General features: G+C 61.8%; 104 protein-coding genes and 1 pseudogene (1 of these 105 running past the window's edge). 55 read left to right on the top strand and 50 right to left on the bottom strand.

Annotation, left to right across the window (positions count from 1 at the left end; translation table 11 throughout):
• The 3 genes from AC1RKI_RS07815 to AC1RKI_RS07805 all read left to right on the top strand — a co-directional run.
• On the top strand, positions 1–341 hold the 3' end of the coding sequence (locus AC1RKI_RS07815) for an ABC transporter substrate-binding protein (protein ID WP_244787981.1). It extends 841 nt beyond the left edge of the window; the window shows 341 of its 1,182 coding nt (coding positions 842–1,182); its start codon lies off the left edge, out of view; its stop codon occupies positions 339–341.
• Positions 342–540: 199 nt separating this feature from the next.
• Positions 541–1,800 (top strand): PQQ-dependent sugar dehydrogenase, encoded by a 1,260-nt coding sequence (locus tag AC1RKI_RS07810; RefSeq protein ID WP_061956625.1) that lies wholly within the window; start codon positions 541–543, stop codon positions 1,798–1,800.
• A 5-nt stretch (positions 1,801–1,805) separates the two neighbouring features.
• Positions 1,806–2,105 carry a c-type cytochrome gene (locus tag AC1RKI_RS07805; protein WP_061956623.1) on the top strand — a complete coding sequence of 100 codons (300 nt, stop codon included), beginning with the start codon at positions 1,806–1,808 and terminating at the stop codon, positions 2,103–2,105.
• 216 nt (positions 2,106–2,321) lie between these two features.
• On the opposite strand, the gene AC1RKI_RS07800 is transcribed toward AC1RKI_RS07805, so the two are convergent.
• The 6 genes from AC1RKI_RS07800 to AC1RKI_RS07775 form a co-directional block, all read right to left on the bottom strand.
• Entirely contained in the window at positions 2,322–2,798 is a 477-nt protein-coding gene (locus tag AC1RKI_RS07800) for a GNAT family N-acetyltransferase (protein ID WP_492796146.1), read from the bottom strand.
• A 113-nt stretch (positions 2,799–2,911) separates the two neighbouring features.
• Positions 2,912–3,220 (bottom strand): hypothetical protein, encoded by a 309-nt coding sequence (locus AC1RKI_RS07795; protein WP_492796148.1) that lies wholly within the window; start codon positions 3,218–3,220, stop codon positions 2,912–2,914.
• Positions 3,221–3,446: 226 nt separating this feature from the next.
• Complete coding sequence (locus AC1RKI_RS07790) at positions 3,447–4,154, bottom strand: ABC transporter ATP-binding protein (RefSeq protein ID WP_061956617.1); 708 nt, start codon at positions 4,152–4,154, stop codon at positions 3,447–3,449.
• The gene (locus AC1RKI_RS07785; RefSeq protein ID WP_227460945.1) at positions 4,147–4,899 is read right to left on the bottom strand and encodes an ABC transporter ATP-binding protein; all 753 of its coding nucleotides are present in this window, start codon (positions 4,897–4,899) and stop codon (positions 4,147–4,149) included. The genes AC1RKI_RS07790 and AC1RKI_RS07785 overlap by 8 nt, the downstream gene beginning before the upstream one ends.
• Complete coding sequence (locus tag AC1RKI_RS07780; protein ID WP_492796150.1) at positions 4,896–5,894, bottom strand: branched-chain amino acid ABC transporter permease; 999 nt, start codon at positions 5,892–5,894, stop codon at positions 4,896–4,898. The genes AC1RKI_RS07785 and AC1RKI_RS07780 overlap by 4 nt, the downstream gene beginning before the upstream one ends.
• Positions 5,891–6,757 (bottom strand): branched-chain amino acid ABC transporter permease, encoded by an 867-nt coding sequence (locus tag AC1RKI_RS07775; protein ID WP_492796207.1) that lies wholly within the window; start codon positions 6,755–6,757, stop codon positions 5,891–5,893. Before AC1RKI_RS07775 ends, AC1RKI_RS07780 begins: the two co-directional genes overlap by 4 nt.
• 187 nt (positions 6,758–6,944) lie before the next feature.
• Between AC1RKI_RS07775 and AC1RKI_RS07770 the strand changes: the two genes are divergently transcribed.
• From AC1RKI_RS07770 to AC1RKI_RS07750, 5 genes are all read left to right on the top strand, one after another.
• Positions 6,945–7,865, top strand: a complete 921-nt coding sequence (locus AC1RKI_RS07770) for an aldo/keto reductase (protein WP_150980524.1) — start codon at positions 6,945–6,947, stop codon at positions 7,863–7,865.
• 33 nt (positions 7,866–7,898) lie between these two features.
• The gene (locus tag AC1RKI_RS07765; RefSeq protein ID WP_492796152.1) at positions 7,899–9,287 is read left to right on the top strand and encodes an NTP/NDP exchange transporter; all 1,389 of its coding nucleotides are present in this window, start codon (positions 7,899–7,901) and stop codon (positions 9,285–9,287) included.
• Between the two features lie 102 nt (positions 9,288–9,389).
• Positions 9,390–10,496 carry an S-(hydroxymethyl)glutathione dehydrogenase/class III alcohol dehydrogenase gene (locus tag AC1RKI_RS07760; protein ID WP_061959915.1) on the top strand — a complete coding sequence of 369 codons (1,107 nt, stop codon included), beginning with the start codon at positions 9,390–9,392 and terminating at the stop codon, positions 10,494–10,496.
• A gap of 11 nt (positions 10,497–10,507) precedes the next feature.
• Positions 10,508–11,356, top strand: coding sequence for an S-formylglutathione hydrolase (gene fghA, locus AC1RKI_RS07755; RefSeq protein ID WP_150980519.1), 849 nt, complete (start codon positions 10,508–10,510; stop codon positions 11,354–11,356).
• 81 nt (positions 11,357–11,437) lie between these two features.
• Entirely contained in the window at positions 11,438–12,913 is a 1,476-nt protein-coding gene (locus tag AC1RKI_RS07750) for an amidase (protein ID WP_492796155.1), read from the top strand.
• Positions 12,914–12,948: 35 nt separating this feature from the next.
• On the opposite strand, the gene msuE is transcribed toward AC1RKI_RS07750, so the two are convergent.
• The 9 genes from msuE to AC1RKI_RS07705 form a co-directional block, all read right to left on the bottom strand.
• The gene (gene msuE / locus AC1RKI_RS07745; protein ID WP_061959912.1) at positions 12,949–13,512 is read right to left on the bottom strand and encodes an FMN reductase; all 564 of its coding nucleotides are present in this window, start codon (positions 13,510–13,512) and stop codon (positions 12,949–12,951) included.
• Between the two features lie 142 nt (positions 13,513–13,654).
• A complete protein-coding gene (locus AC1RKI_RS07740) occupies positions 13,655–14,467 on the bottom strand; it encodes a MetQ/NlpA family ABC transporter substrate-binding protein (protein ID WP_061959911.1) in 813 nt (270 codons plus the stop codon).
• Positions 14,468–14,807: 340 nt separating this feature from the next.
• Positions 14,808–17,246 (bottom strand): TnsB C-terminal domain-containing protein, encoded by a 2,439-nt coding sequence (locus AC1RKI_RS07735; RefSeq protein WP_144198220.1) that lies wholly within the window; start codon positions 17,244–17,246, stop codon positions 14,808–14,810.
• Entirely contained in the window at positions 17,236–17,973 is a 738-nt protein-coding gene (locus AC1RKI_RS07730) for a hypothetical protein (RefSeq protein ID WP_144198219.1), read from the bottom strand. The genes AC1RKI_RS07735 and AC1RKI_RS07730 overlap by 11 nt, the downstream gene beginning before the upstream one ends.
• Before the next feature lie 67 nt (positions 17,974–18,040).
• The gene (locus AC1RKI_RS07725) at positions 18,041–19,552 is read right to left on the bottom strand and encodes a TnsD family Tn7-like transposition protein (RefSeq protein WP_144198218.1); all 1,512 of its coding nucleotides are present in this window, start codon (positions 19,550–19,552) and stop codon (positions 18,041–18,043) included.
• 39 nt (positions 19,553–19,591) lie between these two features.
• Positions 19,592–21,094, bottom strand: coding sequence for a TnsD family Tn7-like transposition protein (locus AC1RKI_RS07720; RefSeq protein WP_144198217.1), 1,503 nt, complete (start codon positions 21,092–21,094; stop codon positions 19,592–19,594).
• A gap of 130 nt (positions 21,095–21,224) precedes the next feature.
• Complete coding sequence (locus tag AC1RKI_RS07715; RefSeq protein ID WP_144198216.1) at positions 21,225–22,505, bottom strand: hypothetical protein; 1,281 nt, start codon at positions 22,503–22,505, stop codon at positions 21,225–21,227.
• 112 nt (positions 22,506–22,617) lie between these two features.
• Complete coding sequence (locus AC1RKI_RS07710; RefSeq protein ID WP_144198215.1) at positions 22,618–23,901, bottom strand: hypothetical protein; 1,284 nt, start codon at positions 23,899–23,901, stop codon at positions 22,618–22,620.
• A 668-nt stretch (positions 23,902–24,569) separates the two neighbouring features.
• A complete protein-coding gene (locus tag AC1RKI_RS07705; protein WP_160473960.1) occupies positions 24,570–26,693 on the bottom strand; it encodes a phage integrase family protein in 2,124 nt (707 codons plus the stop codon).
• A gap of 564 nt (positions 26,694–27,257) precedes the next feature.
• On the opposite strand from AC1RKI_RS07705, the gene AC1RKI_RS07700 reads away from it, so the two are divergent.
• The 4 genes from AC1RKI_RS07700 to AC1RKI_RS07685 are packed head-to-tail and all read left to right on the top strand — an operon-like array spanning position 27,258 to position 31,837.
• Complete coding sequence (locus AC1RKI_RS07700) at positions 27,258–28,433, top strand: DNA adenine methylase (RefSeq protein WP_160473961.1); 1,176 nt, start codon at positions 27,258–27,260, stop codon at positions 28,431–28,433.
• Complete coding sequence (locus AC1RKI_RS07695; protein ID WP_160473962.1) at positions 28,430–29,191, top strand: phospholipase D-like domain-containing protein; 762 nt, start codon at positions 28,430–28,432, stop codon at positions 29,189–29,191. The genes AC1RKI_RS07700 and AC1RKI_RS07695 overlap by 4 nt, the downstream gene beginning before the upstream one ends.
• Complete coding sequence (locus AC1RKI_RS07690; protein WP_186296845.1) at positions 29,188–30,165, top strand: beta-ribofuranosylaminobenzene 5'-phosphate synthase family protein; 978 nt, start codon at positions 29,188–29,190, stop codon at positions 30,163–30,165. The genes AC1RKI_RS07695 and AC1RKI_RS07690 overlap by 4 nt, the downstream gene beginning before the upstream one ends.
• A complete protein-coding gene (locus AC1RKI_RS07685) occupies positions 30,158–31,837 on the top strand; it encodes a non-canonical purine NTP pyrophosphatase (RefSeq protein WP_160473964.1) in 1,680 nt (559 codons plus the stop codon). The genes AC1RKI_RS07690 and AC1RKI_RS07685 overlap by 8 nt, the downstream gene beginning before the upstream one ends.
• A 60-nt stretch (positions 31,838–31,897) precedes the next feature.
• Here AC1RKI_RS07685 and AC1RKI_RS07680 read toward each other — a convergent pair whose 3' ends face one another.
• The 3 genes from AC1RKI_RS07680 to AC1RKI_RS07670 form a co-directional block, all read right to left on the bottom strand.
• Positions 31,898–33,319 carry a hypothetical protein gene (locus tag AC1RKI_RS07680; protein ID WP_144198210.1) on the bottom strand — a complete coding sequence of 474 codons (1,422 nt, stop codon included), beginning with the start codon at positions 33,317–33,319 and terminating at the stop codon, positions 31,898–31,900.
• A complete protein-coding gene (locus tag AC1RKI_RS07675) occupies positions 33,316–34,023 on the bottom strand; it encodes a hypothetical protein (protein WP_144198209.1) in 708 nt (235 codons plus the stop codon). The genes AC1RKI_RS07680 and AC1RKI_RS07675 overlap by 4 nt, the downstream gene beginning before the upstream one ends.
• 182 nt (positions 34,024–34,205) lie before the next feature.
• Positions 34,206–34,499, bottom strand: a complete 294-nt coding sequence (locus AC1RKI_RS07670; RefSeq protein WP_144198208.1) for a helix-turn-helix domain-containing protein — start codon at positions 34,497–34,499, stop codon at positions 34,206–34,208.
• A 207-nt stretch (positions 34,500–34,706) separates the two neighbouring features.
• On the opposite strand from AC1RKI_RS07670, the gene AC1RKI_RS07665 reads away from it, so the two are divergent.
• From AC1RKI_RS07665 to AC1RKI_RS07635, 7 genes are all read left to right on the top strand, one after another.
• Positions 34,707–35,201: a hypothetical protein gene (locus tag AC1RKI_RS07665; protein ID WP_144198207.1), complete on the top strand. Its 495-nt coding sequence runs from the start codon at positions 34,707–34,709 to the stop codon at positions 35,199–35,201.
• A gap of 36 nt (positions 35,202–35,237) precedes the next feature.
• Positions 35,238–36,182 carry a nucleotidyltransferase family protein gene (locus AC1RKI_RS07660; protein WP_144198206.1) on the top strand — a complete coding sequence of 315 codons (945 nt, stop codon included), beginning with the start codon at positions 35,238–35,240 and terminating at the stop codon, positions 36,180–36,182.
• Positions 36,175–36,513 carry a hypothetical protein gene (locus tag AC1RKI_RS07655; RefSeq protein ID WP_144198205.1) on the top strand — a complete coding sequence of 113 codons (339 nt, stop codon included), beginning with the start codon at positions 36,175–36,177 and terminating at the stop codon, positions 36,511–36,513. Before AC1RKI_RS07660 ends, AC1RKI_RS07655 begins: the two co-directional genes overlap by 8 nt.
• Positions 36,497–36,733, top strand: coding sequence for a type II toxin -antitoxin system TacA 1-like antitoxin (locus AC1RKI_RS07650; protein WP_144198204.1), 237 nt, complete (start codon positions 36,497–36,499; stop codon positions 36,731–36,733). Before AC1RKI_RS07655 ends, AC1RKI_RS07650 begins: the two co-directional genes overlap by 17 nt.
• A gap of 222 nt (positions 36,734–36,955) precedes the next feature.
• Entirely contained in the window at positions 36,956–37,309 is a 354-nt protein-coding gene (locus AC1RKI_RS07645; protein WP_160473965.1) for a putative phosphothreonine lyase domain-containing protein, read from the top strand.
• A gap of 77 nt (positions 37,310–37,386) precedes the next feature.
• The gene (locus AC1RKI_RS07640) at positions 37,387–38,070 is read left to right on the top strand and encodes a DUF433 domain-containing protein (RefSeq protein ID WP_144198202.1); all 684 of its coding nucleotides are present in this window, start codon (positions 37,387–37,389) and stop codon (positions 38,068–38,070) included.
• Positions 38,071–38,615: 545 nt separating this feature from the next.
• Positions 38,616–38,897 carry an H-NS family nucleoid-associated regulatory protein gene (locus AC1RKI_RS07635; protein WP_144198201.1) on the top strand — a complete coding sequence of 94 codons (282 nt, stop codon included), beginning with the start codon at positions 38,616–38,618 and terminating at the stop codon, positions 38,895–38,897.
• 49 nt (positions 38,898–38,946) lie between these two features.
• Here AC1RKI_RS07635 and AC1RKI_RS07630 read toward each other — a convergent pair whose 3' ends face one another.
• Positions 38,947–40,194 (bottom strand): MFS transporter, encoded by a 1,248-nt coding sequence (locus AC1RKI_RS07630; RefSeq protein ID WP_144198200.1) that lies wholly within the window; start codon positions 40,192–40,194, stop codon positions 38,947–38,949.
• A 314-nt stretch (positions 40,195–40,508) separates the two neighbouring features.
• Between AC1RKI_RS07630 and AC1RKI_RS07625 the strand changes: the two genes are divergently transcribed.
• Positions 40,509–41,696: a M20 aminoacylase family protein gene (locus AC1RKI_RS07625; RefSeq protein WP_144198199.1), complete on the top strand. Its 1,188-nt coding sequence runs from the start codon at positions 40,509–40,511 to the stop codon at positions 41,694–41,696.
• A gap of 103 nt (positions 41,697–41,799) precedes the next feature.
• Positions 41,800–42,108, top strand: a complete 309-nt coding sequence (locus AC1RKI_RS07620) for an EthD family reductase (protein WP_144198198.1) — start codon at positions 41,800–41,802, stop codon at positions 42,106–42,108.
• 69 nt (positions 42,109–42,177) lie between these two features.
• Here the strand turns inward: AC1RKI_RS07620 and AC1RKI_RS07615 are convergent, their stop codons facing one another.
• The 5 genes from AC1RKI_RS07615 to AC1RKI_RS07595 form a co-directional block, all read right to left on the bottom strand.
• A complete protein-coding gene (locus AC1RKI_RS07615) occupies positions 42,178–42,540 on the bottom strand; it encodes a DUF779 domain-containing protein (RefSeq protein WP_144198197.1) in 363 nt (120 codons plus the stop codon).
• 96 nt (positions 42,541–42,636) lie between these two features.
• The gene (locus AC1RKI_RS07610; RefSeq protein WP_144198196.1) at positions 42,637–43,236 is read right to left on the bottom strand and encodes a thiamine pyrophosphate-dependent enzyme; all 600 of its coding nucleotides are present in this window, start codon (positions 43,234–43,236) and stop codon (positions 42,637–42,639) included.
• 18 nt (positions 43,237–43,254) lie between these two features.
• Entirely contained in the window at positions 43,255–43,815 is a 561-nt protein-coding gene (locus tag AC1RKI_RS07605; RefSeq protein ID WP_144198195.1) for a thiamine pyrophosphate-binding protein, read from the bottom strand.
• Positions 43,816–43,832: 17 nt separating this feature from the next.
• Positions 43,833–45,182 carry an MFS transporter gene (locus tag AC1RKI_RS07600; RefSeq protein WP_144198194.1) on the bottom strand — a complete coding sequence of 450 codons (1,350 nt, stop codon included), beginning with the start codon at positions 45,180–45,182 and terminating at the stop codon, positions 43,833–43,835.
• 80 nt (positions 45,183–45,262) lie between these two features.
• Entirely contained in the window at positions 45,263–46,960 is a 1,698-nt protein-coding gene (locus AC1RKI_RS07595) for a GMC family oxidoreductase (RefSeq protein ID WP_144198193.1), read from the bottom strand.
• Between the two features lie 180 nt (positions 46,961–47,140).
• Here AC1RKI_RS07595 and AC1RKI_RS07590 point away from each other — a divergent pair, with 180 nt between their 5' ends.
• Positions 47,141–47,929, top strand: coding sequence for an IclR family transcriptional regulator (locus tag AC1RKI_RS07590; protein ID WP_144198192.1), 789 nt, complete (start codon positions 47,141–47,143; stop codon positions 47,927–47,929).
• Here AC1RKI_RS07590 and AC1RKI_RS07585 read toward each other — a convergent pair.
• Positions 47,902–49,725 (bottom strand): SulP family inorganic anion transporter, encoded by a 1,824-nt coding sequence (locus AC1RKI_RS07585; protein ID WP_186296860.1) that lies wholly within the window; start codon positions 49,723–49,725, stop codon positions 47,902–47,904. The genes AC1RKI_RS07590 and AC1RKI_RS07585 overlap by 28 nt on opposite strands.
• Positions 49,726–49,995: 270 nt before the next feature.
• On the opposite strand from AC1RKI_RS07585, the gene AC1RKI_RS07580 reads away from it, so the two are divergent.
• From AC1RKI_RS07580 to AC1RKI_RS07515, 14 genes are all read left to right on the top strand, one after another.
• Positions 49,996–50,781, top strand: a complete 786-nt coding sequence (locus AC1RKI_RS07580) for a GntR family transcriptional regulator (RefSeq protein ID WP_144198191.1) — start codon at positions 49,996–49,998, stop codon at positions 50,779–50,781.
• A 66-nt stretch (positions 50,782–50,847) separates the two neighbouring features.
• Positions 50,848–51,831 (top strand): Bug family tripartite tricarboxylate transporter substrate binding protein, encoded by a 984-nt coding sequence (locus tag AC1RKI_RS07575; RefSeq protein ID WP_144198190.1) that lies wholly within the window; start codon positions 50,848–50,850, stop codon positions 51,829–51,831.
• 4 nt (positions 51,832–51,835) lie between these two features.
• Entirely contained in the window at positions 51,836–53,065 is a 1,230-nt protein-coding gene (locus AC1RKI_RS07570; RefSeq protein WP_144198189.1) for an aconitase X, read from the top strand.
• Complete coding sequence (locus AC1RKI_RS07565; RefSeq protein WP_227460936.1) at positions 53,062–53,535, top strand: aconitase X swivel domain-containing protein; 474 nt, start codon at positions 53,062–53,064, stop codon at positions 53,533–53,535. The genes AC1RKI_RS07570 and AC1RKI_RS07565 overlap by 4 nt, the downstream gene beginning before the upstream one ends.
• Before the next feature lie 184 nt (positions 53,536–53,719).
• Entirely contained in the window at positions 53,720–55,189 is a 1,470-nt protein-coding gene (locus AC1RKI_RS07560; RefSeq protein ID WP_144198187.1) for an NAD-dependent succinate-semialdehyde dehydrogenase, read from the top strand.
• 333 nt (positions 55,190–55,522) lie between these two features.
• Positions 55,523–56,731, top strand: a complete 1,209-nt coding sequence (locus tag AC1RKI_RS07555; protein WP_144198186.1) for a MalY/PatB family protein — start codon at positions 55,523–55,525, stop codon at positions 56,729–56,731.
• 2 nt (positions 56,732–56,733) lie between these two features.
• Complete coding sequence (locus AC1RKI_RS07550; protein ID WP_144198185.1) at positions 56,734–57,921, top strand: MFS transporter; 1,188 nt, start codon at positions 56,734–56,736, stop codon at positions 57,919–57,921.
• Positions 57,922–58,179: 258 nt separating this feature from the next.
• Complete coding sequence (locus tag AC1RKI_RS07545; protein WP_144198184.1) at positions 58,180–58,524, top strand: carboxymuconolactone decarboxylase family protein; 345 nt, start codon at positions 58,180–58,182, stop codon at positions 58,522–58,524.
• Positions 58,525–59,121: 597 nt separating this feature from the next.
• Complete coding sequence (locus tag AC1RKI_RS07540) at positions 59,122–60,105, top strand: LysR family transcriptional regulator (protein ID WP_144198183.1); 984 nt, start codon at positions 59,122–59,124, stop codon at positions 60,103–60,105.
• 222 nt (positions 60,106–60,327) lie between these two features.
• Complete coding sequence (locus tag AC1RKI_RS07535; protein ID WP_144198182.1) at positions 60,328–61,215, top strand: amino acid ABC transporter substrate-binding protein; 888 nt, start codon at positions 60,328–60,330, stop codon at positions 61,213–61,215.
• Positions 61,216–61,341: 126 nt separating this feature from the next.
• The gene (locus AC1RKI_RS07530; RefSeq protein ID WP_144198181.1) at positions 61,342–62,085 is read left to right on the top strand and encodes an amino acid ABC transporter permease; all 744 of its coding nucleotides are present in this window, start codon (positions 61,342–61,344) and stop codon (positions 62,083–62,085) included.
• Positions 62,082–62,750 carry an amino acid ABC transporter permease gene (locus AC1RKI_RS07525; RefSeq protein ID WP_144198180.1) on the top strand — a complete coding sequence of 223 codons (669 nt, stop codon included), beginning with the start codon at positions 62,082–62,084 and terminating at the stop codon, positions 62,748–62,750. The genes AC1RKI_RS07530 and AC1RKI_RS07525 overlap by 4 nt, the downstream gene beginning before the upstream one ends.
• Positions 62,751–62,762: 12 nt before the next feature.
• Complete coding sequence (locus tag AC1RKI_RS07520; RefSeq protein WP_144198179.1) at positions 62,763–63,497, top strand: amino acid ABC transporter ATP-binding protein; 735 nt, start codon at positions 62,763–62,765, stop codon at positions 63,495–63,497.
• Positions 63,498–63,513: 16 nt separating this feature from the next.
• Complete coding sequence (locus AC1RKI_RS07515) at positions 63,514–64,527, top strand: D-cysteine desulfhydrase family protein (RefSeq protein WP_144198178.1); 1,014 nt, start codon at positions 63,514–63,516, stop codon at positions 64,525–64,527.
• Between the two features lie 174 nt (positions 64,528–64,701).
• Here the strand turns inward: AC1RKI_RS07515 and dsbG (AC1RKI_RS07510) are convergent, their stop codons facing one another.
• Positions 64,702–65,490 carry a thiol:disulfide interchange protein DsbG gene (gene dsbG / locus AC1RKI_RS07510; RefSeq protein ID WP_144198177.1) on the bottom strand — a complete coding sequence of 263 codons (789 nt, stop codon included), beginning with the start codon at positions 65,488–65,490 and terminating at the stop codon, positions 64,702–64,704.
• 170 nt (positions 65,491–65,660) lie between these two features.
• Here dsbG (AC1RKI_RS07510) and AC1RKI_RS07505 point away from each other — a divergent pair, with 170 nt between their 5' ends.
• The 4 genes from AC1RKI_RS07505 to dsbD all read left to right on the top strand — a co-directional run bounded on the left by AC1RKI_RS07505 (position 65,661) and on the right by dsbD (position 70,712).
• Positions 65,661–66,332 carry a response regulator transcription factor gene (locus AC1RKI_RS07505; protein WP_144198176.1) on the top strand — a complete coding sequence of 224 codons (672 nt, stop codon included), beginning with the start codon at positions 65,661–65,663 and terminating at the stop codon, positions 66,330–66,332.
• Positions 66,333–66,346: 14 nt separating this feature from the next.
• Positions 66,347–67,687: an ATP-binding protein gene (locus AC1RKI_RS07500; RefSeq protein ID WP_160473967.1), complete on the top strand. Its 1,341-nt coding sequence runs from the start codon at positions 66,347–66,349 to the stop codon at positions 67,685–67,687.
• A 227-nt stretch (positions 67,688–67,914) separates the two neighbouring features.
• Positions 67,915–68,769 (top strand): thiol:disulfide interchange protein DsbG, encoded by an 855-nt coding sequence (gene dsbG, locus AC1RKI_RS07495; RefSeq protein ID WP_251164626.1) that lies wholly within the window; start codon positions 67,915–67,917, stop codon positions 68,767–68,769.
• Positions 68,769–70,712: a protein-disulfide reductase DsbD gene (gene dsbD / locus AC1RKI_RS07490; protein WP_144198173.1), complete on the top strand. Its 1,944-nt coding sequence runs from the start codon at positions 68,769–68,771 to the stop codon at positions 70,710–70,712. The genes dsbG (AC1RKI_RS07495) and dsbD overlap by 1 nt, the downstream gene beginning before the upstream one ends.
• Before the next feature lie 86 nt (positions 70,713–70,798).
• On the opposite strand, the gene AC1RKI_RS07485 is transcribed toward dsbD, so the two are convergent.
• Complete coding sequence (locus AC1RKI_RS07485) at positions 70,799–71,770, bottom strand: tripartite tricarboxylate transporter substrate binding protein (RefSeq protein WP_144198172.1); 972 nt, start codon at positions 71,768–71,770, stop codon at positions 70,799–70,801.
• A 400-nt stretch (positions 71,771–72,170) separates the two neighbouring features.
• Here AC1RKI_RS07485 and xsc point away from each other — a divergent pair, with 400 nt between their 5' ends.
• The 5 genes from xsc (at position 72,171) to AC1RKI_RS07460 (ending at position 77,814) form a co-directional block, all read left to right on the top strand.
• Positions 72,171–74,015, top strand: a complete 1,845-nt coding sequence (xsc, locus tag AC1RKI_RS07480; protein ID WP_186296843.1) for a sulfoacetaldehyde acetyltransferase — start codon at positions 72,171–72,173, stop codon at positions 74,013–74,015.
• 21 nt (positions 74,016–74,036) lie between these two features.
• Positions 74,037–75,065, top strand: a complete 1,029-nt coding sequence (gene pta / locus AC1RKI_RS07475) for a phosphate acetyltransferase (protein WP_144198171.1) — start codon at positions 74,037–74,039, stop codon at positions 75,063–75,065.
• A gap of 67 nt (positions 75,066–75,132) precedes the next feature.
• A complete protein-coding gene (locus AC1RKI_RS07470; RefSeq protein ID WP_144198170.1) occupies positions 75,133–76,200 on the top strand; it encodes a 2-aminoethylphosphonate aminotransferase in 1,068 nt (355 codons plus the stop codon).
• 14 nt (positions 76,201–76,214) lie between these two features.
• Complete coding sequence (locus tag AC1RKI_RS07465) at positions 76,215–77,048, top strand: IclR family transcriptional regulator (protein ID WP_144198169.1); 834 nt, start codon at positions 76,215–76,217, stop codon at positions 77,046–77,048.
• A gap of 4 nt (positions 77,049–77,052) precedes the next feature.
• The gene (locus AC1RKI_RS07460; protein ID WP_144198168.1) at positions 77,053–77,814 is read left to right on the top strand and encodes a sulfite exporter TauE/SafE family protein; all 762 of its coding nucleotides are present in this window, start codon (positions 77,053–77,055) and stop codon (positions 77,812–77,814) included.
• A 108-nt stretch (positions 77,815–77,922) separates the two neighbouring features.
• On the opposite strand, the gene AC1RKI_RS07455 is transcribed toward AC1RKI_RS07460, so the two are convergent.
• From AC1RKI_RS07455 to AC1RKI_RS07415, 9 genes are all read right to left on the bottom strand, one after another.
• Positions 77,923–79,647, bottom strand: coding sequence for a cobaltochelatase CobT-related protein (locus tag AC1RKI_RS07455; RefSeq protein WP_144198167.1), 1,725 nt, complete (start codon positions 79,645–79,647; stop codon positions 77,923–77,925).
• Between the two features lie 14 nt (positions 79,648–79,661).
• Positions 79,662–80,615 (bottom strand): AAA family ATPase, encoded by a 954-nt coding sequence (locus AC1RKI_RS07450; protein ID WP_144198166.1) that lies wholly within the window; start codon positions 80,613–80,615, stop codon positions 79,662–79,664.
• Between the two features lie 33 nt (positions 80,616–80,648).
• Positions 80,649–80,966 carry a DUF202 domain-containing protein gene (locus tag AC1RKI_RS07445; RefSeq protein ID WP_144198165.1) on the bottom strand — a complete coding sequence of 106 codons (318 nt, stop codon included), beginning with the start codon at positions 80,964–80,966 and terminating at the stop codon, positions 80,649–80,651.
• Positions 80,963–81,325 carry a YidH family protein gene (locus AC1RKI_RS07440; protein ID WP_144198164.1) on the bottom strand — a complete coding sequence of 121 codons (363 nt, stop codon included), beginning with the start codon at positions 81,323–81,325 and terminating at the stop codon, positions 80,963–80,965. The genes AC1RKI_RS07445 and AC1RKI_RS07440 overlap by 4 nt, the downstream gene beginning before the upstream one ends.
• 126 nt (positions 81,326–81,451) lie before the next feature.
• Positions 81,452–81,796, bottom strand: coding sequence for a carboxymuconolactone decarboxylase family protein (locus AC1RKI_RS07435; RefSeq protein ID WP_144198163.1), 345 nt, complete (start codon positions 81,794–81,796; stop codon positions 81,452–81,454).
• 85 nt (positions 81,797–81,881) lie between these two features.
• A complete protein-coding gene (locus AC1RKI_RS07430) occupies positions 81,882–82,850 on the bottom strand; it encodes a Bug family tripartite tricarboxylate transporter substrate binding protein (RefSeq protein ID WP_144198162.1) in 969 nt (322 codons plus the stop codon).
• 216 nt (positions 82,851–83,066) lie between these two features.
• Positions 83,067–84,353, bottom strand: coding sequence for a tetratricopeptide repeat protein (locus AC1RKI_RS07425; protein WP_144198161.1), 1,287 nt, complete (start codon positions 84,351–84,353; stop codon positions 83,067–83,069).
• Between the two features lie 72 nt (positions 84,354–84,425).
• A complete protein-coding gene (gene betC, locus AC1RKI_RS07420; RefSeq protein ID WP_160473968.1) occupies positions 84,426–86,024 on the bottom strand; it encodes a choline-sulfatase in 1,599 nt (532 codons plus the stop codon).
• Positions 86,025–86,105: 81 nt separating this feature from the next.
• A complete protein-coding gene (locus tag AC1RKI_RS07415) occupies positions 86,106–87,782 on the bottom strand; it encodes a GMC family oxidoreductase (protein ID WP_144198159.1) in 1,677 nt (558 codons plus the stop codon).
• Between the two features lie 485 nt (positions 87,783–88,267).
• Here AC1RKI_RS07415 and AC1RKI_RS07410 point away from each other — a divergent pair, with 485 nt between their 5' ends.
• A complete protein-coding gene (locus tag AC1RKI_RS07410; protein ID WP_144198158.1) occupies positions 88,268–88,696 on the top strand; it encodes a nuclear transport factor 2 family protein in 429 nt (142 codons plus the stop codon).
• Between the two features lie 237 nt (positions 88,697–88,933).
• Here the strand turns inward: AC1RKI_RS07410 and AC1RKI_RS07405 are convergent, their stop codons facing one another.
• The gene (locus tag AC1RKI_RS07405; RefSeq protein ID WP_144198157.1) at positions 88,934–90,025 is read right to left on the bottom strand and encodes a YeiH family protein; all 1,092 of its coding nucleotides are present in this window, start codon (positions 90,023–90,025) and stop codon (positions 88,934–88,936) included.
• A gap of 263 nt (positions 90,026–90,288) precedes the next feature.
• Between AC1RKI_RS07405 and AC1RKI_RS07400 the strand changes: the two genes are divergently transcribed.
• Positions 90,289–91,263, top strand: a complete 975-nt coding sequence (locus tag AC1RKI_RS07400) for a Bug family tripartite tricarboxylate transporter substrate binding protein (protein ID WP_160473969.1) — start codon at positions 90,289–90,291, stop codon at positions 91,261–91,263.
• 57 nt (positions 91,264–91,320) lie between these two features.
• On the opposite strand, the gene AC1RKI_RS07395 is transcribed toward AC1RKI_RS07400, so the two are convergent.
• Both AC1RKI_RS07395 and AC1RKI_RS07390 read right to left on the bottom strand, forming a co-directional pair.
• Complete coding sequence (locus AC1RKI_RS07395; protein WP_144198155.1) at positions 91,321–92,178, bottom strand: IclR family transcriptional regulator; 858 nt, start codon at positions 92,176–92,178, stop codon at positions 91,321–91,323.
• Between the two features lie 160 nt (positions 92,179–92,338).
• Positions 92,339–93,139: an IclR family transcriptional regulator gene (locus AC1RKI_RS07390; RefSeq protein ID WP_144198154.1), complete on the bottom strand. Its 801-nt coding sequence runs from the start codon at positions 93,137–93,139 to the stop codon at positions 92,339–92,341.
• Positions 93,140–93,639: 500 nt separating this feature from the next.
• Between AC1RKI_RS07390 and AC1RKI_RS07385 the strand changes: the two genes are divergently transcribed.
• From AC1RKI_RS07385 to lpdA, 3 genes are all read left to right on the top strand, one after another.
• Entirely contained in the window at positions 93,640–94,983 is a 1,344-nt protein-coding gene (locus tag AC1RKI_RS07385) for an MFS transporter (protein WP_227460934.1), read from the top strand.
• 94 nt (positions 94,984–95,077) lie between these two features.
• On the top strand, positions 95,078–96,610 hold the full coding sequence (gene mmsA / locus AC1RKI_RS07380) for a CoA-acylating methylmalonate-semialdehyde dehydrogenase (RefSeq protein WP_222104623.1): 1,533 nt from the start codon (positions 95,078–95,080) through the stop codon (positions 96,608–96,610).
• 180 nt (positions 96,611–96,790) lie between these two features.
• Complete coding sequence (gene lpdA / locus AC1RKI_RS07375) at positions 96,791–98,584, top strand: dihydrolipoyl dehydrogenase (protein ID WP_144198152.1); 1,794 nt, start codon at positions 96,791–96,793, stop codon at positions 98,582–98,584.
• A 314-nt stretch (positions 98,585–98,898) separates the two neighbouring features.
• Here the strand turns inward: lpdA and AC1RKI_RS07370 are convergent, their stop codons facing one another.
• Positions 98,899–99,246, bottom strand: a complete 348-nt coding sequence (locus AC1RKI_RS07370; protein ID WP_144198151.1) for a hypothetical protein — start codon at positions 99,244–99,246, stop codon at positions 98,899–98,901.
• Positions 99,247–99,805: 559 nt separating this feature from the next.
• Between AC1RKI_RS07370 and AC1RKI_RS07365 the strand changes: the two genes are divergently transcribed.
• Positions 99,806–101,584 carry an AAA family ATPase gene (locus AC1RKI_RS07365; protein ID WP_144198150.1) on the top strand — a complete coding sequence of 593 codons (1,779 nt, stop codon included), beginning with the start codon at positions 99,806–99,808 and terminating at the stop codon, positions 101,582–101,584.
• Positions 101,585–101,720: 136 nt separating this feature from the next.
• Here AC1RKI_RS07365 and AC1RKI_RS07360 read toward each other — a convergent pair whose 3' ends face one another.
• The 9 genes from AC1RKI_RS07360 to kbl form a co-directional block, all read right to left on the bottom strand.
• Positions 101,721–102,413, bottom strand: a complete 693-nt coding sequence (locus AC1RKI_RS07360; protein ID WP_144198149.1) for a helix-turn-helix transcriptional regulator — start codon at positions 102,411–102,413, stop codon at positions 101,721–101,723.
• Positions 102,414–102,633: 220 nt separating this feature from the next.
• Positions 102,634–102,840, bottom strand: a complete 207-nt coding sequence (locus AC1RKI_RS07355; protein ID WP_144198148.1) for a type II toxin-antitoxin system Phd/YefM family antitoxin — start codon at positions 102,838–102,840, stop codon at positions 102,634–102,636.
• A gap of 357 nt (positions 102,841–103,197) precedes the next feature.
• Positions 103,198–104,646 (bottom strand): efflux transporter outer membrane subunit, encoded by a 1,449-nt coding sequence (locus AC1RKI_RS07350; protein WP_227460933.1) that lies wholly within the window; start codon positions 104,644–104,646, stop codon positions 103,198–103,200.
• Positions 104,643–105,620, bottom strand: coding sequence for an efflux RND transporter periplasmic adaptor subunit (locus AC1RKI_RS07345; RefSeq protein ID WP_170292588.1), 978 nt, complete (start codon positions 105,618–105,620; stop codon positions 104,643–104,645). The genes AC1RKI_RS07350 and AC1RKI_RS07345 overlap by 4 nt, the downstream gene beginning before the upstream one ends.
• Entirely contained in the window at positions 105,617–105,826 is a 210-nt protein-coding gene (locus AC1RKI_RS07340; RefSeq protein WP_061959916.1) for a DUF1656 domain-containing protein, read from the bottom strand. Before AC1RKI_RS07340 ends, AC1RKI_RS07345 begins: the two co-directional genes overlap by 4 nt.
• Positions 105,826–107,802: an FUSC family protein gene (locus AC1RKI_RS07335; RefSeq protein WP_492796183.1), complete on the bottom strand. Its 1,977-nt coding sequence runs from the start codon at positions 107,800–107,802 to the stop codon at positions 105,826–105,828. The genes AC1RKI_RS07340 and AC1RKI_RS07335 overlap by 1 nt, the downstream gene beginning before the upstream one ends.
• Positions 107,803–107,807: 5 nt before the next feature.
• A complete protein-coding gene (locus tag AC1RKI_RS07330) occupies positions 107,808–108,272 on the bottom strand; it encodes a MarR family winged helix-turn-helix transcriptional regulator (protein WP_061959908.1) in 465 nt (154 codons plus the stop codon).
• A gap of 96 nt (positions 108,273–108,368) precedes the next feature.
• Positions 108,369–109,361 carry an NAD-dependent epimerase/dehydratase family protein gene (locus AC1RKI_RS07325; RefSeq protein WP_492796186.1) on the bottom strand — a complete coding sequence of 331 codons (993 nt, stop codon included), beginning with the start codon at positions 109,359–109,361 and terminating at the stop codon, positions 108,369–108,371.
• The gene (gene kbl, locus AC1RKI_RS07320) at positions 109,358–110,560 is read right to left on the bottom strand and encodes a glycine C-acetyltransferase (RefSeq protein WP_492796188.1); all 1,203 of its coding nucleotides are present in this window, start codon (positions 110,558–110,560) and stop codon (positions 109,358–109,360) included. Before kbl ends, AC1RKI_RS07325 begins: the two co-directional genes overlap by 4 nt.
• 98 nt (positions 110,561–110,658) lie before the next feature.
• Here kbl and AC1RKI_RS07315 point away from each other — a divergent pair, with 98 nt between their 5' ends.
• A complete protein-coding gene (locus AC1RKI_RS07315) occupies positions 110,659–111,261 on the top strand; it encodes a helix-turn-helix domain-containing protein (protein WP_061959905.1) in 603 nt (200 codons plus the stop codon).
• A 117-nt stretch (positions 111,262–111,378) separates the two neighbouring features.
• On the opposite strand, the gene AC1RKI_RS07310 is transcribed toward AC1RKI_RS07315, so the two are convergent.
• Positions 111,379–112,050 (bottom strand): GntR family transcriptional regulator, encoded by a 672-nt coding sequence (locus tag AC1RKI_RS07310; protein ID WP_061959904.1) that lies wholly within the window; start codon positions 112,048–112,050, stop codon positions 111,379–111,381.
• Between the two features lie 116 nt (positions 112,051–112,166).
• Here AC1RKI_RS07310 and pruA point away from each other — a divergent pair, with 116 nt between their 5' ends.
• From pruA to AC1RKI_RS07295, 3 genes and pseudogenes are all read left to right on the top strand, one after another.
• The gene (pruA, locus tag AC1RKI_RS07305; RefSeq protein WP_492796191.1) at positions 112,167–113,792 is read left to right on the top strand and encodes an L-glutamate gamma-semialdehyde dehydrogenase; all 1,626 of its coding nucleotides are present in this window, start codon (positions 112,167–112,169) and stop codon (positions 113,790–113,792) included.
• 122 nt (positions 113,793–113,914) lie between these two features.
• Entirely contained in the window at positions 113,915–115,126 is a 1,212-nt protein-coding gene (locus tag AC1RKI_RS07300) for an ABC transporter substrate-binding protein (RefSeq protein WP_061959902.1), read from the top strand.
• 98 nt (positions 115,127–115,224) lie between these two features.
• Positions 115,225–115,343: pseudogene (locus AC1RKI_RS07295) on the top strand (ABC transporter ATP-binding protein); the annotation flags it as partial.

Raw genomic sequence — 115,343 nt, 5'->3', positions numbered from 1 at the left:
CGGCCGCGCACGATTCGAAGGAAAACAAGGCCTTCCTGAAGGCGTTTGCCGCTGCCAACCCCGGCGCCGGCCGCCCCAACTTCATGGCGGTGGCGGCCTATGACGGCATGGCCGCCATCTACGAGGCGCTGAAGAGAACCAATGGCGCGCCCGACGGCGACAAGTTTCTCGCCGCGCTCAAGGGCATGACGCTGCAAAGTCCGCGCGGCCCCATCACGATCGACCCGGCCACGCGCGATGTGATCCAGACCGTGTATATCCGCAAGGTGGAAAAGGTCAACGGCGAACTCTACAACGTCGAATTCGACAAGTTCGACGGCGTCAAGGATTCGGGCAAATAAGCGCGTGCCGCACGCCCCGGCCCGCGCTCCTGTGGGCCGGGACGTGCGGTCGGCCGCCATCGTGCGCGTATTCGAAATCTTTCAGCGTGAAATCTGAGATCTGCATTTCCCTTGCGGGGAAAGCTGACCTAACCTTGTCTGGCGGTGCTGCGCTCGCCGCGCAACGACTAAAAGACAAGAAGTTTTCGGAGACATCACGATGAAGAGCTCAGCCATTGCCATGGCCGCGGCGTTGCTCGTGGGTGCCGTGCCGGCCCTTGCAGCGCCCACCGACAACCTGCAGAAGCTGCAGAGTTTCAAGCAGACCGGCGCGCCGCCGGCGGAAACCGTCCAGCAAACGGGCCAGAAGGCCGACGCGCTGCGCGAAAACCTGAAAGCCATCAAGCTGCCGCAAGGCTTCAAGATCGACCTCTATGCCGTGGTGCCGGAAGCGCGGCACATGGCCATCGAGCCTTCAACCGGCGTAGTCTTCGTCGGCACACGCAAGAACCGCGTGTGGCAGGTTACCGATCGCACCAAACGCCGCGTGGCCGACGATGTCGTGCAGTTTGCCAGCGCCGTCACTTTCAAGGTGCCCAATGGCGTATGTTTCTCGCCCGACGGCATTCTCTATGTGGTGGAGCAGAACCGCGTGCTGGCCTTCCCCGCCGCGCAGTTCTTTGGCGAAGGCGGGCCCGATGTTGCCGCTGGCGTGGTGGTGCCGCAAGGCAAGCTGGTGCCGGTCGAGTTCGAGAGCTTCAATCACGGCGCCCGCACCTGCCGCGTCGGGCCGGACAAGAAGCTCTACATCACGCTGGGCCAGCCTTGGAACGTGCCGCCCAAGGACAAGCTGGCCGCGCTGGACAAGGCCGGTCTCGCCGGCATCATCCGCATCGACCAGGACGGCAAGAACCGCGAGGTGTATGCGCATGGCGTGCGCAACTCCGTCGGGCTCGATTTCAATCCCGCCGACAAGTCGCTGTGGTTCACCGACAACCAGGTGGACGGCATGGGCGACGACCAGCCGCCCGGAGAACTGAACCACGCGACCAAGGCCGGCCAGAACTTCGGCTTCCCCTGGTACGGCGGTGGCAAGGTCCGCACCGTCGAGTACAAGGACGCACAGCCACCCAAGGACGTGGTGTTCCCGGTGGTGGAATACGCAGCCCACGCGGCCGATCTCGGCATGTCGTTCTACACCGGCAAGATGTTCCCGGCCAAATACCAGGGCGGCGTCTTTGCGGCCGAGCACGGATCTTGGAATCGCACCAAGCCGATCGGCGCGCGCATCGTCTACACCCCTGTCAAGTCCGACGGATCGGTCGGCGAGACCGAAGTGTTTGCCGAAGGCTGGCTTACGCCCAATGGCGAATACATGGGACGTCCCGTCGATGTACAGCAATTGCAGGACGGCTCGCTGCTGGTCTCGGACGACTTCGCCGGCGCGATTTATCGTATCTCGTATTCGGGTGCGAAATGATCGGCATGCGGATCGCCGTCATCGCATGGCTTTGCCTCTGCGCCAGTGCACCCGCACTGGCCGCCGACGCACAGGCGGGCCGAGCCAAGGCGACGCAGTGCCAGGCTTGCCACGGGCTGGACGGCAAGTCGAAACTGCCTGAGGCGCCGCATCTTGCCGGTCAGGTGGAGCAGTACCTGGCCAAGGCGCTCAAGGACTACAAGAGCGGCGCACGCAAGGACGAGATGATGAACATGATGGCCAAGCCATTGAGCGACGCCGACATCGCCAATCTCGCCGCGTTCTACAGCAGTCTCAAGCCTTAGGTCCTTGCCTGAGTGGTCCGTGCTGCGTAGCCGTTGCGGCATGGACTGCGACGTGAACGTTGGTCGTCGCCGCGTGGTCATCGCCGCGTGGTCACTGCTTCATGGTCATTGCCTCCGGGCACGTTGCCTCGCGTGCCAGGCGGGATCGATGCGCGAGCCTGCCCTGCATAAGACGCGGGACGCTGCCAGCGGCTTGCCTTATATCGTCATGCATCGTCATGCACCGGGCGGCGAAAGCGTCTTCGACATCTCCGAGGTCTGGCGCCAGCCGTCGCGTTCGTAGATGGGCCGCCCGGCCTGCGTGGCGTGAAGGATGGCAAAGTCCACGCCGCGGCGCGCGAATTCCGCCTCGGCCAGTGCCATCAGCCGACGCGCCGCACCGCGGCCTCGAGACTCGGGCTCGACATACAGGTTCAGCACGTAGCCGCGCGACGCTTGTGCGGGATGCGCGGGATGCGGCGGCCAGTCGATCACCATCAGCCCCACACCGGCCACGGCGCGCGGCCCATTCATGAGCAGAAATCCGCAATAGCTGCCGTCGATAAGCCGCGGTTGTAGCCATTCGCGGAAATGCACGCTCATCGTGCGCAGCGTGTCGGCCGCGAAACCGGCCTCCTGGAACATCGCCTCGCGATGTCTGCAGATCAGTTCCAGATCATCCGGGCCTACTGCCCGCGTATGCAGTTCGTCCATGTGTCGAAGAAGAAATGAAGAATCACACAGCGACACCGGCACAGTGGCCAATGCCATGTCTGCAGGGCGGCCGGGACAGTGACGCCATGACTCGCCGCCGTCCCGGCGACAGGTCATTGCGCAGTTGCCCCTGCGTCGCGCGGACCGGAGCCGGACACCAGCGCCGTGAGCGCGGCGGCGGATTCCTGCCTCAGCATGCGCAGGATCAGCGCAGCGCCCTCGTTCGAGAATTCGGGTGACGCTGCGTGCTCGAGCGCCACCGTCATCACGCCCATCGCGCCGTGAACCCGCTCCAGCTTGCGCAACGCCAGCACGCAGACGGACGAGAGCCCGGCCAACGGCGGCAACCCGGCATGACGATGGACGACCGGCCTTGCACTGTCCGACTTGCGCGGCGCGGACCCCGATGCCGGTTTAGCCATGGCCCGGCCTCCCCACGGCGAGAGGGACCGGACAGATGGGTAAGATGCGTACCTCGATGCAATGCATGGCTGACTCCTTCGGATCTTGATGGAAAGCGGGCTGGCCGCCCGCTGCGCCGCACAACGCGACGACAGGTGCATTGTGGAATCCGCGCGCCCCCGGCACCATGAGAGGAATCTGAAAGGTCGGAAGCGTCCGATCGCGACGCCGCCCGGACACGACACCTCACGCATGACCGACGCTCACCAGCCGATCGAGTAGCGCCTGGTCCGCCAGCAGGTCGGCGCTGCGGCAGCGCTGCACCACGCGGCCCCGATCCAGTACCACCGCGTGTTGCGTCATGCCCAGCGCAAGGCGCGCATGCTGCTCCACAACGATCACCGCCATACCGCTTTCGGCGATCAGGCCCGCAATCACACGCTGCAATTCCTGCACGATGATGGGCGCAAGGCCTTCCATCGGTTCGTCGAGCAGCAGCAACGCGGGATTGACCATCAGCGCCCGCGCGATCGCCAGCATCTGTTGCTCGCCGCCCGACAACTGGTTGCCCAGATGCCGCCGCCGTTCGGCCAGCCTCGGAAAGGTCCGATAGATACCAGCGATGTCCCAGGGCCCCGGACGCGCCACCGCGCTCAGGTGTTCTTCCACGCTCAGCGACGGGAACATCCAGCGTTCCTGCGGCACCCAGCCGATGCCGGCCTGCGCGCGCCGATGAGGCGGCATCCGCAGCAGGTCGCGCCCGCGCCAGTGCAGTGTGCCGGCGCGCATGCGCGTGAAGCCCATCAGCGTGGCCAGCAGCGTGGTCTTGCCGACGCCATTGCGCCCCAGCAGCGCCAGGCTTTCGCCCTCGCCCAGTGCCAGGTCGATGCGGTCCAGCACCACGGCATCGCCGTAGCCCGCGCTCACGCCGGCCATCGTCAGCAACTCACCCATGCGCGCTTTCCCCCAGATAGACCTCTTTGACGCGCCGGTCCGCGGCAATTTCGGCCGGCGTGCCTTCGGTCAGTACGGCGCCCGCCACCAGCACCGTGATGCGCTCGGCAAAGCGGAACACGAGATCCATGTCGTGTTCGATGAACAGCACCGTGATATCGCGCGGCAGCGCGGCGATGACCGCGAACAGTTCCGCACTCTCGCCAGCCGGTATGCCCGCGGCCGGTTCGTCAAGCAGCAGGATCGACGGACGCGTGGCCAGCGCCAACGCCATTTCCAGCAGGCGTTGCTTGCCGTAGGGCAGGTGCCGAGTCTCGCTATCGGCATCGCGGTCCAGCCGCAGTAACGCCAGCACGGCCATCGCCTCGTCGCGCAGCGCGGTGTGCGATGCAACCGTGCGCGTCCAGACGCGCGCCGCGCCGGTGCGCTCGGCCACCGCCAGCGCCACCGATTCGAGCACCGTCAGCCCGGGAAACAGCGTGTTGATCTGGAACGTGCGCGTCATGCCAAGCCGGACGCGCGCGTGCTGAGGCAAGGCGGTGATGTCACGATCGCCCAGCCAGATGCGGCCCGTCGATGGCGCCAGCGCGCCGGTCAGCAGATTGATGAACGTGGTTTTGCCCGCACCGTTGGGGCCAATCAGCGCGTGCCGCGCCCCAGGTGCAAAGGTCAGCGAGATATCGCTGTTGGCGGCAAACGCGCCCCACGATTTGCCCAGGCCTTCGGTGCGCAGCGTCGCCGTCATGCGTCGGCTCCGTCATGCGCCATGGCGGCCGCCCGCCGGCGCGCTGCCAGCGCGGAGACGGCGCCCATCACGCCGCCCCTGGCCGTCAACACCATCACCACCAGCAACAGCCCGATCCAGAACTGCCAGTAAACCGGATCGATCCCCGCGAGCACGTCCTGCGCGACCATGAACAGCGCCGCGCCAACCAGCGCGCCGTACAGCCTGCCCGTGCCGCCCAGCACCAGCATCACCAGCAATTCGGCCGAACGCGGGAAGCCCAGCACATCCATGCCGACGAATTGGGTGGTCTGCGCCAGCAATGCACCGGCCACGCCCGCCATGGCCGCCGACATCGTGAACACCGTACGCAAGCGCCTTGGCACATCGGCACCCAGCGCGGGCATGCGTCGCGCGCCTTCGCGTACCCCGCGCAGCGACAAGCCGAACGGCGATGCAACGATACGGCGCATCAGCACGAACATCGCGAACAGCACCGTCAGGCTGTACACGTAGGCGGTTTTGCCGGACAGATCGAATTCGAAGCGCCCCAGCAGCGGCCACATCGCCACGCCGGAAAGCCCGTCGACGCCGCCCGTCAGGAATGCCGCCTTGTTGGCCGCCTCGAACAGCATCAGGCCGATGCCGAGCGTCACCATCAGGCGCGTCAGGTCGCCGCCGCGCACCACCAGGAAACTGCACAGCCAGCCCGCCACGGCCGCCACGCCGGCTGCGGCGCACAGGCCGGAAACCGGTTCGCCCCAGCCATGCGCACCCAGCAAGCCAGCCGTGTACGCGCCCAGGCCAAAGAACGCCGCGTGCCCCAGCGAGACAATGCCCGCATAGCCGAGGATCAGATCGAGCGACAGTGCAAACAAGCCGGCGATGAGGATCTGGCTGCCGAGAATCAGGTAATCGGGCAGCAGGAAAAACACGGCGACCGGCGCCAGCCAGAAAACGATTTCCGCGGCATGCCAGCGACCGTCCGGCAGCACGCCTCGCGCAAGCGGTTTCATGCGGCGCGCCTCCCGTAGAGCCCGGCGGGAAACGCCACCAGCAACAGCACCATCATCGCGTAGATCACGAACGCGCCCACCTCGGGCACATAGTATTTGCCGGCCACATCCGCCACGCCGAGCACGATTGCCGCCACCAGCGATCCGCGGATGCTGCCCGCGCCGCCCACCGCGACCACCAGCAGGAAGTAGACCATGTACTTGAGGGGGAACGTCGGGTCCAGCCCCAACACATCTATGCCAAGCGCGCCACCCAGCCCGGCAAGCCCCGACCCGAGCGCGAATGTCAGGCTAAAGACACGCCCGACGTCGATGCCGAGCCCGCTGGCGGCCTGTTGGTTGTCCACGGCCGCGCGCACTTGTGCGCCAAATCGGGTGCGCGCCACCAGCCAGCCCAGCGACAGCGTGATGACGACGACGACGGCCAGCAGGAACAGCCGATACGCGCCCAGTTCGAGGCCGCCCACCCTGATCTGCCCCAGCAGGAACGCAGGCAGCGTCACCGGCTGCTGCCCGGGCCCGAACAACCAAGTGGCGCCGGCCATGGCCATGAAGGTCAGGCCGATCGAGAACAGCACCTGATCGAGATGGCTGGCGCGATACAGGCGCCGGTAAAGCGTGCGCTCGAACAGGCCGCCGGCCAGCGCGGCGGCGGCGAATGCCAGCGGCAGCGCGGCCAGGAACGGCACGCCGAACCGGTTCATCGCCACCACCGCCACATAGCCGCCCAGCATCGCAAACCCGCCGTGCGCCAGGTTGATGAAATTCATCAGCCCCATCGTCACCGACAGGCCCATGCCGATCAGGAACAGCAGGCTGCCGTATGTCACACCATCGAACAGCACGCCGAGCAGGCTCGCTATCACGTTCCGGTCCTTTCAGGTCGATCACTGCGGTGGAAACGGGGTTTTGCATGAAACCAAGGCGCAGATTGTTCAGTGCACGCCGCATATTTGCAATCGGGCGTGACCCGGCCCGCATGCGGGCACGGCTTTACATCGCCCGGTGGGCGCGCTAAGGTCTCTGGCACCTGACTGCCGGGACGTTGCCATGCCGATCGACCGCCGCACTTTTCTGGGTATTTCCACCGCGCTTGCCACACTGCGCGCCGCGCCCGCGCTGGCCGCCGCGCAGGCCGCCACGGTCGAAGCCCCGATGCGCCGCAAGATTCCCGGCACCAACGAGCAGTTGCCCGTGATCGGCATGGGTACCGCCGACACTTTCAACGTGGGCAGGACGTCCGAGGAGCGCGCGCCGCTCGGCGAGGTTCTGGCGATGCTGCTGCAGCGCATTCCGCATGCCGTAGTCGATACCGCGCCCAGCTATGGCAGTGCCGAAGTGGTGACCGGCGACCTGCTGCAGGCCGCCAACGCGCGGCGCAACGTCTTCGTCGCGACCAAGATTTCCTCCGGTGCGCCCAATGCGATCGAGCAGTTCACCCAGTCGCGCGCCGACCTGCGCAGCGATGTGGTCGATCTGCTGCAGGTGCACAACCTGATCGACTGGCAGAACAACCTGAAGCTGCTGCGCCAGCTGAAGGCGCAGGGCAAGACGCGCTATATCGGCATCACCCATTACCGCGAGGACGCGCACGACACGCTGGCGCAGATACTGCGGACCGAAAAAGTCGACTTCCTGCAGGTGAACTATTCGCTGGCCGAGCGCAATGCCGAAAAGACCCTGCTGCCGCTGTGTGAAGAGCGCGGTGTCGCGGTACTGATCAATCGTCCGTTCCAGGATGGTCGCCTGTTTGCCGCGGTCAGGGGCAAGCCGTTGCCGGATTGGGCGGGCGAGATCGATTGCACGTCGTGGGGCCAGCTGTTCCTGAAATTCATCGTCAGCCATCCGGCCGTGACGGCGGCCATTCCCGCCACCTCGAAGCCGAAGAACATGGCCGACAATCTCGGCGCCGCGTTCGGCCGCATGCCGGACACGCGCGAACGCGCGCGCATTGCCGCGGCACTCGCGTAACGCCGCCGTCTCCGCCCACATCGGCCACCGCTCATGAACCCGCACGACGACTCGCGTACCGGCAGACTGCTGGGCGTGCGTGATGGCGAAAAGGCAGCCGTGGTAGCGGCCTTCCTGTTCTTCTTCTGCCTGTTCGCCAGCTATTTCATGCTGCGGCCCGTGCGCGAAACAATGGGCATCGCCGGCGGCGTGAAGAATCTGCAATGGCTGTTCACCGCCACCTTCGTGGTGATGCTGGCGGCCATCCCGCTATACGGCGCGTGCTGCAAATGGCTGCCGCGCCGCCGCTTCGTGCCGTGGGTGTATGCGTTTTTCATCGTCAATCTGCTGGGCTTTGCGGGGGCCACGCGCGCGATGCCGGATAACGTTTGGCTGGCGCGCACCTTCTATGTCTGGCTGTCGGTGTTCAATCTGTTCGTGGTGTCGGTGGCATGGAGCCTGATGGCCGATGTCTTCCGCCCCGAACAAGCGCGCCGGCTGTTTGCGCTGATCGCGGCGGGCGCCAGCGCCGGCGGGCTGGCGGGACCGGTGCTGGGCGGCTGGCTGGTTGAACCGATCGGGCTGACCGGATTGATGCTGCTGTCCGCCGCATTGCTTGCCGCCACATTGCCGATCGTGGGCTTTCTGTTCGGATGGCGGCAGCGGCTTGGCGCGGGCGCGGCCGATGACGCAACCGGCAGCGCGGCGCCGGCGCCCGCAGGTCCGCCCCCGCCCGGCGCCGATGCGGTTGGGCACGATCCCGCGCTGCCCGTGGGCGGCGGCCTGTGGGCCGGCCTCGCGCTGATCGTGCGCTCGCGCTACCTGCTCGGCATCAGCCTGTTTGTGATCCTGCTGGCCACGTCGAGCACGTTCCTGTATTTCGAGCAGGCGCGGCTGGTGTCGGCCGCGTTTCCCTCGCGCGCGCAGCAGACGCAGGTCTTCAGCGCGCTGGACGCCAGCGTGCAGGCGCTGACGATCCTCGTGCAGATCTTTTTCTCCGGGCGCGTGGCGCGGCGCTATGGCGTCACCGCGCTGCTCACCGCCGTGCCGCTGGCCGTGATGTGCGGGTTCCTGCTGTTGTCGATGTGGCCGGTGTTTGGCGTGCTGGCTGCCGCGATGATCGTGCGGCGTGTGGGCGAATACGCGATGCTGCGTCCGGGGCGCGAAATGCTGTTCACCGCGGTCGATCCGCAAACCAAGTACAAGGCCAAGAACGTCATCGACACGGCGATCTATCGCGCCGGCGATGCGGTAAGCGCGTGGGTCAAGACCGCCATCGACGCGCTGTCCGGCCATCCCGCAACCGTGGCGCTGGCCGGCGCTGCGCTGGCCGTTGCATGGGCCTGGCTGGGATGGTGGCTCGGGCGGCGCCACGACGGCGAACTGCAGCAAAGCACGCCATTGCCCGCCGCGCTCGCGCGCGACCCGACAGGCAGCCGATAATCGCGCAGCCTGCTGGCCGCGCCGCGTCGATGCCCGTATAGTCATGGCCTTTCGGTGGCGCACGCGCGTGTCGCCCCACTCTCATACGTAAGGAGCTGCCTCATGAAAACCAAAGCCGCCATCGCCTGGAAAGCCGGCGCCCCGCTCACCGTGGAAGAGGTGGACCTCGATGGCCCGCGCGCCGGTGAAGTGCTTGTCGAGATCAAGGCGACTGGCATCTGCCATACCGACTACTACACGCTGTCCGGCGCCGATCCAGAGGGCATCTTCCCGGCGATCCTGGGCCACGAGGGCGCGGGCATTGTCACCGACGTCGGCCCCGGCGTGACGTCGTTGAAGCCGGGCGATCATGTGATTCCGCTCTACACGCCGGAATGCCGCCAGTGCAAGTTTTGCCTGTCGCGCAAGACCAACCTGTGCCAGGCCATCCGCGCCACGCAAGGCAAGGGATTGATGCCCGATGGCACGTCGCGCTTTTCGATCGATGGCAAACCGATTTTCCACTACATGGGCACGTCGACCTTCGCCAACCACATCGTGGTGCCGGAGATCGCGTTGGCCAAGATCCGTCCCGATGCACCGTTCGACAAGGTCTGCTACATCGGCTGCGGCGTCACCACGGGCGTGGGCGCGGTGCTGTTCACGGCCAAGGTGGAAGCCGGGGCCAACGTGGTGGTGTTCGGCCTGGGCGGCATCGGCCTGAACGTGATCCAGGCCGCGAAGATGGTGGGCGCCGACAAGATCATCGGCGTCGACCTCAACCCGGGCCGCGAGGCAATGGCGCGCAAGTTCGGCATGACGCATTTCGTCAATCCGAAGCAGGTGGACAACGTGGTGGACCACATCGTGCAGCTGACCGATGGCGGCGCCGACTATTCGTTCGAATGCATCGGCAATACCCAGGTCATGCGCCAGGCGCTGGAATGCTGCCACAAGGGCTGGGGCAAATCGATCATCATCGGCGTGGCCGAGGCTGGCGCAGAAATCTCCACGCGTCCGTTCCAGCTCGTCACGGGCCGCGAATGGAAGGGCTCGGCGTTTGGTGGCGCGCGTGGCCGTACCGATGTGCCGAAGATCGTCGACTGGTACATGGAAGGCAAGCTCAACATCGACGACCTGATCACACATACGCTGCCGCTCGATCGCATCAACGAAGGCTTTGACCTGATGAAGCGCGGCGAGTCGATCCGCTCGGTCGTGCTGTACTGAGAACGCGCGCCATGGAACTGCTCTCCGAACACGGCTGTCACGGCGGCGTGCAGCGCTTCTACCAGCACCAGTCGTCCGCCATCGGGCTGCCGATGCGGTTCTCGGTCTTCCTGCCGCCGCAGGCGCTGGGTGCCAACGCCGCGCGCGTGCCGGCGCTGTTCTACCTCGCGGGCCTGACCTGCACCGAGGAAACCTTCGCGATCAAGGCTGGCGCGCAGCAGCACGCCGCGCGCCTCGGGCTGATCCTGGTGGCGCCCGACACCAGCCCGCGCGGTGCGCATGTGCCGGGCGAGGCCGATGCATGGGATTTCGGCGTGGGCGCGGGGTTTTACGTCGACGCGATCGAAGCGCCCTGGCGCATGCACTGGCGTATGGAAAGCTACGTGGCCGACGAACTGTTTCACCTTGTCGCGCGTGAACTGCCGGTTGATGCGGGCCGCGTCGGCATCTTCGGCCATTCGATGGGCGGCCACGGCGCACTGGTGCTGGCGCAACGTTACCCGCAGCGCTTCCGCTCGGTCTCGGCCTTCGCGCCAATTGCCGCGCCATCGCAATGCCCGTGGGGCGTAAAGGCGTTCACCGGCTATCTCGGCGAGGACCGCAGCCGCTGGGCGCAACACGATGCCAGCGCCTTGATGGCGGCGCAGGCGTCGGCGCCATTTCCGTCCGGGATCCTCGTCGATCAGGGGCTGTCGGACAAATTCCTGGCCGAGCAACTGCACCCGGAGGCCTTCGAGACGGCCTGTGCCAGCGTGGGCCAGCCGCTTACGCTGCGCCGGCACGACGGCTACGACCATGGCTACTACTTCATCACGACGTTTATCGCCGATCATCTGCGGCACCACGCCGAACGACTCTGATCGACGCCGAGGGCTGGCAACCGCTGCCACCGATTGCCAGCGCCCCGCTATTGCCCCAATGACTGCAAAACGTGCCCTGCCATGAGCACCTATCGACCCGACCCGATCGTGATGCTGCCCGCGCGGCAGCTATCGCACGCCATCCATGCCAGGGAGGTCTCGTGCCGCGAGGTCATGGCGGCCTATCTCGCGCATATCGACACGCTCAATCCCGGCGTCAACGCCATCGTTGCGCGACAGGATGCCGCGCTGTTGATGCGCGAAGCCGACGCGGCCGATCAGTCGCTGGCGGCCGGCAAATCGGCCGGCTGGATGCATGGCATGCCGCAAGCGCCGAAGGATCTGGCCATGACGCGCGGCATTCGCACCACCTACGGGTCGCCGATCTTCAAGGACAACGTACCGGCCAGCGATTCGGTCATTGTCGAACGCATGCGCAATGCCGGCGCAATCCTTATCGGCAAGACCAACACGCCTGAATTTGGCCTGGGATCGCACACGTTCAATCCCGTGTACGGTGCAACGCGCAATCCTTACGATCGCACGCGTTCGGCCGGCGGCAGCAGTGGCGGCGCGGCAGCCGCGCTGGCGCTGCGCATGCTGCCGGTGGCCGATGGCAGCGACTTTGGCGGATCGCTGCGTAATCCGGCCGCGTTCTGCAATGTTTATGGATTCCGCCCATCGGCAGGCCGCGTGCCGTATGGCCCCGCGCCGGAACTGTTCCTGCCGCAGCTCGGCTGCGAGGGGCCGATGGCGCGCAACGTTGCGGACCTGGCGCTGCTGCTGGCAACGCAAGCCGGTCCCGATGCGCGCACGCCGCAGGCACTGCCGCACGATCCCGTACTGGCCTCGCTGACGCCCCGCAACGTGCGCGACGTGCTGGACGCCGATCTGTCGGGTAAGCGCGTAGCGTGGCTGGGTAACTGGGGCGGCGATTTGCCGATGGAAGACGGCATCCTCGCGCTGTGCGAACAGGCGCTGCGTTTCTTCCCGGATTTCGGCGTCAGCGTCGATGCCATCGCACCGCCCTATCCTGCCGAGAAGATCTGGCAGATGTGGCTGGTGCACCGGCACTTCCTGACGGGCAATGCGCGCCTGGCGCTGTACACCAACCCGGCCACGCGCGCGCAGCTCAAGCCCGAGGCGATCTGGGAAATCGAAGGCTCGCTCGATCTCAAGGCCAGCGACCTGTATGCGGCCAGCGTCCAGCGCAGCGCGTGGCATCAGGCGCTGCAGCGCATCTTTGCCGACTTCGACTACATCGCGGTGCCCACTGCGCAGGTGTTCCCATTCGATGTGGACCAGCACTGGCCCACATCGATTGCCGGCCGCGACATGGACACCTATCACCGCTGGATGGAGGTGGTGGTGGCGTGGACGCTGTCGGGTTGCCCGGTGATCAGCGTCCCGGTGGGATTCAATGCGGAAGGCTTGCCGATGGGCATGCAACTGATCGGCCGGCCGCGCGACGACCTGAGCGTGCTGCAACTGGCCGCCGCGTATGAAGCGGTGCGCGACTGGGTCAATGACCGACTGCCTCCGGCGCTGGAAAGCTGAGGGCGCGCGGCTGCTCGCCCGTCAAATCACTCGCTTCAGGCCACTCGCCGCAGCTGGCGCGCCGAGGCCGCAAACAACGGCGTGGCGCGCTCGGCGGCCAGCGCGATGCGCGTGGCCAGCGCCTGGCTGCCGACCTGATAGCCATCGAAATCCGCCGTGCTCGCGTACACGCCAACCGGCAGCGTCAGTGCCTGCAGGAAGCTGAACAGCGGGCGAAGCTGATGCTCGAGCACCAGCGCGTGCCGGTCGCTGCCGCCGGTGGCGGCCAGCAGCACGGGCTTGTCGATCAACGCATCCATGCCCACCAGATCGAACAGATGCTTGAAGTGTCCCGGGAACGATCCGCGGTACACGGGCGCGGCGGCAATCAGCAGATCGGCCGATTCAATCGCGGCAACCTGTGCCTCGATATCGGCAGGCAGTTCCTGGCGTGTCAGCGCCGCGCCGAGCGGACGTGCAATCTCGCTCAGGTCGACAATCTGCGTATCGAGCACGAGCCGCTGGTCCAGTTCTGCCAGCAGCGCCTGGATCAGCACCAGCGTGCGCGACGGTTGATGAGCGCTGCCATTCACGGCGACGACTTTCAGCGGTGTGGACACAATGTAACTCCGGGGCGGGATTCGATTCCGTACCTTAGCGCTGCGCTCGCAGCATGCGAACGAAGCATTTCGACTATGGATAGATGCAAAAACGGCGACCCGTGGCCGCCGTTCCGCTGTGCACAACGATGCGCGTTCCGGATCAGAACGACGGCACCATCGCGCCCTTGAACTGCGCCTTCATGAACTGGCGCACCTCTTCCGACTGGTAAGCGGCCACGAGCTTCTTCACCCATGGCTTGTCCTTGTCCTGCGTGCGCACCACGATGATGTTGGCGTACGGGCTGTGGATGTCTTCCAGCGCGATCGCATTGGTCGTCGGCTGCAGGCCGGCGGCCAGCGCGTAGTTGGTGTTGATCACAGCAGCGGCCACGTCGGGCAGCGCGCGCGCCAGTTGCGCGGCGTCGAGCTCCACCAGCTTGATCTTCTTCGGATTGTCGGCCACATCCAGCGGCGTGGCGTTCACACCGTTCGTGCCAACACCGGGCTTCAGCTTGATCACGCCCTGCGCGGCCAGCAACAGCAGCGCGCGATTCTCGTTGGACGGATCGTTTGGCACCGCCACCTTGGCGCCTTGCGGCAGGTCCTTCGGCGACTTGAGGGTCTTCGAATAGATGCCCAGCGGCGAAATATAGGTGTAGCCGACGCTGACCATCTTGTAGCCGCGCTGCTTGATCTGACTATCGAGATACGGCTGGTGCTGGAAGCTGTTGGCGTCGAGGTCGCCCGCATCCAGCGCGGCATTGGGCTGCACGTAGTCGTTGAACTCCACCACCTTCACGTTCAGCCCGTTCTTCTTCGCCACCTTCTGCACCACCTGCCAGACTTCGGCGTCGGGCCCGCTCACCGTGCCAACGCGAATCGTCTGTTCCTGCGCCGCGGCGTTGCCGGCGGCAACCACACCCAGCGCCACGGTTGCGGCGGCCAGGGTCTTCGTGATCGAGAGCATCTTCATAGGTCTTGTTTTCCTGGGAATCGAGAAGCCGCCATCGCGTTGTGCGCAATGATGGCGGTCGAACCGCGCCGAGTGGGACGCGGCCGAGGCCAGAACTTTACCTCAATGCGCTTCGGGCTGAAGCGTGACTGGCTCGCCGGCCGCCTTGCCCACGGGATGGCTGGCAATTGTGGCAATACAACAAAGATTGAGAAATTCGTACAACATAGATGGAGAATTCAAAAATACTCTGTGGATCAGCAACTTAGCGCACGATTGCTGCCCTCACCCACCGGATGTGCGTCGCATGTCGCTTTGGGCCCGATGACAATAATGTTTGAGAAAATGTCTAACATAGCCCTCAATCGTCGTCTGCGAGGTAGTCCTTAAGCGAACGACCCTTCGTCCGCCAAGTATTCTGTTCGGCGGGCACCGTCAACAGGGGCGAAGTGTCTGGAACGCCTGCGGCTGCGCTAGCGGCCTCATGGCGTCTTTGCTTCTCGTCCTGTTGCAAGGCCTTCCGGGCATCTCTATCGACCGGCGCCGGCCCGTGCCATGCCGCGAGCTGCGCATCCCTGATCTTCTCGAGCTCGTCCACCATCTCTGCGGGCAACTTTTTTGCCGGCTTCGGCTTCTGGCTGATTAGCTCTTTCAGTGCCTTCAGCCTGGCCGCCTCCTCGTCCCGGTTCCAGCCAGACTCGAATGCCTGAATCTCAATCCAATCTCGATTCGGGTTGCAGTGCTCGGCCGACTCCACAGTCGGCGCGAGACGCAACCAGTCCCCTTCGCCCCGCCGCCACCAGACTACATTCTTGTAGGGCTTGACATAGACCTCGATCTTGGCCGTTTTCGCGTCGATGCCGCGAGCGGCGAGGGACCCACCGTATTGCAGCAAGGCGCGGGCCCCTTCGTCCCCTTCTGGCACGCTGGAAGGACTCCCATAGGACAATTTTCCAACCGTAATCTTGCCGCCTTCCACGGTGCAATACCGGGGCTCGATGATCGACGCGAGCAGGTCGACGGGCCGTCGGACCAGCGCCGCATTGCCCCGACGCAGCATTTGATGTTCCGCCAGCAAGCGCGCCGGGATCGGCTCGACATGGGCCAAAAACATCCGCTCGTCCAGAACTGTCGGCTTCCGGCTCCGCTTCAGGTTCAACTTGTTGATCACCTCGATCACGACAATCTCAAGCGCTTTCGGCGTAATCAGGAGTATTTCTTTCGAGTCGCGCTTGCGCTGTTTGCGTTGTGCCGCCTGTTGGATGGACTTCACCGTGGCCACCCCGGGAGGCAGCGCCTTCAGTCGCTCCAGAATTTTGGCACGCAACAGCTCTCCCATGGGCCCGGCGGCACGCAAGGTTCCGTCGCTGCGCATCGCCTGCTTCACTCGCCCGATGCCCCCTTCGATGCCGCCCTTGTCCTGCGGGGCTCCAGCCCGGGTCAGACGTACATCGATCTTGATACCATCGACGGTCCAGTCCAGCATCTTGTGCGAAGCGCCAGGACCGCGGTCCATCACGATCTGGTCGAACTGCCCGTTGACAATGCCAGGATAGTCGGCGGGATCCAGCCCGAGCTGTCGCAGCCGCTCGTCATGCGGAGTCAGGATGTTGTACATCAAATATTGATAGTGCTCCCTGCTCTCCTCCCCGGCAGTGACTAGCCACCCCGCGTAAGCATTGCTCTTGCGGCAGATGCCAAGCATGATGGTCGCCGGCCCACAGTACCGGCAGTTTTCGGGCGTGACATCGTGTCTGTCATCATCGGCCACGACAAGACACGCCTCGGGGAGCAGCGTACCATCCAGATCCGCGGTGTCCAACACTCCAAAGGTGAGGGCTTTGCCGCTGCCGCCTCGGGCACCGTTCAGCGCACCAACGAGCGGCTTTAGGGTGGGATACTCGAGGAGGAGCAAGTCCCGGTGATAGATAAGCGCGCGTGGGCTGGGAATGGTCGCCTCATCAACGGGAATGCGGGTCCCATCTTCTAATTCTGTCAAATAGCAACAGTTCACATAGAAGTAATTCAGAAAGAAGCCCCGGTCGCGAACCCGTTTAGCTGCTTCGGCGTCGTACTCCTTGACGATCCCGTCAATCGCCTCCCGCAAACGCTTGATCCAGAAGGCATCGGCACGATTGGTGCGAGGACAGTTCGCGCGTCCCCGAAGAATCGGATCTTTATAAGGTCGTCCGGACTTCATTGCCTCCGCAAGCTGCCATTTTGGAAAGCCTCGCTTGCCACAGGCTTGTGTCCTCGGTCGCAACGCGTCGTAGGTTCCCCCGAAGCGGAGGTAGATCCCCAACACGCGTTCGACCTCATAGCGCTTCGTCTCTGAGTCCGCGATAAGCAGGTCAATCAGCTCATGTCGCCACAGGGGGTCGACATATAGGTCACCAAACCCGTGATCGCCAAGCAGCGACCAGTCAATATGTTCGCGCGACACCAGGCCCTTTATCTTTTTCCAGCGGGTCACCCAGTCGCCCTCCCTTTTCGGCGCCTTCTTTTTTTTCTGGCGAATCGCCGCCTGCGTCTTGGCGTCGTCGGTCAGCTCAATCGTTATCGGGGGAAATGGATCCGGTACGATTGCCACAGCCTCGTCGGGCAACCGTTGTAGCTCTTCATAGGTCTTGACCAGGAGTTGTTTGCCTAGGGAAAAACCCTTGTCGTCGAGGTCGAAAAATGCCATGATTTTTTTGTCCGGATCGGCGTGCACGAAGCGATAGCAGCGTGCCCCCGCGCCGGTCAGATCGCAGCGCACGGTGGACTTGAACGACTCGAAGGGAAAGGGTTCAAGCTTCATGATGCGGCACCTCCAGAATCAGGGATCGATACGGGTGCAGTTCATGCGCCGGATCGACACGCAGGTAGCCATACGCATGGGCCGTGCAAAACAGATTGGCAGCGTCGATAGCTGTGCAGCGAGCCACCTTTTCCATTTTTTCCAGGCACTGGTCCAGGGTCAGTTCTTCCTCCTGCCACGACGCGTAGTTCTCCAGCAGCAAGCCGGCGAACGCCTGGGCGGCCGCACGCAACGCCCGGATGTCGAGCCCGAGCAGCGTCTGGTAGCAGCGTGCGGCATTTTTCAGCGCGAGCGCCGATACCGATCGGTCCGCCACCAGTTCCACCGTGACGCCGCGCGACAGAAGCTGTGTCTGAACCCTTGTCATACGCGTTTCGTTGACAAAAACCGCATGCAGATGCGGCTGGCCCCGATTGGCGAGCAATTCGACCGTCAGCATGCAGTCCACCAACGGCGGGAGCGCACGCCCCAACTTTGCGAACGGGTTGACAACCGCGTAGTTGCCACGCGCCTCGACAAGATAGGGGTTGAGCTTCAGAAGCTGGTCAAGGGCCGTCAGCGAGACACCGGGCGACACATGTCGCTGCGTACCTGTCAGACTATTCGTGATCGCGACCGTCGAGAATCGACGCTTCCGGATATTGACGAACCGCCCGGGTACATATCGTGATCCCGTCAGATTGCCCAGCGCGTCGCGCTCGGGCATGATCAACTGCGGATCGGGCACGCAGTACTGCGGAAACAGTTCAAGACATAGACCTTCCACTTTGTCGACTCCGAGGGCGACTACACGATCATGCGTCTCCTTCGAGCGCGCGCTTGATGGCGGTGGCGATCAGAGGCGACGCCGAGCGCCAGCGCTCGAGCAAGTAAGGCGTGACCCCAAGCGCGCGGCACAGCCCCGCTTTCGAGCAGCGTCCCGTCCGAGAAGCCGCCGACAGCGTCCGGCCAGCCTGGCGCACCTGCTCGGCGATGGTTGCTGCGCTGCCGGCTGTAGGCAGAAGCGCCCGCCGCCACCCTTTTGCCGCCTCGGTCTTCTGGTGTTGCTGCAGCAGCCACGCCTTGTCGTTGGTGACAAGCCACCCATAGGCGCGCGGCTCGAGCTTGCGGATGGCACGTTGGGAGCCGCCGGGATGGCGCTGGCAAGCGCTCTGCCAGGCACGACGCGCTGCGGCGCGTCGCTCGGCGAAACGCGTCGCTACCGCGAGCGGCCGCAGTCCTGCATCAGCAATAAACTGGTGCACGGCCCGCGGCCTCATCCGGCAGAGCGTCGCGATTTGCAGATAGGTGCAGTGAGCGCGTAGCAGGCGTTCGATATCCGCCTTGCCATAGTGTTTGCGGCCGTCCACAGACAATGGCGTCACGCTGTAGCGCCCGGCCCACCCGCTTGTCTCTCGTTTAATGATCCGACCACGTCGCGGGTGTGCCGGCGCAGGCAACGGGCTGACCGCAGTCGAGCGCGCCGCCAGACGCAGCCAGCCCAGCAGCAGCACGAGCAGCAACGGCGCAATATAGCGTTCCCCGCTGCAGCGGACCCAGTGGAGGACGTTCTGTCCGAACAACGGGCGGTCGAACACGCCCTGCAGTGCCGGGGCATCGAGCGCGTGTTTGCAGAACGTGCGGAAGCTGCGACAGAACTGAGCCGTGGCATAGGTGCCGTTTTCCCGCAGGACGCCAGCCGCGGCGAGTTGTGCCTCGAACCCTATCGCCGCTTGTCCGCAATCCGCCCCGAGCTGGCACAGCATTACCGTGTCCCGCGCGAATTGCGATTGCGCCGGGCCGGCCTCGCGCACGCACTCGGCCGGATAGTTGGGTTCGGGGCCAGAGGCCATCGGGACGAGTTGAACGCCATGACGCCAGCAGGCCCGCACCATCGGTGCACGATGCGGCCAGAAGATGGCGCGCGTGCCATACTCATGCCATGCTGCGGGCTCGCACACGGGGCAAACCAGATTGCCCGGATAGGTCGCGATCATCCACGGCGCGCGACCCGATGGTCGGATAACGCCCTGTCCCGTCTTAACGCGCTGCCGGAACGCCTCGCGCATTGGCGGCATCATTTGGAACGTGCAATAGTTGGTGAGCGTACGCTGCGCCAAAATGTCGTCGGCAGTCCCGAAGAATCCGGACGCGAAGGCGGCCAATTGTGCCAACGCAACGGTGACGGTGCCATAGGCGAGATCGGCATCTCGTTCGAATCCTCCATATCGGATATACGGCAGGCTGCCTATTACATGCGTGGCGAGGCTCGATGCGGCTTCGAAGGGATCATGGGGCAAAGCAACACCAATACTGTCCAATAGCACGGCAGTTCTCCTTCGCGTCCGGCGCTTAGCCCTCGGCCCTTATAGCGACAAGAACCGAGCCTCCAACGAGGGCGGCACGAGGATGTTATTCGCATGGAACAAAGGACGGACCGCCCTTGCAAATTCTGGACTAGAGAGAATCCAAAAACGACAAAAAGCATTCGACATTCCCGCTTCGTCGAGGACCGCTTGATACCGGAGCGGTAAGACTTGACCTGCACCGGCCAGCACCTCCACGGCGCGTTTTAGACGGGCGACAACGCGGCGTTGTTGTTCAGGCAGGCGGTAGACGCCGCGCAGTCTAGTCTTTCTCGGGGCATAGAAAGAGTTCGACAACAGCCAGTCTCGGTCATGCGCCATGAGCCAGACATACGCGCGCGGTTCCGCCGATGCCACAATGCCCACCGCCACTCTGCCATGCTTCAGGTAAGCACTTTTCCATGCCGCGCGTGCAGTACGCCGCAAGAACAGAACTCTAGCCCGACGCACCTCCGCTTGGCGCCCAGACTGGTAGACGCGCTGATTGACGGTACTGAGTTTCATCCCCTTGATCGCCCCCACCGCAGTTCCGCTATATCCCTTTAAGCGGAGTGCAACAGCATCAAGACACTCAGGTTGCTTCAGCGTCGGTTCGTCAAATGCACTCCAGGCGTGCGCCGGCGAGGATGGGCTTCTCGCGTAACTCGGATTCGGCAGGGACGCAACCGCCATCGGGCTTACTTGGCGCAGGAATCGGAGAAAGATCGCCAGCAAGACAGGTTGTATATAACCGTAGCACTGCGTCAGAAATCGTACGATGCGATGTATGGTATAAGGCCCCATACCGATTTGGTGCAGCATCGGGCTACGAACGTTCTTCCGCACATGGGCTTGAAAGCTTTCTATCAATTTCGCTCTGCAAAAACTACCATTTCCGTACTTGAAACCCGCATTGCGAACACGCTCGTTGATGTTGGCTATGGCGCATTCGATGTCCTGGCCCCATTCGCACAGTGCGACGATGTCGCACGCGAATTCGACCTCTTCTTTTGAAGCTATTTTCACGTTGCGCACTGCCATGCCGTAGTCAGTCGCACCATGAAACTCAGCGAGTAGCACCCCATGCTTCCAACAGGCGTCAACCAAGGCCGCTTGGTGTGGCCAAAGAAGTGCCACGGTGCCGAAGTCTTGCAGCGCTTCTTGTTCGCACAAGGGGCAAACCATCGGCGGACGATAGTCGCTAATAACCGTTCCGTCGCCTGTATGGCAACTGACAGTGCCATCGATAGCGCGACGCCTCAGGCGCTCGAACCGAACTGGCGCCATGGAAAATCGGCAATAGTTTAGAAGAGTACGCGTATTTACGAGTTCCCCGACATCACCATAGAAGCCATCGCCTAAGGCTGCGAGCTTGTTCAGCGGCCACGATATCGTTCCGTGCGCGAGCCTTGCACGGCGCTCGTTGTTTGCCAAAGGCGGAAGCATGCCGAACATCTCATTGGCAAGGCTGCTCGCCATCTCGAATGGATGGCGCGGCAGTAGTGGGGCAATCAATTCCAACATGATCGGCTCCTGGTCAAAAGTGAAATCGGCGCGTCGCAAGGGCGCGCGGCATCGGAAGACCTATCGGTTCCGGGTCAGCCGGCGGGCAGCCGCCGCAGCGACAACTGCCCATGACCGACATCCTCAACCGTCAGCGACCTGAGGCCGCCTGCTTCGGCACCCCCTGGGCCTGTCGCTCCGCCTTGGGCTTGACCGGTACGCGGTACGACAGCCAGTCCGCATAGCGCACGGACTCATGGAACTCCACTTCCGCTTTCGCATACAACCTGACGTACTTCAGCAACGCCGGGCATGCCTCCTCGAGCAGGTCGTCCAGGAGTTTTTCCGGGTTATAGCTGCGCTGCCGATGCAGGCGCCGGTTGATTTCGCAGAACATCAGCGGATAAGCCATGCGGTGCCCTCCGACCTGCTGCATAAGCGGGAGCAATGCATCGGGCATCGGCGCGCTGGTCGGAAGCTTGCCCCAGTAATACTGGGATAGCTCGACGTCGCTGTCGGCATGGGGGACGATCTCGTGCACCCTGCCCACCGACAGCAAGTCGAGCGCGTCGCGGGCGGTCCCCGGTCTCGCGAGTCCCGACGCCAGGAACACGACGACGCCGAAGCCGGCATCGGCAACGTTGCCAAGCGTCTGCACGAAATCGGCAAACTCCTGCACGCGTGCGGCATGCCGCGAGTCCAGACCAACGATCGCGATGGCACCCACATGCAGCGCGGACAAGGTGCGGATGATGACCTCCAGCGCCGGCATGTTCGACCTTCGGTAGGCCTGGGCGAGACCTTGGTGCAAGTAGGCATCCAAGCTGCGCAAGAGCGCCGGGACGAAGGCAGTCTCATTGAGCCGAATACTCACCCGGACGACCAGGAACGGCCAGTGGTACAGACGACCGGGCGTGACAATGGACTGGCCACGTTCGTCGAACTCGTCGACCCGGTCATATTGGCGACAGACACCGAAATGGGCCTGCACGGCATAAGCGAGCTTGGCGGCGTCCAGCGACAGGGGCGCCGCTACCATCAGCACGCGGCGCGCGCGCTCCGATGCCTCGCGCGAACACAGCTCCTGCATCCCGTAGCGGGCGTGGTAGATCGCCCGCGTGGTGTCCTGCCGGATCTGGACCAGGCTATCGCCCTTGGCCTGCGTCCGCGTCTCGACCATTTCGATGATGAGCTCCGCGATATCGAGCTCTTCTGAGGTCGGAAGAATGCCGCCCTCAATATCAAGTCGTCCCCGTGCCAGACGGGAACGGGCCTTGCCCCGCAGGGACGAATCCTCCAGGACATCGGCGTGACTGAGCGCCTCTAGCAGATCACTCTTCCTCAGTGGCGCTGGCAGGGCTTCCACCAGAAAACCGCGGCGGATCGCCAGGTGCACGCGCCGCGTCTGGCTGGCTCGAGCAGGTGTACGCATGGTTGTCTCCTTCGAAAACAGCGCCTCTGCGTCGGCAGAACGCTTGGGGGCGCGGACCGCGCCATGGCGGTCCCGCACCGCGTCTATTGCAAACAGGAGTGCAAACAGGAAGTCAGCCGCGCGGGCCGACGCGGGCAAAGACCATGTCGAGCACCTTCGCGATTCGGTCGAAGCTATCCGGCCCCGGGTGCGACGGGCTTGGCGCGGCGGGAATGCGCCAGCTCCGCACGACTTCGCGCCGCTCCAACGAGCCATTCGGGGTAGGCGTCAGGTGGATGCTGATCAGATGCAGCAGCAGCGTGCCGCTCGCCGGGTCATGGCTCGCGACGCAGTGGCCCACGCTCGCCACGGGTGCACCGCGTACCGCTTCGGTCGTGTCGCGGCGCGCCTCGCCGTTGCGGGAAGCGACGTCGACCGGCGCCCGCTCAAGCGTGCGGTCCCGGGGCGCAGTTCGGCCCTCTACCCAGCCCTTATGGCCGGCGCGGTTCGCGACCAGGACGACGTTCACCGGCGATGTGTCCCAGGGCACGTTGGCCGACTGGAGTTGTCGCTGGAGCCGCCGCATGCTTTTTTCGACCTCGGCCTTGCTGACCGGTGCATAGGACTCGCCCTCATCGGTCCGCGCATGCGCTGCGGGCTGGCGGGCATGCAGAGTCCGGCGACGGCGTGGCGCGTCATCCGCCGGCGGCTCTGCCGTCGGGGAAGTCGACGGCCGTTCGCCCGTGGCGGCCGGCCGCAGACCCGATCTGACACATAAGGCGTCCCAATACACCGCAGCGATTTGGCGTTCGACCTCGTCAGTCGAAAGTTCCGGCGCGGTCGGCCGCGAGGACGTCACATCGACCGCTTGTCCGGCTTGGCCCTGGCCATCCACAGGACGCAGCCAGTCATGCAGGATGGGCAGATCCTGCCGGGGTGTCGCTGACAGCCCGGACGCGACGATCTGGCGGCCGCGCAACGTCTCGACCCCGGACAGGTGGGCAAGATCTCCCAGCCTGCGCGCCATCCGCTCCCTATGGCGGCGCGAGGGGCGCGGGGAATGCGCATCGTCGGACGGCAGTGGCAGGTCGAGTCGCGGGTCAAATTGCCGGTCGCCAACGATGCGGGGGCGCCGATCGGTCACGACCTCGCCGTCCCCGATGCCCGGAAAGTCCTCGCTGCCGCGCGTCGGCGCCGGCGGCAGCGGATGCCCGGGCGCATTGGCCGGGGGCAGCGCGGCCGGGGCGAGACTGGGATCGAGCTTGTGGTCGGGATCGAGGTCCACGCGATCCCGATCCATGCAGTCGCGGTCTTTCCCGGTGCGAGTGCGGGTGCGGGCAGGCCGCGTGGTGTCGCGGGCCGTCGTGTGCGGTTCCGGCGATCCGGTCGCCGGCAATGCTTTGGTGCGTGTGGCCATGATGTGCTCCGAAATTCATTTTTCAGATTCCGGAGGCACAGGCGCGCAGCGTCCTTGATCTTTTGCGGGCTTTCGATCAATACTTTGGGCACCACACCGCCTGTATCGACCTTGAGACCGCGCGAGATCACTGGATGCGTCCTTGGCATTCCGGATCCTACGTGGGGGATGGGTTTCAGTTCTTCCTGGATTTCCTTTTCGATTACCCGCCAGCCGGGCGTAGAAAGGATATAGGAGAGAAACGGCCGCCTCGCAAGGGCGGCCGTTTTTTTATGGCCCACGATTTTCCATCACCCCTCGCTCCTGACGAGTCGGCTCCCCGCAGCAATTCCGCGCTGCGCATCGTCCTTCCCTGGCCTTCCATTTGCCATATTCATAGTAAAATCACCACGCTTTTTTCCTTTACAATCAGAGAATTACCACCGCTACTCTCCGAATATTTTTAAAGACGCTTTAAAATCGCCGCCCACACCCATCAAAGTGATTCATGTGCCTCACGAAATCGCGCCAAATACCCCCTTCACGCGATTCGCATAATCCTTCCTGGCGATTTTCCGGTATTTTTGTGGCGATTTTTGGTGCAGGATTTTTCCCGCCATCCCTTGATTGGACGGGGCGGGCGGGGGATTACCGCGTACCGATTATGTTGGCCGGCGTGCCGCACCGCATTACGCGGATGCGGGAGGCGATTGCCACAGCTTGTGCATCGCGGCAAGCCGCCGCGCGTCCTCCGTCCGCACATACGCCGTCGTGGTGTCCAGCGACGCGTGGCCCACATTCTGCTGGACGAGCTCCACGGGTAGCCCGCCGTCGAGGCTGTGATTGATACAGGTGTGCCGCAGCCAGTGCGCACTGGCCTGGCGCAGCCGGGCCGCCAGCGCCGGTTCCGACGCATCGAGACGCTGCGCCACGCCGGCGAAGAAGCGCTTCAGTTGGCCGTGTAGCGCGCTGCCCGTCACCCCGATATCGGCGGCGACGACGCCGCGCACCACGCCCAGGATCGGCACCTGCGCGGCCAGGCGCGGATCGCCGGGCAGGCCCCGCGCGACCAGGTAGCGCCCGAGCCGATCGATCCAGGCGTCCGGCACGGGCACCAGGCGCACCTTCTGCCCTTTGCCCACCGTGCGCAAGAGCCAGCCGGTAACCGGCGTGCCGTCGGCCTGTCGCAGGGTGACGTGCTCCAGATCGTCGGTGCGCGCCGCGACCAGCTCGGCCAGGCGCAACCCGCCGCCATACAGCAGGTGCAGGGCCACCTGCAGGCGCTGGCTCGCCAGGCCCGCCGGCAGCCGGTCGAGCGCGGCGGCCACGTGCGCCCAGAGTTCATGGCTTAAGCCTCGGCCGGGATCGGGGCCGCGCGGGATCCGCACCGGCACGCGCACCGCCCGGAACGGGTTGCCCACCAGGTAATTCTGGGTGACGAGGAAGGCAAACAGGTTCCCGAGCACGGAGGCCGCGTACCCCACGCTGCGCGCCGAAAGCGCGCCTTCAAGCGGCCGCCATCCAACGGCCCAACGGGGCACATTGCGCGGTCCACACCACGCGGGCGGCGGCGCCTGCAGGAAGGCGAGATAGGCCGCGCCATCCTCAGGGGTGAGCGAGGACAACGCGCGCCGGCGCTCGATCACGCACCAGAGCAAGAGCCGCTCCGCCTCCTTGCGGTAGGCCTCATAGGTATGGGAACGACGCGCCGGCGCACCCGGTGAACTGGCTTCCGGCGAACTGGGTTGCAGCGACGGCGCCCGGACCGCGAGCCAGCTCGCGATGGCCGCGCGATCGTCCGGCGCGTCGATCAAGCACAGTTCGCGCGGTGCCCGGAAGCGCCCTGTCCGCCCGTCCAACTCAGCAGGCAGCACCAGCCGCGTCATCGGCATCAGCGGCGACGGTGCGGGTAATTCAAATGCTGTCGCCGTGCCATCCGGCCGACCTGTTACCCCGCTTGCCGTTCCGCTGTCCGCCGCGGGCGGTGCCTGGCGCCCGGCCGGGGCCGACGCTGGCGCGCGCCCTGGCGCCGCTTCCGGCAAGCCCCCCAGGGTGGCCGTGTGCGCCGACAGGAACTGCCGGATCGCCCGCGCCTTGCCCGCGCCGATCCCGGCGACAGCACGCCACCAGCGCGGGTCCGCCGCCACGCGCGCGTGCAGCTCGGCCAGCGTGCGCAGGCCGTGGGCGGTCAGGCGGGCGGCGATCGCATCGGTGAACCACGCTTGCACGCCGTCGTCGAGCCCGACCGGTGCCGCCATGGTGGCTTCCAATTGGTGGATGGCGAGCAGTTGCCGGCGCAGCAGCGCGGTGCGACGTCGCTGCTGGTCGAGTGCCGTCCCGAATGCCATCTGGTATGCGGCGAGCTGTTCGCCTTCGCTGAACTCCTCGAGGCCCTGCGCTGCGGCGAACGCGGCCAGCGTCGGCAGCGCCGTCGCCCCGGGCGCCAGATCGAGGCGCAGCAGGGTCGCGCGGGCGAAGTTGCCACCGCGCGCGGCCGCCGCGCACAGCTCGGCGCGGATCCAGCCGGTCAGGCGGTGCACGGGCTGCAGGTCCGCCTCGTCACGGGCAGCAGCGGCACCGGCACCGGCACCGGCAGCGGCCGTGGCGTCGGCGGCCGAGGCCGCGTCGGGGTCTGCGGCTTCGGGGACGTACAGCGGGGCCGCGATGCGTGGGGCGACGCCCTGGAGCACGGCCCGGAGGTAGGCGAAGTGACCGCGGTGCAGCCGGCGTCGCGTGACCACGGGCAGGCGATGCAGCAGGCGGTCCAGCAGGGCCGATGGCTTGGGGGCGTCGCGACGTAGGGCCGGCGGCACAGCCGTTCCGACGGCGTCCGAAGGCGCTGGGTCCGGCCTGGCTTCGGCGGCAGGGTCTACAGGGACGGGAGGCATGCGCCCTCCTCGCATTGGGACACACACGGTGTCGGGCCGCTGGCTCGCCATGCCGGCGCGGGTGGGCCGAGGGAATGACGCACCTCGGCACACCGGGCGGCGCCAACGCCACGGGCGAGCCTCAAAAGCGTCCCGCGTGCCACCCACCGCCCGCGCGGCCGTCGCCGTGGATGGCGCAGAGCCCGTGGTGTCGGTCGTTTTAGGATAGCAAAATAAGGCGGGTTATTTTGCTATCCAGTTCCGCAAAACCGGCGACGGCATCACCCGTCTGCGCCGTCCTGCAACCTCCCGCGCAGCCATACGCGCCGCGCGCGGCGACCGCCCCGGTCCGGCTGTTGCCCGGCGCATACGCCCCCCTCGGCAGGGTCTTCGCCAGGTGTGACCTGTGCAATACTCTTGGTCCGAACCAATCCTCAGGAATCCATTGCCTCCCCGCGTCGTGCCCACGCCGATGGCCCGGCGGCAGGCGCATCCGGGAAGGCCATGCCAATGCAGACCGAACTAGCCGAACCATGGGAGGCCGAAGACCTCGCCCTCGACGACGAGGTGTCTTCCATCATCCCGGCGTCGAGCGTGCTATCGCGGCGCTCCCGCGATGACGCACGACTGCCGTCGCGGGAAGCCCCCACGACGTTCGGTCAGCCGAGTCCGTTTCCCACCACGCGGTACTACGGCAGCAAACGGCGGCAAATGGATTGGTTGCGCGAGGAGTTTGGGCGACTCGAGGGATGCACCGCGCTCGACGCCTTTGGCGGGACGGGCGCCGTCTCGCACCTGCTGTCCCAACTGGGCTGGGACGTCACCTACAACGACGTCTTCCAGTTCAATACGATTTCGGCGCGCGCCCTGTTCTCCTCGGCCACGGTGCAGCTCTCGGCCGCCGGCGTAGCGTCCATCCTGCGTGCGGTCCGACCGCGCCCCGGCTTCATCGCCGCCAACTTCGCCGGCCTCTACTTTACCGACGAGGAGAATGCCTGGCTCGACGGCTTCATGGCCACGCTCGCCCATGTCGAGCCGGCCTGCAAGGATCTGCTGCTCCATTGCCTGTTCCAGGCCTGCCTCAAGAAGCGTCCCTATAACCTGTTTCATCGCGCCAACCTCAAGTTGCGCCAGTCACGGGTCGCGGTGCAGTTCGGGAACCGCACCACCTGGGAGAAAAGCTTCGCCGAGCATATCCTGAGCACCTTCGAGGAAGTGCGGCGGATGCAGCGGGGGCTGGGCGGAAAGGTCAAAGTCTCCCCCGGCCAGTCTGCCGAAGCGATCCCCCCGGGCTACGACTTCGTCTACGTCGACCCCCCCTACTTCAAGCGCGCGCGAGCCGCCGACTCCTACCTGTCGCGCTATCACTTTCTCGAGGGCCTGGCCCGGTATGAGGAATGGCCCCGCCTGCTCGACGACGCTGACCGTCTGCGGCGGATCGACGCGTCGACGGTCAGTGAATGGACGGACAAGGCGGCCCTCACGCGCAATATCGCGGCACTGATCCAGACGCATCGCCAGGCCAAGTTCGCGCTGTCCTACGTCTCGGGCGAACATCCCTCCGAGGCGGAGTTGTTTGCCTTGTTCCGCGACAGCTTCAGCCGCGTGCGCCTGTCCCGTCGCGCCTATGGCCGCGCGTTGTCCAAGCAAAAATTCTTCGAACTGTTGCTGATCGGTGAGCCATGAGCCTCTACAACAAGAAGCTTTCCATCTCGATGCCCTGGGCCATCGTGGTCGTCACGGGCCTGCTGCTGGCGATTCTCGGCTGGCTAACCATCATTCTGGCCGACAAGCCCTTTCTGGCGAAAGAGGGGCCGTTGTGGGTCTTTGCGTCCGGTATGGCCTCAGGCCTGGTCGTCACGCTCGCCCAATTCTGTCTCAGTTGGGCCGATGCCCGCGCCATCGATCGCTTTCGGCGCATGGGCGTTGAAAACGTCCTGTCGAACCGCGACGAGGAAGCCTACTATGGCCGGCTCATTCAGTCCGCGCGAGCCAACATCGATGTTCTGGGCTCGACCGCGACACGCCTGATGCAGGACTTCGCCGATGCCGGCTCACCGAAGCCCGAGAAGCAGTCCCTGATCGAGGCCCTGAAACGCGGTGTGGCGGTCCGCATCCTCGTGGCCGCCCCCGCGCGCCTCGATGACCGTGAGCGTAACGAGAAATGTCCCATCGCCCGCAGACTCTTCGAGGCCATCGCGGAAAAATATCCGAGCCACTTCGAAGTCCGCTACTTCGATGCCACACCTCTCGCCTCGTTCGTACGTGCGGACAACGAGCTCGTGGTGGGCCCGCTGCTGCCGGGGGTGGAGAGCAAGCACACGCCAGCACTGCATGTGTTCAACCACAGTCCCTACGCGGCATCGTATTTGAACTACTTCGAAAAGACCTGGGCGACCGCCGCGCCGTTGGGCCCGATGCCGCCAGCGGGGCCCACGCCGTGATCGTTCGCGTGAGCGTCCCGTCACGCGTACACCTCACGCTGATCGACCTCGGGCGCGCAGGCTATCGCCGCAATGGCGGCGTGGGCTTCGGCATCGCCGCGCCGCGCTCGACCCTCGCCTTTGCGCCCCACCCCGGCGTCGATCTGCGCGCCCTGGCATCATGCAGCTATCTCCCCGCCGAAATCGCGTCGCTCACCGAACGCCTGGAACACCTCATGGGCCAGCGGCAGTTGACGCAGGGGCTGCGTCTCGTGGAAGTCCAGCTACCGGCACGACACGCCGGGTTCGGCACCGGCACCGCGGTGGCACTGGCCAGCCTGGAATCCCTCTTTCTGCTCAACGACGTGAGCGTGAGTCCGGCGTACCTGCGCGCCCACTGTGGGCGTGGCGGCGCGTCGGGCATCGGGCTGAGCAGCTACTTCCAGGGCGGCTTCATCTTCGATGCCGGGCGACGGTTCAATCCCGCGCCCATCGTCGGGTCAGACGCCACCGACGAGGTGCGTGAACCGCCCCTCGAGATGGCGCGCCTTGCCATGCCGGACTGGCCCATGGGGGTCCTGGTTCCGCCCGGCGCCTCGGCGATTTCTCTGGCGCAAGAGCAGGCGTTCTTTGCCCAGCGGCTACCGCTGCCGGACGCAGACGTCTTCGAGATTACGTATCACGCGCTGTTCGGCACGCTGGCGGCCATCCACGCCTGCGACTACGCGGCCTTCTGTGCCTCGATCAACGCCCTGCAACGCTGCGCATGGAAACGCGCGGAGATCGATCTCCACGGGCCGACTGTTCGCGCATGCGCCGCCCATCTCGCGTCGATCGGATGCGACGCCGTGGCGATGAGCAGTATCGGTCCGGCCCTGATATTCTGGGCGCGCGACTTTGACGCCGCGTTCGCCGCAGCCACACGCCAGTATGGACCGTCCGCGGTGTTCCGGACCCGCCCGGACAACACGGGCCGCATTCTCTCCCATGATTGAGATCGTCTTCTTTTCCACCAATCGATCGAAGCTCGCGCATTTCCGGTACCTGGGTGATAAGGCCGGCGTTCGCGTCAAGGGATTTCACGAGACCACCTATTACGCCAGCTACGACGAGCCGGAGATTGACGATCGAGAGGAGTTGCTCCGGCGCAGCTATGAAAGCGCGCTGGAGCAGTGGATGAAGCGCCAGGGCGCGAAGGATGATGGTCACAGCACGTTCTTCTTCGAAGACACGTCGGTCGTGGTCGAAGCCCTCAGCAAGCACGCGGAGGTACCCGGGGTCAACGTCAAGTATTGGATGCGCGAGATGACGTTCTCCAAGCTGGACGCCTTGCTGAAGCGCGCCGGTAACAACCGCAAGGTGGTGGTGCGTTCGGATATCGTGATGCACTTGCCGCAAAGTTGGCGGGCCTCGCTGGGCGAGAGCGCGCCGTATCTCTGGGTCTCGGGCGAAACCCACGGCGTGATTGCCAATCGCGAGCGCAAGATTCAGCCGAATCTGGTGTATCCCTGGCTCGACGACAAGACGTTCAATAAATGGTTCGTACCGACCGGGGCGAATGGCCCGATCAGTACGCTGGATATCGAACAGGCCAATCTCGCCGATTTCCGGGCCCGGGCCTTCGAGAAGATTGCGGAGAAACTGCGCAAACTGAGCCTTCTGTCTCCCCGTCAAGAGCACGGAGCGGACCAGTTGCAGCTTCCCAGTATCGCGACCTACCCGTCGATTTTCATCATCTGTGGACCAAGTTGTGCCGGCAAGACCACCACGGCAACCTGGATGCGTGAGGAATACAACCTCCTGCATATTGAAGCCAGTGACTTCATGCACAAGGCCTTCTGGGAACGTCACGGCCTTGGGACCACCGTACGCATCGGCGATTTTGCGGAGGCGGCCCTCCAGACCCAGCCCGGCATCGTGGCACAGCCAATTGCGCAGTTTCTCCAGGCCTCCAGCTCCCCCGCTGCGGTCGTGACAGGCTTCCGGTCGCCGCGGGAAATTGAAGTCTTCCTACGTACCGTGGGATCCCATACCGAGACCGCCGTCATGTACCTGACGGCGTCAGAATCGATCCGGCTCGCGCGCGCGATCGCGCGTGGCCGGGATGGCGTGACGCGCGACAAATTCAAGCAGCGCGAAGCGCAAGAGATCCGCATGGGCGTCGCCGATATCGCCCGGCTGCCCGAGGTCGCGCAACAGGCCAATGAGGGCAGTCTCGAAGACCTCCACGGGGCCCTCCACGACCGGTATCGCGATGCCCTGCAGGTCTACGCCTCTGGCAAGGCGCGCAACCCAAGCCGTCAGGACCAATCCAATCGCGATCAGCTCGAAGGCCTGATTCTTCGCACGCTACTGGCGGAGCAATGCACGGAGAAGTGGTTAACCACGACAGAAATCGCGGCGGCCTTGAACCAGCGCTTCAACGAGAAGAAAAACAAGAACAATGTCAGCCGCTATTTCAACCAGGGATTCCACCCTTACTACGAAGTGCGCTTCCGCGAACGCGATGGCAGAGGCCGGTCTTTGGAGTATCGGTTGTCGGCCACGGGGACCAGCCAGGCACAACAACTGGATGGCATCCCGGAGGTGCGACGCTCCCACAAACGGGGCCACGATCGCGTCGACGATGGCCAGTTGACGCTTCCATTGCGCCACCTGGAACCGTGACCCACTGACGACACGCCGCGACACCCCGCAGCGCCCCCGTCGGCCCGCATCCACCGCACATCAGCGAAGTTCGTCGAGGTCGTGCTGGGGCGGTCGCGTGGCTCTTACGCCGGCGCGGTACCAGCAAGCCTCCCGCGGGTCCGTCGGCACGGCCAGCGAGTCCCACGGTCGATGCGCACAAAGCGTTGGCTGCGTACGCCGCAGGTCGTACTCGCACGCATCATAAAAGGGGCATCGCTTGCGCTCCCCCCCGGCCGTCATCTGGTCGGTGGCGACAAATCCCTCGTCGTTGAGGTGCAGCGACAGGTAGTGGAGCGCGCCGTGTAGCATCTGCGCTCCAAACAAGGACGCCTCCGACATCGACGGCCAGCCGAAGCCGTAGATCCGATCCTTGCCGATGGTGTCCTCGGCGCGCTCTCGCTCGGCGAGTATGCGCGGACAGGAGTATTCGGCGAGCATCATTTCGAGCAAGTCGGCCCGATGGTCTTCGCAGGCAGCCGCCTTGAGTTCCTTGAGTGCCGTGAGCTCAAAGAATGGCACGTGCCGACGCAAAACCATTTTGCTGGAAATGAGGTCCAGCAGTTCCTTCACGGCAATCCCCATCGGCTCCTCGACGGGAAACAGCACCGCGGTCTTTTGAATCACGTCGGCGATCAACGGTTCGTAGTCGCACAACGAGGCCTTCGCCGAGGCCTCCAGCCACGCCATCCTGGCCGCCGGCGGCATGGATGGCATCTCACGCAGCATGCGCATCAACGCCAGCGCCGGATCGGCGGTCTGCAAGGCGGTGATGCCGGCCGCGACGACCAACTCGTCCGGGATATCGTCAACCATGTGACGAGCCACCAATTGAAGCAGTTTGTAAGGGGCGGTTCGCACGTTCTGCGCGAGCAGGCCCTGCGTCATCAGCAGCTTCTCCTCCAGCAGAAATGCCACGCCCTCGATGATCTCCACCGTGCCCACTTCAAACGAAACGGCCAACTGATCCGGCAGCGTCTGCGCCGCACCGACGATGACCGTCACCGGTTCGGGCTCATGGCCGGGCAACGCTGCCGGCAAGACTTCCGTCTGCTCGGCAACGGAAACGACGGTAACCCGTGCATCCGGATTCCGCAGTACGCTGCCCATATTGCGTTCGCGTCGCGCCGCATCCCTGCGATAGAGGTGGGTACGTTTGACCGACGCCGCGGCATAGTCCGTCAGCACATTGCCGACCACCGATTGCCCCCGGTGGTCCAGCTTGTGCCTGAAATTGGCCCACATGCTGATCATGCTGGCAAACGCGTACAGCCCGTTCAGCGTCGAGGTATTGTGAACGTAGTGAAGCCACTCGTGGAACAGATAGCCGTTGAGCCGCCAATGCGACAGATCGAGCGACACGTTACCGTCGGCGTCTTCAGGCAACAGGTCCTTCGCGATGAGCGCCGGCAGTTTGATGAAGAGCAGATCGGGCAGGTAAGACGGACTGTCTTTCGTCTTCATAGTGTTGCCGCAATCGCCTGCAATCGCTCGATGTAGATCACGACCCGGCGTTTCCCATTGACGGAGGACTTCAGGTACGCACCGATGTTATCGATCTTGTGGTTGCCTCGCGCCAAGGGGGCGTTGGGGCATCTTGGTCCCGTCGAAACGCTCGCGAGCAGAACATTCATCGCGGTCTTGGCGTTGACGCTGCCGTGGGCAATGAAATTCCGAATGGCGCGCGTCGTGTCGATGAGTCTGGCATCCGGATTGGACAGGGCCGCGACGCCCGTGCCGTTTGCCGCCGATACCCAGGCCACAAAGCGGGACTTCAGGTCCGCGGCCGACTTGAAGGTGAGGTTATACCCCGTGGGGTCGATCAGTTCCTCCAGCTCCTGAAGGTTGATGTGCTTGGCCACCTGGAACTGGGTCCTGGCAGCCGCGCCGGCCCCAAATTTGCTCGTCACCAGCCGCTCGATGTCGCCCTTTAGCGTCCCCTGGTATGCAGAGAAATCCCGGTTGATGTAGGCCAGCATCAGGTCGGAGAGAAAGACCTCGAACGCGACGTAGGTCGAATGCAAGGTCGTTTCGGCCAGGATACTGAGATCCCGCTTCTCGTGGGGCGACCCGGTCAGGGCCGCCTCAAGGCGGGCCAAATGGGTGAGACGTTCGGCAGCGAACGTCTGAAAGTCGGATCTGACGCCGGCGGGATCGGCTTTCCTCATGGGATATCAAGCTCATGGTCAATGCGCTGGGGGCGGTGGCTGGCGTGCCGGCCCGCGCCAGGGCGATGGTCCAACCTTCGCCCGGGATGCGGGCAGACTGTCGAACGCCAGGCCTGCCGACGTTGCCGACCGAGTCAGCCACCCATGCTATTTTGTGATTATAAATGCACAGACGGCGATCGTCATGGGGCCGGCTTCTTGCTGGGTGGACGCCCCGTGCGCGCCTTTTGTGGTCGGCTGCGCCCGCGATGCTGAGCCGCCTCGTCCTCGGCCTGACGTAGCACGTCAGAAGCCCGGACGCCCAAGGCATCGCACAGGTCGAAGAACGTCGAGATGCGCAGACCCTTGCGGTGGGTCTCGATGTTGCCAACGGATGCGGCCGACATCTTGGCAAGACCGGCGACGACGAGCTGCGTGAGCTCCTTGTCCTCTCTGATCCTTTTCAGCACGTGGCTGAGTGCCTCGGTCCGGTCCATGCATTCGCTCAAGTGATTTGGAGCGAATTTTCACGCCGCTGTTGCACTGAAACTCTGACTAAAGTTAGAGTTTCCCAACTTTATTTTTACGGCCTACGTGTGGTCTCGGCGCGTCTTAGCCATCATAAATGTCGCTTTTTGAGCAATTTGTGAGCTTCGTGCTGGTGGAGTACCACGTGGCAAGGCCGGAGCTTTCCGTCGTCCACCATGAGCGTCTTCCCCTGGCCCGTTTCCGACACGGTGCATTTGCAGCCCGGCAAATATCTATCAGTCGACCTGCGCCGACTCAGCCACAGCTTGGGGATCCATGTCCGCGTGTCCATATTGGGAGAAACGTATGCCGTCTCGCCCGCGCCAGTCGAAGGCGAGACGGGCTTGCGTGCGGATTACCTGCGCTACCACACCGACCGCATGCTGGCGCTGATGCGTGCCGTGGCCGGTGACGAAAGGCCGGCGCTGTTGGCCCACCAGCGGCGCCAACTCGAGGAAACGGATCTCACAGACGACGAAGTCGGCTTGATCTGCCATCTCGTCGAAACGCAGCTCCCGCAGTTGACGCCCACGCCGATGGACGACGATGACGGTCACGCCATCGCGGATCATCTGGATGTGCGCGGCGCGGTCCTACGCCGCCGGGTCCGCGACTTCTTTCGCGGTGCGGTCGTGCTCGGGGCACTTGAACCGTGCCACGTGGGGCCATAGATGGCCGCCCTCACCGCTTCCTTGCACTGTAATGGTATGACCGACTGGATTGAGCTCAATGATCAGGCGTCGCGCCAGTATGCCGATGCCACGATCGTGTTCGCGGAATGGGAGAAGGCCCGGGCACGCGTCCAGGAATGCAGCGGCGGGATGATCTGGCGCACCAGCAAGGGGCGCGAGTATCTGATCCAGACAGGCAAGGACAACCGCCAGCGCAGTCTCGGACCGCGATCTCCCCACACCGAGGCCATCTACACCGCGTTCATTTCGCGCAAGCGCCAGGCGCAGGAAACGCTGGGCCGGCTGCGTCACGAGATGGCGCTCGCCGACCGGCAGAACCGCGCCTTGCAGGTCGGCGATGCGCCAGCGTTGCTGGTGCGGATTCTCACGAACATGGAACGGATTGGGCTAAGAGACAGCACCTTAATCGCGGGCGACTGCGCGCTCCTCGCCTATGCGGCCCAGGCCAGGGTCAAATCGTGGCTTGCTGCTGGCCAGGTCCATGACTGCGAACCCATCCACGTGCAAATCCTGGCGGCCGATGCGCGGGCGAAAGATATGGCGCTTGCCGCCCTGCTCGCTGCGGACAAGACGTTCATCGCCTCGCAGGCCACAGAGGGTCGACTGAATCTGAAGAATGCGCAGGGCGCGACTGCGGAGATTCTCTATGACGGCCTGATCCAGATCCTGTTCAAGCCTGACATGCCCATGGCCGTCCGACCCTTCTCGGTACCGCTGGTGGCAACTTCCGGTCGGATGGCACGTATGACGGCGATTCCGCCGTCCATGTATGTCTTGCGTGCTCACGGACTAGCCGGTCGGACCGACATCTCCCCGGCGGAAGCGCTTCAGCACGCACAGCGCGCACTTGCCGTACGACGCTTGATCAAAAGCCACTTGCCAGACTGGAATGACGGATGGGCTATGCCGACGAAGTTTGGGAAAACCGGACCCGCAACCCAGGGGGCCGTCGATGATTGAGATCCCCGAGGACTTCCCACGGGACCCGTTTCCTACGGTTGTCGGCGGCACGCAACCGAAGCTGGCGGGACGACTCATCGATGGCCGGTTGGTCATCGGCTTGACTGCCGACGAGCGTGCACAGCGCTATGCCATGTGCCACGACCTGGTCGTCCAGCTTGTTGCCTACTGTCATCGCAAGCAGCCGCAATACCCAAAGTGGAGCGCAGACCGCCTGTTGACCTGGGTGGGTAACGGGGTCCGGGCAAAGCGAACCCAATGGGCCCTAGGCGAGGCCGAGGTGAACTGGATTCTGGACCAGGTCCGATCGCACTATGCCGCGCGCTCCTGACGCCTCGCGCCAGCGCGCCACGGCATGGATCGGGACGCATGGCGCGCCCACCCCGACGATCCGGCTCAACGCCACCGAAACGCAGCGCTTTTTGGCGCGGCTCGATGCGCCCGCAGGGCCGAACCACGCCTTAACACGGGCGATGGCGCGTTTCAGGATCGCGCGGATCGGCCCCTCGGATGCCGCCTTTGATGGCGTGCCGAGATCGACGAGGGGCTGAGGGATGCCAACGCAATACTTTTTTGAATGCCTTGCATCGGGCACGCGTGCTGACCCAGCGGCAGCGCAGTCCGCCTCGTACGTATGGCGCGCGACGCAACGACGGGTGCCGTGCCCGATTTTGCCCAGCGGGACGAGGCATTGGCAACCCGGCCAGCCAAATTCACAGCAAACTGACAAGACCTCTATGAGAGACGAGCGCCCTTCCACAAACGAACAAGACGTGTGGCTTAACACGGCAGCACCGTCGCTGACGTCCTTCGCATCCGATGAGCACACTGGAAAGTGGTGCATTTTCCGCGCTGAGCATGAGATCGACGAGTCCTGGACAACGATCAAAGCGCTTGCCGCTCAGGAGAAAATCCTCATTGCGAAAGTCTCGACGGCGATTGGCCGCCGTTACCACGACGGCCATGTCATTTGCATCTACACACGAAACTGGAACGACCGTGCGGACCTCATGACCGTACGTGACGTTCTGCGCGCGGCGGGCTTTACGGAGGAACTTGGCTACAAGCGGGATATCGACACCATGCGGCGCGTGTATGGGCCAGACGAATGGTATGTGCGGGCCTGAACATAGCGGCGCGCGCGCGAGTCCTGCGCCCTCTCTGTTATGAGTGACGTCGGCCCTAGCAACGAGTCTTGTTCCCCATGCCTACTATCCGAAACGCATGCACCGGCATCTCGATAACCGAAGTGGCGTTTTTTGCCGGCGTCACCGTCGAAGAAGCGATCCGCGCCGTGGAAGCACAGGTGCGGTCCCCAGGTCTCTTGAATCTTGATGAGGGCGAGCGATTTGCGCCGATCGTATGCGTCTTCGCCAGCTTTTACGAATCGACCAAGGACGAACTGAGCAAGACGGCGCGTCTCTGGATTATTGCCTCTGTATTGGACAGGGTGCTCCGCCGGCGGGACGCCGCCGACATCCTCTCGCTGCGTTTGGACCGCAGCCGACAAGACCACTTCGATTGGAAGGCTCCGGCGCCATTCAGTCATGTGCGCTTGCGGGAGATCGTTCAGGGTGTTGTGGAACGCATGGCCCGCCTGGCGCGCGCCACCGAATGCGTCTCTGTGAACCCGGAAGTCATGGGTGGCACGCCGGTCTTCGTGGGGACGCGTCTGCCTGTCGACACCGTGGCGGCCTCACGAGCCGCCGGTGCGACCAATGAAGAAATCATCCGCACGTATGCCTTTCTCACGCCAGAGCTGATTGAACACGCAGAGATCTATCAGAAAGCACATCCGCGCCACGGGCCGCCCCAAAGCCTGGGCGAACTGAATCCGACGTGGAAATTGCGCCGTTCACAGGCCGCCCCACCCACGCGGTCTGACTGACCCTCAAAATGAAGGCCGAGAGGAAGGCGACACGAAAACGCGCTTTCCCATATCGATGCCGCTCGTGAATTGGCCCGGCGACGACTTTGCCACCTGCCAGCAAGACGCAAGCCGATGGCGCGACGCCCTCCGCCCGGCTTGCTAGATCGTGGACATCATTGTCAAGCCCGGACGATATGGGGGTTCCACGCCTGTTCCGCCTTTCCCGGAAGCGAGTACCAGCCGTCGGGGCGCTCCGCGCTTAACCCGGTCAATTCGCCGCGACAACCGTATGGCACCCATCTCGCTGTCATGTTATGGAGTGCGGGGGAGCGGAAATACGTCGCCGAAATGGAAGATGAACGGAATGGCCGGAACCTCAAGATCCGTCGAAGTGGAACCAATTGCCTCAATGTCCGGCGACCAAGGAAGGGTAATCCCGGTACCTAGCGAAGTCGTTGTGGGCGGCGTTGCACGCTAGAATCTGCTCCGCGCGCAACGCGCTCTCCCTGGTCGCCCCGAGCGCCCCGTTCCATCTCTGCGATCCTACCCTGCCTTCGTCCTGCATGCGCCCTCCTCTTACTCCGGCATCCAATACCCAGTTATTGCGGGATCGCGCCGAGACGATCCTCTGGATCAAGACCCAGATGGCAAAGTTTGGCCTCCATGTTGTCGACTTGGAGAATGCAGGTTGTTTCACCACCCGCCCTGTCGCCGAAGCGCCCGGGCCGGTGCGCTTCCGGGACGCTCAAGGCCACGTCTGGGACGGGCGCGGGGCTCTGCCGGACTGGCTGCAGCGGGCCGTGCATGCCGGCCAGACGGTGGAGCATTTTCGGGTTGATGGATAGGCCACCCAACAGGTCGCATCGTTTCGCTATCCAAGCACCCTGACCATGGTTATCTCGCACCGTAGGCCCGCTCAGCGCTCGCCGTCCTGTTTCGCCGAGCCCCCAACACCAGTGCCGTCGAACTGATCAGAGCAGCGGCCATCACGTAGTAGCCGATAATCAGCTTGTTTCCGGTAAATCCGATCAGCGTCGCAACAATGGCCGGCGTAAATCCGCCAAAGAAGGTCACGCCAATGGAATAGGCCAGCCCAGTGCCCGTTGCCCGGAAATCCTCGGGAAAGATGCTAGCCAAGGCCAGGCCGGTACAGGCTCCATACAGGCTACTCATGATCGCAATGGCTACTCTCACCCCGATCAACGCATGCACTGTCGGGTTGGCATTCAAATATGCAATCAACGGATAAATGAACATCGCTGTGGCAACCGCCCCGATCAGCATGATCCGTCGATAACCGAATCGGTCAGCAATGATCCCCGAAATTGGGGTTGCAATCATCACCGTCAAACTGAATGCAATTTGACCAACGTACCCTTTAGCGAGGGGCATATGGAGTTCGTGGGTGGCATAGGTCGTGAAATAGTTCGCCACATATGCCGAAACCGTGGCGAAGATTTCAACCAACACACCATAGGCAACCAGCCCCTTGAACTTTCCAAGCTGTGAAAGCAAGCCCGTTTCGCGCCCGCGTGTGCCTGCATGGAACGTTTCCGGCAGCGATCTTCGGATGTAAAGACCGACTGGGACAATCAGCAATCCGACCACGAACACCAGGCGCCATGCCCAAGCATTGATCTGTGCATCGGTAAAGATCGACGACAGCGACAAGCCGACGAGCGCCGTCAACAGAACCCCTGCGCCTTGCGCCGCCTTCTGGATCGAGGATGCGAACGCCCTGCGATGCTTTGGGACACTTTCGATGGCAAATGTGATGGCACTTCCAATTTCACCACCCGCCGAAAAACCCTGTAGCAGACGGCCCATGAGAATAATGCACGGCGCAGCGAAGCCGATTGCCGCGTAGGAGGGGGTTGCCACCATGACGAGGGTCCCCAGTCCCATCATGTTGAGGGTGAGAGACAGTGCTTTCTTCCGCCCCACCCGATCCGCATAGCGGCCAATGACGAGCGCTCCGATCGGACGCGCGAGAAATCCGACGGCAAACGTCACCAGGGTGAGAATCAATGCAAAGAGATCGTTGCCGGCCGGGAAAAATGTCTTCGAAATGGGCACCGCGAAAATCCCGTATGCCACAAAGTCATAAATCTCCAATATGTTACCGAACATCGTGGCGAACATCGCTCGCCACTGCCCGTTTGTCGGCCGACTTTCAGACAATTCCACTCTACCCCCTTTAGATTGAAATCTAACAATCCTTTTTCATGCTATAGAATCACGTCGCCCCTTCCAAACCAGGGGTCGCCACCGCTGGTATTTTTATAATCAAAAACACCAAAGGATCAATTTCATCACAGCGCGATGACATCTAGTTTGTAGTTATACGAAAGCTAGCTTGCACTTTATTTCACAAGTGGATATGGCAGAATTTCAACCACTCTCCCAAATGCCACCGTCCAGTGCTTTCGGTCGCGTGGCCCTACCATCTCGACGCCATGACGAATCCCGCATCGACCTACATCGGCGATCCGCCCTCTCACGCAGAGCTCTCGGAATTGAAAGCGATTCGGCATCACCTCCACCAGCATCCGGAGCTTGGGTTCAAGGAAGTTTCCACGGCAGCAAAGGTCGCGGAACTGCTCGAATTGTGGGGTTATACGGTTACCAGAGAGGTGGGCTGCACAGGAATTGTCGGGACTCTCCGCAAGGGAACCAGTCAGCGCGCCATCATGTTGCGCGCCGACATGGACGCACTTCCAATGCAAGAGAACACCGGCCTGCCTTATGAAAGCGTGAACGCAGGAACCATGCATGCCTGCGGCCACGATGGGCATACCGCCATGCTGCTAGGCGGCGCCAGAGAAATAGCGCAAAAGGGCCAGTTTGATGGGACCGTACACGTGCTCTTCCAGCCCGCCGAGGAAGTTGGCGTCAATAGCGGGGCACAGCGGATGATCGCCGATGGCTTGTTCGATCGTTTCCCCTGCGATGCAATCTTCGGCATTCATAACCATCCGGGAATTCCGGTGGGTACGTTTGGCGTCCGCCCAGGGCCGTTCATGGCGTCCAGCGACGCATTCTTCGTCACCGTCCGGGGAAAGGGTGCACACGCCGCACGTCCAAATCAGTCGATTGACCCCGTCCTAACCGGATGCAGCATGGTGGTTGCTCTCCAAAGCATCGTCTCCCGGAATGTCGCCCCGACAGAATCTGCCGTCCTCACCGTCGGCGCCTTTCACGCCGGATCGGCGCCCAACATCATTCCGGAGACCAGCGAATTCAAGATCAGTGTCCGAACATTCTCGGAAGATGTCCGAAACCTGATGGTCCAACGGGTTAGAACGGTTCTGGAATCCCAGGCAGCCTGCTATGGCGCGGAAGTGGAGATCGTTCATCGCCCCGGGTATCCGGTACTGATCAACAGCCAATGCGAATCCGAACTGGTACTGGACGTGGCGGCGGAGACCATGGGCGCGGATCACATTATTCAGGATTTTCCGCAGGTAACCGGAAGCGAAGATTTTGCGTTCTATCTGAAGGAGCGCCCGGGTTGCTTCATTAGGCTGGGCAACGGCACCGAGAGCGCACCGCTTCACAATAACAAATACGATTTCAACGATGAGAATCTTTGGGTTGGCGCACTGTTCTGGACAAACTTGGTAAGACGCTTCCTGCCAACCTGAGCGTATCGGGGAGCACGTGCCGCACAAAGCCGCTCTACATCGGTGTCGCGCGGACAAACAAACAGTGCGCGCGTACAGTAGTGTTTCACAACAGGAGACGAAAATGGCAAAGCTGATGGCGCTGTACAAGAAACCTGCGGACAAGCAGGCCTTCGATTCCTATTACCTTGCTCATCACGTCCCGATCGCCAAGAAAATTCCGGGCTTGCGCAGCTATGAAATCAGCAGTGGGCCGGTAGCGAGTCCAACGGGTGAATCCCCCTTCCATTTGGTGGCCCTGTTAAGCTTTGATTCCCTGGCTGCCATCCAACAGGGGATGTCGTCGCCGGAAGGCGCTGCCGCTGCCGCAGATCTCGCAAATTTTGCCCAGGCCGGCGCCGACCTACTCATATTCGACACCAAGGAGGTCTAGAAGACGACTTCGGTGTGTGAAAGAAGTCGCCCGTGATCGAATGATGCGGGCACCCCCGGATGCGCTAAGCTACGCCGCCAGACCACGCGATGGCGCAACCCGGCGCAAGCGCGCAAAGAAGCGGACCCCCAACCGTCGTTCCAAGGCGAACAGTCCCCCGCTCCCCGGTCCCGCATCGACAACGATCTGCTTCGTCTTCAGATCGCCGAGGTCATCGTGGCGGATGTAGAACGCCGCGCCAGCAATTTCGGCGATCTTCAGTTCGTTCGCACCCGGTAGAAACTCCCGGATCGGAAAGCACGCCAGCCCCGTCCGACCAACACACCCTTTCGGTTGATACAGGACCAACGGGCCGTATTCATCCTGAAGCTTCTTAAGAAGGGCGGCGGCTGACTTCGTGGCAACGACCCGCTCTGATGCTGGAGCATTCATGGCTTTGTCTGTCGAAAAAAGGATGCGTCCGGCGGGACGGAGTTGCCGGACGCATCGACACACCGCAGAGGAGGCGGGCAAACTTTCCGGGGCAGGTCAGACGACGGCCAGTGCAGCGCGAATGCGCCGCAGCTCGTCTCCCATCCGCGTGAAGCGCGCATCGGTCATCTCCACCGCCGGGAAATCGGTGCCGAGCTTGGGTACTTCGGATTCGACCGCGAGTTCAATAAACGCCGGCGCCGGGCCGGCAAGAATGCCGGGAAGCTGCTGTGTCAGTTCGTCGACACTAGCGAAGCGCCAAGTCGAACGATATCCGGCGGCTTTGGCCATGGCCGGGAAATCGGCGACCGCGCTCCCAGGAGTCTCGAGATTGCCCAACCCGCTGAACTGAATGCTGTTGTTGAACACCACATGCAAAAAGTTCTCGGGAGCCGCCTGCGCGACGGTAACCAGACCTCCCAATTCCATTAACAGACTGGCGTCACCGTCGAGCACGAGCACCGTCTTGTCCGGCCTGGCCAATGCGATGCCGAGACCCAGGGACGCGGCACCGCCCATCAGCGGCACACAGGCTACGCTGAGCACATCAACCTCGAGCTTGTCCATGCCGTTCATGGCACCCATCGTCGTGACATAGATGGCGTCCGGCGCGGTCTGTTGGATGACCTCACAGGCCTCGATTGTCTTCATGTTCATCTTGATTCCCCTTCGCCCTTACGCCGACGCAATTTCACTGGGTTGCGACCATCCGACAAAATGCCCCGCGATGGCCACGGCGGGACCGCTGCGCGCCTGGGCGGCATCCCATGCTTTCGATACGCCACCAACATCCGCCGGGCCTTCCAACCGCCAGTAAGGAATGTCCAGCGTCTCCAGAAGTGGCTCCAGAATTCTTACCATGCGCCGTTTTGATTTCCTGGGGTCGTCGCCGAGATTCGAAAACTCCCGGCCGAACTGACCGACCAGCATCAGCAGCGGAATCTTCGAGTCCAGACCCAATGCGCGAATGCTGTTGATCGAGGCGAACAGGCCCTGGTTCTGCATCAGAACCACCGCCCGCTTGCCGCCCGCATAGAGACCCGAGGCGACTTCGATGGCCTGGTCCTCCGTCGTGGTTGGAATGACCGTAATGCCGCACGCCGGATCTTCCAGCAGCTTATGCAGCGCGATCTGCAGCATATCCGGCACCGTGACCACATGCGTGATACCACAGCGCTTGAATTCACCGAGAATCGATGCGGCCGTGACCGAGTATCGAGAATGTTGGATGTCCATTTGAATTCACCAATTCGTTACATGCTGATGGATTTTTTGAGCGCCGGACGTCCACTGCGGGCCCGTTCCTGCTCGAAGGTGTCGTGCGCCTTCTTCATGCGCCGGCCGATGGCGAACGCGCACAGCGAAGAGAGCAGTCCCGAGATCACGACATAGGCGCAGACGTACCACGGATCGCCGCCATTGATCGTGACTAGATAGGTGGCGATGATTGGCGTCATACCGCCTGCCGTAATGCTTGAAACTTGATAGACAAACGAGATCCCGGTGTAACGCACCCGTGCATCGAACAGATCGCACAGGAATACCGCTACCGTCCCATACACCGCGGCGTACAAGATGCCGTACGGCAGCGCAATGGCGGCCCACACCAGCGTGCGATCACCATTCGAATGGGTGAACGCCCAGAATGCGGGATATACCGACAGCGCCGTCAGAATGGCCGCGACCGCATACAGGCGCTGGCGTCCCAGTCGGTCCGACAGATAGCCGAAGATCGGGATGAAGATCGTCAGCACGAAGGCCCCGATGCCGACGCCGGTCAGCGCATCCTCGCGGGTCATGCCGATCTTGGACGTCAGGTAGCTGATCGTGAAGACGCTGAAGATGTTGAAGAACACCCCATCAATGTGCCGGGCGCCGAGGCCCAGTACCACGTTGCCAGGGAAACGCTTGAGCATGTCGACAAACGGCACGCGGGCCTCGCCGTGACTCTGCTTCATCTCGGCGAACTCCGGCGATTCCATCACGTTCAGCCGCACCCACATGCCGAACAGCACGAACAAGAATGAAATGCCGAATGCAACGCGCCAGCCCCAGGCCATGAACTGCGCGTCGGTCAGCGCGACCGACAGCGCGCCGATGATGCCGGCGGACAACAGCACCCCAATAGACAGACCAATCTGCGGCAGGCTGGCATAAAAGCCACGCTTCTCTTCCGGTGCACACTCGTACGCCATCAGCACGGCACCGCCCCACTCCCCGCCCAGTCCAATCCCCTGGAGCACACGCAGGAACAGCAGGATCCCTGGAGCCCAGTACCCGATCTGCGCATAGGTCGGCACCAGGCCGATGGCCACCGTGGACAGCCCCATGATCATAAGCGTGATGACCAGTACGCTCTTCCGGCCGACCTTGTCGCCAAAGTGGCCGAAGATGATGCCACCGAGCGGACGGGCCACGAAACCAACCGCGAAGGTCGCGTAGGCGAGCATGGTGGCCGTGGCCGGGTCGCTGTTGGGAAAGTACAGCTTGTTGAGCACAAGGCTCGCGACGACACCATAGAGAAAGAAGTCGTACCACTCGATGATGGCGCCGATGACGCTAGCAGTCGCGACACGGCGAAGTGCCTTGGGGTTGGTTTTCATGTTTGTCTCCTCGTCTGAAGGACGCGTGGTGTGTCCCACGCTATTCCTTCGGAATGAACTTGATCCTAACTACCTGACATTTACGAGCGAATGCTGGCGATGACCTCCTCCTTCACCGCATGCGCGGCCGACGATGTCTTCGCAAGCGTCTCAAGCGTGATGGCCCGATCGGCGTTCGCGGCCGCATCCAGGATGATGTCGGCGGCCTTCTCAGCGATCATGACCGTCGGGATGTTGGTGTTGCCAGAGATGAGGGTCGGCATGATGGAGCAGTCGATGACGCGCAGGCCGGACATCCCATGCACTTCCAGTCGATTGTTCACCACGGCACCTGGATCCTCCGCCAGGCCCATTTTGGCCGTCCCGGACGGATGGAAAATGGTGGTGGCGTACTCACGGCAGAACTGCAGGATCTCATCGTTGGTCACCACATCGGGACCCGGCCGATACTCCCGCTTCATATATGGCGCCATGGCGCTCGCGGCTGCGACCCGCCGCGCAAACTTCACGCCGGCAATCGTGGTGCGGCGGTCTGTCTCGGTGGTCAGGTAGTTCGCGACAATACTGGGGGCCTGGAAGGGATCCCGAGAATTGATGCGCACGTGCCCACGCGATTCCGGCCGGAGCTGGCAGATCGAGTAGGTGCAGCCGGGGAAGTCATGTACAGCGCCCGCGGTGCTGTCGGCCGAGAGATTGGCGAAGTGAAACTGGATGTCCGGCGTCGCATTCTCTTCCGGCAGCGCGCGACAGAACATCCCGCCCATGTTGATCCCGACAGCAAGCGGACCACTCCGGGTCAACAGCCACTGCAACCCCATCTTCGCCTTGCCCCATGGCGAACGCATCAGATCGTTCGTCGTAATCGGCTTGGTCACCTCGTACATCAAGCGCACCTGCAAATGATCCTGCAGGTTCTCCCCGACGCCTTCGAGGTAGTGGACCGGCTGGATGCCGAACTGCTCGAGCAACCCGCGGGGACCCACGCCGGAAAGCTGCAGAAGCTGGGGCGACTGAATGGCACCGGCGCACAGCAACACTTCCCGCCGAGCGCGTACCTCCTTGAACTGCCCCGCCTGGCGATACTTCACGCCAACCGCCCGCTTGTCCGCAAACAGGATCTGGGCGGCCTGCGCTTCGGTCTCGACATGCAGGTTGCTTCGCGGCATGGCCGGCTTGAGATAGCCCACCGCCGTCGAACAACGGAAGCCCTTGCGCGTGCTGAGCTGGAAGTAACCGACGCCCTCCTGGTCACCGGTATTGAAGTCATTCACGCGCCTGACGCCAAGCTGTTGCGACGCAGCGATGAAGGCGTCGACCAGTTCATTGCCAGGCGGCACGCTCGTCGCATGCATCGGCCCCGCATCCCCCCGCGTCTGCGAACCACCGAGGTCGTTGGTCTCGAGCTTGCGGAAGTACGGCAGACAGTCCGCCCACGACCAACCCGCGTTGCCGAGCGAGGCCCACTCGTCGTAGTCGCGCTGCTGACCCCGGATGTAGATCAGGCCGTTGATGGAACTGGAGCCGCCAAGCGTGCGGCCGCGCGGCTGATAAATCTGCCGGTTCCCGAGTTCCGGCTCGGGGTCGGTATAGAAACGCCAGTTGTACTCGTCGTGCTGCATCGTCTTGGCGTAGCCGATGGGTACATGGATCCACGGGTAGCTGTCTTTGGGACCGGCCTCGAGCAGGCACACTGTGTACCGACCGTTGGCGGTCAGGCGATTGGCAAGGACGCATCCGGCAGAACCGGCGCCGACGATGACGTAGTCGAATGTCCGCATGGCTGTTGTCTCCGTTATGATTTGCTTGCCTCTGAGACGCGTTGCGATGCAGAGGTGCTTGTCTTAGTATCTTTATCTTCCGCGGCGGCCGTCTCAAGAAGAACCACCCAAACTCGCAGAAACTGAGCCGAAAATCGCAATCACGGCTCGTATTCGCTTATCGCCCCCGAAAGCCAAGTCATGGACGACGACCAACAGATCTCCCCCGAACACAAGATGCTGCGGATCCTGCGCATGCTGGAATGTGTCGCCAGCGCGTCTGAGTCGGTAACCATCGGGCAAATAGCCATGCGACTGGACATCCCGAAGGCATCTGCCGGCCGCTTGGTGGATGTCCTTGTGGCCAACCGATTCCTGGTGCGGATGCCCGGCGAACGAGGCCTGATCCCTGGCCCCCGCAGTACGCAGTTGTCCACGGCTGTCCTGGGCAACAGCGCGTTCCGCAGGCTGTCTCGCAGCGTGCTGCGCGGCCTCGTGGATCGACTGGGCGAAACGTGTAACCTGTCCGCCTTCGACGGAGATCGGGTGCTGTATCTGGACCGTGTCGAAACCAGCCAGCCCCTGCGCATGCATCTGGAGCTCGGTTCCCGACATCCGTTGCACTGCACCGCCGGCGGCAAGCTGTTTCTGTCCCAGCTTCCGAAGCTCGAACGAGAAGCGCTGCTCGATCGCATTACGTTGAATCGCATGACACCGCAGACCTTTGTGAGTCGCCCCACCTTGACGGCCGAGCTCGACAAGCTGGCGGCGCAGCGTATCGGACTGGACGAGGAAGAGTTCGTTACGGGCATGGTGGGACTGGCCGTGCCGATCGCGCTTCCCGGCCAACGCTGCAATGTCGCACTGGTCTGCCACGCGGCGACCGCACGGACCACCCTCACGCAACTGCGGACGCAGTTGCCCCTGCTGCAGGAGGCCGCGCAGCGTCTCTACCCGCTTTTCTATGCGGAGGACGCCTCCCCCGTCTGACGCGTTTCACGCGGGGCCGGCGCCCCGCTGCATTCCTTGAAGACTCGTGCCTTGCACGTCGCACATATGTCGGGATTCAGCCGCGGCACAATATGCTGCAGTGCATCGTGCTTGGTTGCGAAGACGTTCTGCCTGCCCAGTCTGGCAAGGAAGCCACTGCGCATCCACGTCTCCATGACTTGCCGTCTGGGGCGGTGAAAATACAGGTCGCCGCCGGCAGCGCGCAGGTCTGTCAGTTCCTTGTCCCACATCTCAGCGGCCGCCAAGTCAACAAAGTTCATGCTCTTCACCATGGCGAGAACATGTCGACGCTGAGGCGCCTCATCCTTCTGCAACTTCTGCTTCACATGGGGCACGGCGCCAAAGAACAACGCACCCTCGATGCGTACAAGGCGAAGCTGGGGACATTGCAGCGCGGTATCGGGCAACTCATCGGTCGGCCGGAAATGTCGCGCCCCGCTCTCAGCGTCCGGGAGCAGATCGCGGACGGCCGGTCGGGATGTCTGGTACAGATAGGCGCCCAGCGACAGCGCCGTGCCCAGCAACACCGCCACCTCCAGGCGCAGTAGCAACGTGGCCAGCAGCGTGGCGATGGCAATACCGAACTCGATCCGGCTCAGACGCGAAATCTGCCGCAGTCTTGCGACATCGAAAAGGCTCCACGCGACGAGCAGCAGCATGGCCCCGATCGCGGCCAGTGGAATCTGCTCGAGCACTGCCGCGCTGACGGACACCAGCGCCACGAGCAAAATCGCGGCAAACACGCACGCCAAGGGCGTCTTCGCGCCCGCTTCATAGTTGGGCATCGAGCGATTGAGCGATCCGCACGACACGTAGGAGGAGAAGAACCCGCCGACGATGTTCGACAAGCCCTGACCAATGATCTCCCGGTTGCTGTCGATCTGCTGCCCGGACCGCAGCGCGACGGCCTTGGCAATGGAGATCGACTGCCCGATCGCCACGATGGTCAGGGCCGATGCCAACCCCAGCAGATCAGGCAGGGCTTGCCAGGAAAGCTGGGGAACCCGGAACGGCGGAATCGCCGAGGGAATCGGGCCGACAACGCCGACGTGCTGACTCCAGGACGCCGGCGAATGATTGAGCAGAAAGGCCACGCCAAATCCGGTCATCAGCCCGAGCAGCATGAACGGCATCCGCGGCATCAGCCGCTTGACCAGCAACGTCGCCAGCAATGTCCCCCCGGCGACGATGCTGGCACTCCAGTTGATGGTATCGACATGGGTCGCCAGGAATCGCAGCACCCCAAATGCGGAGGTGCCTGGCGGAAGCTGCAACCCGAAAATGTCCTTCAGTGCAAAGAGCGCAATCAGCATTGCCGCGCCGCATGTAAATCCGAGCAGCACCGAGGGCGAAATGAAGTTTGCGAGCGATCCCAGACGGAACAGGCCAATGCCAAGCTGAAGCGCACCGACCAGCACCGTGACGCCCAGTGCAAGCCCGACATATTCGGGACTGCCGGCCACCGCCAGCGGACTGATCATGGCGAAAAGTGCCAGCGAGTTGGCATTGGTTGGTCCGGATACGACATGCCGGCTCGATCCAAACAGCGCGGCCACCACACAGGGCACCACGGCGCTGTAGATGCCGTACTGCGGCGGCAATCCGGCCAGGGTGGCGAACGCCACCCCTTGGGGCAGTGCGAGCACGGCGCCAAGCAGCCCCGCAAGCAAATCGGCCCGGGCCGTCCCCACCGTCACGCCCTGCACCCATGCCGGCACCCATCGCCCCAGATTGGCGATCAATGAAGTGGTGTTTTGACTACTTATGACGCGCATGGGGGACCTATCTTGTATTAATACGATATAGGTCATGTTAGGCAACGCCGGCGTGCAAGGTCAAATCTCCAGGGCGGCAAAAATGAGCCAATTCTCCTTATTTCGTCTCATTTTTCTTGGTTGGCGATGACTTTTTGATAGTAAAAAGGCTAAATCACATCAAGAACCGGTGGACAGCGATGACTGCCGCACATTTCAGTTCTTGCTGTTTCGAGCATCTTGTATAGGATGTTATAGAACAACTCAATACAAGTTAGCCTCTACACGATCATGACCCTCAATACAGGTGACTTTCCGCACACGCCCTTGGAGCCCGACAGCTCGGAACCGCTGTACGTGCAGCTCGGCGGTCGGCTGGCCGCAGAGATTTCCAATGGGACGCTGGTTCCAGGCCAGCAGCTACCCACCGAAGCCGAGCTGATGTCGGCCTACGGCGTGAGCCGCGTGACCGTCCGGCAGGCGATCCAGATGCTTGCACGCACCGGTCAGGTCGTAGCCCGGCGCGGCAAAGGCACGTTTGTCGCCCGCGTAGGCGTGCAGCACGACCTCAATACCCTGCAAGGCTTTCAGGATGCGTTGCGCAGTCAGGGGATCGAGCCGGAGACAGAATTACTGGAATTCTCCGCCTCTGCCGGCCGGCTCGATCCCAATCTTCCCGCTGGGCTCGATCTTCCGGTGCGCCTGCGTCGCCGATACATCGTCGGCAGCGAACCCTTCGCACTGGTGGAGGCCTATCTGCCCGCGCAGGTCGGCGCACTCGGTGAAGAGCGCGTCCGTCAGCTCTCCGTCTACGACATCGTGCAGCACTATCTTGGGCTCCGGATCGGACGGGCCGACGTGGCCATCGAATGCCGGCAGCCGAGTCACCAGATCGCCAACGAGCTGGGCCTGCCCAAGCGCACCAATGTCCTGGTCATGCACCGCACGTCCTTCAGCGGCACGGGCCAGCCATGCGAGCACATGCGCATCCACATCATTCCTGACCGCTATTCATTCAAGTTGAGCCTGCCGGGGCCGCTCGAAATTGCCAGGGCCCTGCAGCCAACCACCGCCTAGCATTCCCCGCCAGACCACTGGCGGTCATAGAAAAGAACAACCACACAACCCACAGGAGACAGGCGTATGCACTCGCAGCAGCGGCGCCGCCAGATGGTTCTGTTCCCGATCGCCGCAGGGCTATCGGCGCTCGGAACCTCACTGGCAAGAGGCGCAGAGCGTTACCCTTCCAAGCCAATTCGGATGGTGGTGCCGTTTCCCGCGGGGGGCCCCACCGATATCGTGGCCCGCCCGTTCGGGTTGCTACTTGGCAATGCGCTCAAACAGTCCGTTGTGATCGACAATCGCGGCGGCGCGGGCGGCTCGATCGGTGCCGCAGCGGTTGCATCGGCAGCGCCGGATGGATACACCCTTTTGGTCGGCACCGTGGGGACGCAATCGATCAATCCCTATCTGTACAAGAAGCTCAGCTACAACCCGCAGAAGGACCTCACGCCCCTGGCGACGATCGCCAGTGCCCCGGTCGCGATCGTCGTCAATGCCGCGACCGGCATCGGATCCCTCGCCGACCTCGTCAGCCAGGCCAAGGCGAAGCCGGGCGCGATGAACTACGGTTCCGCAGGCAATGGCACACCCGGCCACCTGACGGCCGCCATGTTCTGTACCGCGGCGGGGATTCGCCTCGCCCATGTTCCCTACAAGGGTAGCGCCCCGGCGGTCACCGAGGTGATTGGCGGGCAGATTCCCGTGATGTTCGACCCGCTGCAATCGGTACTGCCCCACATCCAGTCGGGCAAGCTCAAGGCGCTTGCGGTCACCAGCCTGCAGCGCTCACCGGTCCTGCCCGATACACCCACCGTTGCAGAACTTGGCTACCCCGACTTCGAAGCCATCGCATGGTGGGCGCTGTATGGGCCCGCCGGCCTCCCCGACGCCGTGTCGAAGCAACTGGTCACGCAGACGCAGCGGATCGTCCAGTCCGCCGAGTTCAACAGCAAGATCAGTAGTCAGGGCCTGCATCCCTTGAGCGTCCCGCTCGCAAGTTTCCAGCAGTCTGAATCAACCAAATGGGGCACAGCCGTACGTGCCACCGGCATTACCATCGAGTGAAATCATGAGACTAAATGAGGAAGAGAAAGCCATGTTGGCCGGTGAAGCCGGCACCGTGGCAAAACTGGCCATCGAACACCAGATCAAGGTCGGCGAATTCTTTGGTGCCGAGGACTTTGTCCCTGTGACGCAAGCCCACATCATGGCGGATACCGAGAGCCTCGGGCAGGCGGGCGTCATGTGGCTAGAGCGCCTGGCGGATGCCAACGAGGGTGGCGTACGGATTCCGACCATTACCGATCCGCGCGGCACCGATTTCTCCAAGGCTTCCGATCTCGGTCAGGCCGAATGGATGGTCGAACTCGAGCGCCGTGCCATCGAAGCCTTTTCGCGGCTCGGCGTCAGCATGACGGACACCTGCATCAACTATCAGACGGTCCTCGCCGCAACACGAGGCGAGCATGTGGCGTTTGGTGATACGGGCGTCGTCATCTACTCGAACTCGGTCGGTGGCGCGCGTTCCAACTTCGAAGGCGGCCCGTCGGCGCTCTCTGCCGGGCTCACCGGTCGCACGCCGCGCTACGGCTATCACCTGGATGCCCAACGTCAGGCTACCCTCCGACTGCGCGCGGACTGGACGCCCCGTGACCTCAGCGAGTGGGGCGCGCTGGGCGGCGTCGTGGGCAAGCTGTCCGGCAATTACTGGCAGGTGCCGGTCATCGAAGGGCTGGACCGCGCGCCCACGTCCGATGAACTCAAACACTTCGGCGCGGCGATGGCAAGCTTCGGCTCCTCCGCCCTGTTTCATCTGATCGGCATCACACCCGAGGCCTCTCGTCTGGAAGATGTCGGCGGCGACAAGCTGCCGGTCGCTCAGCGTATCGGGCAGGCGGATCTGCGCGGCCTGCGTGACAGCTATGCCGTGGAGAAAGGGATCGATGTGGTGGTCTTCTCCGCTCCACAATTGAGCCTGTTCGAACTGCGTGAAATCGCCCGCCTGTGCAAAGGGCGCCGTCTGAAGAAGCCGCTCCTCGCCGTGACGAGCCCCCAGGTCAAACCGGACTGCGATCGTTTCGGATATACGAAAACCATTGAGGAAGCCGGCGGCACCGTACTGTCCGGCATGTGCTTCTACCAGTCCTACGCCCGCGAAATGAAGGAAGCCAAAGGCTGGACGCGCCTCGCCACCAACAGCGCCAAGCTCGTCAACATCCTCGGCGGTTACGGCTACGTGCCGATGCTCGCCACCATGGAGGAATGTGTCACTGCAGCCGAAACCGGAGAACTGAATTGAAAACCGATCCCTACATCGCGCGCCATGCCATGGGCAAGAAGGTCGTCGGCCAGGCCCTGGTTGCCCACGACGGGTTCTCGGCCCGCTATGACCTGAATCGACTGCAAGGGGTCTTCTCCCGTCCCGCGCATAAGCTCGCCGGACAGTCGTACGTCGATCGCATCCTGATCCTGGATACGGCCAAGGGTGGGGTCGCCACGGCTTGGATGCTGCACGAAATGCAATCGCGCAACATGGTACCCAAAGCCATTGTGTTCAACACCGTGAACACGATCCTGGTTCAGGGCGCTGCCCTCGGAGATGTCTCGATGATGGCCGGATTCGACGTCGACATCACGGCCGTGATCCCGCACGGCAGCTTTGTCGAAGTGGACCCCGCCACCAAGTCCATCCGGGTTCTGGATCCTTCCGAGGTGCCGGCCGCAACCGAGCTGGCACCCGGACAAGATCGCATCCATTTCCCCAAATAGCCGACAACACGCTCGGCAGCCATACTGGGCGGCGCACGATCGCGCCGCCCTTTCCATGCCCGCATCCCGGAGACCGGCCATTGGCTTGCCGCGAGGCAGCTTATTGTCTCCGGGAAACGCTCCTGGATTGACTGGCTGAGCGATTCGCCCCCACCTCATGGCGTTAGACCACCCCGCATCAACGATGACAACGACCCCCCATCAGACATCGCGTGAAGGCCTGCCTCCGTACCGCGAACTCTCCCTGTACATCGACGGCACATTTATCAGTGCTCAGGACCGGCAGACAATTGACGTCTTGAATCCGGCATCCTCCGAAGTCCTAGGCAAACTGCCGGTTGCGACCACAGCGGATCTGGACCATGCCCTCGCTTCCGCTGAGCGGGCATTTCAGAGCTGGCGCAAAAGTTCACCGCTGGACCGCTCAGCGATCCTGCGCAGAGTCGCCACGCTAGCAAGAGAACGGGCGCACGACATTGCCAGAGATCTCACGCGCGACCAGGGCAAGCCGCTAGAGGAGGCTCTGTCCGAGATCCTGCGTTGCGCCGAGCACGCGGAATGGCACGCGGAAGAATGTCGTCGCATCTACGGGCGCGTCATTCCCCCAAGAGAACCCGGCATTCGACAAATGGTGGTACGAGAGCCGGTCGGCGTCTGCGCGGCGTTCACACCATGGAATTTCCCCTTCAACCAGGCCATCCGAAAGATCTCTGCCGCCGTGGGCGCGGGTTGTGCGATGGTCCTGAAGGGGCCGGAAGATGCCCCCAGCGCCGTCGTTGCGCTCGCCCACCTGTTTCACGACGCCGGTCTTCCGCCCGGCGTGCTCAATGTGGTCTGGGGCGACCCGCCCACCATTTCCGCACATCTCATCGCGTCGCCTGTGGTGCGCAAAGTCTCCTTCACCGGTTCCGTGCCCGTGGGCAAGCAGCTCGCGGCGATGGCTGGAACGTACATGAAGCGGGTCTCCATGGAACTGGGCGGTCATTCGCCGGTCATCGTGTTTGACGACGCCGATGTTGCGCAGGCGGCCCAGACGCTGGCGAGGTTCAAGCTCCGCAATGCTGGCCAGGTCTGCATTGCACCGACACGCTTCTACGTGCATGCCAAAGTCTATGACCGCTTCGTGGCGCAGTTCACGGAGACGATGGCGTCCGTGCGCGTCGGCGATGGACTCGACCCCACCACGGAAATGGGGCCGCTTGCGCACGGCCGCCGTGTCGAAGCCATGGCGGACTTTCTCGACGACGCCCGCAAGCTGGGTGGCGAGGTCACGTTCGGTGGCAATCGCATCGGAACGGATGGTTTTTTCTTCGAACCGACGGTAGTCGCCGGATTGCCGGATACTGCACGCCTGATGGTCGAAGAGCCTTTTGGCCCGGTTGCCCCCATCGTTCGGTTCCACGCGACCGACGACGTCATCCAGCGTGCGAACAGCCTGCCCTACGGGTTGGCCGCCTATGTCTTCACCAATTCGCTTCAGACCGCCACAACGGTGGCGGATGCGCTGGAAGCCGGTATGGTGGCGATCAACCAGTTCGGGATCTCGCTTGCCGAAACGCCGTTCGGCGGGGTCAAGGACTCCGGGATGGGCAGTGAGGGTGGCGCTGAGACCTTCGATGGTTATCTGGTGACCAAGTTCATCACACAGCGTTAAATCCGCAGGGGCAAGCGGCTAGCTCCGGGGCGCGGTCCGCAGATGAACCCGTCGCGCCCCCCTTGCCCCGCATTGCTCCGCCCCCGAGAGCCGCTTCCGCGCATTGCGTCGCCACGACGGCGGCTTGCCAACGCGGCCCGGCCGTCGCGAGGCCTGCCGGTCAGATCCCACGGAACGCGCCGCCGGCGGACGGGATTGGCGACCTCCCCTCACGGTAACACGGGCCCGAATCCTCATCTTTGAACGACAGTCACAGGTCTTTGTAGGAAGTTGCGCTTCTGCTGCGCGGCGGACGTGCCCAAGATTGAAGCCAGTTCATCTTGAGCATCGCTTATGTACAACTTCGACCAGATTATTGACCGGACCAGCACGAATTCGATGAAATGGGACGGTATGAGGCACCGGCTGACACCGGCACAGCAAGCGAGCGATCCGCTCCCAATGTGGGTTGCGGACATGGATTTTCGTGTTGCACAACCTATTCTCGACGCGATACACCGCGAAGCGGAATTCGGTGTGTTCGGGTATGGTCAAACGTCGGAGAGCTATATTGAGGCGGCCGTTGACTGGCAACGCCGGCGCTTCAACTGGGCAGTGCGTTCCGAGTGGCTGGTCCCCTCTTCCGGCGTCGTCAATGCGCTGAACATGGCAATCCAGGCCTTCTCGCACCCCGGTGACTACGTCATGGTGCAACCCCCGGTGTACATCCACTTCCATCATGACATCGTCATCAACGGCCGACGGTTGCTGGAAGTCCCCCTCACGCGCACGGCCGACGGCTACCGATTTGATCCCGAGGCGTTTGAAGCCGCAATTCGGCCCGGCACGAAGCTCTTTATCCTGTGCAATCCCCATAATCCGACCGGGAACGTGTGGTCACGCGAAGACCTGATGGCAATGGCCGCGATCTGCCAGCGGCACGGCATCCTCGTCGTCTCCGATGAAATCCATGCGGATCTGATCTTTGACCGCAACCTGCAACATATACCGTTCGCCTCGCTGGATCCCGAGATTGCCAACCACTGCATCGTTTGCACGTCTCCCGGCAAGACGTTCAATACAGCAGGCCTGCAGTGCGCCAACATCTTTATCCCCAACCCACGACTCCGGGAAGCCTTCCGTTCGCAATGTGAACGCGGCGGCCTGAACCTGGTGAACACAGTGGGTGCCGCTGCCTGTGAGGCAGCCTATCGATTTGGCGAGTCGTGGGTGGACGCGATGATCGACTACGTTGGCGAAAACCAACGCCATTTCGCGGCTAGTGTTCGCGATCATGCGCTGCCAATTCACGTGGTACCGACTGGTGCACTTTACCTCGCCTGGATGGACTGTCGGGCACTCGGTCTCGCGCCCGCCGAGCTTCACGACTACATGCTTCGGCACGTAGGTCTCTGGCTCGACCCTGGCTCCAAATTCGGCGCCACGGCAGACGGCTACATGCGCATCAATCTCGCCTGCCCACGCAGCACCGTGGACGAAGCGATCCGACGACTGGCGACCGGTCTGCAGGTCGCCGCCTCAACCCCTGCACCCCAACGCTGACGATGCGCTCTCGCGGACTGAATGCCAGTGTCTTGCGCCTGGCCGCTGCCCAGGCACTCGCCGGTGCAAATTCCACGGTCGTGTACGCCACCGGCGCGATCATCGGCCATACATTGGCCCCGCGTCCCGAATTGGCTACGTTACCCATTTCAGTCTTTGTGACCGGCATGGCCCTGGCCACGCTTCCGGTCGGTGCCACCGCGAGGCGTTATGGTCGACCGACTGCCTTCCTTGTCGGCAATGCGTGCGGTGTCTTCACGGGCTTGCTAGCCGCACTGGCCATTGTCATCGGCTCCTTTGCGTTGTTTTGCTTGGCGATGTTGTTCGGCGGCGCATATGCGGCAGTGGTCCTGAGCTTCCGCTTTGCCGCCGCGGAATGTGTCACGCCCGAACTGCGATCTAAGGCCCTCTCAACGGTGCTGGCGGGTGGCGTTGCTGCGGGAGTCTTTGGGCCCCAGCTAGCCACGGCCACCATGACCCTTTGGGCACCGCATACATACGCCGCCACGTATTTGGCAGCCGCCGTGGCGGCGGCCCTCTCCGCCATCGTCCTTCGCGGCGTTCGCTTCGAGCACGCGATCGCAGAAGCGGCCACTGGCGGACGGCCATTGCGCATCATCCTGCGGCAGTCCCCCTTGTTCATCGCGGTGCTTTGCGGCGTCGTCAGCTACATGATGATGAACTTCGTGATGACATCAGCGCCCTTGGCAATGGACATATGCGGCATCCCTCGCGAGGCCGCCAACCTGGGCATTGAATGGCACGTGATCGCGATGTACGCTCCCAGCTTCTTCACCGGCCGGTTGATTGCAAGGTTTGGCACATCCCGCATCATTCTCACAGGCCTCGCCCTGCTTTGCTTGGCGGCGCTGACCGGCATGAGTGGGCTGACGATCAACCATTTCTGGCTATCGCTGGTTCTGCTCGGCATTGGCTGGAACTTCGGATTTCTCGGGGCCTCCGCGTTGGTACTCACCTGCCATTCAGCGGCAGAGCGAACACGTGTGCAGTCGCTGAATGACTTCGTCATTTTCGCCGCGATGGTCGTCGGGTCGTTTACCTCCGGCTCCTTGGTCACTACCCGAAGCTGGGCCACCGTGTGTCTGTATGTGTTGCCGCCCGTGGTGGTGGCCGCCATTGCCGTGGTGCTCCTGCATGCACGCCGGGAGCAGCAGGTGATTGAAGGATAGCCCCCCTCATTGGCATGCTGGCAAATCCAGCGCCGGGGATCGCGGCGGCATGGCGCGACATGCCGCCTCGGCACGTCATCCACCGAACCGCCGCTTTCCCGTCACCGCCTTGATCTTTGAATGCGATTCATAGGTGCTTGGACGAACTTGCGCTTTCGCTACCACGTGCTTGTGGCTAAGAATTGGGGGGCATTCCCGTACACGCACGCAGAAGCGCATGCATGACACGGCTTGTCGTCACCCAATGGAGATATATCAATGATCAAGGACTGGATCGAGCAACTCAAGAAGAACCGTGCCGCAGGCGCAGTATTCGCAAAGGCCTCGCCGAAGCTGATGGAAGGCTTCGTGGCGCTGAACACCAATCAGAATGGCAACGGTGCGCTCGACGCACGCACGCGCGAGTTGATCGCACTGGCCGTCGCGGTGACGACCCGCTGCGAGGGCTGCATCGCCTCCCATGCCAGCGCCGCGCGTCAGGCCGGTGTCACCGAAGCTGAATTGGCCGATGCGCTTGGCACGGCAATGGCCCTCAACGCCGGCGCTGCGTATGTCTATTCCGTACGCGCCTTTGAGGCATTCCAGCAATTCGAAGCAAAGTAAAGCAGCGCCCGGACTCGCCGTCAGGCTTGCTCGCTAGCACCTTCACGACCCGCTCCATGCGGGTCGCGCCGCCTGACACGGATGTTCGCGTGTTGCCGCCCCCCTGTAGCCCCCCTCCCCCTGACTGCCCGTACCGCCGCACGCGTGGGTTGCAGGCGACGTCCTGAGTACCCGCACCGGCTTGCCGACATCTTGGACCCCACGCGGCACCCAGCAATACTCCCCCATTTGCGTACGCGCCCTCGACTTCGGCGCACAGCGACATCGAGCCGTATCGCACTCCCTGCACGGTCGATCGGGCTGGCCATGTGACCTCCGAATCATTGCCCATTTCCCGGCATGGGATTTACCCGAATGGAACAAATAGTTCCATTTGCATACTATGTATTAGCGTCTCACGAGACGCAGAGCTGCCAGCCGCCCCTGCGCCATCCAGGCGACGGCTTTGCCTGCATTCGGGGCATGCGTGACGACGAGACGCTTTTTCGGTGCAGTTCGCCGTGGCGGAAGGTTCCGGGAAGGTCTTTAGCTTGGTCCGGGAATTGCTCTGAATCCGGATGCCAGCCAGACGATGGCCGCGATGAGATAGGGTATGAGATGAAGAGCTTTGCCACACTTACCCAAATGACGGTATTCGCAAGAATCGCCGAATCAGGAAGCCTGTCAGCCGCCGCGCGGGACCTCCACCTGTCTCCCTCTGCCGTGAGCAAAAGCCTGGCTCAGCTCGAAGAGCGCTTGGGCGTGCTGCTTGTCAAACGCACGACACGCAGCCTCACCCTTACCGAGGGAGGACGGCTATTCCTTGAGCGGGCAACATCGATCCTCTCCGATGTGGAGAACACCCTCGATACCGCGCGCCAGTTTGGGCACCCGCATGGAAATCTCAAGCTCAGCAGCTCTATCGCGTTCGGCACCAAGCAACTGACAAATATCGTCGGTAGATATCTCGAAGCGTACCCCGAGGTCAACGCCAACATCATTCTGGACGATCGCTACGTCAATCTCTCTGAGGAGAATTTCGACGTCGCGCTTCGTATCACCGCGGACACGCACTGGGGCTATGCCGCAAGAAAGCTGGCCTGCATCCGCTGGTTGTACTGCGCCTCACCCGAATATCTGGCCAATCACGCCGACATCGATCATCCCCAGGATCTCACGCGTCACGCTTGCTTGGTCTATCCTGCCATGACGCTCGACGGGGCTTGGACATTCCGGCGAGACGAACATACGCAACACATCAAAGTCACGCCGCGCATGACCTCCAACTCGAGTCTGGCACTACGAGAAGCCGCACTCGAGCATCGGGGCATTGCTTGCCTGCCAACCTATCTGGTGGCGGCCGACATCAGCAAAGGCCATCTCCGCGTCGTGGTGCCTCAATACCGGGCAGCGATTGTCCATACGCTGTACGCCATGTACTACCGCTCCAAATACGAAAATCCACTCATTAGAAGCTTTATCGATTTTCTGGCAAATGAATTTGGCGACACGCCACCTTGGGAGCGTGATGCCCTTGCAGCATCCGGTATGCCCTACGCCAAGGAATATCCTCGGGAACTCTATTCACTTGCAAGTGCTTAAGTTCCTCATATCAAACATCGCGTAGCCTCCATCGGCAATCCACAGGAGGATGGCCACGACATTTTGTCGTGGCTTTTGTCGTTGTATTTTGGAATTACCATATTGATTTTAGACAAGAACTCAAAAGTCTCATGAACATAATGCGCTTCTCGGTAAATTTCCAATTTGCTTTAATGAATCCAACAACGACCATGCACCGACCTCACCAGGAAGCCTACGACCATGAAATCCGCGCACCTTCTTATCGCTACGCTGACGCTCATCGCGTGCAACGCTTATGCATCTGATGCCGATACGCTCAGTCGTATCAAGAGCTCCGGTGCGATCACGCTCGGCTACCAGGAAACGGCCGTTCCTTTCTCGTATCTCGGGGACAATGCAGCGCCCACGGGCTTCACCTGGGAGATCTGCCAGAAGATCGTCGGGTCCGTAAAGAAGACCGTCGGGCGCAATGACATTGCCATCAAAAGCCAGCCAGTGACTGGCCAAAACCGAATCCCCCTGCTTGTAAACGGCACCATCGACCTGCAGTGCGGCTCCACTACCAACAATAAGGAACGCGCCAAGCAAGTCGCATTTGCCACGAACACCTTCTACACGGGAACCCGATTCCTTGTGAAGTCGGGCGCCGGCATCGGCTCCATCGCCGATCTGAAGGGGAAAACGGTCGTCTCGACCGTTGGCTCGTCGAATCTCCTGGTACTCCGTCGTGTCAATAAGGAGCGAAATCTGGGGATGGAGATCATCGCCGCCAAAGACAATGCCGAGGCGATGCTGCTCGTACAGTCCGGCCAGGCGGCTGCCTTCGGCATGGACGACATTCTCCTCTATGGCCAACGCGCCGGATCGCGCAACCCGGGCGATTACGCAATCATCGGCGATGCCATTCAGGTCGAACCCTTTGCCATCATGCTCCGCCGCGACGATCCTGAATTCAAGAAGCTCGTGGACGACACGATCTCCGGCCTCATGAAAAGCGGCGAGTTTGATGCGATGTATAAGAAGTGGTTCGAAACGCCGATCCCGCCCAAGGGCATTACGCTTAATGTCCCGATGAGTCAGCCGCTGCGCGACAACATGAAGACGCTCTCGGACAAGCCTGCGCTGTAGATTCTTCTCACCTCAGCGGAATAGGGGGACGACTCGAAACAGTCCCCCTTCTCTCAGTTTTTTCAAGAATGTTCTGCGAACCATGAATGAGCTTTCATCATTCAGCAATAGGTGTGGGGATTTGTTGTGAATCTATGGGACTGGCAGGTTTTCTGCACGGACACGATCAGTGGCGAGATCTCGCCACGATGCTTCGGTGAGAATGGCAGTATTACGTACCTGGATTGGATGCTTTCCGCCTGGGGGTGGACCCTCTCCGTTGCTGCTTGCGCCCTCGCGGTCGGCGTGATTATGGGAACGATCATCGGCGTGATTCGCACGTTCGATAACAAGCTCATCCTACGGGCAAGCAGCATCTGGATCGATCTGTTCCGGAACATCCCCTTGCTACTGCAGGTCTTTCTTTGGTATCACGTTGCGCCGCAGTTGATTCCCGGCTTGTCAGGCACGCCCCGATTCGTGCTTGTCGTCACCGCATTGGGACTGTTCACTTCCGCGCGGATAGCGGAGCAAGTTCGTACCGGCATTCAGGCGATCCCCAAAGGCCAGCGGGCTGCCGGCCAGGCGCTCGGTCTCACCCGGTGGCAAACGTATCGATTCATTCTGCTGCCCGTGGCGTTTCGCATCATCGCACCGCCGCTCACCAGCGAGGCAATGACGATAGTCAAGAACTCTTCCGTCGCCTTTGCGGTCAGCGTTTCCGAACTGACCATGTTCGCCATGCAGGCGCAGGAAGAGACGTCTCGGGGGATTGAAATCTATCTCGCGGTCACCCTTCTCTATTTCGCATCGACGTTCACGGTTAACCTGACCGCAAGACGCATCGAGAATCGATTCTGCATACCTGGCATGCTCGGATTCAAGAAATGAACACTCTCGATTTCTCTTTCTTCAACTGGGATACGTTCCTCGTTTTCATAAAGAAGGGACTTTTCTTCTCGGTCAAACTCACCTTGATCGCCATGTTGTGCGGTATTGCTCTGGGCACGGTATTGGCACTGATGCGGCTGTCGGGTCGACGCTGGTTGGAGCGCTCAGCCTCGGCGTACGTCAACACGCTGCGATCGATTCCCTTGGTGATGATCATTCTCTGGTTCTATCTGCTGATCCCACTCTTCGTTGGGCACCCGATCGGCGCCGAGCTATCGGCGATCATCACTTACATTGCATTTGAGGCGGCCTACTATTCCGAAATTATGCGCGCCGGCATACAAAGCGTCACCCGCGGGCAGATCAACGCCGGCTACGCCATGGGCATGACATATGGGCAATGCATGCGACTCGTCGTGCTTCCCCAAGCCTTCCGCGCAATGTTGCCACTGCTGTTGACGCAGACGATCGTCCTGTTTCAGGAAACGTCGCTGGTCTACGCCATCGGCGCCTATGACCTACTGAAGGGTTTCTCAATTGTTGGCGTCAACTTCAATCGGCCGGTTGAAACCTACCTGATCGCCAGCGTCACATATTTCTGCATTTGTTATTCACTCAGCTTGATGGTTAAGCGACTCCAGTTCCGCCTGGCCGTCGTTAGATAATAAGGTTGCGCCATGATCAGTATCGATAATGTTTCAAAGTGGTATGGTGACTTTCGGGTACTCACCGACTGTTCAACGCGTATCGCCAAGGGGGACGTCGTCGTTGTCTGCGGTCCCTCGGGATCTGGCAAGAGCACGCTCATCAAGACGGTCAACGCCCTGGAGCCAATCCAGAAGGGCGAGATTCATGTCGCGGAGACATCCGTCACCAACGCGCGCACGAATCTGTCCAAGTTGCGCAGCCGCGTCGGCATGGTCTTTCAGCACTTTGAACTCTTCCCGCATCTCTCCGTGACGGAAAACCTGACGCTTGCACAAATCAAGGTGCTGGGCCGGAGCAAGTCGGAGGCACACGCCCGAGGGCTCAAGATGCTCGACCGCGTTGGGCTGCTTGCGCACAAGGACAAATATCCTGGGCAACTTTCCGGTGGCCAGCAGCAGCGCGTGGCGATCGCCCGAGCCCTCAGCATGGACCCCATCGTCATGCTTTTTGACGAACCCACCTCGGCACTCGATCCGGAGATGGTCGGCGAAGTACTGGATGTCATGAGTCAATTGGCCAGCGAAGGGATGACCATGATGTGCGTGACCCATGAGATGGGATTCGCTCGTCGTGTCAGTAACCGCGTCGTGTTCATGGACGCCGGCCAAATTGTCGAGGATTGCGCGACGCACGAATTCTTCGACGGCGCGTCCGCGCGCTCCAGCCGTGCTGCAGACTTCCTGTCGAAGATTCTTACCCACTAGCCGAGGTCGCCCTGCCATGCATCATCTTGATCTGCAGCGATACCCGCGAATGTTCTTGGGGGGAACGCATACACCATTGGAGTACTTGCCCCGACTCACAAAGTTGCTCGGGGGACCCTCCTTGTTCATCAAGCGCGAGGACTGCTCCCGACTTGCCACGGGCGGAAACAAGACCCGAAAGCTTGAGTTTCTTCTCGGCGACGCGCAGCGGCAAGGCGCTGACACCATTGTCACAAGTGGTGCGACGCAATCCAATCACGCCAGGCAGACAGCGGCCGCCGCCGCAAAGATGGGATTCCAATGTACGGTCGTACTCGAAGCGCGTGTACCGTCCATGGACCCGCAATACAGTGCGTCGGGCAACGCGCTGCTGGATAAAGTGCTGGGCGCCTCGATTGTTTCTGTGCCGTCGGGCGCCGACATGCCCGCTTTGGTGGCAGACGTTGCGCAGCGCCTGCGCGATGCCGGCCGCTCGCCCTATGTGATTCCGGTTGGTGGATCAAACGTGATCGGGACACTGGGTTTCGTGGAGTGCGCGGCGGAGATTCTGGCCCAGACCGCCGAACTACAGGTTCCCGCGGATCACCTCGTCGTGGCCTCGGGCAGCGCAGGCACCCATGCGGGGCTCATCGTGGGCCTTGATGCCCTGGGGAGTTCCTGTACGGTGTCCGGTATCAGCGTGGGCGCACCGTCATCCGTCCAGGCGGAAAAGGTTGGACATCTGGCCGCTGCCGTCTGCCGCGAGCTCGAACTGCCCGCGGGGGACATTCCTGCCCGGGTACGGGTCGATGACGAATTCATTGGGCCGGGATACGGCCTGCCGACGCCCGCGGTCAGAGAGGCGATTGATCTCGTGGCACGCCATGAAGGCATTCTGCTGGACCCGGTCTACACGGGGAAGAGCATGGCCGCCCTGATTCACTACGTTCGATCGGGTCGCTATGCCAAGCATGAGAACGTCATCTTCGTCCATACGGGAGGCAGTGCCGCACTGTTTGGCTACGAGCTATTTTTAGGTCAGCCCCAATAGACAGGCGAGCAAGAAAACGGGCCGGTCGCTGGCTGCCTTCGCCACTTGGCGGGTCCGCGCCGTACCGGCGACTTCTCGAAAGACCGACCGATAGCCGCCCGTCCCTGGCAGTGCCGGCCGCGACCTTGCGCAGAACACTGCTTCGCGCCATGGCCGGCCGTGCGATCCTGGCCGTCATTGCTCGAAGATGCTCATGAGCGTGTCCTCGGGCACCCCGATCTGCTTTCTCAACTCACCGTGCTGGTCGATCCAGACGAGCGCAGGTAGCTGATTGAATCCGAACTGCCTCAGCACGCGCATGTTGCCATCCATCTGGTGCTGGACGACTTCGGTAGCGGAGGCTGTCGGCATCTCGCAACGGAACGCCCAGGGCAGATGCGGGTGGGCCGCCTTCATCGCGCATTCGTCCACTCGCTTGAGAAAGACGGAGGAAGGGTCAGCGGCGGTCAGGACTTCCGCGGCACGACCGGCACTTTCCGGCCCGCGCAACCCGACAAGGATATGCCGGAGTCGCACCTTACCGCTGTCGACCCAAGGTCGGGCGTCGAGCCAGAACTTGAAACACGATTCGCAATTCAGATCGGTAAATACGTAGACGATGCGTGGCGCATCGGCCCTGCCCTCGCCAATCCAGGTCGTGCTCGCCAACTGCTCCATCACGGCATTGGACAGGCTGACACGTACTGCCGCGACCACGTCCGATTTGCCAGCCTCCCGCCCGGCCATATCGAGCATCGTCCCGATCACAACGTGCTTCCTGTCTGGGGCCTGATAAATGGCGATCGGTCGCCCGTCGCTTTCCGCCGCCCAGGCGTTCAACCCGCCTTGCGCCGCAATGGGCCCCAGTACGGCCACGCCCTGCTTGCGAAGAACGTCGAAAAGTCGGGATTCCTCGGGCGTGGCGGCTGTAGCGGTCATCAGGGCGGAAAGGAGGATGGTGGGAAGGAACCCTTTGCGGGGCATGCTGTCGATGTCAGGTCCGTAATGAGGATGCCGCGCCTATGATGTATCCGAGCCCGGCGAAAGGCACCCGGGAGGTCTGCGGCGCGCGTCGAGATTGCATGACAAGCGTTAACAGACCGTTAACATCGAGACGGAAGAATCTGTCGCAGTTGAATTGGAAGTGAAGAAAAATGCATGTCTTGCTTGTCGAAGATGATCCGCTGGTATGCGACGGGGTCGCGACCGGCCTGCGCATGCATGGATTCGAGGTGACGCCCGTGGGTAACGCCAGCAGTGCCCAGAGCGTACGACGATCCACTCATTTTGATCTCTGCGTGCTCGACCTCGGATTGCCCGACACCGATGGGGTCCATCTCCTGCGGCAATGGCGCGCGGACGGTGTCAGTTTTCCGGTGATCGCGCTGACGGCGCGCGATTCCGTCAGGCACAAGATCACGGGTCTACAGGCCGGCGCCGATGATTACCTGACAAAGCCCTTTGACCTCAACGAGCTGGTCGCCAGGATGCAGAGCGTTCTCAGACGCTCGACGGGGACAATCGTCAATCGCTATCGTTGGGGGGCGATCACGCTTGCGCCCGACAGCGGGGAGGTACACCGCGATGGTATCTTGATCGAACTCACGCGCCGCGAGTTCAGACTCCTCCAGGCGTTTCTCCAGTACCCGCAGCAGATTCTGACGACCTCTCAGCTCCAGGACAGCATTTATGGGCTGGACACGAATGTGGAGAGCAACGCCGTCAACGTTCACATCCACCACCTGAGGCGAAAGCTCGGGCCAAGGACAATTGAAACCGTTCGCGGACTCGGCTTTCGGCTGGGACCAGTGGAAGCGTTCGCATGAGCCTTAGGATCCGATTGCTGATCATCATCGGCACCTCGCTTTCGCTGGTGTGGACTGCCGTTGGCTTATGGATGTACCGGGATTTCAACCGCGAGGTCCGATCGGTGCTGGACGCCCGATTGCAGGCATCGGCAAGGATGGTCTCCAGCCTGATGGACAGGCTTCCGACAGCCCATCCCGACGCGCCTTTTGCCCCGACGTTCCCCCTCGACAAAGACGCGTCTGGCGGCTTGGTCTGCGAGATCAGCCTTGCCCGAGCTACCGTGGTACCGACCTTGCTGGCGCGCACTACGGGAAGTCCCGGTCTGATGCATGCCCAGCCGGGGTATGGAACCTACGAGATCGGCGGGATGGCCTGGCGCGTCTACGTGCTGCAACGTGATGGGATACGGATCGCGACGGCCGAGCCGGAAAACGTCAGGCGTGGATTGCTGCGGGACTTTGCGATGTCCGGGGGCGTGCCATTTCTCGCCGCGGTGATGGGCAGTCTCGCGATCCTGTGGCTGGCCATTCACCGGGGACTTGCTCCACTCGAAGGCATACGACTGCTCCTCGCACAGCGCGTTCCGGGCGACACCAGCCCGCTTCCCGCCATCGCAGCACCTAGCGAACTCCGCCCGCTGATCAGCACGGTGCAGCATCTCTTAATTCGCGTTCAGGATGCGCTGCAGCGTGAGAGGCAGTTCTCGGACGATGCCGCGCATGAGTTGCGCACACCTCTGACGGCCATCAAGACTAACATCCAGGTGGCGTTGCTTGGTCTGCGCAATCACGCACCGCTTCCGCTAGTAGAGCGCTCGATGGCCAACGCCGAAGCGGGCGCGTCGCGCCTGCAAGCCACCCTGGAAAGCCTGTTGCTTCTCGCAAGGGTCGAGGCCGGGGACGACGATTCGGCCACACATATGACGGACGTTCTGGACACGCTTCGCCAGTCAGTGCGGGAACTGGGTTCGTCAATGGGCGCCATGGACCGCGTCGTCGTGACTCCACCGTCCGACTCCAGCTCAGCCAGTGTCAACGTCCCCCCAGCACTCCTCGCGTCGGCAATACGGAACCTGCTGGAAAATGCCTTGCGACATGCACCGTTCGATACCGTCGTAGATACGGGCATCGAGCTGACCGGCAGCCGAGGGGTCCGCCTATTCGTGGTGGACCGTGGACCAGGTCTCTCGCCCGATCAGATTAAGCACGCGACAGAGCGCTTCTGGCGCTGCAATCCGTCCGTCGAGGGAAGCGGACTCGGACTCGCCATCGTCCAGGCCATCGCGTCCGAGTACGGAGGAAAACTCACGCTGCAAAGCCCGTCGACCGGCTTGACCGTCTGGCTCGAATTCCCGATCGCCACTGACGGCTGATCAAGCGAGGAGCACTCGGACTTGGGGGCATCCCTCACAGCGTCGTCCGGGCTCCAGGCACGCACGTGGCGAGGCAGTCCATGCCTTAACTACGCCTTAATTATTGAATCCTAGCATCCGCCAGATCCGTGCAAGCCCACGGACTGTCTCTCATCGTGAACACCAGGCGCTTCTGTGCGACCTGCTGCGGCGATCCGAGTTCTGCCAATGAAACCTTTCCATTGCGGATGTCCAATCCAATCTTCCGAAAGCCAAAAATTGCCGTCCTCAGCGCCGCGTGTGCGGGCACACTGCTGACGTTCCTCTGCATCGCCGAACCCTCGATGGCAGGCGGCGCATCCGAATACCCTGGCGTCATCCAAGACGCCGTGAAAAACGGGATCATAATCGTAAAGAGCTTCCCTGCGGCCTCGGGCCTCACGGGCTGGGTACTCGAGCGAGACGGTGAGCACTCCATCGTTTACACGACCGGCGACCGTAAAACGATGCTCATTGGCAATCTTGTGACGGATAACGGGAAGATCCTCTCGGCCGAGTACGAAGATCGGTACATCCCGAAAGCCGATTTCTCCGGCCTGTATGCAGAACTGGAAAAGACGCCGCAAGTCGTAGAGGGAACGCAAGCCAATCCGAAGCGGGTGCTCTACATCTTTACCGACCCGGAATGTCCATACTGCCACCTCGCGTGGAAGGCGCTGCAACCCTATGAGGCGGCTGGCCTGCAGGTCAGATGGGTAATGGTTGCCGTCATCAAGCCATCTAGCCTGCCCAAGGCCGTCGAGATCTTGGGCTCGGCAGACAAAACTGCCACCTTCCGCTCGATGGAGTCGAATCACGGCAAGCCGTGGACCGCGACGCTGAAGATGGAACCTGGCAAGGCTGCCTCGATTCAGAAGGGGCTGGAAAGCAACGCCATCCTGATGGAGCGCTTCAAGTTTGGTGGAACACCCGGGTTCGTCTGGAAAGACGAAAAGGGGGAGGTGCATCTGCAAGCCGGCATGCCAAAGTTGAGCGAGCTCACGCGGATCACGGGGCTGCCGCGACAGAAAATCTCGGACCCCGAACTCGCGAGGTTTCAGTGATGACGCCGGCCATTGAGGTTGCAAGCAGGGTCGCTGCGCTGTCTCGGTCTGCACAGCTCTGGGCAAGCTGGATCGTTCGCCTGATGGGTCGCCTGCCCCTCCCCGGCACACGTCCGGGTCTGATTTGGGCATTGCTGTGCTTGGCCCCGCGGTTCGCCCTTGGCGCGGATTTCCTGCCGCCCGACCAGGCATTCCGATTCACAGCAGATCGCGTCGACGCTCACACTGTCGCTGTCCATTTCGATGTCGAAGACGGCTACTACATGTATCGCGAGCGCTTTGCCTTCTCCGCAAGCCCGGACAACGTCCGGCTGCTCGCGCCAGCGTATCCCGCTGCGGAACGGAAATTTGATGAGACGTTCGGCAAGGACGTCGACATCTATCGCAAGGGCGTCACTATTGAACTCCCCTTCGATGAAGGATCCGCGCCTGGTGCCTGGGTGCTGCAAGTCACGTCTCAGGGGTGTGCCGACGCCGGGATCTGCTATCCGCCGCAGCAGCATACCGTGCCGATGTCCGCGCTAACGGGTGAGCATGCTGCCCCTGTCATCAATCGCGGCGCTACAACGGTCGCGGAGCATACGCCGCAGATGGAAGATTCCGAACTGGCGTCTTCATCGCCGCCGGACGTCTCCGCGCGAATCGACCAGGCACTCTCCAGCCGCAGTCTGATGCTGGTCGTCTCGCTGTTTTTCGGATTGGGGGTCCTGCTGGCCCTAACGCCTTGCGTACTTCCAATGGTCCCGATTCTATCGGCCATCGTCGTAGGTGCCGAAGCGAGACGGTGGCGGTCGTTGGGATTGTCGGCCGCGTACGTGCTGGGCATGTCGGTCATCTATACCGGCGTGGGCGTCACGGCAGGCATCATCGGCGAGAGCCTGACCGCGTTTCTCCAGGCGCCATGGGTCCTCGCCAGCTTCGCCATGCTGCTGTCCGTCTTGGCACTCGCCATGTTCGGCGTCTATGAACTGCAACTTCCCCAGTCCTGGCTGTCTCGCCTGCAGGCTTCCTCTGGCAAGCTCCACGGTGGACAGTTCATCGGTGCAGCGCTCATGGGCGCAATGTCCGCCCTGATCGTTGGTCCTTGCGTGACCGCACCACTTGCTGGTGCCCTTGCCTACATCGCCCGGAGCGGGGATGCCATGATTGGCGGCAGCGCACTCTTTTCGATGGCTCTGGGAATGGGCACGCCGTTGCTTCTCGTCGGCGCGGGCGCCGGCGCATTGCTGCCTCGCACTGGCGGATGGATGGTACATACGAAGACGGCCTCTGGGTACATGCTCCTGGCGCTGGCGCTCTGGATGGCAAATCCAATTATGCCGTCTTGGATATTCATGCTCGCCGTGGCAACCCTGCTCCTGGCAGTAGGCGTCGCACTAGGAGCACTGGCTCCCATCCCGGTGTCCGCACCGCTCGCGCAGGTGAGGAAGGCGATTGGCCTTCTCGCCGTGACGCTCAGCGTGGTGCTGATCCTGGGGGTTAGCTCGGGCGGCCGGGACGTACTGCAACCCCTTAGTCAGTTCACCATCGTCTCAAGCGCCGCTGGGGATTCGGGTGCGATTGATCCGCATCGGGCTGATCTGCACTTCGAATCGGTTAGGAATGTTGACGAGCTGGATGCAAGGCTCGCGCAGGCTGCGCGCGACCAGCGTCCGGTCATGCTGGATTTCTACGCCGATTGGTGTACGAGTTGCAAGGAGATGGAACGTTTCACGTTCGCGGATGCCAGCGTGAAAGATAAACTGCAACGATTCGTACTGTTGCGAGCAGATGTAACGGCGAACTCGCAGGAGGATCGGGCACTGCTCCGACGGTTCGGAATTTTCGGCCCGCCGTCGACGATCTTCTATGGGGCGGATGGCAAGCTCAAGACGGAACGCGTCGTGGGCTACAAGCCCGCGCCAGCTTTCCTCTCCACCCTCCAACGTACCTACCCTTCCTGAACGCGGTCTCGAAATCTCCAAGCGTTGACAAAGAGCGGCGGCCCCTGAGGGGCCGCCGCTCACAGACAAGAAACTGACCGCCTATCCTATTCGATCGTAATGCCTGCGTCCTTGATCAACTTTGCGAAATAAGGAATCTCGGCCTGAATCTTCTGCTTCATCTCGTCAGGTGTGGACAGTACAAGTTCGGCGCCCTGCTTCCGGAATGATTCCTCCATCGCCGGTGACCGAAGGCCCGCCAGTGCACGATTGATCTTTGCGATGATCTCCGGCGGCGTCCCCGCCGGGGCCATCAGCCCATACCATGCGCCCGCTTCGTAGCCCGCCACACCGGACTCAGCGACTGTCGGTACATTTGGCATCGATGGCCAGCGTGTTGCCCCGCCGGTGGCCAGAACTCGGACCCTGCCGGCGTCGACTGCGCCGCGGACGGCGGCGTAGTTGGTGAACATCACAGGCACGTGACCTGCCATGACATCGGTGATGGCGGGCGAGGCTCCCTTGTACGCGATATTGCGTAGCTTGACCCCCGCCATGCGATTGAACTGCTCTGCGGCGAGGTGAGCGGGGCTACCGGGACCGGCCGATGCATACGCCACCTCCCCCGGCTTTTGCTTTGCGTAGGCAATCAGTTCGGAAACGTTCTTCGCGGGAAAATTGGTGTTCACTACCAGCCAGTTCGGCACGTTCGCAAGAATCGACACCGGCGCCAAGTCCTTCAGCGTGTCATACGTCATCTTGGGGAACAGCGTCATGTTGACGGAGTTGGTGGTACTGGCCAGCAGGAGCGTGTAGCCGTCCGGCGCAGCCTTCGCCACGTTCTCTGAACCAATATTGGTGCCGGCTCCAGGCTTGTTTTCCACGACGACGGGCTGACCAAGCTCCTGCGACATCACGTTAGCGGCCTGGCGGCCGAGGAAGTCGGAGACCGCCCCCGCAGGATAGGGAACGATCAGTTTGATCGGCTTCTGCGGCCATGCCTTTTCAGCGCAGACGGAAAAGCTGACCGGCAATGCACATGCTGCGGCCAGTACAGCAACCAGTTGACGTCGTGACATCGTTGTCTCCGTGTTCTGTAGGCGATCGCAAGCCGCCTATCGATGAACTCAAATTTAGTTGTAGTCCTTCCTCGCTCGCCCGGTGCCGCGCTTAACGCTCCTCGGCAGATCGGTAAATAACGTCCATATTTGCGACGTTAGACACATCATAGTTGAGACCAAACGTTCCGTTACTAGTGTTAACCGCAGTATTCCCAGGGGCACCGCGGTTGGAAATTGCGCCTAGTAACCGTCTTTCTGAACAATATGTCTCATTATTGAACTGCTTAATTTAGATTTCGAGCCGAAGGACTGCAATTTCTCGACATCGAGTGTTGACTTCTCGCAAGTTTCGTCCTAACTTTGCACAAACGGCTTTTTCGGAACGTGGTGTTCCGTTTTTCGAGACAGGAGACAAACGATGCGAGACTCAGAAAACACGATTGCCGCTGGCGACAAAGGTGGTGCCGCGGCTTCGACGGATACGGGCCCGCAGGCCATGACGCCGTCGGAAGCCTTCGTTGAGACCATGGCCGCGAACGGCGTCACCGACATGTTCGGCATCATGGGTTCCGCGTTCATGGATGCGATGGATATCTTCGCGCCGGCCGGCATTAGGCTCATCCCGGTGGTTCACGAACAGGGCGCTGGGCATATGGCCGACGGGTACTCCCGTGTCTCCGGTCGACATGGCGTCGTCATCGGCCAGAACGGCCCGGGCATCAGTAATTGTGTGACGGCGATTGCGGCGGCTTATTGGGCCCACAGCCCGGTGGTGATCGTGACACCCGAAGCCGGCACCATGGGCATCGGCCTCGGCGGGTTCCAGGAGGCCAAGCAGCTTCCGATGTTCCAGGAATTCACCAAGTATCAAGGCCACGTCACGCATCCGGCGCGCATGGCCGAGTTCACTGGACGCTGTTTCGATCGCGCCATGGCCGAAATGGGCCCCACCCAACTGAATATTCCGCGCGACTACTTCTACGGGCAGATCAAGGCGGAGATCCCCAAGCCGCAACGACTCGATCGCGGCCCCGGTGGAGAGCAAAGTCTGAATGAAGCGGCCGAACTGCTGGCCAATGCGAAGTTCCCGGTCATCATTTCGGGCGGTGGCGTAGTCATGGCGGATGGCGTCGAGGAATGCAAGGCCTTGGCGGAGCGTCTGGGCGCCCCGGTCGTCAACAGCTATCTGCACAACGATTCGTTCCCGGCGAGCCATCCGCTCTGGTGCGGCCCGCTTGGATACCAGGGCTCGAAGGCCGCCATGAAGCTGATCTCGCGCGCCGATGTGGTGGTCGCGCTTGGCTCCCGCCTGGGCCCCTTCGGCACCCTTCCGCAGCACGGTATGGACTACTGGCCGAAGACCGCAAAGATCATCCAGATCGACGCGGACCACAAGATGCTCGGCCTCGTCAAGAAAATCTCGGTCGGCATCTGCGGCGACGCCAAGGCCGCCGCCGTGGCGCTCACCCAGCGACTGGCGAATCGTGCGCTCGCCTGTGACAGTAGTCGCGATAGCCGGGCGGCCGAGATCGCTGCCGAAAAGGCTGCGTGGGAGAAGGAGCTCGATGAGTGGACGCACGAACGCGATCCCTACAGCCTCGACATGATCGAGGAGCAGCAACACGAGCGTACGCCGACAGGCGGCACTTACCTCCACCCGCGTCAGGTGCTGCGCGAGCTCGAACGCGCCATGCCGGCGGACGTGATGTTGTCCACTGACATCGGGAACATCAACTCGGTGGCAAACAGCTATCTGCGTTTCGAAAAGCCGAGAAGCTTCTTCGCAGCCATGAGCTGGGGCAACTGCGGCTACGCCTTCCCCACCATTATTGGCGCGAAGGTTGCGGCGCCGCATCGTCCGGCGATCTCCTACGCGGGCGACGGCGCATGGGGCATGAGCCTGATGGAGACCATGACATGCGTGCGCCACAACATTCCGGTGACCGCAGTGGTATTCCACAACCGCCAATGGGGCGCCGAGAAGAAGAATCAGGTGGACTTCTATAACCGCCGCTTCGTGGCCGGTGAATTGGACAACCAGAGCTTTGCCGGCATTGCCAAGGCAATGGGCGCCGAGGGCATTGTTGTCGATCGACTCGAAGATGTCGGCCCTGCGCTGAAGCGAGCAGTCGATCTGCAGATGAATCATGGCAAGACCACGATCATCGAGATCATGTGTACGCGCGAACTTGGCGATCCGTTCCGTCGGGATGCCCTGTCGAAGCCAGTGCGCCTGCTCGACAAGTACAAGGACTTCGTCTGATTCGGTTTTGGGGATTCCATCATGAAAGCGATTCACCGGATTATCGATCGTGCCCGTGCGGATCCCCAACGCATCGCGCTCTGCGAAGCGGAAGATCCCAGGGTTCTTCTTGCCGCGCAGCGCGCGATAGCCGAAGGCGTCGCCCATCCCATTCTGGTGGGCGATCGCCACAGGATTACCGCAAGCGCCGACGACGCCAGCGTCGACCTCCGCGGCATCACGCTCTTCGACCCGGAGGGCGCCGAGTTTGCCGAACCCTTCGCGGAGGAACTTTTCCGCCTGCGTGAGGCAAAAGGGATGTCGCGCGGCACCGCCGCGACGGAGGTCCGCAAGCCTCTATGCTTTGCCAACATGCTGGTGCGGATGGGGCATGCGGATGGCTCTGTTTCTGGTGCCGAGCACACCACGGCAGACGTCGTTCGCAGCGCCATTCAGTTGATCGGCCTCGACCCCGCGTGCAAGCTGGTTTCCAGCTTTTTCATCATGATGCTCTGCGAACCGTTTCATACGGTCAAAGGCGGCGTCATCTTTACCGATTGCGGTCTGGTGATCGACCCCGATGATTGTCAGCTCGCCGAAATCGCGATGGCTGGCGCAGATAGTGCGTCAACCCTGTTGCTGGAGGAGCCACGCGTGGCGATGCTCTCCTTCTCAACCAGCGGCAGCGCACATCACCCTGCCGTCGACAAGGTGGTCCGGGCGACCGAGATGGTCCGCCAACGGCGGCCAGCGCTGGCCATCGACGGCGACGTGCAGCTCGATGCAGCCATCGTCGCGGAGATCGCGGCGAAGAAGATTGCCCACTCCCAAGTTCAAGGCCATGCCAATGTCCTGGTCTTTCCCAGCCTCGAGGCCGGCAACATCGGCTACAAGCTCGCGGAACGCGTGGGCGGCGCGAAGGCCATCGGACCGCTACTCCAAGGCCTTCGCAAGCCAGCCAACGATCTGTCGCGCGGATGCAGTGCGGACGACGTGTTTCACGTCATTGCGGTGACCGTCGTCCAAGCACAGGCCGCAAAGCGCCTGGCATCCATCGAAGTGTCCCTTTGATCTTTCCGGCTGGCTTCTCCACAGGAAGAGGCCAGCTTTTCCAACCCGATCATTACCCGGATCACCCATGCTGCTTCTCAACCCCGGTCCCGTCACACTGTCCCAGCGTGTTCGCCGTAGTCTCCTGCAGCCGGATCTTTGCCACCGCGAGAGCGAGTTTTTCGACCTCCAGGATGAGGCCAGGCAGCGTATCGGCGGCGTGTACGGACTCCACAGCGATGAATGGGCCTCGGTGCTGCTGACGGGATCCGGCACGGCCGCCGTAGAAAGCATGATCGCCGGCCTTGTGCCGGCGGGCGGCAAGCTGTTGATCGTACAGAACGGTGTATACGGCGAACGCATCGCGCAGATTGCCGCGCAATACCAGATCCCGCACATTATTGTGAAACACGCCTGGATGGACGCGCCGGACATCGGACGCATTGAGGCTGCGCTCCATTCAGACAAGGGCATCACGCACGTGGCCGTGATCCATCACGAAACCACCACGGGCCGCCTGAACGACCTCCTGGCCATCGACAGCCTGTGTCAGGCGCATGGCGTGCGGCTTCTTGTCGATGCCGTCAGCAGCTTCGGCGCGGAGGCGATCGATTTCAGTGGCAGCATCGACGCCGTCGCCGCCACCGCCAATAAGTGCCTGCACGGCGTCCCGGGGATTGCCTTCGTCATTGCACGCCGAACGGCCCTCGCGAGCGCGACAAGCCGCACCTACTACCTCGACGTGTTGCGTCATGCCAAATTACAGGACCAGCGCAACACCCCTTTCACGCCGGCCGTGCACGCCCTTTACGCGCTGGTGGAAGCCCTCCGCGAGCACAGTGACGAAGGTGGATGGACGGCACGGCATCACCGTTATGGTGCGTTGGCGGGCCAGGTGCGCCGCGGCCTGACTGCCCTGGGCGTCCGAGAGCTGCTGCCACAGTCCATGAGCTCGGTGGTTCTACGTGCCTATGCACTTCCAATCGGTCTGGAATATGTCCACCTCCATCATGCACTGAAAGCGCGCGGTTTTGTGATCTATGCAGGCCAGGGCGATCTATCCAAGACGCTGTTCAGGATCTCAACCATGGGGGCCCTCGAAACCGGGGACGCCGATAGGCTAATCGCAGCATTCGAATCCACTTTGCTCAAATAGACCAGAAGCGCGCTATGACGGCGATAAATCTCCCCGAACCATCGCATCGACCGGGCAAGCAGGACCTGGCGTTCACCCCTCCTTCCCCGGAGCTTTCCTTTGAAAGGGAAACGCCAACATTGCGCGCGCTGTCACTGCTCGAATTTCTCGTAGCAGCCGATCGGCCGCTCAGTCCCGCGGAGATCCTCCAGGGTTTCGATGCCCCCAAGGCCTCCCTGCACCGGATGCTCTCTGCGTTGGTGGCAGGCGGTCTCGTGGTGCGCGAGCCCGGCCCGCGCAATATCTATACGGTCGGGCCGCGGCTGGCGCGACTCGGATTGGCGATCGTCACGCGATCAGGCCCCAAACAACTCCGCCACGCGGTGTTGACAAAGTTGGTCGAGGATATCGGGGAGACCGTCAACGTCACCGTGCTCCACGAGAGCTCGATCCTGTATCTTGACAGGATCGAGGCACCCTGGCCGTTGCGCCTGGACCTGCAACCGGGTTCCCGTGTGCCCTTGCATTGTTCGGCCAGCGGGAAATTACTGCTATCGGCGCTCCCCCGGAATCAACGCACCGCGCTCATGCAACAGTTGCGACTGGACCGCTTCACGGCCAATACCATCACGGACATGGGCCGCCTGGAGGCTGAACTCGAGCGCTGCGTCGAGCAGCAAATCGGCGTCGATGACGAAGAGTTCATCGCAGGCATATCCTGTGTCGCCGTCCCGATCTACGATGCAGATGGCCAAGTCCTTGCCGCCCTTGCCGTCCATGCCCCCGCCGTGCGATCTCCGCTATCACGATCCTTGTCGCTCGTGCCCCGATTGCAGCGTGCGGCCGCCGAGTTGGCGAATACGTTCTAGGACGATGACTTTAGAGGCAGCACTTCCCATCTTGGCGGTGATGGCGGCGGCGAGCTACTTCCAGACCATCACCGGATTCGGTTTGGGCATGATCGCTGTGGGCGCCGCCAGCGGTCTTCATCTTGCGCCGGTGGCCACCATCGCGATGCTGGCGAGCCTTGTGACACTCGCAAACAGCGCAATGGCTCTGCCCGGCAAACTGCACCACATTGATTGGCGCGCCGTGGCGTTTGCTACTATCGGCATCCTTCCATCCGTAGTCATAGGCGTGCTGGCACTGGAGTACTTGAGCCGTGCTGCCTCCGGAATGCTTCACTTTGTTCTGGGCGCCGTGGTCATGTATGGTGGAATAACGGCAGCGTTTCGTCCCGCGCCATTGCAAGAGAGATCAAGCAATGGAAGCTTCCTGATGAGCGGGGTCTTCGGCGGTGTACTGAGCGGAATGTTTGGTGTTTCGGGTCCGCCGCTGATCTTCCAGTTCTATCGCCAGCCGTTTCCGCTCGTCGGGATCCGCTGCGCGTTGATTTTCATCTTCACTGTCACCTCGTCGACCCGGACCGCGTTCAATGCATGGCAAGGTCAAATTTCCCGGGAGACTCTGACACTAGCATTGGTGGCGGTCCCCGTCGTCGCGCTCGCCACGCTGATTGCCCGCGCCTGGCCACCACCCTTGTCACTGAAGGCGTCGCGACGGCTCGCCTATGGCGTACTCATGCTCATTGGGGCCGACCTCATGCTTCCAACCGTCCTTTCGGTGTTCAACTGAACTTTCGATCGGCGTCCGAACGCGGCCGTGCGCGCAGGAACTCCATTCCTTGCCCTCCACAGGGGTAGCTTTTCCCCAAGCCAACGTGGCCGAACGCCGGCCGGCACCTTAGCCCAGCGCTCGTCCCATCCATTGCACAATCTCCTGCAACAGCTTCATGCCAGGCACCTCGGTCAGATCTACAGGAAGGTTATGTCGATAGTACGGGCCTAAATCCAGACCAACGCCAAGGGCCATGATGCGCACATCGCGCTTCTGTTCGTGCGCACTCACCACCGCCCTCAGATGATTGTCGAGGTAGTAGGCGTCATTCGCCTGCCCTGTGGCGCAATCCATCGGACTGCCGTCTGAGATGACCATTAGGAAACGCCTCGTTTCAGGCCGAGCCAGGAGCCGGCCGCACGCCCACTCCACCGCTTCCCCGTCCACGCCCTCCCGAAAAAGATCCGCCTTCATTAATGCCGCAATATCGCTTCGCGACCGCCTCCAGCCACTAGCCGCATCCTTGAAAACCAAGTGGCAAGTTTCGTTGAGTCGGCCAGGGTGCGACTGCCGGCCGGCCGCCATCCAGTCGCGACGCGCCTTACCTCCATTCCAGTCACCGGTTGTAAATCCTAGGACCTCATTGGTCACGCCCAATTGATCAAGTGTTCTGGAGAAGACATCAACCATGACGGCAACGTTCGCGCCATGCTGCTTCATCGAACCGGAGCAATCGACGAGGAAAGTCATTGCGCAATCTGGGCGCGGCACGTCCAGATCGCGCCGAAATACCCGGCGCTCCCCAGGAGAACAGACGATCTGGGGCAATCGACGTCCATCTATGCGCCCCGACTCTTCCCCATCTGACCATCCGTCCCGTCTCGGCGTCGAAAACAGGTGGAGCATCAGCCGCGACAGCTTGCCGACGTTGATGTGCTGGGATGCGATCTGATGATCGAGCCGCGCCCGCAACTCGGCTAGTAGTGGACGCCGTACCAGGGAGCCAGCGTTGACCTCCCGATCGTAAGCCCGGGTATAGATGCGATAGCCGTCGGCGGACGCATCGAATACCTTACTCAATCCAGTGTCCACGGTTTCGATCGGATTCAGGTTCTCGACGTCACTATCCGACTCGACGGCAAGAATGGCCCTCGCCGCAGCGTAGCTAGTAGTCTGATCGCTACCATCACGGTTTGCACTGCCACGAAACTCCTCCTCCATCATCCCAGCTACCGCCTCGGCGTACTGCTTGGCATGGATCGCAAACTGGGCCTGCGAAGCGCGGTGGCGCCGCATTGCAGCGAGCGAGCCACCAATGCGATGAGAGATGCCGGCGCGCGTTGCTTCGATCAGATCTTCCGATTCACAAGTAAGGGGATAGCCGAGAAGTCGTGACCAGGCGATCTGAACCGCCGTGTACACCAGGATCCCGAACTGACTGTCTGCAAGGTTCGACCTCACGACCTCGTTGGACCAGCACTCGAAGCGGAGTTGCAGATTCTGCCGGACCCCACGCAAGCTCATTGGGACGAGAGATTCGCATCGAATCTGTTCCAGGACTTCAAACAGCATTCTGGCGGTCGGATCAACGGGGCGAACTCTTCGGTGAAGGATTCTGTCCGAGGATTTTTCCCGAAGTGCAAGCGCATCCGCGTCGCCCCGTAGCACCGCGCGTTTCGCAGACGATGCGTCCTGGACCGTCAACGCATGCGCTGGCAACGCCGCATGCCCGCGAAAAAGGCGTCCGGAACGGTAATGCAATCTGCCGTCGCCGGTCAAAGCACGTACCGCTGCAGCACACAGTAATGTGCGTTGCTGCTCGATGCGAGTCGACTGCCGTTCTGACATCATATCGGTAGCCCGGGTCAGTCAACGACACCCGTATCCTCGAGCTCCACGCCAAAGCAACGCTGGTAATACTCGGCCACAATTGGCCGTTCGGCAGGATCGCATTTATTGAGAAAGCTCAAGCGGAAGGCCATCAGCGGGTCACGGAAGATCTCGCAGTTCTCAGCCCACGTAATGACAGTGCGAGGCGACATCAGCACCGCAATGTCTCCCGAGGCAAATCCCTTCCGGGTCAGCTCTGCCAACGCGACCATGGATTCGACAAGTTCGCGACCAGACTCTGTGGCGAACTGCGGCACGCGCGCCACAACAATATCGATCTCTTGTTGGCGCTCCAGGTAATCGAGCGTGGCGACAACACTCCATCGATCGAGCTGGGCATGGTTCAGTAGCTGCGTGCCCTGATACATGCCATTGAGGTTGCCGAGCCCGACTGTGTTACTCGTCGCAAACATCCGGAACAGCGGATGCGGCTGGATGACGCGGTTCTGATCCAGCAGCGTGAACTTCCCTTCTCGCTCAAGGATGCGCTGGATCACAAACATAACGTCCGGCCGGCCAGCATCGTACTCGTCGAAGATCAACGCCACCGGGCGCTGAAGCGCCCACGGAACTATGCCTTCCTGGAATTCGCTGACTTGCAGGCCGTCCCGCAACACGATCGTGTCTTTGCCGACCAGATCCAGTCGGCTGATGTGGCCGTCAAGGTTGACCCGCACGCAGGGCCAGTTCAACCGGGCTGCCACCTGCTCGATGTGCGTCGACTTGCCGGTACCGTGCAAGCCCTGGACCATGACTCGACGATTATTCGAAAATCCCGCCAGAATTGCGAGAGTGACCTCCGGATCGAAGCGATAGACCGGATCGATCTCCGGCACGTGATCGTCTCGCTCGCTAAAGGCCGGTACCGTAAGGCTCGATTCAATCCCGAACGTATCGCGCACTGAAAGCTTCAGATCCGGCCTTTCCATCAGTTTCTCCTTCGAGCGTACGACGCCCGAGCTCTACAAGGCGACCCGCGGCAGATGACTCACATATAGGGCAACGAATGCCGAGAGTAGCGTCAGCCACGCACTGATCCAGATCATGACCAACGGTCGTGGCCGAGCCCGCATACCCTTCGCTTTCAGTTCTCTTCCTCTGAATCCGCAAGCCAGCGCAACGGCAAGGCTTGCAACTCCGACCAGGATCGCCAGCGCCCGGAAGGTGCTCTGCCCACTTACAGCCGCCCGTGCACAGCCCACGGCTATGACGGCGCTCGCCCAGCCTGTTCGCCCCCAAGCGAGCGATGTCCGCTCTGGCTGCACTCCTGGATCCCTCATATGCTCAACAGCACCGTGACTGTCACGCTGACGCAAAAAATTGCCGTGCCGAGCAGCGACTGGAGAATGCTGGAAGGAAGACTTCGGGCATGGCGCATGGCAACTTCATTTGCCTTCCAACGGAAGTAACAGGCCCCACCGGCAATGCATGCAGTCAGTGACAACGCAACGCACAGCATCTTAAGGGGAGCCGGATTAACGGCGTGTGTGGCGATCTGCTCGATCACCACGACGGTAGCGAGAAGCGCCAGCACCGTGCGTACCCACGCCAGGAACGTACGTTCATTGGCAAGGGAGAACCGATAGTCTGGGTCTTGCCCCTCCCGATACCACGGCACGTTTTGATCATTGCGCTGCATTGATTTCCTACTAATGTAGTTCGCTTCGATAAGAGGAAGAGATCAACAGAGATTCACGAAAACGCGGCAATGAAGCCCGTCATGGCAACCTGGATACCCATGACAAGACCTATCGCCGCCCCTCAATCACTGCGCGGAAAATTGCTGATACGCCTCGAAAGCACGGACGGAGTAGACGTAAGCCGCGCCAGTGTTCAGCGCCATCGCCGTACCCAGTGCGTCTGCAATCTCCGCTTCGGTGACGCCGGCGTTCTTGGCGGCGTTGGCATGCGCGGCGATACACGCATCGCAACGCGTCGTCACAGCAACCGCGAGCGCGATCAATTCCCGCGTTTTCGGATCCAGAGCGCCGTTGCCGTTTTGGCTAGCGTTGAATCCTTGATACGCAGCCATCAGCTTCGGCGCGGCCTTGGCAAGGGCTGCGCCCGCCTGCTTGTTCTTCTTGAACGATTCGATCCAGTCTTGCAGCATTTGTCTACCTTCTATGGTTGGGGTAAAAACTCCACGATCGCACGTTGGAAACCGATGGAGGGGGTGCTCCGAGGAGCGTGTCGCGTTACTCGGCAGAGATTCCAGCCTGTCGGATAACCTTGCCGTAGTTGGCCACATCGGCCTTGAGGATCGCGCGCATTTGGTCGGGCGTGGAAACCGCCGGTTCCGCGCCCTGTTTTCGCGCGAACTCCAGGACGGCTGGTGCCTGCATGCCAGCGAGGGCCTGCTGAATACGCTCGATCACCTGTGGCGGCGTGCCGGCGGGCGCCATAAGCCCCATCCACGACGTGGATTCAAAACCCGTAACCCCTGACTCGGCCAACGTCGGCACATTCGGCAGCGACGGTACCCGCTTGGCGCTGCCTACCGCCAATACCCGAACCTTGCCCGACTCCACGGCAGGCTGGATGGCCGTCAGGTTCATGAATGCGACCGGCACGTGTCCCGCCATCACATCCGACATTGCAGGGGTGCCGCCCTGATAACCGACATGCCGCATCTTTATGCCGGTCATCCGTCCGAACTGCTCCCCGGCCAAGTGTGCCGGGCTACCCGGGCCAGGCGTTGCATAGGCAATGCCATCCGCTTGGGACTTGGCGTAACTAATGAACTCCGTCACGGTCTTAGCCGGGAATGCGTTGTTGACCACCAACGCATTGGGCACTGAAAACAGCACCGCCACCGGCGCCAAGTCCTTTTGAACGTCGTATGATATTTTGGGGAACAGCGTCATGTTGATGGCATTCGTGCTGCTCGCAAAGAGCAGCGTGTAGCCGTCCGGCTTGGACTTCGCGACCAAGTCCGCACCAATGTTCGATCCCGCGCCGGGCTTGTTCTCCACCACCACCGGCTGCCCGACGCTGGCCGAAATCACACGCGCCGCCTGCCTCCCGAGCACGTCCGCCACGCCACCAGGGGCCCACGGAACAATCATTCGGATTGGCTTTTCCGGCCATTTTGTTTGTGCCATGGCACCCGTACAGACGGCTGCCCCGCAGAACATCACTGCGGCAAGGGCGATTTTCTTGAGCATGTCTTGTCTCCGGTAAAGGCGCCTCTGTGGGCGCTCTTTCACATTCACGCTGGATGTCTACATAAGTCGATTCTGATGCGGCGCGAGTTCGCTGTCGGCGCGCCGAGCAATGACGTTTCGCTCACCAACCCGATGAAATAGGTTGGCAGGACTAGCGATAGTTGATGCACGTATCTAGCGAGGCGATGTCCCGATGAATCATCGCCTCGCGATGGACTACGACTGGGCGAGGCGGCTGTCGAAGTCTTGTTGGTTTGCCAGCCAGGCGAGGGTCCGTTGTGCATCCGAGCGTCTGGCTGCTTCGTTGGCATATTGCACAACGATGTCGCGCTGGGCGTGGCTTGCCCCCACCTCCTGCAGCAGCGGACGAAGCTTATGGATCAGGGAGAGGCACTTATCGAACTCCCCTTCCTCAAAAGCAAGAATGCCTTCGCATGCGTCCAAGCCTACACGTCGAATCGCTTGGGCAACATGCATATCGCTGTCGCTTGCATAGTCTTTCATCGACTGAATGTGGGCTCTGGCCGCGCCGAATCGCCGCTCCCGGGCAAGCGACATCACGGAATGCAGATCGGTGAAGACCAATGCATGGTCATCGCGATGCGCTTCTGCATAGTCTGCGAGGAGCTTCCAACGCGCGCCGACTTTGGCGCCCTTGAATTCGACGCGCGCCAGGAAAGACGCGGCATTCTGAATGTCCAGGTAGAAGTCCGAGTCGCCGGTGTAGATGGCCTTGTCGTAGAGCGCCAAGGCCGACTCGATATCGCCCGCCTCCAGCGTGAAGAGACCGAGATGCCACCAGAGATGACCGCGAAACGGATTGCGGTCGTCCCACTTGTCGAGGGGTACCGCGAACCATTCGCGCCCTTCCGCATGGCGGCCCTGCATCTCGAACACGTGCGCGACTGCATGCACGGCCCACAGGTCGTCCGGACAGCGCGCCACGGCATCTCGCCCGTATTCCTCCGCCATGGTGAAGTGACCGTTCTCCTGCAAACCGAAGGCCAACATGCCCAGGACGTTGCCGTAGTTGGGCATTTCCGGCGTCCATGCCGGAAGCGCTGCAGCCGGCACCGATTGAAGGACTTCGGTTCGCCCCATCCAAAAGCTCACGAAGTGGTGCAAACGCAGCGCGAGAATGTCATGCGGATGGTCGATCAGGATCTGCTGCCACTGCGCGCAGGCGGAATGCAGGTCTCCCAGCCGCCAGAATTCAAGCGCCCGGACGTGTCGCTGCTCCCGTAGCGACGCATTCTGAGCGCATCGCTTTGCATTCTCCAGCGCGACACTGGCGTTGTCGTACACGTTGAAGCTGCTGTACATCATCAGCATGTAGCCACGCAGACAATGGGCCATACAGAATGATGGTTCGATCTCCAACGCATGCTTGACGCTGGGCATGGCCGTCAGCCGATACTCCAGAAGGTCTGACATCGCCTGGTTGTAAGCGGCCAGGGCGGTGGAGTTCTCTACGGTGATTGCGAGGTCTTGATTGTCGAACATGGAAGTCACACTAATCTGTACCGAACTGTCGGCCGCGCCCGGCGCGGCCGACGCCCATCTGACGTCTATCGCCTAGCGCTTGGCATTAGGAATCAGGCTCGCCTCCTCGTCGGTGAGCGGCTTGGGCTCAGCCTGAACGACCGGCTCGTAGTAGGGGAAACGCGCGCGCCCCTTGACGGCGTTGGTTCCTTCCGCATCGCCACCACCCCGCACGTAGCGCGACTTGTCACCGTGGCGGAACTCGAACGACCAGTTGTCGCGCTTCTCGTTCTTCACCAGCGACCACAGCAGTTGTCGCGAGGCTTGACTGCGCAGCACGCGCTCGTTGAGGGCATCGGGACACCATCCTTCGAGCACCGTGTCATGCATACGGCGCTCGATTTCGGAAAATTCCGGATCGCCGCACAGGTTCTTCTGCTCGTTCGGATCCGATTCCAGATCGAAAAGCATGGATTCGTGCCCGTGCGTGTAGGTGTACTTGAAGCTCCCTTCGCGCACCATACGGCAAGGGGCGCAGACGCCCATGTCGCTGTACTCCGAGAAAGCCCGGTCGCTCCAGCCGGTTCCCGTGCCGGTCATCAGGCCAGTCATATCGCGGCCATCGATCTCGGTGACGGTGTCGACCTTTCCGTCGTCGGCAACCGACATCAGGGTCGGCATCAAGTCCACGAGCGAGACGTTCTTCTCGACTACCTTGGCCTTGGGCAGGCCGGGGCCGCCGATAATGAGAGGAATCCGGGTGGCGTTCTCAAAGAACGTCTGCTTGAACCACATGCCGCGCTCACCCATCATGTCGCCGTGATCGGCCGTGAACACGATGATGGTGTCTTCCAGAAGCTTCGTCTGCTTCAGAATCTTCATCATCTCGCCAAGCTTGTCGTCCACATAGCTGATCATGGCGTAGTACGCGTGACGAGCATTCTTCGTATGTTCATCCGTGACCTTGAGGCGATCGCGGCCATGCGAGTAGTAGAGCCACTTGCTATGCGTATCAAGCTGGTCGAGCGGAATGGGGCCGACTTTCGGCATATCGATCTCATCGTGATCGTAGCGGTCCCAGTGTTCCTGCGATGCGGTGAACGGCGAGTGGGGGTGTGTCAGAGACACCGTGAGGAAGAACGGCTTGTCACGGGATTGGCGCGCCAGATCATAGATCTTCTGATTCGCCATGAAGGTGGTTTCTTCATCGTAGTCGAGCTGCAGGCTGCGGAAGCAAGGTCCCGCCTCGACTACGGCACGCATGTTGATGCCGGTCGGTGCATTGCGGGGGCCGGCTTTCCAGTCCGGCACCCATGCAAAGTCAGCAGGATAGATATCCGTGACCAGCCGCTCCTGGTACCCATGGAGCTGATCCGGCCCGACGAAGTGCATCTTGCCGGAGAGGGTCGTCGCATAGCCGAGACGACGCAGGTAATGCAGCAGCGTCGGCGTGGACGCCGTCAACTCCGCAGCATTGTCGAATGCATCGATGCTCCACGGCAGACAACCGCTAAGCATGGCGTAACGCGACGGTGCGCAGATCGGCGAGTTGGTATACGCGTTCTTGAACGTGACACCCTGCTCGCTCAGCGCAGCAATATTCGGTGCCTTGACCACGTCGTTGCCATACGCCGTCAGCGCGTTGGCGGTCAATTGGTCGGCCATGAACAGAATAATATTCGGGCGGCGCATTCCAGTGTCTCCTTTCGTGGATAGCATGTTTTGGGTTTCGGATGTAGCAGGTTAATTCTGGACCTAATGGGGAGGGAACAACTACGAGACAATCTCCATGGTTTTCCCTGTATTGATGCTTCGGGACCGGCCCGTTCCCTTACCGCTATAGTCTTCGCGAATGATGTCGGCGGCCTTCTCCGCCACCATGATGGCTGGGGCATTCGTATTGCCGGACACAAGTGTCGGCATCACCGAACAGTCGACTACGCGCAGGCCCTGGACGCCGTGCACCCTCAGGCGTGAATCGACCACCGACATGTCGTCGGTTCCCATCTTTGCCGTGCCAATCGGATGAAAGATGGTCGCGCCGTGGTTCCTGCAGAACTCCAGCAGTTCCTCGTCAGAGTTGGTCTCCGGGCCAGGCTTGAACTCGCGCTTTACATACGGACGCATTGCCGCCGAATTGGCGATTTCCCGAGCGGCCCGGACGCCAGCAATGGTCGTCCGTTGATCGAGCTCCGTCGCAAGGTAGTACCCCTGCATTTCTGGCGCGGCCAACGGGTCCGGCGAAGAGATCCGCACGTAGCCCTTCGATTCGGGGCGCAGTTGGCAGATCGACAGTGTGAAGCCAGAGAACGGATGAACTTTCCCGCCGGCCATGTCAGCAGACAGTGTGGAGACGTGAAACTGGATGTCGGGTGTGGCAGCCACCGGCCGACCGTGCTCATCCTTGAGAGCACGCATAAAGCAACCGCCTTGGTTGATACCCACTGCCAGCGGACCGCTGCGATATAGCAGCCACTGCAGACCAATCTTGGCCTTGCCGATCCAGGAATTGAGTTCGTCGTTCGTGGTGATCGGCTTGGTGCATTCGTAGTAGAGCCGTACCTGCAGGTGATCCTGCAAGTTTTCGCCAACGCCCTTCAGATCCTGCACGACGGGAATCCCGAACTTTGCGAGCAGATCCTTCGGGCCAATACCCGACAATTGCAACAGTTGCGGTGACTGAATGGCACCCGCTGCCAGCAGCACCTCGGCGCGGCAGCGAGCCGAGCGCCTGACCCCGGCCTGCATATAGTTCACGCCAACGACCCGGCGTCCCTCATAGATCAGTCCAGTCGCCTGAGCTTCCGTTTCGACGCAAAGGTTCGGGCGGTTCCGTGCCGGCGTCAGAAAGGCGCGCGCCGTGCTGCAGCGGCGGCCACGATCGGTTGTGAGCTGATAGTACCCAGCGCCCTCTTGGGTCGCGCCGTTGAAGTCGTCGTTGCGCGGAACACCCGTCTGTTCTGCCCCCGCAATGAATGCCTCGATCAGTTCGTGCTTCTTGCCCACATCCGAAATCTTGAGCGGGCCTTCGCCACCGTGATACATGCTCGCGCCACGCTGGTTGCCTTCCGACTTCCGGAAGTACGGCAGAACTTCGTCGAAAGACCATCCCTCATTGCCGAGCGCCGACCACAGGTCGTAATCCTCGCGTTGCCCCCGGATATAGATCAGACCATTGATCGAGCTTGAACCACCGAGCGTCTTTCCGCGCGGCCAGTAGATCCGTCGGTTATTCATGCCCGGATCCGGCTCCGTTTCGAAGCGCCAGTTGACACGCGAATCCCACATCGTCTTGCCGTAACCGATCGGGAGATGAATCCACATCGACTTGTCTGGCGGACCCGCTTCCAGCAGAAGCACGCGCGTATTGGGGTTTTCAGTCAAACGCGCTGCGAGCGTGGCTCCCGCGGAGCCGGCTCCCACAATGATGAAATCGAATTCTTCAGACATGTCTCACTCGCCTGTCGTGTTGTGATCGTAGTGAAAGCATCTTAGACAATGTTTATTTGGAACGCAACGTTCCATTTCTAAATATCTACCCTCATGAAGCCGGAACAGTACAGGGGTTAACCCTCGAAGCCAGCATGCATCGGGCGGGAGAGTTCCAAAACGCACATCGTTGGGTGCCAAATGCGGACCACTCACCGCTCCCGGGATGTCGCTGCAATGCGCGCCGGCATTCAGTGGATCGCCGAACTGGCGGCACGGCGCGGATGAACTCAACCCTTTCCCAGGATCGCGCAACCCGGAGTGCCTAGCGCCTCCGCGGCGGGCAGGTATTGGTGCCGCGCACCGAAGCATTGACGACCCGTCGGAGCGTCGGCACTACCAACTCGTCCGGGTCAGCGCAAATGTGCGAGGCACAGTGGAATAAATCGGTTCGTGAAAAGGTTTACCGCTTTGCAGTCCATCGCAAACCTCTCATGGAGACCCATATGTTCAAGAGAATTTTCGTCGCATCGGCAATGGCATTCACGGCATTGAGCGCAGTCGCTGCGCCCGCGGCTTCCGACGCCCAGACCCACTTTCAAGCTATCGCTGCAGGAGATGTCGCAGCGGTGATGCACGGCTACGCAGACGCAGCGCACTTCGTCTGGGTCGGTGGGCCTTTGGACGGGACCTATACAGGCGTCGACGCCATTCGCCAAGTCTGGGAAAAATTCACCAAGTCTCAGGGCACCATGAAGGTCGCGGTGGACAAGGTCGAGGAAGCCTCGAATCCGAAGGGTTCTAGCGTGACGGCCAATGTCACGTTTCAGGGCAAGCAGCCTATTAAAGTCCGCTACGTGCTGACGTATCGCGACAACAAGATCGTCAGCGAAACGTGGCAAATCGACCCGAAGCTGGGTCCGGCCACGTACTGAAGATTCGGATGTAGCGAGGTGGCAGCGTTCTGCCACCTGCTCTCGGCGAGGCCGAGGCAAAGGGCTCGACGGCCTTGGGCGAGCCCTTTGCGTCTCGCCGACCGCCGCGTTCGAGGCGAACATGGCGCGCAATGCTGAGCGCCCCACGAAGCGTGGGGCGCTACACGAGACTGCATATCGTGAAGTGCGATGCCGGCTATCCCGCTGCCCAGTAGTCGTCTACTCCTTCAGGCAGGTTCAGACGAGGAGCATGCCGAGCGCCGCACCGGCCACCATAAGAAAGACGAACAGCAGACCCGCGAGTACCAATGGCGCTCGTCCCGCGCGGAGGAGATCACCAATGCGTGTTTGCAGCCCAATGGCCAGCATCGCACAGGCGAGCATCCAGTTGTCCAGCGCTGTCAGCCCGGGTTTCCAGGCCGACGGTACCAACTCAGCGGAATTCACACCCATCACGGCGACGAATGCGATCGCGAACCAGGGGACCGACTTAAGCAGGCCCCGCAGATTTCGCGAGTCGCTGGATTCCTGCGACCAACTGGTCTTCGGCCAGAGCGCCATGACTAGCAGCAGCGGCGCCAATGCCAGCACCCGGACCATCTTGGTGACGACAGCCGCATCGGCCGTGGCGTCGCTCACCATCTTGCCTGCCGCGATCACCTGGGCAACTTCATGCAGCGTTGCACCAGTAAAAATGCCGAAGCTCTTCTCGCTAATGGCCAGGTGCCAGTGCTGGGTCAGCAGTTCATACATCCAAGGGTAAAGGAACATTCCCGCAGTACCAAACAGCACGACCGTCGCGACCGCCACTGCGGTTTGCCGGTCATTGGTCCTCACGACGGACGACACCGCAATTGCTGCCGCTGCACCACACACCGCGCTCCCGGCGCTCACCAGTATGGCTTCACGCCGACTCAGACCCAACACGCTGGATCCTAGCCAGGTTCCGACAATCAGGGTTCCAACAAGCATCGCCAGTGGCAGGACCACACCACCGACCCCAAGGGCCGCAATCGCGCCAAACGTCAGGCGAAGCCCATAGAGGGCAACACCCCAGCGCAGCAGGTAGTGCCGGGCAAATTGCATCCCCGGCGCCAGTGGCATAAGCCACTCCTTGGGCATGGTGTTAGCTGCCACCATGCCCGCGCCAATGGCAAGCGTCAACGCCGAGAGACCGTATCCCGAAATGGTCGGATGGTTCGCCAACGATTGCGCGAGCCACGCGATTGCGGCCAACGGAATCAGCGTCAGGATGCGCTGCCGCCATAGGGTCAATCCCGACGGAGGGGCGATGGATGAAGCAGTGGAAGGGGCCGGCGCAGTCGACATAGGAGAGCTCAGAGAATGACAGTTGTGTTGTCAGCCTAAGCGCCGCCACTTGACCAGTAAAACTGGATATATCGCTAAGTCTTACCCAAAATCCCGATTTGACGTCATCGCACCACCATGTTATGGAACATATTGTACCTATTACTGGCTATGTTCATTTCTTTTTGGTCCTTTTCGTTCCACTTCATCCGAGATATGATCCTGTCCACGGACGAGCATTTGCCGGTACTCGCCCGCACAAACAAAAATGGAGACAAGGCATCATGAATCGACGACGCGCCATGCTGGCGATCGCAGGCAGCACCACGTGCGCACTTTTCCCCGAACTCGGAAACGCCCAGGCAGCTTGGCCCTCGAAGCCCATCAAGCTAGTTGTGCCCTACCCTGCGGGAGCCATTTCTGACTATTTGGGTCGCTACATTGGTCGCGTTCTGTCCACGGAGCTGGGCACACCCGTTGTCGTGGAAAACAAGCCGGGAGCTGGGACCAATATCGGGTCGGACTCTGTCGCCAAAGCAGCCCCGGACGGCTACACCTTGCTCTTGGCGAGTAGCACGAACGCCGTGAACGTCACGCTCTTTCCCAAGCTGACCTATAGCCCGACCCGCGATCTGACGCCAATCTCGATCATTGCCGACGTGCCGAACTGCCTGGTGGTCAATCGTGATTTCAAGGCGAATACCGTCGCCGATCTGATCAAAGCGGCCAAAAGCGATCCGGGCGGCTTGGCTTACGCCTCCGCAGGTCCAGGCAGCCCTGCGCACCTTGCCGCGGAAATGTTCAATCGCATGGCGGGTGTGCAGATCCGGAACATCTCCTATAAAGGCGCCAGTCCTGCGATGGCAGATGTGATCGCCGGACATGTTCCCATTGTGTTTTCCCACCTCGCCGCAGTGCGCGGTGCGTATGACGCCGGGAAGGTGAAAATCCTGGCCGTTGCAAGCAAGTCGCGGTGGCCGGTACTGCCCAACATTCCCACGATTGCGGAATCGGGCGTTGCCGGCTACGAAGCAGGGGCATGGTACGGACTCATGGCACCGGCTGGCACGCCGAAGCCCATCCTGGACCGACTGCAAGCCGCGTTGAGCAAGATGCGAACACCGGCTACCGCCGAAGCGATACGCCAACAGGGAGCAGATCTGCGGATTAGTGGCGCAGAAGATCTGAAGACGCGCCTTGACAGTGACATCAAGACTTACGCCGCGCTGATCAAGACAGCAGGCATCGTGGTCGAGTAGCGACAACCACGCATCGTGAAGACCGGTACCATTTGTGTGGTACCGGCGTCCTGGAATCTACAGAAGGCCTCGCATTCTTGCCGCGGCTTCGCGCAAGGCGGGCAGCTTACCAATTGCGGATTCGACGTTCATGCGTGCCGATGGCGCATGAACGGAGATTGCGGCCCTCGCGATCCCTTGTCCGTCAAGCACAGGTACGGCAATAGCCACCAAGCCAGGAATGAATTCCTCCTGATCCAATGCATACCCATTGACGGCGATCTTCTCGCACTCTGTGCGCAAAGCTTGCGTAGACGTGATGCTAGTCGGCGTAAGCGGTTCCAATGGCAACTGGGCCAACAGTGCCTCTCGCTGAGCCGGCGCCATCAACCCCAGGAACAACTTGCCGCTGGCGGTGCAGTGGAGAGGTACATGAGCTCCCGCATCAAGCGTCAGGCGCCAAGGCCACGGGGCTTCCACGCGATCCAGATACATCACGCTGGCGCCATCCAGCGTGGTGAAATTGCATGTCTCACCGACCTCTTGTACCAGAGAGGCGAGAACCTCGTGGCGAAGTCCTCGCAATCCGTCGTGGTTCAGGGTATCGAGTGCAAGCCGACGGAGCGTTGGGCCCACCACATAGAATCGCTCATCAACATCCCGCGCAAGGTATCCACTCGCGAGGAGCTGCGCACACAATCGATGGGTGGTCGCCTTCGGCAGGCCCAGCTCTGCGACAAGATCCGCCAAGGTCATCGCACGGCTGGCCCCCGCTACAGCATGCAGCAGCCTCAGCGTTCGGTCGGCCATGGCACCGCCAAGCGACGGTGCGCCCGATACGGCAGCGTCAGCCGCGGGCGTGTTCTTGGCGGGCGCCGAAACCCTCCCATTCAATTTCTTAGGTTTCGTGTTCCGACCGATTCGTTGAGTTTCCATGGCTTGGTCTTGGTGAACTGAGGGGGCAGGCCCATCCCGCCCGTCGAGTACCGTCCACTGGACCCGTGCGATGAAATCGTTCCATTTCAACGGGTCAGGACGCTCCAATGTTGAATAAATGGTATCACGGGCGGATTCGCTATCAACTATTACGCAGGGTTCACAGCAGATCCGCCATCTGTTTCGCGGCACGATGGAGCGCCGGCAATTTGGCCACAGCATCCGTGGCGGTCATGCGGACCGCGGGACCATGAACGGATATGGCCCCCCAGACCTTTCCTGCCGCGTCTAGGACTGGAACAGCAATCGCAACCAGGCCGGGGACAAACTCCTCACGATCCAGCGCATATCCGTATCCGGCGATCTCCGCACACTCACGTCGCAGTGCCTCGAGCGAGACGATGGTGGCCGGCGTGAGCGCGTCCATGCAGCTTTGCGCCATCAGTTGTTCACGCCGTCCATGCGGCATCAGGGCCAAAAAAAGCTTGCCGCTTGCCGTGCAATGCAATGGGACCTTTGCACCTGGCTCAAGAGTCAGGCGCCAAGGCCACGGCGCCTCCACGCGATCCAGGTAAAGCACACTTGCGCCGTCCAAGGTAGTGAAATTGCTGCTCTCCCCTACCTCAGCGACGAGTTCCATCAGAACGCTTTGTCGTTTGGCCCGGAGTTCCCGTCGATTGAGTGCATTCAGCGCCAGACGCCGAAGCGCCGGGCCCCGAACATAGTGGCCGTCCGCCAAGTCTCGCGCAAGGTAGCCCTGTGTCACGAGGCCACTACAGATTCGTTCAATGGTGGACTTCGACAGCGCGAGGTGGCTGGAAAGCTCTACGGCAGTGGCGCCGCGACTAGCACCTGCGACGAGACCCAGGATGCGCAGGGTGTAATCGGCGGAAGTCGCGTTTGGCACAAGACTTCCGTCTTGGGACGAGTTGCCATTCTCAGTTTGTTCGCAATAAGCCATAAAGATCCTGCGGGTTCGCGCGTTGCTAGGTCCCCCACCAGGGCGACCTCCGAGACGGTTCGTCGTGCGCCGCGGAATGCGAATCGTCGATAACCCACTGGATCGCGCAGGTTGCAGACGCGTGATAGATGAGCATTAACCAGTGCCGGGACGCCACCCTGAAGGCACCAAGCCGCCGCAGTACTTCCCGCCACCGACTGAAATGTCGAAGCATCGCTGGACCTCGCTTTTGGGGACAGAGTTTGCGCTTACGCGCCCACACACTCAAGCATAGTGGAACATTTCGTTCCATTCATTACCGTTTACCCGAACTTTCGCCACTAAAGCGGCGCAGAGTCCTCGTCAGGACACTCTGTGGTTGCCGTGAGCTCATTTATAAAGGGTAAACCCTAGAAATGAAACGTTGCGTTCCATTGTTTTGGCTTATAACATTCACAAAAAAGACCAATGGTCCCATTCACAAAGATGAACGGGCGACAGGACAGCACTGGAGACAACTCGTGGCAACTGGCAAGGCATCAGTCCCGGAATCACTCGAACAACGCCCCCCTCGGCAAGCATGGGTCGTCGTAGCCCTGCTTTCCGTTTTCATGATGATCAACTTCGCTGACAAGGCGATCATTGGCCTAGCCGCGGTGCCGATCATCAAGGAGCTCAATCTCACCCACGAGGAGTTTGGCCGCGTAGGCAGCTCTTTCTTTTTGCTCTTCTCCATTTCCGCCATCCTTGGTGGATTCATCGCCAATCGCGTGTCGAGCAAGGTGGTTATCGCCTCAATGGCCTTGCTTTGGGCCATTGTCCAGCTCCCGATGATCGGCGCGGTGACCCTGCCGATGCTTATCGCCAATCGGGTCATCCTCGGCGCGGGCGAAGGTCCAGCCTACCCAGTCGCGCTACACGCCGTATACAAGTGGTTCTCCGACAAGCAGCGGACTTTTCCTTCCGCACTAGTCGGTATCGGATCAGTCCTCGGCACAGGCATCTCGGCGCCGCTCCTGACGTGGATCATCGTCAGCTACGACTGGCACGCCGCCTTCGGTTTTCTCGGCGTGGTCGGCCTGGTCTGGCTCGTTTTCTGGCTGGTGTTCGGCAAGGAAGGCACAGGTTGTGGGACCCGCGCAGGTGGAGTGGGATGCAATGAACTTCCGCGAATCCCCTATCGCAAGCTCCTGACCTGTCGCACCGCTGTCGGCTCAATGCTGGGTTCGTTCTCTGCGTACTGGGCGCTCACACTGGCGGTGATTTGGCTACCGGTGTTTCTGGTAAAGGGCGTTGGATATTCGGCCACGCAGGCAGGCTGGATTGTGGCCCTGCCCTCCGTGGCGCAGATCTTCCTGGCGCCGTCTATAGGCTTTGCTTCACAGCGTCTCCTGGCACGTGGATGGAGCAGTCGGGCCGCCAGAGGCTTGCTCGGCGGTAGCTGCGTCATGGTCTCAGGCCTTTCCATGATTGGGCTTTCCCGTATCGATGGTGGCCTCTTGCAGATCCTGCTGATCATCGGGAGCTTCGCTACCGGCAGCGTCATGATCAACCTTGGCGCAGCGCTCATTGCAGAAATCAGCCCTTCCACGCAACGGGGTGCAATGCTCGGCATCAACAACGCCGTCTATACGTTGGCTGGCATCGGCGCACCGTGGGTCATGGGACACGCAGTGGATATTGGCGTGGACACGTATGCGGGTTTTCGCTCCGGCTTCGCCTTTGCCGGCACATTGATTCTCTTGGGCGGCCTCACAGCCATCTTCTTGATTCGCCCCAAGCAGGATATCGACAGGTTTCAGCAAGGTGCCCAGCGGTCCGACGTCATCGATCAAGGGCAACGATCGGCAGTTCGAATGGGGTAACCGCCAATCGTCTCCCGTCGGGCCGTCCAGCACCCGGTCCATTTTCCCCAGCAATTCATAGCCAGTTTTAGAACCAACCACACGAGGAATGAAAGTGAACTCTCAAGCCATCCGTATTCAGAACCATATCAATGGCGAGTGGGAAGACGAGGTCGGTGGACAGTATGTCCCGCTCCGTAACCCTTCCACCGGCCAGGTCATCGGTGAGGTGCCGATTTCCTCGCCCGAGACGTCCCGTCGCGCGGTTGCCGCGGCCGCGGCTGCGTTCCCCGCCTGGAAAGCCATGCCTCTGCCGAAGCGCATGAACTACATCCACCTCATGCATCAGGCCCTGAAGGACAATCTGGAAGCCCTTGCCCAGGCCGTTGCCGTCGACCAAGGTAAGCACATCGCTGAGGCGCGAGGTGAGGTCGGCCGTGTCATCGAGATCGTTCAGATGGCGTGCGCGATTCCTGCGCTGATTCAAGGTGAGACGATCCAGGGCATCGCAAACAACATCAATGGCCGCGTGATTAAGGCCCCGATCGGGGTTTTCTGTGGCGTTGCCCCGTTCAACTTCCCGGCGCTGGTCTTTGGCTGGTTTATCCCCTTCGCAATCGGCACCGGAAACACCTTCGTCTACAAGCCGTCCACGGAATCGCCGCTGTTCATGCAGAAGATGATGCAACTTCTCGTGGATATCGGCCTTCCGAAGGGTGTGGTCAACGTGGTGCACGGCGAGCGCGAGACCGTCGAAGCCTGGTATGACGACGACAATGTCTCCGGCGTTTGCCTGGTGGGCTCCACGCCAACCGCCCAAGCCATTGCCGCAGGCTGCGGCCGTAACGGCAAGAAGACCATGCTGCTCGGCGGCGCCAAGAACTTCCTGCTCGCAATGGAAGACGCGCCGATGGACCTTCTCATCGAGAACGTGCTGATGTCGGGCTACGGCTCGGCCGGCCAGCGCTGCCTGGCGGTGTCGAACATTGCCGTCGTTCCAGAAATCTACGACGAATTCGTTGAACGTCTTGTGGCCGCATCGAAGGGCGTCCGCGTAGGCGATGCGACCGATCCCGAGGTCTTTATGGGTCCGGTAATCTCCGCAAAGGCCAAGGAACGCATCGAACGGTACGTTGACATTGGCGTAGCCGAGGGCGCCACGCTGGCACTCGACGGCCGGAATCCGTCGGTTTCCGAAGGCAACAAGGAAGGCTATTTCGTTGGCCCCACGATCTTCACGAATGTTACGCCGTGCATGCAGATCGCTCGTGAAGAGATCTTCGGGCCGGTACTGAGCGTCATCAAGATCGGTTGCATCGATTCAGCTCTCGACGCCATCCGCAAGCATAAGCTGGGCAATGGCGCCTGCATCTTCACGCAGAACACCTATTACACCGAAAAGTTCATCTCCGAAGCTGACGTCGGCATGGTTGGCGTGAATGTTGGGATCTGTGCTCCGCACCCGTACTTGCCGTTCGGTGGCATCAAGGGTTCCCTGGTCGGCAACAACAAGGTTCAGGGCAAGGATGCGATCGACTTTTTCACGCAGAACAAGGTCGCAACTGTACGCATCGTCGAACCCGGAGCCAAGCCTGCCGCAGCGGGTAACGCAGGTAACGGTGCGGTTCGTAGCTGCGTTGCGAGCTAACTAGTCTCGTAAGCAGTAAGGAGGGGCGCTGCTTCTGCACCGCCCCTCTTTTTCCATACGCTGTCCTCTTGTGCGTCAGCGTACTTGACCGCACCGCCCTCACTCGCTGGCCCAGCACCGCGACGGAATCAGGTGTCGCGAAAGAGCTGCAATCAGCAACCGTAGGTCCAACTCTAAGCCATGACAACAATCGACGTAACTGTCCCAAACAACGGCGACCTCGACCAGGGCGCAACCCTGCTTAGCTGGAGAGTCAACGTCGGCGAGGAAGTCGCCCGTGATCAGATTCTCGTCGAAGTGGAGACTGAGAAGACCGTCATCGAGATCCTTTCCCCAACCGACGGCGTTTTGCTGAGCATCGATCGGGCAGCCGGTGATCTTGTTAGGCCCAACGAAGTGCTCGGCACCATGGCGTCGGCTGCGAACTCTATCGCCGCCGCCGATTCAATTTCTGAACGTGATTTCTCCAACGTTTCGTTGTTCCCAGTGAACATCGAAGAAGCCAGCGAAGGGAGATTTGATGTAATGGTGATCGGCGCCGGCCCCGGCGGCTACATCGCGGCTATTCGTGCCGCCCAACTGGGTCTAAACGTGGCCTGCCTGGAAGGCAACGCCTATGACGATCCCAAGGGCGAAGCCCGCCTGGGCGGCACCTGCCTGAACGTGGGCTGCATCCCGTCCAAGGCGCTGCTGGCTTCGTCCGAAGAGTTCGAAAACGCCTCGCACCACCTGGCCGACCACGGCATCACCGTGGGTGACGTCAAGGTCGACGTGGCCAAGATGCTCAAGCGCAAGGACGACATCGTCGGCAAGATGACGAAGGGCATCGAGTTCCTGTTCCGCAAGAACAAGGTGACCCTGTTCAAGGGCTACGGCAAGTTCGCCGGCAAGGCAGCCGAAGGCTTCCAGGTCGAAGTGAACGGCGAAACGCTGACCGCCAAGCAGGTCATCATCGCCACGGGCTCGAAGGCCCGCCACCTGCCGGGCATCGCCGTCGACAACAAGCTGATCAGCGACAACGAAGGCGCGCTGAAGTTTGAGACGGTGCCGAAGAAGCTGGGCGTGATCGGCGCCGGCGTGATCGGCCTGGAGCTCGGTTCGGTGTGGCGCCGCCTGGGCGCCGACGTGACCGTGCTCGAAGCGCTGCCCGCATTCCTGGGCGCCGCCGACGAAGGCGTGGCCAACGAAGCCCAGAAGCTGCTGACCAAGCAGGGCCTGAAGTTCAACCTGAGCGTCAAGGTCAACGAAGTCAAGACCGGCAAGGACAACGTCACCGTTGCCTACACCGACAAGGACGGCAAGGACCAGACGCTGGAAGTCGATCGGCTGATCGTGTCAGTCGGCCGCGTGCCGAACACCGACAACCTGGGCCTGGAAGCGGTTGGCCTGGGCGTGGATCAGCGCGGCGTCATCGAAGTCGACGACCACTGCCAGACCAAGGTGCCTGGCATCTGGGCAATCGGCGACGTGGTGCGTGGCCCGATGCTGGCCCACAAGGCCGAAGCCGAGGGTACCGCCGTTGCGGAGCGTATTGCAGGGAAGAAGCGCCTCGTCGATCTGAACGCAATCCCCTCAGTAATCTATACCAGCCCCGAGATTGCGTGGGTCGGCAAGACAGAGGCAGAGCTCATCGATCAAAAGCGCGACTATACAACCGGCTCAGTGCTGTTGAAGACGAACGGCCGCGCGCAGGGCATCGGCTCTACCGATGGTTTCGTGAGTGTTTATGCCGACGCGAGGACTGGGGAGATCCTGGGTGTACACATCGTGGCACCAAATGCGTCTGATCTGATTGCAGAAGCAGCGCTCGCCATGGAACTGCAGGCCACTGCCGAAGAATTGGCGCACGCCGTCCATCCTCACCCGTCTCTGTCCGAATGCCTCAAGGAAGCGGCAACCTTGGCGCTCGATGGAGTAAAGGGTGCAAACGCCTCCACACCCATACCGATCGATGATCGCAAAATTGTGAGTTAGCGCGTCAATAGCTCACGCCGGTGCATACTGGCTATGCACCGGCGTGGCAACCGGGAACTCGCCAATCAACGTGAGTTTCTGTCAGCCAGCGGCCCTGAAGGCTCCGGAAGCACTGCAGCCCGTGCAGCGACTTCTGGATTGCCACACACGGTCGCTCCTCGTTCGTCTTGTCGCGGAATCGCACGTCACACTGTTCCTCCGTGCTGTCCGTTGGAATGGACAGTCTTGTCCACGCCGCATTGTCGCACCAGCGCGACGTCCGTCACACGGCAAGGCCCGCCCCTTCCGGAGCGGACCTTGTGTCGGCATTCAAGCTATTTGCTTTTCTTGCCACCTAAGCGCTTTAATATCTTTTCCCACCACATGAGTTTCTCGTAGGGGGGATCGTACTCATCCTTGTCTATCCAGTGACGGTGCACCTCGGTGGGCGTAATTTCGCCAGTGTTGGCATTCACATGCAGCCCAATTCTGCCGGTAGGGAACCATGACGACACTTTTGGGCAGGGAAGCCGGAAGCCACAGCGCCATAGCTGAAGGTAGATGGAAGCTTTCGTTGGCCACCAGGCAGGGAAAAACCAGCCGGCCACGTTCGAGTGAACTTGAATCCTCATCTTCCTGAGGTCCACACCATCCGCGACTAGCTTGGTTGCGATGTCCTTCAAACTGGACTCTGGCATATCACAGTGCCAGAGGAAGCCTGCCCCGCCACCGTCAACCGTTCCTGCCACGCCTGTGCAGGGACCAATGTTCTCGGTAAAAGCTCTCGCTCTTCGTCGCGAGCCAGTAATACCTTAGAGTCCCGCTGTTGTACTTTTTTGACCATTCAACTCCTTTTTATGCTTTGTTGTTCCCAACAACACGTACGGTTTCGCGGACAGCGCTGTGAGGTTGAATTACGGCTTCCGTTCGCAAAACTGAACCGTGGACAGTTAGGGGCATAAAGGGAGGTCCCGAGATTTGCCACTCGCTTTTGGAGCGAATCGACATGCTTCCCCATGCATGGTCCAGACACCTTTTACGGACATCTTTCGGTGGGTCGTCTAAAACGTTCCATAGGCATGTGCTTCCGCCCCTCGACAGGGGGGGGCGACACTCGACCAGCTAAGCTAACATAGCGCGGTCATCCGTAAATCAGAGCTTCGCCCCATTTCCACCATTGGCGGCCTGGCAATGCCAGTCGCTGAGAGCTGGTGTTCAATATAAAATAATTGCGAGTGAATTATGGCTTTATTGAGAGTCGTCTCTGTAAAATTTACTCATTACAAAGCATTTAAAAATTTTTCCATAAATCTTCAAGAATTCAATGTTTTGGCCGGACCTAACAATTCCGGGAAATCTACAATTGTCGGAGCCTTCCGGATTCTGCATGAAGGCTTACGGAAGGCTCGCGCCAAGAATCCAGAACGAGTCACTGTCGATGGCATCGCCATGCAGGGCTACAAGATTAATATTGATGGATTGCCGGTCGCATCGGAGAACATATTCCATGACTATGACGACAGTCGCACTGCGACAATAGTCTTCCGTCTATCCAATGAAAATATTTTGTATTTGCATTTTCCCGAGCGTGGTCTTTGTGTTTTGGTGGCCGAGCCAAAAAATGGCGCTATTCGAAGTCCCAGTCAATTTCGAAATGCTTACGACATTGATATTGGATTTGTCCCGATTCTCGGCCCTGTGGAGCAGCACGAACCTCGGTATCAAAAAGAAGCCGCACGAAAGGCCTTACTCGCAAGCGGGGCGTCTCGTAATTTTCGAAATATTTGGTATTACTACCCAGAAGACTTTTCCCGATTTCGTGAATTAGTGCAATCAACTTGGCCAGGGATGGACATCGAACGGCCGGAATTGAGCGATGACGGTAAATTTCTGTTAATGTTTTGCCCCGAGGAACGATTTCCTCGCGAAATCTGCTGGTCTGGCTACGGCTTCCAAGTTTGGTGCCAAATGTTGACTTTTATCGTCAAATCATCCTCGGCCAGCCTCTTGGTCATTGATGAACCGGACATCTACCTCCACTCAGATCTTCAAAGACAGTTGGTCTCCTTGTTGCGGGAACTGGGCCCAGATATTGTCTTAGCAACTCACTCTACAGAGATTATCGCAGAATGCGAACCAACTAGTCTCTTAAACATCAACAAGCGAAAGAGTTCGGCTAGCCGAGTTCGAGATGTTTCTCAATTAAAGCGGGTTTTTTCAGCCCTAGGGTCGAACCTCAACCCGACCTTAACGCAGCTTGCAAAAACTCGGCGTGCCGTTTTCGTGGAAGGATTGGATTTTCAGATTCTTGCGCCATTAGCTCGAACGCTGGGAATGCAAAAACTCGCAAACCGCAGTGATTTTGCGGTGATCCAGACAGAAGGTTTCAATCCTCGAAGGGCAATTGATCTCGCTGCTGGCATCGAGAAGACAGTCGGAGGGAAGATTCTGCGGTCGGTAATTCTCGATCGCGACTATCGGTGCGACGAAGAAATATCCGAAATCGAGAGAGAGCTTAAAGAGAACGGATTTTACGTACACATACACAAGCGCAAAGAAATCGAAAACTACTTACTCACAGTCAAACCACTTACTCTAGCCCTTCAAGCTCGCCTGCGAGAGAGGGAGCGAAGAACGGGTAAATTTGTTGGCATGCTTCCGAATATTGAAGCTCTACTTAATGCGAATATGGAAGATGTACGCCACGAGGTTTTTGCGCAACTACTTGCTCGCTATTCTGACTTCAAGAAACGTACCGCAGGCAATCTAGATTCAGCGACCGTTAACGCAAAGCTATCTAGGGAATTTGAAGCTAGGTGGTCGCAGGTCGAGGGGCGCGAAGCCATGGTGCCTGGAAAGGAGATTCTTGCCAATCTTAACCGCCAATTGCAAGAATCCTGTGGGGTGACACTGAGCGATGGAGTTATCGCCAATCAATTCTCGCGAGAGACGATTCCCGAAGATTTGCTGCATTTACTCGATTTTCTAAATCAGTTCGGTCAAATGACGGCCCCAGATTAATAAGGATTTCATTGTCGGCTACCGCTCTGCCCTGCCAGGAGCGGACGACTGTCGAAATAGTCCGAGCCGTAGCGGATCTTATACTCGTCCCAAATATTTCCAGACGCGCGAATGATGTGATCCAAGTCCTCGCGCTTCATCGCGCCCCCTCAGCCGATAGGGCTTCGGCAACATCCCCAAGAACGCCCCCCTTTTTAAGCGCTCTAACCTGAAAGATGACGCGTTGCCGCACATCGTCCGGTAGCACCGTCGGTAGCGGCGACGCCTGCCTCAGCTCCTGAGCCCGCTTGGTACGCCCAAGCGCCTTCCGCCACATGTTATGGGCAATGATGTTCTCCCATTCCCTCCACAAGCTTTCGGAGCGACTCGGTCCATTGGCCAGCCACTTAGCCAGCGTCGCCCTTACCCGATCTACAAGCTCTGGGTTGGTGCGTAGCAACCGCACCGCTTCCTCATGTAGTGCCAGGCTTTGCAGATCTTGAGCTTGATGCCGATCCGGATCAGAGCGAACGAAGACCTGAACCTGCGGGGTAGCGCGCCGAGTGTTCGCGCTGGCTGAGCCCGGCGGTGCGGGCTGAAACGTATCCGACACCAACATCGCGAGATCCCCAGCGACGCCCAGTACCGACATCACGCGCAGGTAGGTTCCGATCGATGGAGTCGGATCTCCAGCTTCGACTGAAGTGAGCGTCGTCCGCGACACCCCCACTCGTCGAGCCATCTCGATGGTCGTCAGGCCTTTCGCCTTGCGCAGGCGTTTGATTCGATCACCCAACTGCAGAAGCAATTGGCGCTCGAGAACGGGGGTTGTGCTGCGTAACGTCTCCATATGTCCAGTATCCTAGGCACATTCCAACATTTTGCCCAGTTTGCTGAACAGATGAGGCTAAAGACGTGGTCCCTCGCACGTCACACGGACTATAGAAAGCTTCGAGAGGGCGGGTTGCTTGGCAGGTTTTCTCCGGTGCAGTGATTGCCGCACTTTGCTTTTCGACTTCCGAAAAACTGGGCCCAGTTGCCGATGCCCTCGCCGGCGAGAATTACTCGCATCAACTCCCCTCGAACGAAGCCAGCACGTCGTCCGGCAACGCCGCATCGAAATCGTCCGCGATCTTGATCTCTCCCCTCAGGTCTCCAAACCGTTGCACCTTTACAGCAGCCTTAGTTGGTACCAGCGCCGCCGCCGGCTTACCCGCCTTGGCGATAACTATTTCTTCCCCACCGGCAGCGGCGTCGACGAGTCGAGAGAAGTTCATCTTCTAAAAATGAATAGTTTTCATTCCCACCCCTTATCGACTTAGTCCAGTCTAGCCAAATCGCACAGTGAGTCGATTGCGGTCGAGGTGGTCATGGTATGCCGGAGGGAGAGTGGAGAGTGTCTTGACTGCCTAGTCTTGCTCTCTGGGTCACAGAGACGGAAGCGGTTCAGGTGAGCGCTGCACCGAAAAGACGGCCAATAGGCATGAGAAGCGGACAGCACGCAGAAGACAGTCACGATTGGCCGTGATGTGTCGATTGCGCCGACAAAAAAACCGTAGAGCCTGTAACGATGCGGCTTTCCCACCGATTGCTTTACCGGATTCTCAAACTTTATTGGCAAGATTTCTCAATCTTTATTGTCCCCCTACAGCAATCGCCGGCGCATCCTGCCAGCCGCCGCCCAGCGCCAGGAACAGGTTGATCTGGTCCATCGCCACTTGGGCGTCCGAAGCGGCCAGCGCGGCATCGGTGTTGGCCAGCGTGCGATCCGCGTCGAGGCTTTGCAGATACGGCGAACGTCCCGCCTGCCATAGCAGACGATTCTGGCGCGCGGCTTCGTCCGCCTTGTCGCGCGCGGCGCGCAGCGACCGGTTGCGATCGAGTTCGTGCGTGTAGGTCGACAGCGCGCTCTGCGTTTCGCGCAGCGCCTTGAGCACCACGCCGTCGAAATGCGCCAGTGCACCTTCCGCGCCGAACTCCATGTTGTGGATGCGCGCACGCGTGCCGCTGGTGGGAATGGTCCACGAGATCGCCGGTCCCCAGCCCCAGTGCGCGGTCGGCGCCTGGCCCAGGTGATCGAGAATCCCGGTGAAGCCGGCGGAAGCGCCAATGCGGATCTGCGGGAACAGGTCTGCCGTCGCCACACCGATCTTGGCCGTCGCGGCGGCCAGTTCGCGCTCGGCCTGACGCACGTCGGGTCGACGCTTGAGCAGTGCCGTGCCATCGCCAACCGGCAACGGCTGCTTGAGCGCGGGCACGTGCTCGCACGCCACGCTGCGCACATCGAGCGCGGCAGGCGGCTTGCCCAGCATCACCGCGAGGCGATAGGCGGCGCCTTCCTGCTCGGCGCGATAGCGCGGCAGCGCCGAGCGCAGCGTTTCGGCCTGCGCCTGCGCGCGCAGCAGATCGGTAGGCTGGCCGCGCCCCGCATCCACCAGCTTCTGCGCCAGTTGCACGCCGCGCTCCTGCAGATCGAGCTGATGCTGCGCCACGTGCAGCTCATGCGTGGCCGTGCAGCCCTGTACATAGGCGCGCACGGTCTCCGCCACCACGCCCACGCGGGCCTGGTCCAGCGCCGCATGGCTGGCCTGCGCGGCAGCCAGCGCCGCCTCGTCGGCACGCTTGAGCTTGCCCCAGAAGTCGATCAGGTACGACACCTCGAAGCCGATGTCGCCAAAGTTCATCGCCGGAATCTTTTCTTCATGCAGCAACGGTTCGCCGGCAATCTGCCCACGTTCCGCACTGGCCTTGAATTTCGCTTCGGGCAGGTTTTCGGCTTCCACCTCGTGATAAACGGCGATGGCGCGTTTGAGATTGGCGGCGGCCACGCGCAGATCGGTGTTGGCCACCAGCGCCTGCTTGACCAGATCGTCGATATGCGGATCGTCATACAGGCGCCACCAGTCGTTGGGCACATCGCCAATCGACACGGCATCGTTCTCGGTGCCGGCGAACGGACCGTTGGCGGCCGACGCCTTGACTACGGCGTCATCGGGCACCTTGTGGTCGGGACCGACCGTCATGCATGCAGCCAGCGCAAGCGGCAACATGGCCGCAAGCGTGGCGCGGGCAAAGCGTTTCACTGCAGGGCTCCGGTTGCGGACGCGCTCTTGCCGGCCAGCGCGACCTTGTCTTGCGAGGCACTCTTGTCAGCCGCCGCTGCCGGCGCGGCGGGCTGATCGGCCGTCTTGCCATCGGCCTTGACCGACACCGTGGCAGTACGGCCGGCGACCAGACGCACGTCATCGGGCATCTGGTCGAACTGGATGCGCACCGGCACGCGCTGCGCCAGTCGCACCCAGTTGAAGGTCGGGTTCACATTGGGCAGCAGGTTCGACCCGTTGGTGCGGTCGCGATCCTCGATGCCGGCCGCGATGCTTTGCACATGGCCTGGCAGCACGCGCTTTTCGCCCATGATGCGGATGTCGACGGGGCTGCCGATATGGATGCCCTGCAGCTTGGTTTCCTCGAAATAGCCTTCCACGTGGAACGACTTCGAATCGACCATCGACAGCACCGGCTTGCCGGTCACGACGTAGTCGCCCAGGCGCGGCAGCCGGTCGTTGACATAGCCTTCCACCGGGCTCACCACGCGCGTGCGTTCGAGGTTCAGCCGTGCCACGCCGATCGCTGCTTCGGCCTGCGCCAGCTGGGCCTCGCCCTGCTGCACCTTGGCCAGGCCCTCTTCGATGATTTCCTTGGACACCACGTCGGACAGCTTCTGGCTGCGCGATGCTTCGCGGCGCGCCTGCGCCAGGGTCGCACGCACCGCGGCTGCGGTGGCCTCCGCCTGACGCAGCGCCAGCGCGTAGCGTTCGTGGTCGATCTCGAACAGCACATCGCCCGCCTTGACATGCTGGTTGTCCTTCACGGCGATGCGCGTGACCAGACCCGATACGTCGGGCGCCACCTGCACCACGTCGGCGCGGATATGCCCGTCGCGCGTCCACGGCGCCACGGTGTAGTAGTCCCACAGATGTTTGACAACGACCGCGCCAACCGCGGTGACGGCCAACGTCAACACGATCGGCCCGAGCGAGGAGAGTCTGAGTTTCATGATTGCAGCCACGGCGCCATCGCTACCACTCCACCAAGGATGATGGCGTACAGCGCCAGATTGAAAAGGGATCGGTGCCACACGAGCTTGTAGAAGCCCACGCGGGTCAGCACGGCGCGCGCCGCACTGGTGACAAGAAAGGCCGCGAGCATCCACACCAGCAGGCTGGGGATGAACACGCCGTAGATACTGAATTCACCGGGCATCATGCATTTGCGGAAACGGGTGCCGGCAACGCCGGCGGAAACAGGGCCACCTGCATATCGACCAATGCGGCCAGCGCCACGCGCGAGCGCACCTTGCGCTGAGCATGGGCCAGGCGCGTTTGCAGCGCGGCCGGCGGCGCATCCGCCGAGCCATCGAGGCGCGCCTTGTAGTAGGTGGAAATACTGCGCAGCACGCGGCGCACCGCATGCTGTTCGTCGCCGGACATGTCGGCCATTTCGCGCTGCAGCGCCAGCGCAGTCAGTTCCACGCGCACTTCGCTGAAGCCGTCGGTCGATACTTCGCTGTCGCTGGCGGCCAGTCGCGGCACCAGTTGCGCCAGGCGATCGAGCATGCGGGCGCGCAAGCGCGTATGCGAATCGGGATGCCGGCCCAGCGCGTTCTCGGCAATGTCGCTCCAGCCCGCGCGCACCAGCCGGCGCGTGGCAGCTTTGGTGCCGAACGGCCTGACCACCAGCGTCCACGCCAGCGCAAAGGCGATGCCTGCAATGCCCGCCACGTTACTGTTGAAGAACGCCTGGAAGTTGGCGCTGTATGCGCCCTGGATGCCGATGTCGTTGGCAGTCACCACGGCCAGCGGCATGCCGATCATGGCCAGCCGGGGCTGCGCCACCAGCAGGCCGATGATCAGGTACGGCACGGCAAACATCAGCACCAGCATTTCAAAGTCGTGCGCCACCGGCAGCACGGCAAACAGCATGACCAGCGAGATCAGCAGGCAGACCACGTTCCAGTTGAAGAACGACTGGATCATCGGCGCTGGTTCGTCCAGCGCGGCAAAGAAGCAGCACGAGATCGCCCCCAGCGCGACAGCGCCCGCGCCGTCGGCCCAGCCCATCTGGATCCACAGCATTCCCATGGCGAAGATCGCCAGCGCCACCGTCACGGTGGAAAACAGCAGCATGCCGTGGTCGTAGTGACGCGCGCGGCCCACTTCCCAGCGCAGGAATTCGGGCACCCAGTTGCCTTCGATATGTTTTTCGCCAAGGCGGCGGCACAGCGACACGCAGTCATGCCAGAGCACCACCATCTGCTGCAGCCGGTCTTCGGCGGCGGTCACCAGCGCGGCGTCCCAGCCCGCCTGCGCGGGCGTGGCGGTCAGCGCAGGCCGCGCGTCGCCGGGCGCGCCGGCTTCGATCCATGCCTTGACCGCGCGCATCTGCGCGGCCAGTGCCGCGGGCAGGCCGCCCGCGGCCTGGAGAGATTCGACGATGGTGGCCAGCGACGAGAGCACTGGCAGCAGCATGGTCATGCGCCCGCGCAATTCGCGTGCGGCGCGCACGCGTTCGGCGCTTTCGGCATCGTAGGAGAGCTGGCTGATCAGTTGATCGAGCGCCAGGATATCGGCGGCCAGCCGATGGCGGCTATGGTGCTGCGAAACCTTGGCGCCCGGCGATGCCGACAGCATGTCGCCGGCCCACAGCGCCGCGTCGGCCATCCATTGCCGCGACTTGTCGCGCAGCACGTTGGCCACGCTCGCCGGCAGCACGATGGCGCCGACCACGCTGGCGCACAGGATGCCGAGGCAGATTTCCTCGGAACGCGCGACGGCCAGATCGAACACCGCCACGGGGTTATCCACGGCCGGCAGCGCGATCAATGGCAGCGTGTACGCGGACAGCATGAACAGATAGCTGCGCGGCGTGCGATGCAGCAGCGCCACATACAACAGGCAAGCCACCCAGATCGCCACGGCGCCCATCAGCAACGGCGGAGAATTGACCAGCGGCGGCACCATGGCAACGGCAGCTGCTGCGCCCAGCAGCGTGCCCAGCACGCGGTACAGCGCCTTCGAACGTGTGGCGCCGGTCAGCGGATGCGCGACGATGTAGACCGAACCCATGGCCCAGTACGGACGCGGCAGGCCAAGGTACATCGCGATCCACAAGGCCAGCATCGCAGCGATAAAAGCCTTGAAGGAAAAGATCCAGTCTCGTGAAGACGGCCAGCTCATCATGCTGCTCAGGACTCCTGCCTGGCCGATGAGGAAGCCGCCGCAGCAGCGCGCGACAGTGCTTCGAGCACGCGCAGCGTGGCGGCCATATCGGCCTCGCTGACGTCGGCAAAGACCTCGGCGCGCAACTGCTTCAATTCCACTTCGATCTGCTCGGCCATGCGCTCGCCCGCCTCGGTCAGCGACAGCACATTGGCGCGCCGGTCGCTGGGATCCACCTCGCGGCGCACCAGCTCGGCGGCGCTGAGCTGATCGACCAGGCGCACCAGCGTGGCGCCCTCCACACCGACATAGTCGGCCAGCGTGACCTGACGCACCCCGCCGCCCAGGCGCCGGATAAACAGCAGCGGCGCGGCCGCCGCCGCGGAAATGCCATGGGCGGTCACGGCGGCTTGACTGATCTGTCGCCATTGACGACCGGCCAGCATCAGCTGGCCGGTGAAGGCGAATCGGAGGGCATCAATTTGTGACATAGGTCAAATGATAGACCTGAACTAATTAGGATGCAAATGATTTCCTTCCGAATGGTTTCTGTAAGCGTGATCCGGCCGTCATTTAACGAGTGAATTTCAGTCGGAAGGCGCAGTGCCGCCCACGGCGCTCAGATTGGCCAGCATGTCGTCGACCATCTCCTGCAGCCCATAGGCCGGTTGCCAGCCCCAGTCGCGACGCGCCGCACTGTCGTCGATCGAATCGGGCCAGCCCTGCGCGATGGCCTGGCGATAGTCGGGCTGGTAGCGGATCTCGAATTCGGGAAGACGACGACGGATGGCCGCGGCGATCTCCTCCGGCGTGAAGCTCATGCCGGCGAGGTTGTAGCTGCCGCGCTCGCGCACGGCGTCGCGCGGCGCGTCCATCAGGTCGAGCGTCGCGCGGATCGCGTCCGGCATATACATCATCGGCAAGCGCTCGCCGGCGTCGAGAAAGCACGTATAGGCTTCGCCACGCACCGCGTGGTGGAAGATGTCCACGGCGTAGTCCGTGGTGCCGCCGCCGGGCGGCGTCTTGTGCGAGATGAGACCCGGGTAGCGCACGCTGCGCACATCGACGCCATGGCTCTCGAAGTACCAGCGGCACCAGCCTTCACCGGCCAGCTTCGAAATGCCATACACGGTGGTGGGTTCCATGACGGTCTTCTGCGGTGTATCGACGCGCGGCGTGGTGGGCCCGAACGCGGCGATCGAGCTGGGCCAGAACACGCGCTCGATGCCGTGATGACGCGCGGCTTCCAGCACATTGAGCAGGCCCGTCATGTTCAGGTTCCAGGCCCATTGCGGGGCCTTTTCGCCGGTGGCGGACAGCGCCGCGGCCAGCAGATAGATCTGCGTAATGCCATGTCGCTCGATCACGGTGGTCAGCGCGCCGCGGTCGGTGATATTGAGCATTTCGTGGGACAACTGCATGTGCCGGCCGGTCGGCACCACGTCCGACGTCACGACCTGCGCGCGGCCATGGCGCTCGGCCAGCGCCAATGCCAGCTCCGAGCCGAGTTGTCCGTTCGCGCCCACGATCAGGATTTTCGGCGCGATAGTGGCAGTACTGGTGTGACCCCGATCGCTCATCGAATCAGCCCCAGTTCGCGGCCCGCCTGCGCGAACGCATCGAGCGCCGCCTGCAACGCGGCCGTATCGTGTACCGCGCTCATCTGCACGCGAATGCGCGCCTGGCCCTTGGGCACCACCGGAAAGAAGAATCCGACCACGTACACGCCCAGTTCCAGCAGGCGATCGGCCAGCTTCTGCGCCTTGTCGGCGTCATAGACCATGATCGGCACGATTGGATGGTCGCCCGGCTTGATGTCGAAGCCTAGCTGCGCGATGCCCGCGCGGAAAAATGCCGTGTTCTGCGCGAGCTTGTCGCGCAATTCGGTGCTGCCTTCGAGAATATCGAGCACCGCGATGCTGCCGCCGACGATCGCTGGCGCTACGGTGTTCGAAAAGAGATAGGGACGCGAGCGTTGCCGCAGCAGGTCGATCACTTCCCTGCGCCCCGATGTGAAGCCGCCCGACGCGCCGCCCAGCGCCTTGCCAAGCGTGCCGGTGATGATGTCGATCTTGCCGAACACGCCGCGCGCCTCGTGCGTGCCGCGTCCGCGCGCGCCCATGAAGCCGGTGGCATGGCATTCGTCGATACCTAGCAGTGCTCCGAATTCATCGCATAGTGCGCGCATGGCGTCGAGCCGCGCTACGGTGCCGTCCATCGAGAACACGCCGTCGGTGAACACGAGCTTGTAGCGCACCCCATCGGCATCGGCCTGGCGCAACTGCGCCCGCAGATCTTCCAGGTCGTTATGCTTGTAGCGATAACGGCGCGCCTTCGACAGCCGGATGCCGTCGATGATCGATGCATGGTTCAGTTCGTCGCTGATCACGGCGTCGTCGGGTCCCAGCAGCGTTTCGAACAGGCCGCCGTTGGCGTCGAACGCAGAGCCGTACAGGATCGTATCTTCGGTGCCGAGAAAGCGCGCCAGACGCTGCTCCAGCGTCTTGTGCAGATCCTGCGTGCCGCAGATAAAGCGCACCGAAGACAGACCATAGCCGTGCGTGCGCAAGGCGTCGTGGGCGGCATCGATCACGCTTGGATGCGACGACAGTCCAAGATAGTTGTTGGCGCACAGGTTGATCACATCGCGCCCATCCGCCGTGCGGATGCGTGCGCCCTGCGGCGTGGCGATGATGCGCTCGCGCTTGTACAGGCCCGCATCGCGGATCGCATCGAGCTCGGCGCGGATCGATGCGTAAAAGGCCTCGGTACTCGACATGGCCAGACTCCCGGTGGTAGTGTCTCGGATCGTTCGATCGATAAATCGAACGCGTTCTGTATAAAGAACGATTCGTGCACTATAACGAACGACTATCGATGACGCAAGCATCCTCCGCCAAAACGCCCGCCACCGCAGACGGGCCGCCCGCAGTAGGCAGCGCGCTCCAGGCCCTGCGGCAGAGCCAGCACCTGTCGCTGGACGACCTGTCGCGCCGCGCAGGTGTCTCCAAGTCTATGCTTTCGCAGATCGAGCGGAATCTGGCCAATCCCACCGTGGCGGTGTTGTGGCGGCTGGCCAACGCGCTGGGCGTGAGCCTGACGGATTTCCTGGCGCACGGCTCGTCCGCGGCCGCGGCGCCGGCCATCGCCGTGGTGCCAGCGCATGCGGTGCCCGCGCTGAAGAGCCCGGACGCGCGCTGCGAGCTGCGCATTCTCGGGCCGATCGATCTGGCGGGACGCTTTGAATGGTACGAACTGTCGATCCAGCCCGGCGGCGTGCTGGCATCGGAGCCGCATGACACGGGCACGCAGGAGCATCTTTCCGTGCTGACGGGATCGATGACGGTGCGCTCCGGGAGCGAAGAGAAAAAGCTGAAGCACGGGGAAACCGCGCGATACGGTGCGGATGTCGCCCATGCCATCGGCAATCCCGGCAAAAGCGCGGCAACGGCCTTGCTGGTGGTAGTGCATCCGGGCTGAGAAAACCGCCGCGGTCCCGCGATCTGCGGAAACTGGTCGGCAAAACCGGCCGGCCGTGGGACTAGCGGCCGGCGGTGTGGGAACGCAGCATCGCGCCCACCCCCTTGAACTGGCGCATCAGTCCTCGGCCTTCATGCGCTCGCTGGCCAGCAGGTTGCGCTTGGTCTCGAGAATGTGTTCCTCCAGCAGCGCGGCAACCTGTTGCGCATCGCGCGCCTTGCACGCTTCAAGAATGCGGTAGTGGTCAGCCTGCGGCCCATCCTTGCCCGTGGCCAGCGACATCTGCTCGTGCGTGTAGCGGTCCGTATTCAGGCAGAACTCTTCGATCAGGCGACGCAGCCGCTTGTTGTTAGCCGGCGCGCACAGCGCCAGGTGAAAGCGCCGGTTGTATTCGGCCCATTCCACCAGCGATTCCGACTTGGAATACGCATCCAGAATCTCCTGCATCTGCTGGAAATCCTGCTGGACCATGTTCGGCACGCCTAGTCGCGCCGCATGACATTCCAGCGCCACGCGGATATCGAGCAATTCGCAGATCTGCGTGACGTCCATCCCTGAAACCACCGCGCCACGGTTGCGCTGGTAGGTCACCAAGCCCTCGGTTTCCAGCTGACGCAATGCTTCGCGCACCGGAATGCGGCTGGCATTGAAGCGTTCGGCCAGCGCGTCCTGGCGCAGTTGCGCCCCCGACGGCAGCGTGCCTTTCAGGATTTCGTAGCGAAGCTGATCGCGAATGATCTGGGGTAAACCCTTGGTTGGAGCGCTTGCGCGGCCCGTTTGCGTGGACATGGAGTGCTGGAGATCGGTGTGCGATTCGAATGAGGCCCCTATTGTGCCTGAATATTTGCGCTGCTATATTGGATCCAATTTACAAACTTACATATCCAATAGGCTTTGCAACGTATATGTCTGCACACAATCTTCATCCAAAATTCACTAATGAAACGGTACTGTCGTACGCACCGGACAGCGCCGAACGCCAGGCGCTAATTGCAGAACTGGACGCGCAGCAGGCACGCGTGCTGGAAATCCCGGCGATCGTCGGCGGCGAACGCATCGCCAGCGGCAACTTCACGGACGTGCGCGCGCCGCACGCGCACCACCAGCAGTTGGGCCGCATCCACAACGCGGATGCCGGCACCATCCACGCAGCCATCGACGCAGCCGTGGCTGCCCAGCGCGACTGGAGCCAGGCAACGCTGGCCGAGCGCGCCGCCGTCTTTTTGAAAGCGGCCGACCTGCTCGCAGGCCCGTGGCGCGCGCGGCTGAACGCAGCCACCATGCTTGGCCAGAGCAAGACCGCCTACCAGGCCGAAATCGACTCGGCGTGCGAACTGATCGACTTCCTGCGCTTCAACGTGCAGTTCGCCCATGAGCTGGCCAACGGCCAGCCGATCTCGTCGCCCGGCATGCGCAACCATCTCGAATACCGCCCGCTGGAAGGCTTCGTCTATGCGGTCACGCCATTCAACTTCACGGCGATCGGCGGAAATCTTGCGATCGCTCCGGCGCTGATGGGCAACACCGTTGTGTGGAAACCGGCGGCAACCGCATCGCTGTCGAACTTCCTGTTTATGGAGCTGCTCGAAGCCGCCGGCCTGCCCAAGGGCGTGATCAACTTCCTGCCGGGCGATCCGGTCGCCGTCAGCGGCGCGGTGCTGGCGCGCCCGGAACTGGCCGGCATCCACTTCACCGGCTCGACGGCGGTTTTCGACACGCTGTGGGGCGAAGTCGGCCGCAACGTCGCGCGCTATCGCAGCTATCCGCGCCTGGTAGGTGAAACGGGCGGCAAGGATTTTGTGCTGGCGCATGCCTCCGCCGACGTGGAAGCGCTTGCCGTAGCCCTGCTGCGTGGAGCGTTCGAATACCAGGGCCAGAAGTGCAGCGCGGCCTCGCGCGCCTATGTGCCGGCATCGCTGTGGCCGCAAGTGCGCGCACGATTGGTGGCGCTGGTCGAGACCATTCGCATGGGCGACGTGACCGACTTCACCAACTTCATGGGCGCGGTGATCGACCGCCGTGCCTTCGACCGCATCGACGGCCATCTGCAGCGCGCCGCGGCGGATAGCGGCGTCAAGGTGGTGGCCGGCGGCAAGACCGATGCCAGCGTCGGCTATTTCATCGCGCCGACCGTGCTCGAAGTCGACAATCCGCGCCATACGCTGATGGAAACCGAACTGTTCGGCCCGGTGCTGAGCGTCTACGTCTACGCCGACAAGCAGTGGCCCGAAGTACTGGCGCTGGTCGACAGCACCAGCCCCTACGCGCTGACCGGCGCGGTATTTGCCACCGAGCGCGCCGCCATCGCGCAGGCCGCCGATGCGCTGCGCTTTGCCGCCGGCAACTTCTATATCAACGACAAGCCAACTGGCGCCGTGGTCGGCCAGCAGCCCTTCGGCGGCGCGCGCCGCAGCGGCACCAACGACAAGGCGGGCTCCGCGTTGAACCTGCTGCGCTGGGTGTCGCCGCGCACCGTCAAGGAAACGTTCGTGCCGCCCAGCGATTACCGCTATGCGCACATGGCGGCCTGAAGCGCGGATCGACAAACCGCGAACCCGCTGAAGCCAACGGACGGCATATGGAGACGTATGGCGCGGACGGCGACGTCGCCCGCGCAACAGATTTCTAGCCACACCACCACGGAGAAGAAAAAATGAAGCGAGCCACCCTGTTGTCCACTGCCCTGGCGTTGAGCCTGACGGCATTTGCCGGCGCGGCCGGCGCAGCCATCTCGGGCGATGTTGTGAAGATCGGCGTCATGACCGATCTGTCCGGCGTGTATCTCGACTATGCCGGCAAGGGCTCCGTCGAAGCCGCCAAGATGGCCATCGAGGATTTCGGCAATGGCCTGCCCGGCAAGAAGATCGAACTGGTCACCGCCGATCACCAGAACAAGGCCGATATCGGCAGCGCCCGTGCACGCGAATGGATCGACCGCGACGGCGTCGATGCCATCGTCGACCTGCCCAATTCCTCGGTCGCATTGGCGGTCTCGCGCATCGCGTCCGAAAAGAAGCGCATCTCGCTGATCACCGGCGGCGCCAATCTGCGTCACACCAACGAAGAGTGCTCGCCGTACATCGTGCACTACGTGTACGACACCTACGCGCTGGCCAACGTGGCTGGCAAGGCGATGGTCAAGCAGGGCCTGAAAAGCTGGTATTTCCTGACGGCCGATTACGCGTTCGGCGCCTCGCTGGAAACTGCCACCGCCGACGTCGTCAAGGCGTCGGGCGGCTCCGTAGTCGGCCAGGTCAAGCATCCGCTGAACGCTTCGGACTTCTCGTCGTTCGTGCTGCAGGCGCAGGCCTCCAAGGCGCAGGTGGTGGCGCTGGCCAATGGCGGCGGCGACACCATCAATGCCATCAAGGCCGCCAACGACTTCGGCCTGCCAAAGAACCAGACGCTGGTCGGCCTGCTGATGACGATCAGCGATGTGCACAGCCTGGGGCTCAAGCTCACGCAGGGCATGAAGATGACAGACGCCTGGTACTGGGACCTGAACCCGCAGACGCGCGAATTCGGCAGCCGCTTTTTTGCACGCATGAAGCGCATGCCGAACATGGTTCATGCCGGCACCTACTCGGCCGTTCTGCAGTACCTCAAGGCGGTGCAGGCCACCGGCAGCGACGATTCGGACACCGTGATGGCCGCGCTCAAAAAGGCAAAGATCAACGATGCGTTTGCCAAGAACGGCTACATCCGCGCCGATGGTCGCATGATGCATGACATGTACCTGATGGAAGTGAAGAAGCCCGCCGATTCCAAGTCGCCGTGGGACTACCTCAAGCTCGTCGCCACGGTGCCGGCCGAAGAGGCGTTCCAGCCGCTGTCGCAGTCGCGCTGCACGCTGGTCAAGAAGTAAGCCACGCCGGGCGGCCTGCCGGCGGCGCCGCCGTCGGCTTTCCATCTCGTCTTCCAATCGTTGCCGCGCTGCATGCGCGGCAATTCCTTGCGTATCAGATGACAACCAACGTACTGGAAGTCCGTAACCTGACGAAGTCGTTCAAGGGGTTCACCGCAGTGAGCGACGTGAATCTGTGCGTGCGTCGCGGCTCGATCCATGCATTGATCGGACCGAA

The sequence above is a fragment of the Cupriavidus sp. GW822-FHT06G04 genome, assembly GCF_058799075.1.
Note: the sequence above shows the minus strand (reverse complement) of the source record. Positions and strands in the feature narration are given on the sequence as shown.

Bases quoted from the DNA above. Each gene is read 5' to 3' on its own strand.
- AC1RKI_RS07810 (WP_061956625.1), top strand. From the start codon at position 541: ATGAAGAGCTCAGCCATTGCCATGGCCGCGGCGTTGCTCGTGGGTGCC.
- AC1RKI_RS07805 (WP_061956623.1), top strand. From the start codon at position 1,806: ATGCGGATCGCCGTCATCGCATGGCTTTGCCTCTGCGCCAGTGCACCC.
- AC1RKI_RS07800 (WP_492796146.1), bottom strand. From the start codon at position 2,798: ATGGACGAACTGCATACGCGGGCAGTAGGCCCGGATGATCTGGAACTG.
- AC1RKI_RS07795 (WP_492796148.1), bottom strand. From the start codon at position 3,220: ATGGCTAAACCGGCATCGGGGTCCGCGCCGCGCAAGTCGGACAGTGCA.
- AC1RKI_RS07790 (WP_061956617.1), bottom strand. From the start codon at position 4,154: ATGGGTGAGTTGCTGACGATGGCCGGCGTGAGCGCGGGCTACGGCGAT.
- AC1RKI_RS07785 (WP_227460945.1), bottom strand. From the start codon at position 4,899: ATGACGGCGACGCTGCGCACCGAAGGCCTGGGCAAATCGTGGGGCGCG.
- AC1RKI_RS07780 (WP_492796150.1), bottom strand. From the start codon at position 5,894: ATGAAACCGCTTGCGCGAGGCGTGCTGCCGGACGGTCGCTGGCATGCC.
- AC1RKI_RS07770 (WP_150980524.1), top strand. From the start codon at position 6,945: ATGCCGATCGACCGCCGCACTTTTCTGGGTATTTCCACCGCGCTTGCC.
- AC1RKI_RS07765 (WP_492796152.1), top strand. From the start codon at position 7,899: ATGAACCCGCACGACGACTCGCGTACCGGCAGACTGCTGGGCGTGCGT.
- AC1RKI_RS07760 (WP_061959915.1), top strand. From the start codon at position 9,390: ATGAAAACCAAAGCCGCCATCGCCTGGAAAGCCGGCGCCCCGCTCACC.
- fghA (WP_150980519.1), top strand. From the start codon at position 10,508: ATGGAACTGCTCTCCGAACACGGCTGTCACGGCGGCGTGCAGCGCTTC.
- AC1RKI_RS07750 (WP_492796155.1), top strand. From the start codon at position 11,438: ATGAGCACCTATCGACCCGACCCGATCGTGATGCTGCCCGCGCGGCAG.
- AC1RKI_RS07740 (WP_061959911.1), bottom strand. From the start codon at position 14,467: ATGAAGATGCTCTCGATCACGAAGACCCTGGCCGCCGCAACCGTGGCG.
- AC1RKI_RS07735 (WP_144198220.1), bottom strand. From the start codon at position 17,246: ATGAAGCTTGAACCCTTTCCCTTCGAGTCGTTCAAGTCCACCGTGCGC.
- AC1RKI_RS07720 (WP_144198217.1), bottom strand. From the start codon at position 21,094: ATGTTGGAATTGATTGCCCCACTACTGCCGCGCCATCCATTCGAGATG.
- AC1RKI_RS07715 (WP_144198216.1), bottom strand. From the start codon at position 22,505: ATGCGTACACCTGCTCGAGCCAGCCAGACGCGGCGCGTGCACCTGGCG.
- AC1RKI_RS07710 (WP_144198215.1), bottom strand. From the start codon at position 23,901: ATGGCCACACGCACCAAAGCATTGCCGGCGACCGGATCGCCGGAACCG.
- AC1RKI_RS07700 (WP_160473961.1), top strand. From the start codon at position 27,258: ATGCAGACCGAACTAGCCGAACCATGGGAGGCCGAAGACCTCGCCCTC.
- AC1RKI_RS07695 (WP_160473962.1), top strand. From the start codon at position 28,430: ATGAGCCTCTACAACAAGAAGCTTTCCATCTCGATGCCCTGGGCCATC.
- AC1RKI_RS07685 (WP_160473964.1), top strand. From the start codon at position 30,158: ATGATTGAGATCGTCTTCTTTTCCACCAATCGATCGAAGCTCGCGCAT.
- AC1RKI_RS07680 (WP_144198210.1), bottom strand. From the start codon at position 33,319: ATGAAGACGAAAGACAGTCCGTCTTACCTGCCCGATCTGCTCTTCATC.
- AC1RKI_RS07675 (WP_144198209.1), bottom strand. From the start codon at position 34,023: ATGAGGAAAGCCGATCCCGCCGGCGTCAGATCCGACTTTCAGACGTTC.
- AC1RKI_RS07670 (WP_144198208.1), bottom strand. From the start codon at position 34,499: ATGGACCGGACCGAGGCACTCAGCCACGTGCTGAAAAGGATCAGAGAG.
- AC1RKI_RS07665 (WP_144198207.1), top strand. From the start codon at position 34,707: ATGAGCGTCTTCCCCTGGCCCGTTTCCGACACGGTGCATTTGCAGCCC.
- AC1RKI_RS07660 (WP_144198206.1), top strand. From the start codon at position 35,238: ATGACCGACTGGATTGAGCTCAATGATCAGGCGTCGCGCCAGTATGCC.
- AC1RKI_RS07655 (WP_144198205.1), top strand. From the start codon at position 36,175: ATGATTGAGATCCCCGAGGACTTCCCACGGGACCCGTTTCCTACGGTT.
- AC1RKI_RS07650 (WP_144198204.1), top strand. From the start codon at position 36,497: ATGCCGCGCGCTCCTGACGCCTCGCGCCAGCGCGCCACGGCATGGATC.
- AC1RKI_RS07640 (WP_144198202.1), top strand. From the start codon at position 37,387: ATGCCTACTATCCGAAACGCATGCACCGGCATCTCGATAACCGAAGTG.
- AC1RKI_RS07635 (WP_144198201.1), top strand. From the start codon at position 38,616: ATGCGCCCTCCTCTTACTCCGGCATCCAATACCCAGTTATTGCGGGAT.
- AC1RKI_RS07630 (WP_144198200.1), bottom strand. From the start codon at position 40,194: ATGTTCGCCACGATGTTCGGTAACATATTGGAGATTTATGACTTTGTG.
- AC1RKI_RS07625 (WP_144198199.1), top strand. From the start codon at position 40,509: ATGACGAATCCCGCATCGACCTACATCGGCGATCCGCCCTCTCACGCA.
- AC1RKI_RS07620 (WP_144198198.1), top strand. From the start codon at position 41,800: ATGGCAAAGCTGATGGCGCTGTACAAGAAACCTGCGGACAAGCAGGCC.
- AC1RKI_RS07615 (WP_144198197.1), bottom strand. From the start codon at position 42,540: ATGAATGCTCCAGCATCAGAGCGGGTCGTTGCCACGAAGTCAGCCGCC.
- AC1RKI_RS07610 (WP_144198196.1), bottom strand. From the start codon at position 43,236: ATGAACATGAAGACAATCGAGGCCTGTGAGGTCATCCAACAGACCGCG.
- AC1RKI_RS07605 (WP_144198195.1), bottom strand. From the start codon at position 43,815: ATGGACATCCAACATTCTCGATACTCGGTCACGGCCGCATCGATTCTC.
- AC1RKI_RS07600 (WP_144198194.1), bottom strand. From the start codon at position 45,182: ATGAAAACCAACCCCAAGGCACTTCGCCGTGTCGCGACTGCTAGCGTC.
- AC1RKI_RS07595 (WP_144198193.1), bottom strand. From the start codon at position 46,960: ATGCGGACATTCGACTACGTCATCGTCGGCGCCGGTTCTGCCGGATGC.
- AC1RKI_RS07590 (WP_144198192.1), top strand. From the start codon at position 47,141: ATGGACGACGACCAACAGATCTCCCCCGAACACAAGATGCTGCGGATC.
- AC1RKI_RS07585 (WP_186296860.1), bottom strand. From the start codon at position 49,725: ATGCGCGTCATAAGTAGTCAAAACACCACTTCATTGATCGCCAATCTG.
- AC1RKI_RS07580 (WP_144198191.1), top strand. From the start codon at position 49,996: ATGACCCTCAATACAGGTGACTTTCCGCACACGCCCTTGGAGCCCGAC.
- AC1RKI_RS07575 (WP_144198190.1), top strand. From the start codon at position 50,848: ATGCACTCGCAGCAGCGGCGCCGCCAGATGGTTCTGTTCCCGATCGCC.
- AC1RKI_RS07570 (WP_144198189.1), top strand. From the start codon at position 51,836: ATGAGACTAAATGAGGAAGAGAAAGCCATGTTGGCCGGTGAAGCCGGC.
- AC1RKI_RS07560 (WP_144198187.1), top strand. From the start codon at position 53,720: ATGACAACGACCCCCCATCAGACATCGCGTGAAGGCCTGCCTCCGTAC.
- AC1RKI_RS07555 (WP_144198186.1), top strand. From the start codon at position 55,523: ATGTACAACTTCGACCAGATTATTGACCGGACCAGCACGAATTCGATG.
- AC1RKI_RS07550 (WP_144198185.1), top strand. From the start codon at position 56,734: ATGCGCTCTCGCGGACTGAATGCCAGTGTCTTGCGCCTGGCCGCTGCC.
- AC1RKI_RS07545 (WP_144198184.1), top strand. From the start codon at position 58,180: ATGATCAAGGACTGGATCGAGCAACTCAAGAAGAACCGTGCCGCAGGC.
- AC1RKI_RS07540 (WP_144198183.1), top strand. From the start codon at position 59,122: ATGAAGAGCTTTGCCACACTTACCCAAATGACGGTATTCGCAAGAATC.
- AC1RKI_RS07535 (WP_144198182.1), top strand. From the start codon at position 60,328: ATGAAATCCGCGCACCTTCTTATCGCTACGCTGACGCTCATCGCGTGC.
- AC1RKI_RS07525 (WP_144198180.1), top strand. From the start codon at position 62,082: ATGAACACTCTCGATTTCTCTTTCTTCAACTGGGATACGTTCCTCGTT.
- AC1RKI_RS07520 (WP_144198179.1), top strand. From the start codon at position 62,763: ATGATCAGTATCGATAATGTTTCAAAGTGGTATGGTGACTTTCGGGTA.
- AC1RKI_RS07515 (WP_144198178.1), top strand. From the start codon at position 63,514: ATGCATCATCTTGATCTGCAGCGATACCCGCGAATGTTCTTGGGGGGA.
- dsbG (WP_144198177.1), bottom strand. From the start codon at position 65,490: ATGCCCCGCAAAGGGTTCCTTCCCACCATCCTCCTTTCCGCCCTGATG.
- AC1RKI_RS07505 (WP_144198176.1), top strand. From the start codon at position 65,661: ATGCATGTCTTGCTTGTCGAAGATGATCCGCTGGTATGCGACGGGGTC.
- dsbG (WP_251164626.1), top strand. From the start codon at position 67,915: ATGTCCAATCCAATCTTCCGAAAGCCAAAAATTGCCGTCCTCAGCGCC.
- dsbD (WP_144198173.1), top strand. From the start codon at position 68,769: ATGACGCCGGCCATTGAGGTTGCAAGCAGGGTCGCTGCGCTGTCTCGG.
- AC1RKI_RS07485 (WP_144198172.1), bottom strand. From the start codon at position 71,770: ATGTCACGACGTCAACTGGTTGCTGTACTGGCCGCAGCATGTGCATTG.
- xsc (WP_186296843.1), top strand. From the start codon at position 72,171: ATGCGAGACTCAGAAAACACGATTGCCGCTGGCGACAAAGGTGGTGCC.
- pta (WP_144198171.1), top strand. From the start codon at position 74,037: ATGAAAGCGATTCACCGGATTATCGATCGTGCCCGTGCGGATCCCCAA.
- AC1RKI_RS07470 (WP_144198170.1), top strand. From the start codon at position 75,133: ATGCTGCTTCTCAACCCCGGTCCCGTCACACTGTCCCAGCGTGTTCGC.
- AC1RKI_RS07465 (WP_144198169.1), top strand. From the start codon at position 76,215: ATGACGGCGATAAATCTCCCCGAACCATCGCATCGACCGGGCAAGCAG.
- AC1RKI_RS07460 (WP_144198168.1), top strand. From the start codon at position 77,053: ATGACTTTAGAGGCAGCACTTCCCATCTTGGCGGTGATGGCGGCGGCG.
- AC1RKI_RS07455 (WP_144198167.1), bottom strand. From the start codon at position 79,647: ATGATGTCAGAACGGCAGTCGACTCGCATCGAGCAGCAACGCACATTA.
- AC1RKI_RS07450 (WP_144198166.1), bottom strand. From the start codon at position 80,615: ATGGAAAGGCCGGATCTGAAGCTTTCAGTGCGCGATACGTTCGGGATT.
- AC1RKI_RS07445 (WP_144198165.1), bottom strand. From the start codon at position 80,966: ATGAGGGATCCAGGAGTGCAGCCAGAGCGGACATCGCTCGCTTGGGGG.
- AC1RKI_RS07440 (WP_144198164.1), bottom strand. From the start codon at position 81,325: ATGCAGCGCAATGATCAAAACGTGCCGTGGTATCGGGAGGGGCAAGAC.
- AC1RKI_RS07435 (WP_144198163.1), bottom strand. From the start codon at position 81,796: ATGCTGCAAGACTGGATCGAATCGTTCAAGAAGAACAAGCAGGCGGGC.
- AC1RKI_RS07430 (WP_144198162.1), bottom strand. From the start codon at position 82,850: ATGCTCAAGAAAATCGCCCTTGCCGCAGTGATGTTCTGCGGGGCAGCC.
- AC1RKI_RS07425 (WP_144198161.1), bottom strand. From the start codon at position 84,353: ATGTTCGACAATCAAGACCTCGCAATCACCGTAGAGAACTCCACCGCC.
- betC (WP_160473968.1), bottom strand. From the start codon at position 86,024: ATGCGCCGCCCGAATATTATTCTGTTCATGGCCGACCAATTGACCGCC.
- AC1RKI_RS07415 (WP_144198159.1), bottom strand. From the start codon at position 87,782: ATGTCTGAAGAATTCGATTTCATCATTGTGGGAGCCGGCTCCGCGGGA.
- AC1RKI_RS07410 (WP_144198158.1), top strand. From the start codon at position 88,268: ATGTTCAAGAGAATTTTCGTCGCATCGGCAATGGCATTCACGGCATTG.
- AC1RKI_RS07405 (WP_144198157.1), bottom strand. From the start codon at position 90,025: ATGTCGACTGCGCCGGCCCCTTCCACTGCTTCATCCATCGCCCCTCCG.
- AC1RKI_RS07400 (WP_160473969.1), top strand. From the start codon at position 90,289: ATGAATCGACGACGCGCCATGCTGGCGATCGCAGGCAGCACCACGTGC.
- AC1RKI_RS07395 (WP_144198155.1), bottom strand. From the start codon at position 92,178: ATGGAAACTCAACGAATCGGTCGGAACACGAAACCTAAGAAATTGAAT.
- AC1RKI_RS07390 (WP_144198154.1), bottom strand. From the start codon at position 93,139: ATGGCTTATTGCGAACAAACTGAGAATGGCAACTCGTCCCAAGACGGA.
- lpdA (WP_144198152.1), top strand. From the start codon at position 96,791: ATGACAACAATCGACGTAACTGTCCCAAACAACGGCGACCTCGACCAG.
- AC1RKI_RS07365 (WP_144198150.1), top strand. From the start codon at position 99,806: ATGGCTTTATTGAGAGTCGTCTCTGTAAAATTTACTCATTACAAAGCA.
- AC1RKI_RS07360 (WP_144198149.1), bottom strand. From the start codon at position 102,413: ATGGAGACGTTACGCAGCACAACCCCCGTTCTCGAGCGCCAATTGCTT.
- AC1RKI_RS07355 (WP_144198148.1), bottom strand. From the start codon at position 102,840: ATGAACTTCTCTCGACTCGTCGACGCCGCTGCCGGTGGGGAAGAAATA.
- AC1RKI_RS07345 (WP_170292588.1), bottom strand. From the start codon at position 105,620: ATGAAACTCAGACTCTCCTCGCTCGGGCCGATCGTGTTGACGTTGGCC.
- AC1RKI_RS07340 (WP_061959916.1), bottom strand. From the start codon at position 105,826: ATGCCCGGTGAATTCAGTATCTACGGCGTGTTCATCCCCAGCCTGCTG.
- AC1RKI_RS07335 (WP_492796183.1), bottom strand. From the start codon at position 107,802: ATGATGAGCTGGCCGTCTTCACGAGACTGGATCTTTTCCTTCAAGGCT.
- AC1RKI_RS07330 (WP_061959908.1), bottom strand. From the start codon at position 108,272: ATGTCACAAATTGATGCCCTCCGATTCGCCTTCACCGGCCAGCTGATG.
- AC1RKI_RS07325 (WP_492796186.1), bottom strand. From the start codon at position 109,361: ATGAGCGATCGGGGTCACACCAGTACTGCCACTATCGCGCCGAAAATC.
- kbl (WP_492796188.1), bottom strand. From the start codon at position 110,560: ATGTCGAGTACCGAGGCCTTTTACGCATCGATCCGCGCCGAGCTCGAT.
- AC1RKI_RS07315 (WP_061959905.1), top strand. From the start codon at position 110,659: ATGACGCAAGCATCCTCCGCCAAAACGCCCGCCACCGCAGACGGGCCG.
- AC1RKI_RS07310 (WP_061959904.1), bottom strand. From the start codon at position 112,050: ATGTCCACGCAAACGGGCCGCGCAAGCGCTCCAACCAAGGGTTTACCC.
- pruA (WP_492796191.1), top strand. From the start codon at position 112,167: ATGTCTGCACACAATCTTCATCCAAAATTCACTAATGAAACGGTACTG.
- AC1RKI_RS07300 (WP_061959902.1), top strand. From the start codon at position 113,915: ATGAAGCGAGCCACCCTGTTGTCCACTGCCCTGGCGTTGAGCCTGACG.